Source organism: Calidifontibacillus oryziterrae (assembly GCF_000331575.1).
GTDB lineage: Bacteria > Bacillota > Bacilli > Bacillales > Bacillaceae_J > Calidifontibacillus_A > Calidifontibacillus_A oryziterrae.
Genome location: NZ_ANOK01000003.1, coordinates 57,672 through 173,014 on the forward strand (window position 1 = coordinate 57,672; position 115,343 = coordinate 173,014).

Here is a 115,343-nt window from a genome sequence, read left to right on the forward strand (position 1 = left end):
ATGTTAAAACAATTGGGGATTGAGGTTCGATTAATAAGTGGTGTTGCCAGTAGTTCCTCGTTTGCCACACAAAATCATGCATGGAACATGGTTAAATTAGATGGTAATTGGTACCATTTAGATGCAACATGGGATGATCCCATACCAGATGAACAGGGACGAGTGCTTTATAATTATTATTTACTAACAGACAAGGAAATATCTAAAGATCATCAATGGGGAAATGGTGGTATTAATGGGGAAGAGAAACCTTATCCATTGGCTACTAAATCTTATTTTAATGAGCTACAAGTTAAAATCAACTCAAATACTGAAAGAGATCGGTTTCAACAGCTTTTACATGCAGTTGATCTACATTATTTATTACCTGATTATACTGCAAAGAGCCTTAGAGAACTAAATGAACTTCTTGGGAAAGAATTTAATAATTATAAGAAAGAATTTACGGTTCGCTATGTAGATAAAAATGTTGAGTTAAAATCTTCATTACGAAAAATTATTTATGATAGTGCAGTTAACAAGGGGATTAAATCGTGGAGTTACAGTTATATTGATTACAATAGAGGCACTTCTCAATATGATCGTTTAATAACAATTTCAGATGTAGTCTATCACAATGCTCCCATTCAGCCGATATCTCAACAAACTATAAAATATCCAGCGTTAGGTTTTAACTCGATTGGAACCTTTCAAAATGTTGATCACTATAAAATTTGGATAATCGAGTTTTCGGATGAGATTGATACTGCTTCTGCCAATAGTAATAATATATATATGCTTGATTCAAGGGGGGCAGCAATTTCAGCATTGCAATACAATGTTAGGCATGGGAATGAACTATTAATTGAAAACAATAATGGATACCTAGCAGGAGAAACGTATTATTTATTTGTTAATGATACAATCAAAAGTAAAACTGGAAAGCGACTTACAGATGCAGTATCAATAAAATTTAGTACAAAAAATTAAAATCCCTAAGTGGGAGTACCTCTCTTATATGTTTTTTTTGTTACTTAAGCTAAATACATTACATATAATTATTTCAAAGTACGTATAGTATTAAAAACGTTTAAGAGAGGTGCATTATATGGAGTATAATTTAAGCTGTAAAGGTAGTGCGCTACCTTGTGAAGTAACTTTAGACGAGGATAATGGTCGCTATATGTTAAGGAATGCTGATTCAACTGGACAATATTTTAATACACCCCAGCAATTAGTAGAATGGATACAAGCGAATTGGCGTTCCAGCGATTTCATTAATCCTGATGAATTTACAAAAATGATGCAAGAGATGAAAAATCATTTAAATATATAAATTACTGAATTCCTAAGTATTCACTTAATTCTTACCATTTTAGTTTATTAATTCAACGTGTTAACTCCGCATTTTGAATGCATATTAAGGATGATGCTTCAATAAAAGGAGGAGTTCACTATGCAATTAGCATCACATGAATTATATGATCTTCATGAATTAACAATGAGCTGTGTCAATTCAATTACAAATATGGCATGTTTTTTAAACCAAGTACATGATCAACAGTTAAAATCAATTTTACAAAAACATTTTCCATTACATGTTCAAGACTATAATATGAAGGTTCAGTTTATAAGCCAAGCAAACGGTTCAAATCAGAAGCTACCAGTGCCGGAATTAAATAGAATATTAGAGTCCTTTACGAATACTCCGGTTCCACAATATCCACCCGTTCAACCAAGAACTGATGTGCAAACATTTAATGACCGGGAAATAGCAACAGCCTATTTATTAACACTAAAGCGGGCAGGTCGTGAGTATGCTTGGGCAGCAATGGAAGCAGCAAATCCTGATTTACGAACATTCCTCGAGGATGCTTTTAGAATGAGCTCACATCATGCGTTTGAAGTTTGGCAATGGATGGTGCAAATGGGATATTATCCGTTAGAAGCTGCACCGCAGCCAGCTTTAAATACATTTACCCAGTTTTATGAACAGGTACCTCAACATGAGCGTCAGCCAATAATGCAGTAGGGTTAATATAGCTTTGAAGCTGTCGATAAAGTCATCTCTAAAAGACTTTTAGGCAGCTTCTTTTTGTCAATGAAAGTTTAGAGAAACTTATCAGAAAACATCCTTTTTTATTACATATAATATTTAAAGAAATGGAAACCTAAAACTGTATTTATGATAGTTGGAGGTAAAAGTATGGAGTGGGATTTTATTTGGAAATCCATTGTTTTGGTTACAATTGGAACGGTACTACTTCGAGTTGCTGGTAGAAAATCAATAAGCCAAATGACAGTTGCCCAAACTGTCATAATGATTTCAATAGGATCATTAATTATTCAACCAATTGTTGAAACTAGTGTTGTGAAAACGGTGGTTGCTTCATCAATTTTTATAGCTTCTCTAATATTAATGGAGTACTTACAATTAAAATTTAATTTTTTTGAAAAGTTTTTAACTGGTAAAGCTAAAGTTGTCATTAAAGATGGTATTATTATGACTGATACTCTTAGGTCGCTCCGCTTTTCAGTTGATCAACTAGAAATGCGACTTAGACAACAAGGAATTCAAAGAATAACAGATGTCAAAACAGCAACACTTGAACCAAACGGTCAAATTGGGTATGAGCTAAAGAGGTACGCTAGACCAGTCACAATTGGAGAATTAGAAAAAATGTTGAATGAATTTATTGGGAAGAACCCTATAAATTCCATCGAAGAATCAACACTATTTGACGAGGTGAAAATTAAGGGGCATGAAATTCCGAATTATAGTAAACTCCATTAATCACTAAAACCCTCAATAATATTGAGGGTTTAGAGAATACAAAATACCGTATTAGTCTGCTCCATTTTAATAACCCCAAGCAGCTCCAACGATAATTAACAAGATAAACAAAACAACAATTAACGCAAATCCGCGTCCAGCACCATAGCCATAACCACCATAGCCATATCCGCATCCATATCCGTACATAGTTTCAACCCCTTTCGTTTTCAATCATTTGGTGTAGAGAATTTTGAAGCATTACGGATTAATAATATGCATAGCCACCTGCTCCAACGATAATGAGCAAAATAAATAAGACAACAATTAAAGCAAAGCCACTGCCATTGCAAAATCCACCTGCTGCACCACTCATTCTCTTCACCTCCTTATATGGTCATTAATTATGTTATGGATTTCGCTAATTTAATGTATAGACGTTTGCCCGTATTTGACAAAATTAAAATCAAGGCTTTGATCTGTTTAAAATAAAATAAAATCCCGCCCATTTTTGAGCGGGTGTATAAGATAAGGAGGTAGAGGATAATTTGTTGAGGTTCATCAACTATTAATAACGTACATAAGCAGAACCAACAATGATTAACAAAATAAACAATACAACAATTAAAGCAAAGTTATTACCATAACCGCCACCGTATCCACCCATAATATTCACCCCCTTCATATGTTTACTATAAATTATGCAGACACTTAAGCCATGTGTAGTTGCATGTCCTAACGTAAATAAAAAAGAATAAAAAGCCGAGTAATATTTTGGAAGGGCATAATTAAAAAAAACGGAAAAACTAACAGTACATGATCTGAACAATAGGAAGGTATTGAAATGGAGAAAGATAAAAGATGGGATATTGCATCACTAGCATCGATTCCACTTGTTATGACATTAGGAAATTCAATGCTAATCCCCGTTTTACCAACATTAGAAAAAGAACTAAATATAAGTGGATTTCAATCCAGCTTAATCATAACTGTTTATTCGGTTGTAGCAATTATCCTCATACCAATAGCTGGTTTTCTTTCCGATCGTATCGGACGAAAAATGATTATTATCCCAAGCTTACTAATCGCAGCAATTGGTGGAGTTATTTCTGGGTGGGCAGCTTGGAAACTAAATGAGCCCTATTTCCTTATCATGGTAGGTAGGATTCTCCAAGGGATAGGCGCAGCTGGAGCATCCCCAATCGTCCTACCACTTGTGGGAGATATATTTCGAGATGATAGAGATGTTAGTACAGGGTTAGGTATTATTGAAACATCTAACACCTTTGGTAAAGTATTAAGTCCGATCCTCGGTGCACTTTTAGCTGGAGTGATATGGTATATGCCTTTTTGGTCTATACCAGTTTTTTGTATGGTATCACTAGTAATGGTTCTTTTTTTAGTTAAATCACCACCTATTGCAGGAAAAGACAAAAATATAAAAACCTTCTATTATGAATTGAAGACAACTTTTAAAACTAATGGCAGATGGTTATATTCAATCTTTACTATTGGTGGGATCATGATGTTTGTTCTTTTTGGAGTATTGTTTTATTTATCATCCATGCTAGAGGACGAACATCAAGTTATGGGGGTTAAAAAGGGGATTATCTTATCAATCCCGTTAGCTGCATTATGCTTTTCCTCTTATATTTCTGGAAAAGGGATAAAGAAAAATAAAACAGTTATGAAATGGGTCACATTTTTTTCATTGCTACTATTAGCTATTACTGCCCTTGGAACTAGTTTTTCAACAGACATTTATGTTTTATTAACATCGATGTTTATATTCGGTTTGGCTATTGGAGCAACGCTACCGTGTTTAGATGCTTTAATTACGGAGGGGATGGAAAAAGAGAAACGTGGTACAGTTACCTCGATTTATAGCAGTATGAGGTTTGTTGGTGTAGCGTTGGGCCCACCAATATTTTCATATTTGATGAAAATATCACATCAAATTATGTTCTATGTTATTACAATTTCTATTGTTGTTGCTTTAACATTAACATTACTTGCTATTCGACCGGATCAAGAAGAAAAGAATCACATAAATAAAGAAATTTATCAGCCATAAGAAAAAGGGGCTCTATTGCCCCTTATATGTTTATTAATCTGTTCCTTTACTAACATCAATTGTTGGATGCATGAATGGTGCCCCATTTGGTGTTTTTTTTGATTCAACAAGCTCAATATTTTCCGCAGTATTCCAGCCAATATCATTTGTTGGATGGACCCATTCATCTCCAGCCATGATCGCAGGGTCTGTTTCGACACTCCAATTGTTCAATGGTGAATTTTTGGAATCATAAAAGCTGTCCCCAATTACAACCCCATGTTCATTTATAAATGGGGGTTTTATTTCGATTCCACTATTTTTAAACGAAGGCGAAGAGATTTGATGTGGCATTGTCTCATCAATCATAGGCGTTTTATCTTTAGCATTCTTGTTAGTCGAACGATTTTTATACAAAAACTTTCACCTCGATATTCTTCTCATTTTTTACTTGCTGTTAGTATGTCACATATATATTTAGCTATGTAAAAAAAGCTTATAACATAAAAAAGCCTGCTACAATAGCAGGAAAAACTAATGAACATATTGATGCGGTTCATAAAAGGTAATTAGCACAATTCCCAATATAAATAAAGGGAACCAACCAATGGTAAGGAAGATAAACATCCGCTTTGATGAAACTAAAACTTCTGAGATTGTAAAAAAATAACCAGAAATAATGAACCCAATAAATAAATAAATCATTAATGCCATTTGGCATTCAGCTCCCTTATTTCTACAGCCTCCTTTGTTTTACAACATCAGTATATGCATGAAAATAAAAATAGGTTAATGTCCTATAATATATAGCCAACTTTTAGAAATCAAATTATTATAGAATGATCTAGGTTGAAATGATCCATTATATAAATAGTACTATTATCAATAGCTTTAATAATGTACTTCAGTGAAAATAATAGTATTAAAATTAGTATTGAATATAAGGAGAGAAATCGAATGAAGCGGAAAGTACCTCGTGATGCTGCAATTACGAATAATAAAACACCAGTTGAAAGTATGACAAAAATGGAGTTTAATACTGAGTTTACTGATACTATGGCGTTCAAGACTGCAGAACGAGCAAGAATTTCGAATCGTATCGAGGATGAGGGAAAACGTTAAAAGAAAGGATTACTATGGAAAATAAAAAAAATCATATATAAAATCAGCCGCATAGTCCAGAATATGATTTACGTCCACAGTTAAAGCCTTCAACAGCCTATAATTGGATCGAGAAAAGTGACCTAGTAATAAATCAAGTTGTAAAAAAATATGATATATAAAAAGCAAGTGGTGGAATCCACTTGCTTTACGAATCTTTATATGTTTTTTTCAAGACACGAATATAAAAAGCTTTTTTTCAATGCTGGATTATAATAAACAAGTATTAAAGTATTATTTTTTTTCAAATCCCCATTTTTAATATAAGCTCCTATATCAAATGGTAGGATTTCAATAATGGTGTGTTTATGCATATCCTTCTCGGTTAATGAAAGAACTGAGAACTGTTTGCCAAGGGAAACGGGTCTTTTTGCGATTGTCTTAATATATTGAGATCTTGTTTTCTTATCAATTTTATCCTGCCACCATGGTTTTCGCGGTTTGTATTTTTGTGAAATTAAATAATCGTATTTCATCAATCCTTCGATGATTTCATTGTCCTTAATATTACTGTCTCTTAAAAATGTTAGTAGTCGCGAAAAAAGGTCTTCAAGCTGATGTCCAATTCTGCTCCATCCTCGATTATTCCAATATGAACCAAATGCTTGAAAAAAATCAAATGGTGAATCAAAGCTATTTTGTACTAAATATTTTATCGTATAATCCATGCGGTGATCATTCCAATATTTTTCGAGTACATCCTCTACTTGTTTTATTCGCAATATATCATGAAAAGATAGAACATTATTTCCTAAAATCTCATATGGGGAGTTATCTTGATATATATATCCAAATTCTTTTGCTTGCATCCTAAGACCAGTACCGCGAAGCATTTTTAAAAATCCTAGCTGCAACTCTTCAGGTTCGAAAGCAAAAACATCATTAAAAGTCTTTTTAAATGAATGATAATTTTCCTCAGGTAATCCAGCGATTAAGTCAAGATGCTGGGCAATTTCCCCCCCTTCTTTAACCATTGTAACGGTTCGTGCAAGCTTCTCAAAGTTCTGCTTCCTTTTCACAAGCTCGTTTGTATAGTCATTCGTAGATTGCACGCCAATCTCAAATCGAAATAAGCCAGCTGGCGCATGTTCATTTAAAAATTGAATGACCTCGGGCCGCATAATATCAGCCGTAATTTCAAATTGAAAGACTGTTCCTGGGTAATGATGATCAATTAAAAATTGGAACATCTCCATCGCGTAGCTTCTACTAATATTAAAAGTACGATCAACAAATTTAATCGTTTTGGCACCATTATCCATTAAATATAAAATGTCTTCTTTAATTTTTTCTCTATTAAAATAGCGGACACCAACCTCAATCGATGATAGGCAAAATTGACAGGTGAAAGGGCAGCCGCGACTTGTCTCTACATAGACCACTCGCTTTGAAAGACTTGGGATATCCTCAGGAAATCGATATGGAGAGGGTATTGTTGTTAAATCCAATTTTTCACGTTGCGGATTAAGAATGACTGTATCCGCATTGCGGTAAGCAATCCCAGCGACGTTATGATAATTATGTCCGGTAGTGATTTCAGTTAACAAAGACTTGAACGTACTCTCACCTTCACCAATTACAATAAAATCAACCTCAGTTATCTTTTCCATCCATTCTTTTGTATCATAAGTGACTTCTGGACCACCAAGAATAACGATTAGTTCGGGTTTAATTTTTTTGAGCATTTTGATGATTTTTATTGTTTCTTCGATGTTCCAAATATAACAGCTGAAGCCAATCACATCAGGCTTTTTCGAAAATATATCGGAAACAATATTCATTTCGGGATCATTAATGGTGTACTCTGCTATGTCTACAGTGAATTGTGGTTCAGCAAATGCTTTTAAATAACGCAATGAAAGGCTAGTATGAATAAACTTTGCATTTAAAGTCGAGCAGATAATTTTCATATACGCTTGCTCCTTCATTAGTAATTATTCTTAATTCTACCACAGTTTCCCGATGATAAATGAGAAACAAACAAAAGTCCCTTTCCAAAAATTTGAAAGGGGACTTTTCTGTCATTTTTCTACTGCTTTTTAAGGTATCATCCAGGAAAACACAGTATGTTGTAAATAGGTCATAATACAAACAATTAATACAAGGAAGATACTATGTTTAATTGTGAACCGAAATAAATCCGCTTCCTTACCGGCTAGTCCAACCGCAGCACAAGCAACAGCAATCGATTGAGGTGAAATCATTTTACCGGTAACGCCGCCTGATGAATTAGCTGCAACGGCAAGGATAGGATCCATTCCAACTGAAAGTGCTGTGATTTTTTGCAGGTTTCCGAACAGTAAATTTGCTGAAGTATCGGAACCTGTAATGAATACGCCAATCCAGCCTAAAAGTGGTGAGAAGAATGGGAATAACGAGCCAGTTAAGGCTAATGTCATTCCTAATGATGTACTCATACCTGAAGCGTTCGTAACATATGCAAACGCAACTACAGCGGCAATTGTCGTAATTGGATACTTTAATTCATCAAGTGTTTCCCCGAGTGTTTTAGTCCAATCGCTCCAAGAGATTTTCACAATAAATTTGGTTACAATTGTTGCAAGTAAAATTGCTGTTCCTGCAGCCGCAAGAATTTCTAGCTTATAAAGGGCGGCAATAGGCTCTCCAGCCCCATTTAAAATCATGTTGTGTAAGCCTGGGACCTCTGGTTTAAATGTTAAAGCATGACCGATGACATTTACAAATTGTAATAGTGGATTTGTTCCTTCATATGCTCCTACTAAAGCTGTCTTAATTGTTGGGATCCCCCAAATCGAGATAAATCCAGTTAATACTAAAAATGGTGACCAAGCTTTAAAAATTTGTCCACCCGTATAATTTTGTGTAGTACTATTTTTGGTAGTAGCGGCTGTTTCGCTTTCAAAGCCAAAACGGTAGATTGACGTTGGTTTCCAAAATCTTAAAAAGATCGCTAATGCAAATAATGATACTAATGCAGAAAGAATGTCAGGTAATTCTGGACCAAGAAAGTTTGATGTCAAATATTGGGTAATCGCGAAAGTAAGACCAGAAACTAGTATAGCTGGAAGTACTTCAATTGATTTTTTAAAACCTGTCATGATTACGACTAAATAGAATGGAATAAATACTGAAAGGAACGGTAATTGCCGTCCTACCATTTTAGAAATTTCCATTGCCGGTATACCAGTCGGACCTTCAACTGCTGTGATCGGAATCCCAATTGCTCCGAATGCAACTGGTGCTGTATTAGCGAGTAAACAAATACCTGCTGCATAGAGTGGATTAAATCCAAGTCCAACAAGTAGGGCTGCTGAGATTGCAACGGGCGCTCCAAATCCAGCAGCACCTTCTAGAAATGCACCAAAGGAAAACGCGATTAAGAGTGCTTGCAGACGACGATCTTCTGTAATCGTTAATATCGAATTGCGGATAATATCAAATTGACCTGTTTTAACTGTTAATTTATAAAGGAATACGGACGTAATGATAATCCAACCAATCGGCAGGATTCCATAGACAGCACCTTGTGTGGCTGACATCACGGCCATTCCAGCTGGCATCCCATATGCTACAATAGCAATAATTAAGGCGACAAGAAGCGTTGTGAGACCAGCGATATGACCTTTCATTCTTTTTATTGCAAGTGCCCAAAAGAAATATAATATTGGGATAAGAGCTACTAATGCGGATAATACGACACTATCTCCAATAGGAGAAAAGTTTTGCGTCCATTGCATATTATTTAACACTCCCTAAATAAAAGTTGATATTTCTAGTTTTGTTCAATTAAATATTTTTATACTTTCAAAAAATAAATATGGAAAATTTAAATATAGATTGTTAAAAATAAGCTTATTTGTACAAAATTAATATAAATAACTAAATTTTATAGATTCATCCTGAAAGGAGTAAGAATATGAAGGTTTCTTTATTTGCAACTTGCTTAGTTGACCTTTTTCAAGGGGATACCGGCAAAGATACAGTAGAAGTATTGGAGAGGTTAGGATGTGAAATAGATTTTCCTGAAAAACAAACGTGCTGTGGACAGCCGGCATTTAACAGTGGCTATGTAACCGATGCTAAAGAATCGATGAAAAATATGATTGAAGCCTTTGAGCATTCGGAATATGTCGTGACGCCTGCAGGCTCATGTGGAGCAATGTTTAAAGAATATCCACATGTATTTAAAGATGATCCAATTTGGGAATCACGTGCCAAAGCGCTTGCGGATAAAACCTATGAATTTACGCAATTTATTGTTGATGTGTTGAAAGTAGAAAATGTTGGAGCAAAGCTGAAGGGACGTGCTACCTATCATACATCTTGCCATATGACTCGTTTATTGGGTGTAAAAGATTCACCAATTACGTTATTGAAAAATGTTGAAGGATTAGAGTATATTCCACTGCCAAATCGTGAGGACTGTTGCGGGTTTGGAGGAACTTTCTCAGTAAAAATGGCTGAAATTTCAGAGCAAATGGTTGATGAGAAGGTCAATCATATTGAGGAAATCGAGGTCGATTATTTAATAGGCGGGGATGCTGGTTGTTTAATCAATATCGGCGGACGCAGCGGTCGAAAAGGTAAACCTTTTAAGATTATGCATATTGCAACCGTTTTAAATAGCAGATAAAAGGTTTGAAAGGAGAATGTAAAAATGGGCATGAAAATAGGTTCATCCTCTTTAAAAGACCGTCTTCAAAAAGGGATAAATGATTCTTTTATGCGTGGTGCTGTAACTGCCGCTCAAGGTCGATTTCGATCAAGAAAACAGCATGCAGCTGATGAACTGGGGAATTGGGAGGACTGGCGTAAGCACGGCGAGGAGATTCGTCAGCATACACTAGATCATCTTGATTATTATTTAGAACAATTGAGTGAGAATGTTTCTAAGCGGGGAGGACATGTGTTTTTTGCAGAGACTGCCAAAGTTGCAACTGACTATATTGCGAATGTAGTTAAACAGAAAAATGCAAAGAAGATTATCAAAGCGAAGTCGATGGTAACAGAGGAAATTAATTTAAACCATGTTTTATTAGATATTGGTTGTGATGTAGTTGAGTCGGATTTAGGAGAATGGATTCTACAAGTAGATGATTGGGATCCACCATCCCATATTGTCACCCCCGCACTTCATAAAAATAAAGAACAAATTCGTGATGTGTTCCGAAACAAATTTGGCTATGACAAGACAGAAAAACCGGAAGAACTAGCGTTATTTGCTCGAGAAACATTACGGAAGGAGTTTTTAGCAGCTGAGGTAGGAATTACCGGTTGTAATTTTGCCATTGCAGAATCAGGAACGATTACCGTTGTGACAAATGAAGGGAATCTTCAAATGGTTACGGCGCTTCCAAAGACACAAATAACAGTTATGGGAATGGAACGAATTGTACCAACGTGGGAGGAAATGGAGATTTTAGTCGGTCTTTTAACACGTTCTGCGGTAGGTCAACGGTTAACAAGTTATATAACTGCTTTAACGGGGCCACGTGACGAAGGTGATGTAGATGGCCCGGAAGAGTTTCACCTTGTTATCGTCGATAATGGCCGTTCAAAAATTTTGGGAACCGAATTTAAGTCAATTTTACAATGTATCCGTTGTGCTGCTTGTATTAATGTTTGTCCAGTATATCGTCATGTAGGGGGACATTCTTATGGATCAATTTATCCAGGTCCAGTTGGTGCGGTATTAACGCCACTATTAGGTGGTTATGATGAATATAAAGAATTGCCTTATATGTCAACATTATGTGTAGCCTGTACAGAGGCTTGTCCTGTTAGGATTCCTTTGCATGAATTATTAATTAAGCACCGCCAGAATATTGTTGAAAAAGATGGGCGTGCCCCAGTATTTGAAAACATTACCATGAAAGCTTTTCGAATGGGTACTGCTTCCCCAACAATGTACAACATTGGGACGAAACTAGCTCCAAAAGTGCTGAAAACTTTTGTTAAAGACGACAGAATATCTGAAGGTCCTGGACCGCTTAAGCTTTGGACAGATATTCGTGATTTCCCTGCCCCTAATAAAGAGAGGTTTAGGGATTGGTTGAAAAAAAGAGAAAGGGGTGGAATAAAATAATGGAAGCAGGTACAATTCAACAACGTGAATCATTCTTAAATAATATTGCAAAGCAATTAGGACGGGAAAGAATGAGTACAGTAGTAAGACCTGACTGGAAATATAATCCACAGCTTGAGCTCTACAAAGGGGTCAATCAGGACGATTTAGTAGAGATTTTAAAAAATCAATGTAATAATATTCATACAACTTTTCGAGAAACAACTACTGTCGATTTGGAAAATGTAGTAAATGAAGTCATTACAGAATACGAAGGAAAATTAATAGTAGCGGAAAACGATTCGCGCTTTGAAGAATTTGGTTTATCTAATTATTTACACACGGAATTACCTAAGGAACATAGGAAACTTCATCTTTGGGATCCAGGTTTAGGGCAAGAAAATATAGAGTTTTCAAAAACAGCTGATGTGGGAATTGCATTTAGTGATATAACATTAGCGGAATCAGGAACTGTTGTATTGTTCAGCAGTTCTATGAGAGGACGTTCCGTAAGTTTATTGCCGATTTCTTTTATTTGTATTATCCCAAAGAGCACAATTGTTCCAAGGATGACCCAGGCGGCTAGTGCGATTCATAAGCAAATTGAAGCTGGTGATGAGGTGCCGTCATGTGTGAATTTCATAACGGGACCAAGCAACAGTGCAGATATCGAGATGGTATTAATTGTTGGTGTTCATGGGCCTGTAAAAGTAACTTATATTGTAGTTAGTGACAAATAAAATAGTGAATAAGAAAACAATTAAAGGTCAACAAATTATGAATTTTTTGTAAAAAGTCATGTTTCTACTATTAGAAACGTGGCTTTTTTCATTGAAAGATTAACAAATTTATACAATAATTGAAAAAAAGAGGTGGAAAAATGGGCCAGCAAAATAACGATTTAAACTTACAACAAAAAACTCTACAACAATTACGTGATTTAGAGGTTGCTTTAAATGCTTCTTCTATTGTTTCGATAACTGATCATACTGGAAAAATTTCTTTTGTGAATCATAACTTTTGTGAGTTATTTAAATATAATAAAACTGATTTAATAGGGAACACCCATAATGTTGTTAATTCTGGCCATCATTCAAAAGAGTTTTTTCAACAGTTGTGGCAAACACTATTAAGTGGAAAGGTTTGGCAAGGGGAAATTAAGAACAGATCAAAGGATGGTACTTATTATTGGCTTGATACTGTTATCGTACCTTTTTTAAACAGTAATAAAGTACCGTATCAATTTATTTCTATTAGAAGAGATATCACGTTAAAAAAAGAAGCAGAATTAATGGTTACCCATTTTGCTTACTATGATTCACTAACATATTTACCAAACCGAAAATTATTTGAGAAAAAAATGATGGAAACAATCGAGTCATTACCAGATCAGAAGCAGATTTTTTCGGTCTATTACTTAGACATTGACCGTTTTAAATATTTAAATGATACGTTAGGTCATGAAACAGGAGATCAATTATTAAAACAGATTGGTGATCGCTTATCTGTTACGTTTTTAAATCAAGCTTTTATCGCGCGGATGACCGGAGATGAATTTGCTCTTTTAGTAACGAATACCATTTCAGTTAAAGACCAATTAGATAAGCTTCATTCTGCTTTTTCAGAGCCGTTTATTGTTGAAAAATATGAACTACGCATCACGGCTAGTATTGGAGTTAGTACGTATCCAAATGATGGACAAGATCCGGTGACATTAATAAAAAATGCCCATATTGCTTTAAATCGAGCGAAGGAAAAAGGAAAGGGTACTTATGAGCTTTTTACTTCAAACATGGATGTATATTCGTATAAGCTTTTTACATTAGAAAATGATTTATACAAAGCGTATGAGAGAAATGAATTTATACTATATTATCAACCTCGGATTGACATTCGATCAGGTAATATTTTAGCAGCGGAGGCTTTAATACGCTGGAAGCATCCTGATTGGGGAATGGTAAGTCCCGATGAATTTATACCGATTGCTGAGGAAATCGGATTAATTATTCCGATTACCAATTGGGCTTTAAAAACAGTTTGCAAGCAAAATAAGCAGTGGCAGGATGCTGGGTTACCTAAAATACCAATATCCGTAAACATATCAACGCAGCACTTCATCCAAAGGGATTTAATTGCTACTATTCAAACAATTTTAGAAGAAACAGGTCTTGAACCTCGTTATTTAGAAATAGAAATCACTGAAAATATTTTAATCGAGAACTCTGAAATTGTAGAGGAAGTATTGAAGAGTTTGCGGGAAATGGGGATAAAGATTGCCCTTGATGATTTTGGCACGGGTTTCTGTTCATTGAGTTATTTGAAAAACTTTTCAACTGATATCGTTAAGATTGATAAATCTTTTATGAGGAACATCCCAAATCATCCAGCTGATTCGGCAATAGTAACATCAGTCATTCACTTAGCTAAAATACTTCAAAAAAAAGTTGTTGCTGAAGGTGTTGAAAAGGAGGAGCAGCTTACATTTTTATATGAGAAGCATTGTGATGAAATTCAAGGCTACTTTTATTCAAGACCAGTGGAGGCAGACGCTTTTTGCGGCTTATTAGAAAAAGGGGAATGCATAATCAATGTTGCAAAGAATACTACTAATTCTGAATATGGTAATAGGCGAAAGTATCTACGTTTACAGCTAGATTATCCATTAAGCTCTGATATGTCGATTAAAGAATTTCGAGGAAAGGAAATTGATTTAGGGCATTCGGAGATTTTAATTGAAGATATTGGGCCAGGCGGTTTGCGTTTTGCCTCGAATATAAAACTACCTGTCAACCCGGAGATTATTCTACGAATTGAAACTTTAATTTTAGGTGATATCCTTAATGTATTAGGCCATATTGTATGGGCTCATGAACTCGCTGATGGTGTTTATGAGTATGGACTTGAATTTTTACTAACTGAATCACAGCGGACTTGGCTTATTAACGCCCTTGAGCTTTATGCAGAAAAGCTTAAGGAAAACTCGTTATTACCAAATAGTAGATTTGTGACTGACGGTGTATTAGATTATTTAAAAAAAGACTAAACAGGAGTGGAAGCCCACTCCTGTTTTTAAAAGATAAGAAAGTATAATTTTGCGCTTTGGAATCCAGCTCCAGCTTATGTACTATAATCTAAATCGCCCGACAGATTGCTTTAGTTCACTCGTTAATTCGGTTAATCGTATCGAAATATCCTTAACCTTATGCACCGCAACCATTTGTTCATCAGTTGTACCGGTTACTTCCTCAACACCTGCAGTTGTTGATTGGCTAACGCTAGAAACTCGTTCGATCGAGTTGAAAATTTCGGTACTTCTTTGCGAAATCTCATCTGATGTTGCTGCAATATCCTCGATATTATTTGTGAGATCATCTATAAATTTCACGATTTTTTGGAAGCTTCGTTCACTGTCATTAACTACTGTAGCCCCTTCTTCTACCGATCTTTTACTATGTTCCATATTTAGTAATGCTTTTGTTGAATCGTTTTGGATTTCCGCAATTAATTCGGACACTTCCTCAACGGATCGGCTAGATTGTTCGGCTAGCTTTTTGACTTCCTGGGCAACAACAGCGAATCCTTTTCCGTGTTCTCCAGCTCTAGCAGCTTCTATTGAAGCATTTAATGAAAGTAAATTTGTCTGTTCAGCAATATCATGAATAAGTTTAGTAATCTCACTTATTTGTTGGAGACGAGTATCTAACGTTTTCATAATTGTACTCGACTCAACCGACTGCTTAACAATCAATTCCATATTGGTTTTCATTTTTTCCATAGCTGTTTTTCCTTCTCTTGAAACACCTTTTGTTTCCCGGGCGTGATTAGCAATTGTTGAAATACTTTCTGACATTTTTTGAATAGAATTAGCATTTTGTTCTACGTTATTTGACACGCTAAACATATCTGAACTTAGCTGTTCTGCTCCACGGGATACTTCACCCATTGCTTCATTTACAATTTTGGATACGTTATTGGTAACTTCTGCCTGTTCATTTAAAACGGTTGAACTTTCGTTTACCTCATGGGCAAGGGTGTTAATTTTGTTGACCATGTCTCGTAAGCTATCGATCGTTTTATTCACCGACATTAATAGCATACCTATTTCATCTTTTGATTTCACATTTAGCTTTCTTGACAAGTCACCATTAGCAACGGACTCCATTAATATCGACACACTGTTAATTGGATTTACAAAATAGCGAGAAATGACCCAGCTAAGAACGATTGAAATTGCTACTAAAACAATAACTACAATGATTTGAATTGTAACGAGCTTTGCGAGATTTGCTGAAGTTGCTTCATTTGCTTGTGCGATCTTAGTACTCATATTGGTTCCGATTGTTTGTGTGAACGACTTTACTTCCTCTTGTGGAATAACAGAAAAAACGGTCCAACCGGTCTTTTCGTGAACAAGAGGAAGGTAAGTAACTTGTTCAATATCTAAAAGTATTTTACCATCATCATTTATAGATTTAAAAAACGGGAGATCTTCAATATTCTTTCCTTCTTTTACGAGTGTAATGTCTTGATAACCAAGAATAGTGTTCTCTTTATCAATTAAAGTAATAGAACCAGTATTCCCAACTTTAACCTCAGAAATTTGTTCGCTTAATTTTAGAATATCCAAGTCAGCTGATATAACTCCGAAGAAATTATTATTTTGATAGACTGGTGTACTAATGGTTATATATTGATTACCTATTTCATCTTGTTGCATATTGGAAATAAAATATTGTCCATTATCTAAGTCTTTTGCTTTTTGATACCATTCATCAATTTCTTGCTTTGTTATACTTTGAGGGTATGCAGTTAGGACACCGTTATTATTAGCAATATACATAGAAGCTAAGTAGGGATTCTCATTGACATAGCTTTCAAATAAATTTCTTTGAATCGTTTGATTTGAAATGTTTTTACTAGCAGAAAGAGAGGATTCAATTGAATTAACAATACTATCTAGTTTCTCTACCATATTTTTGCCTTCAAGATGAATGAGTGTTCCGGCATAATGGTTGGAAAACCCACCAACATCTCTTTCAACATCTTTAGACAGGCCAGCTGTTAGCTCGTCAACGTTATTAGAAAAGTTACGAACTGATATATAAGTAAACAGAGAGCATACTAAAATAATAAAGATCGAGAGAATAGCGACTCCACTAATTAATTTGGTTTTTAATTTCATATTGATCCTCTCCTATTAATGCCATAATCTTTACCTTTATTTTACATGAAAAGTTGTAAAAAGAATACATTTCAAACATTCTTTATAATAATTTTTCAGTACTTTAATAGTTTCCTACAAGATTCAAGCCAAAATGATGAAAACTCCCCATTTACGAGGAGTTTTAACTATTCAATTCCAAGTTTTAGCTGGAAGCTGTTTTCAAGCGACTCTAGTAAATTAGTAACTTCGTCTGCCGCAATTGCCTCACTATAGTAATAGCCTTGAACGATTTCACAATGATGCTTTTGTAAAAACTGTAATTGCTCTATTGTTTCAACACCCTCAGCAATTACAGATATATGTAGTTCATGGGCCATCGCAATAATAGCTTTTGTTAATGCAATACTGTTCTTATTTTCCGGAATGTCATGGATAAAAGAACGATCAATTTTAATATGATCTATAGGTAGCTTTTGTAAATAGCTTAAATTTGAATGTCCTGTACCAAAATCATCAATGGAAATTTTGAAGCCTAACGATTTAAGACTATGGATCGTGTTAATAATCGCTTCAGTTTTAAAAAGACTAATATTTTCAGTGATCTCAAATTCAATTAATATAGGATCAATGTTTGATTTAGAGACAATTTCCTTTGTTTTCCTTAACAAATCAGGATTTTGAAATTGCTTTGGTGATAGATTTACTGCTATTTTGGGAATAATTACTCCAGATTGATACCAAGTTTTTACCTGGTAACAAACAGTTTCTAATACCCATTCACCGATGCTTACAATTAGATCTGATTCTTCAGCTAAAGGAATAAACTCTGTAGGTGTAATCATTCCCAAGCTTTCATGGTTCCATCTAATTAAAGCCTCTAATCCTACTACCTTATTTTCTTTAATGTCAATTTGTGGTTGATAATAAATTTTAAATTCTTTGTTCTCAATGGCCCGTATTAAATGTTTTTCTAATATTACCTTACGTTGGACATTTGATAGGAGTTTTTCTCCAAATACTTGGTACTTGAACCCTACTTCCTTTGCCGTCGTCTTGGCTAAAGTTGCTTTTTTATATAATTCATCGGCTGTCATTCCGTGATTAGGATATAAACCGATTCCAATTGTAGCTGAAAGAAAGTAATCATCACCTTTATAATGTATAGGTGATTCGATTTGTTGAATAAGGGTTTCAGCCTCTTCTTTAATAGCCTTGATCTCATAAAGAGTGGGCAAAATAATTGCGAATTCTTTTGAGTTAAGTCTACCCATTGTTAACCCGCGATAAATAGATTGTAAACGAATAGCTAGCGTATGCAATAATTCATCAACAATTTTGTGACCGTAAGTTGCATTTAATGTTTTGAGCTTCGAAATATCTACAATAAATAATGAAAATCCTTCATCATCAGACTTTCTACTTTTTATAAAATTGTTTAGCTGCTCCATAAACATATTAAACTTTGGTAACTTTGTGCTTGTATCATAATGGGTCAAAAATTCAATTTTTCCTTCAGCTTGATGTTGAAATGAAATATCTGTAAAGACCCCGATGTAATTTGTAATGACTCCATCTTTATTTCTAATTTCAGAAATACTAAGCTGTTCAGGATAAACCTGTCCATTTTTTCGTTGGTTAATAATTTCCCCTTGCCAACGTCCATAAATCTTTAGTTCCTTTTTCATGTTTGCATAAAACTCATTTGAATGTATTCCAGAACTTAATAATGATGGTTTTTTACCATAGACTTCATCCTCTCGATAGCCTGTTGTAACAGTAAATGATGGATTTACAGCAACTATTTCTTCTTTTTCGTTTGTAATTACAAGGCCCTCATGCATTTGTTCAAAAATAGATTTATAAATATTAAGCTCGTATTTTTGATCAACTAATAAGCGGATTTGCTCATGGGCACGGTATATGAATTGCAGAGCAATGAAAAACATAATCATTGTGGTAATCAATAAAAAGACCCATTCGCGATGTGTTATAATAAAAATATCAACAATGGATATTCCTAGTGCTCCGATAATAAAATATAGAGCTGTAAATATAATGGCAAATTTTAAACCGTTCTTATTTATTATAGTATTCCTTGTCTCCGACATAGTATCACAACCTTCCAATAGATGAAGGACAAGGGTATCATCTGAAAAAACTATTCCCATTATATAATAAAGCTAAACGTTTGTTTAATTTTTTATTAATAATTATTTTATCTATTTTAATAGATTGCTTCGTACTTTGATATAATTAGGAATAACAGCATAACAATGGTCAAGATTAAACAGGAGGAAAGAGAAAACATGCATAATAAATATTATAAAGGCATTGTTATTTTATTTTTAGTAGCAATACTCGCAGCATGTGGGGCTAAGATCGGGGAGATGGAAACTTATTCCACAAATGTTGACTTTCAAGGTGAAAAAGCTTTGGACGTATCGATAAGGCTTGGGGCAGGGGACCTTACAATCAATGGTGAAACTGAAAAGGTAGCAGATGTAGATTTCTCATATAATGTCGAGAAATTAAAGCCGATTGTTGATTACAGTATTGTTGAACAAGATATAGGCCAGCTAGCAATTTCACAAAGCAACATGAATGTTCCAATCGGTAATTTAAAAGGATTAGAGTATAGTGGAATAATTCACATAAATCCTACAATCCCAGTAAATATTCAAGTGAAGACAGGTGCAGGTAATAATACACTTGAACTACAACATCTTAATTTGCAAAAAGCAGAGATTATATCAGGAGTCGGACAAACAACGATAAATATGAACGGTAATTACAAGCAAAACTTTGACGCGGTAATAGAATCTGGAGTCGGACAAACTAAAATTATGGTTCCAGAAAATATTGGTGTAAAAATTATGATAGATAGTGGTATCGGCAAGGTGGATACATTTGGATTATTGACCGAGGATGATTCAACTTATGTAAACCACGCTTACGGAAAATCAAATATTACAGTAAATATGCGAATAAAAATGGGTGTCGGTGATGTGGAAATTATCGAAGGCTCAATTAAAAACTAATGTAATAACCCTTAAATAGCTATTTTTAATGGGGGATGAAGCAGGTGGATTACATAAAATTAATAAAAGATGACGAGTATCAAATTGGAGCTTTGTATAAATTTGAAGGTGAACTTATGAAAATTACTGTAAAAGATCCAGATGTCTTTCGTGCAGGGGATCAAATTTATTGTAGTTATTCAGATATTTTGTTCGATACAAAAATTTTAAAAAAAGAAGATTACCAATTATATGTACTCGTTCCACAAACGAATGAGCATTTTCCTCATGAAAAGCGCAAGCATCCAAGGATAAAGGTTGATTTAGAAGGTACGTTATTAAACTATTATAATTATAACAAGGCTGACATTAAAGTCATCGACATTAGTAGAGATGGTTTTGGTATTTTAATGAACAAGAAAGAGAAGCAAATATTTTCTGTCGGGGATGTTTGTGAGATTAAGATTGCTATTTCTGACAATCCATTTGCTGCAAATTTGCAAATTCGGAATAATGAAGTAATAGATCAAGCCATTCGTCTTGGTTGTGAGCTTCATTCGATCTCTAGCAAGGATGAATTTGAGCTTCGGAAATTTATTTTAGCAGAACAATTGAAATCAAATATGGCTTATTAATTTAAATTTGTCGAAATTTTGACAAAAAGTACTAGCTTTTCCTTTAGAAAGCCTGATAAACTAGTAATGGTATCGTTAATTTTTAATGGTTTCATGGGGGTGTAGAGAGATGGAAGAATGGTCAGTTGTATTAAATATTTCATTTTTTTCAATCGGTGTAATGTTTATGCTTTTTAGCCTTGCCGATGTAAATTCATCTTCACACAATTAAGGTCAAAAAAACCACTGCTCATTGGAACAGTGGTTTTTTTATTGATTAGGAAATTGTAAAATTAGATCCTGTGAATAAATACTATAGCACAGAGAGTAGTCGTCCAGCGCAAGCGCCCAGCGACTAGTAAACTTCACTCATCTCTTTTGCGATTAGTCAACATCGACTCGTCCCTCGACGTGTTTTGTTTATCTCAGTCGATGCGCTCTTAGTTTATACGTCGCTAAGCAGGGCGCCTATAGCTTTTGTTCTGTCGAAATGTTAGTAAAAGCAACTGTAAATTTTATTGATTTGTGCTTTTAAATCATCGAGAACGACAAATCTTGCTTGGCGCATAACCTCTTTTCCTTCGGCGAATAGTATCATAGATGGAACAGTAAAGATTGAAAAATGCCCTGCACATTCAGGAACTTCTTCTGTGTTGATTTTTCCAAAAGCGATTTCCGGGAAATCATTCATAAGTATATTTTCAACTTTAGGAAATACTGAATGACACACATTACACGCTGGATGTGAAAAATATAGGAACGTTAGTGGCTGTTCGTTTGTAAAAGTAATAATTTCTTCAAGCGAATGTAATTCCTGCATCGTAACCAAACTCCTCTCTAATAATTATTTTAATAATCTTTTCCATGAAATTAAACAAAAATGTTTATATCAACGTGATAAGGTATGCTTTACTATTTTTGATAGTAAACACAACAAATTTATTAAAGTTTCTTACATGAAAGCGCATTAAAAACTGTCATAAATTTGAAAGATGTTTTTAACCAAATATTAAAAATAGTTCGATACAATTTAGTTAAAGTGAATAACTAAAAACAGAATATAGAAAATAAAGGGAGTAGAAGAAAGTGAATGAAATACTAGAGGTAGGCCAAAAGGTAAAGACAAATGATCTTTATTTCTCGCGCTACCACCAAGAAATTGTTGGAGAGATTGTTAAAATCGAAAGAGATAAGATTTGGGTAAAAAACCAATACAATACAATTTCTATTATTGATCAAATGTGCATAGAAAATGAAGCTATATATTTAGTAACTAAGGGCGGCTAATACTTACTGGTCGCCCTTTCTTATTTTTGTGATAAATTTTTTGTGATAAATTATAATAGCGAAAATTATCGAAATATTTTGGGAAAAAAATGCGTTAACAAACAAGGATTATTTTTTATTTGTCGAAATAATAATATATCCTTATTTTGTAAAAAAAATTGAAAGGAGAAAAATTATGATTATTAAGAAGAAAAAAGATGCTAAGGAATTTTTACAAAACTTCCTTACTGTTGCGAATTTCGATGACGTAAATAAGAAATATTATTTTGTTTTTGAAGATAAAATAAGGGGTGGCCAGTATACTTTAATGAAAAAAGATGAGCAATGGTCCACTCATGGTAAGGGTGAAGATTATTGCGAAATTGGCGAAACAATATATACGGATATTGATGAGCTTGTTAATTTCTTATGGCTGCATCGTGCGAGAATTAATCAAGTTCTCAAAGAGAATGTAGACGAAATGGTTATGATATAAAATTATTTTTTCTAAAGGGAGAGGCTTTAATTCCAATAAGGTTTCTCCCTTACTTATTTAACATATAAAGCCGTGAGATAGGCGCTGTTAATAACAGCGCCTATTTCAATGAATTTAATATTGAGAATAGCTCCTCAAGTTTTTGAATTTCATAGTCTGGAGCAATTTCCTTAAGCTTTTCCTTATTATGACGATTAATCCATACTGATTTAATACCGCAACGGTTTGCACCTAAAATATCTGTCAATAAATTATCCCCTATCATTAATACCTCATCCTTTGATAGGTTCATGATTTGTAGCGCATGAAGGAAGATCAGAGGATCGGGTTTCCCACGACCCACATCACCTGAAATAACAATTTGATCAAAATAAGGAACTAATTCAGGAGTAATCGTTAACTTTGTTTTTTGTAGATCAGGTGATCCGTTTGTTAATAGAAGAAGTTGATAATTACCCTTTAATTTATCCAATACTTGAAATGTGTCTTCATAAACAAATGGTTTATTTCGACGCATTGCCGGAAATAGCTCTGCAAGTTCGAATCCAAATTCAGGATCATCTATACCTAATGCAGCAAGACCTTTTGTCCATGCATCTTTACGATAGGTTGGTACGATTCTACTCATTTTTTGGAAATTTTCTTCCTCATCCAAAAAATTTCCCCATAAACCTTCAAATGGATTTATTCCGATCATTTGCGTAAAGGGGTATGTTTCATATGAACTGTATAGCTCGCGCGCTTCTTTACGAACAGCCTCTTCAAGAGCGCCTGGATCAACATTATATTTTTCCTGCGCTCTGTTGCAAGTTGCAACAAAAGCTTCTTTCACACTTTTTTGATCCCACAAAAGTGTGTCATCCAAATCAAAAAATATTGCCTTTACCATTCTTTTTACTCCTCTACACCTTTTTTAAAATTTTCCTCTGACTTGTGTGCTTTCTATTTCTATCATGCCATTTTATTTTAAATTTTCAAGAAAATCATTTAATATTCTTGCAGTTAATCCCCAAATTACTTTATCTTTATAAAAATAAAAATATTCTTTTTGACTACGTACACGCCAGTTATAGTTTTTTCCGCCTGGTATTAGATGAAAAGGAAAGTTATCAGCCGGAGTAGCTGTGAAATTTATATTATATATTTCGGGTTCAGATGTAATAAGGTCCGAAAGGGGAACACTAAATATTTGATCAACCTCTGCAGGATTTGGAGAGATTTCCGTAAGCTCTTTGTTAATCCAACCCACATACGGATAAATTATCATTTCGTATGGTTTAACCAAGAAATCTAGAGGACCTACAAGCGTAATTTCATCATTTTTTAACCTTAACTCTTCACATGTTTCTCTAATCGCAGCGGTATCACTTTTTTCGTTTTGATCAATTCGACCACCCGGGAAACAAATTTCACCTGGCTGCCGTCTTAGCTGATATGACCTTGTTTCAAAAAGAATGTGAGTATGTTCGTTTACCTTTATTAATGGAATAAAAATAGAAAATGAGTGACAAGTCTCATTACCTAAAACATGTGGTGTTTTATTTGTTATACGTAAAAGTTTGTTTAAATAATCTTTGTCCATAATACTCCTCTTTAAAAATTCTTTCTCATTCCTTTATTTCTTTCGTATTACAAATTATTTTACCATAGGAGGAAGATGGTGGTGATTTTCAATATAAAAACATTAACGATATTTATCGGATTAATTTTTGCGTTTATTTTGTTAAGTAATGGATTAGATAGTGAAGTAGTTCATTCGTTTGATACTTTTATTGCTTCGCGAGTTGAAGTTTATTCATCAGATCCAATGACTAAATTAATGATTGTAGTAACGTATATAGGTTCATATAGAGTGGAGTATTCAGTGTTATTTCTTTCGGTCGTATTATTTTTATTTCGTAAAAAAAACTTTTTAATTCCAATAATGCTTACAAGTAACCTAATTGGAGTTCGTTTTTTTAATAAACTATTGAAGGAACTATTTGAAAGACAACGCCCACCTAGTGAGCAAATACTTTATGCTGGTGGGTATAGTTTTCCGAGCGGACATGCCATGATTTCAATTGCGTTTTATGGATTTATTGCCTATATAATAGTAAAACAATACAACCACCAAGTAAAACAAAGCTCTGTTTACGCATTTTTTATTGGCCTATTAATATTTTTTATCGGGATTAGCCGTATTTATCTTCGAGTTCATTATCCTACGGATGTAATCGCGGGATTTTTAGCAGGTGGTGCATGGTTGCTATTTTGTATAGTTTGTTTTAATTATTTTTCTAAATTAACAAAAGAACTTCGTAAAAAAATGGAAACATAACCAGCCATCTACTAATGAGGTGAGTAAACTTCCAATGTTAAACTTTTCACAAATAGAAATAGTAGGTGATCGAATATGAAAGTTGGAAGGATACTCTTTATTATATTAGGAATAATGGTATTAGTATTAGCTCCAAATATAATACATACGAAAGCAAACTCTAATCTACAAATATTTTTAAATGAAGAGCAAATTCATTTTCAAGAGCACCTCTTTGTTGAAAATGGAAGGACATACGTTCCTGTCCGTTTTGTTGGGGAACACCTTGGCGCGGCTGTTGAATGGAATAATAAAGACCGTACAATTACTGTTAAAACACAAATAAGTGATGTAATAATATTTCATTTGGATTCAGAAATTATTTCTTTAAACGATACAAACTATACAATGGACGTAATTCCATTAAATCGTTATGAACGGGTATACTTACCAATTAGACATATATCAGAATTATTACATGTAAAGATAAAATGGGATGAACATAAGATTCATTTGAAGTCAGTACCTTTATATGAGGTTCAAGCTGGAGATAGCTTGAAATCAATTAGTGAAAATTTTAACACTACGGTTGAATTAATAAAGAAAAGAAACAGTTTACAATCGGATATTGTTACGATTGGAACTAAACTTAAAACAATTATTCCTGTAGTAATGGATAATCAAGAAGATACTGAATTATTAGCAAAAATTATTGAAGCAGAATCTGGAAGTGAACCTTTTATAGGACAAATAGCAATCGGTAATGTTATTGTTAACCGTGTTCGTGATCAGCGTTTTCCAAATTCTGTTGAAGGGGTTATTAAACAAGAAGGGCAGTTTACACCTGTAATAACTGGCGTTTTTTCTAGTATTATCCCAAGTGAAACTGCAAGAAATGCAGCAGAAAAGGCTTTGCAAGGTGAAAAACCTGCTGGTGAAGCATTATACTTTTTTAATCCTGCTTCTACAACAAATCCTTTTTTATTAGGAAGGGAAGTTATCATTGACATAGGTAATCATCGGTTTACGAAATAGAATCCAAATTTACCCAATAATGGTTACAATATTATGAAGGTAAGTTTCATTTCTCTGCAAGATTGTGGGTATATTAATTCATGTAAACGAAAACAATTTTGTTGGAGGGATTATTATGAAAAAAACATTGCTTTTCGTTTCAACTGCTGCTCTTTCCATGTCTTTACTTGTAGGATGTAACACGGATGGAAATGGGAATAATCTGAATCCTACAGGAGTTAATTATAACAATGATAGACTGAACACAGAAAATGTTCGTTATAATAACGGTAATGGCATGTACCGTGGTGATGATATGCTAGATCCTGGGAATGTCCGCTATGACATGGATAACAGGTACCATAATAACCGCGGTAATAATGGTGATGCTGATCTTTTAGATGTCGATTATGATAATGCAGAACCGGATCCTGGTGCTGAACCAAACGAACGTAATCGCGGCTTATTTAATGGCAACAATAATGGTAACTTAAATGGAAATGGTGCAATGAATGGCGCTGGGGGCGGAATGGGAACCGGCGTTGGCACACGTTAGTATTGTATTGAATGAAAACTGAGAACTATATGTTCTCAGTTTTCATTATTTTTGCCATTTTGTTCCATATAAGTTATGGTCGCTTTTCCTAATGTTTTTGCCGCAATTAACATTGAACGCTCGTCTATATCAAACCGAGGGGAGTGGTGTGGATAGACAGTATCCCAGCTCGGATTTCTAGCCCCTGTAAAGAAATAGGTTCCGTTAACATGCTGTAGATAATAAGAAAAATCTTCGCTGCCCATAATAGGTGGGGTTTCTCGAACATTTTTGACACCTGGGATAGTTGCGGCAATTTTTGCCAAAAATTCGGTTTCTATCGGATGATTAACAACAGCCGGATATCCTCGTTTGTAATCAAAAATATAACTGGCATTTGAGCCGATGCATACTCCTTTTAAAATTCTTTCGATTTCTTTCTCTATTAATAGCTGGTTTTTTTCAGAAAAGGTTCTGACGGTTCCTGTAAGTGTGGCAGTATCTGCAATTATATTATGAGCATTTTTTGCTTCAAACGAGCCAATCGAGAGAACCGCAGACTCAAGTGGATCAACCCGCCTACTTACAATTTGTTGGAGATTGATAATTAGTTGTGAGCCTATTACAATCGCATCGTTAGTTAAATGAGGTAGCGCACCGTGCCCGCCTTTGCCTTGTATTTTAATTTCAAATTTATCAGCAGCTGCCATAAACGGCCCACTTCGATATGTAATATCCCCTAATGGCTCAGTTGCCCATAAATGAGTGCCGAAAATAACATCGACGTTATCTAAACAGCCATCGTTAATCATCGCAATCGCTCCACCGGGGGCTAACTCTTCTGCATGTTGATGGATAAAGACAACGCTACCTCGAAGCTCCTCTTTCAAACTGTTTAGTACTTTTGCAAGTACTAGTAGGGTTGCAGTGTGACCGTCATGTCCACATGCATGCATTTTTCCAGGAATTTTCGACTTATAAGGCACATCGTTTTCTTCTTGAATTGGCAGTGCATCAAAATCAGCGCGAAGGGCAACCGTTGGGCCTGGCTTTTTTCCTTTCAGTATTGCAACAACACCATGTTTTCCAACTTCCGAGTGAACTTCGTGTCCAAGATTTTGATGGTATTCTGCGATATATTTCGGTGTCTTGACTTCCTCAAATGAAAGTTCAGGATACTGGTGTAAATAACGCCGAATCTTAACCATTTCGCTATATAAGTAATCCAATCGGTTATATAATAATTCCAAGGTGATCGCCTCCTTGATTCGTCTTTCTTTAATAAGTATATTCTATAGGAATAAATAGTAGTTTCATTATAACAAATTATTATAGAGACGTTAATTTCAATGAATAATAGGATTAACAAGATTTTTAAAAGGAAATGTTGAAAATGTGAACATTATATCGTTCTTTGTAAAAAAAATGTATAATAGAGTACAAAAGTCAAGTAAATCGTAATTAGCTGCCTAAAGTTTATATATTTGTCTGAAATGGAGGTACTATCATGAGAAAGTTTGACGAATTTGATGATGATTATTTTGAAGATGATCTTGATGAAAGTGTAAATAGCAGTAGATATCGATTGAAAAAACGTGGTCGAAGAAAAAATATGTTTTTATTAACGCTTATTATTGTATGTGTTATCGGTGGTTTTTCGGTTATTTATAGTTTGTTTCATGGAACCGGTACAATTGAAGAAGCTGATGAGAAATCTGATCCGCAACAGTTTGAAAATACTAATGATGAAGATCCTTTACTCGAAGAAGACAAAGACCTGTTAGCTCCAGGGATAATCGAAAATGAAAGTGAGGAGCGTTCAGGAAACCTCAATGATAGTCTCGATCATGAGAACATTCAAATTCCTGAAGAAAAAGAAAATTCACCAGAGGATGTCACACAAGCTGATGAAAAAATAATCGAACATACAGTTCAACGAGGCGATTCTTTATATCAACTCTCCATTCACTATTACAAATCACCTCAGTATCAACATTTTTTAGCTGGATTTAATAATTTGAAAAATAGTAATGAACTACAAGTCGGCCAAAGACTAATGATCCCATTTCCACCTGCATTGGAATGGCACACAGAAGAGGTTGGGGATCGTGTTATAGCCTCAACAGATGATTCAACAAATGATTCTACAGATGATGCGATAATTAATTCAATAGACGAGGCAACAAACGGTTTTCCTGTTCATATCGTTCAAGCAGGAGACACCCTTTATAGTATTTCTGTTAAATACTATAATTCAGCTAAATACCAAAATATAATAGCTGAACATAATGAATTACATAATCCTGAAGCTTTAACAGTTGGTCTTCAACTAGAAATTCCAGCAGTATCTACTGGTGATTAAATAACATATGACTTTTGAGGAGGAGTTAATTTGGATATAAATCATTCAGAAAAAGTTGTTACCTTTAAAATGGGAGCAGAGTATTTTGGTATCTCGATATTTAGAGTGATGTCCATTGAAAAAACGGAACATATTACGAGAATGCCAGATCTTCCTCAACATATAAAAGGGATACTAAATCTTCGTGGTGATATAATCCCAATTATTGATCTTCGCCAATTTATGCTGAAAACTATACCAAATGAGTATGACTCTAATCGGATCATTGTCGTCAAGGTTGATAATACTCTTGCGGGACTAATTGTTGATGAAGCTACAGAGGTTCTAGATATCCCAAATGAAAATGTTCAAGGTATTTCTTTAGCAGGCTCTGATTTAAATCGTTTCATGAAGGTTGCAAAAGTAAATGATAAGTTAGTTATGATTTTGGATATTGAAGCTTTAGTTAAAGAAAGTGATATAGCAAATGCAATAAATGAAGTGAAAGGTATCCTAAATGAGTAATATAAAAAGGGGTCAGACACTCTGATAAAACAGAGATAGTCAGACCCTTTTTTATACTTTTTGTCTTTATACTTTTCCTAACAGAGAGCCAAATTGCTTTAGTAACGGGCTTACTTGTTTCACAGTATTTGAAACCTGACCGACTGTTGTTAGCATTTTATTAAAGTCAAAATTCCCGTTTTTATCATAGAAATAGGAAAGAAAGGAGTTCAAAGGTGGTTGGGCTGGCTTATAGTTGTATCCCCATAAAGGGAAGGGCGGTGGTATTGGAAATTGGGACATTGCGTTATTTTCGTGTTTCCCAAACAACGCTGTGTATTGATTTTTACTAGGGCTTATTCCAAAATACATCAAATGATTTAGATAGTTTCCACCTGTATCTGTAATAAAGGGCTGGCTATAATTAAACATAGGATCACTATAAGGACTCCAACCGAAAGGATTTTGTCGATAATAAGGATAAGACATAACGAAATACCCCCTGTTATCATGAATAGGAATATTTTTATTGATTTATTTTATGTTACAGTTTTATAGAGGGTGTTTAAGAATATAAATGTTTCGTTCCATTATTCAGAAATTTTCCTGTTGTTATATATGAATCTGCTATTTTTAAACTATGATAAAAATTATTCGCGGTTATTGTCAAAAATTAGTAAAAAAGTACTAAATAATATTTGACAATTTTGTGAACATATGAGAAGTTTTAGTAGAAAAGATATTTTGTAGTATTTGTGGGAAAAGGCGGGAACGTTTAAGATGGTAAGTAATTTACTTAATAATATATTATTTATTCTTGCACCCATTCTTTTGTTTCAGCATTATTGGTCAGAAAACAAAAAGAGAGATAAAAAGGTAATAGTATCAATTGTACTGTTAGCAAGCGTATCGATTGTTTTATGTATGACCTTCCCATTTCAAGCAGCCAATGGTTGGTATTTTGATCTTCGCCATGTTCCGTTAGTTATTTTAACACTATATGGTGGATATCAGCTTGGGATTTTTCCTTTTCTAACGATCATCATTTATCGGTTTTTAATTGGAGGAGATGGGGTTTTTGTCGCTTTAATTACCCAGTCAGTATTTTTTATAGCTGTGGTTAGTGTATCTCCTTTTTTTAATGTACAACGAAGTAAAACAAAATTATACATTTTAACGGGAATTGCCACTATACTAATTTCATTTACGATATTTATGTCATTTATATTTATTGAAGATGTAAACGGATTTTCTATAACGTTGATTCTTCCATATATTTTAATTCAAGGAATTACTGCTTGGATTGCTACAGTCTTAATCGAACTTATTCGTAACAGAGATATAATGAAGCAAGAAATAACAAAATCGGATAAGTCAAAGCTTGTAAGTGATTTAGCGGCATCAATTTCTCATGAGGTAAGAAATCCTCTTACAGTTACAAAAGGGTTTCTGCAGTTATTACGTGATAACGATTTTACGAAGGATAAAAGAGAGCAGTTCTTTGATTTAGCTATAAAAGAGCTAGAGCATGCCGAAACCATTATAACTGATTATTTAACGTTCGCAAAACCGGATAGTGATCGAAGGCAGATTATTAACGCATATGAGGAGTTAAACAAATCAGTAGAGATTATTAAATCTTATGCTAATATGCGCTCCGTTGCAATTGAAACTGAATTTTTAGATAGAACAAGTTGGGTATTGGGTGAAAGACAAAAGCTACACCAATGCATTATGAACATTTCAAAAAACAGTATTGATGCAATGCCTTCAGGGGGATTGCTGCACGTTAGATTGGAATCTGATGATGATTTTGTAACTATTATCATTAACGATACAGGAATTGGTATGAATACAAAGCAGATTGAACAATTAGGAGTTCCTTATTTTACAACGAAGGAGCATGGGACAGGCTTAGGGATGATGGTTGTTATGAATATAGTAAAGTCAATGAAGGGTAAAATAAAATATATGAGCAAGCCCGGTGAGGGAACAACTGTGCTGCTCACTTTTCCAAAGGTAGAACAGCAGCAAATGAGTAAATTGGATCAAATTCACAGTTTAAGTTCTTCTGAGAAAGCCAGTGATATTTCAATTTAAATTGATTGAAGCACTGGCTTTTTTCTGTTTTGCATCTACTTTTCGTCTGCTAGATCTTTAAATGATTTAACTTTACCGTGGGAGTTTTGTGCCTCTTTTCGTTTTCTAAATTGCCGTTCTTTTTGACCCTTTGATTGTGTCATTATCCATCTCCTTTTTCTGACGTAATGAAACTAACATACACCTATTATTAGGTACTTTTTAATGTTTTATTCCTCAGTTAGCTCCACTGTGATAATTTGATTAGCATGAATCGACATATTGTGCCCATCAGTAGCTACAATATATAAAGTTTTTGTCAATGGATTTATCTTGTTAATGTACCCGACGGTATTTAAATAACGACCTGCCTCATAATACGTAATTTTTAATAAAGAATGCTCAGTATAGGCTAGTTGGAAAATATCGTTCATTACTTCCAATTGCTGTTCATCAATAGTTGGCATTTGTACTCTTTTATCATTATTCCAAAATTCTCTTAGTTGTTGTACGTGTTCTGGAAGCATCATTGCCGTCCATTTTATTGTTCCGCGATCTTTAATCAACAGGTTGCCCTCCTCAAATATTTGGATTCGTACTTATTTGACTATGACTATTATTATATATGAAAAAGCTCTGTGATTAAAGAACATTTGTTCTTGTTTTTTGATTTAGTTAGACTCAGTTTAACCTGGCTATTCGCGCTTTTTGATGTTTGATTGACATTTAGTTCGTACAAGGTAAACTATAAAAGAACAACTAGCCATTAGGGGATAAAAAGATGTTAAAAAATAACGAAAAGAAACAATCGAAAACTCAAATAAAATTATCATCCGTGCAATTAATTGTTTTGTTTTATGCGGCTGCAATATTTGTGTCGACATTGCTAATAAGCTTACCAATCGCACATAAACCAGGAGTTCAGTTAACGTTTATTGACGCTTTGTTTACTGCGGTCAGCGCTATTAGTGTTACTGGATTAACAGTAGTATCTACATCAGATACATTTAGTGTGATTGGTTATTTTATACTAATGTTTATGTTTCAGTTAGGCGGAATTGGAATTATGGCGCTCGGTACATTCGTTTGGCTGATCATGGGAAAAAAGATTGGATTTAAGGGGCGTCAGCTTATAAAAATTGATCAAAATCAATCAACGTTTGCCGGACTTGTTAATTTGATGAGGCAAATTTTGTATTTGATTATTGTGATCGAGTTGTTTGGTGCTGTTATTTTAGGTACATATTTTTTGAAATTTTATCCGACTTGGCAGGAAGCATATTTACATGGTTTATTTGCGTCAATTAGTGCAACCACAAATGCTGGATTTGATATTACGGGGGCATCATTAACAGAATTTGCGAATGACTATTTTGTACAATTTATTAATATGACGCTTATAATATTGGGCGCAATTGGTTTTCCTGTTTTAGTAGAGGTTAAGGAATATTTGACACATAAAGGAAAATATCCATACCATTTTTCATTGTTTACAAAGATCACTACAACAACGTACTTGGCGTTAATTGTTATTGGAACTGCTATTATTTTACTATTCGAATTCAATCATTTTTTTGCCGATAAAACATGGCATGAGGCGTTGTTTTTTTCATTATTTCAATCCGTGACATCACGCAGTGCCGGGTTAGCGACAATGGACATTAATCAGTTTTCAGATTCAACATTATTATTAATCTCAATATTAATGTTCATTGGAGCATCTCCTTCAGGCGTCGGTGGTGGGATTCGCACAACAACGTTTGCAATTATGTGTTTAAGTATTTATTTCTATGCAAAAGGGAGAAATTCGATAAAAGTATTTAACCGTGAAATTGATCCCCAAGATATTACAAGAGCTTTTGTCGTGATTACAACAGCATTTATAATTTGTGGGGCAGCTTTGACAGTATTGTCTCATTTTGAATCTTCTTCATTATTGCAGCTATTATTTGAAGTTGCTTCAGCATTTGGAACTTGCGGGTTATCAATGGGTATCACACATGAATTAACGAGTTTTGGTAAATTGGTAATTACTGCGTTAATGTTTATAGGCAGAATTGGTATTTTCTCATTTTTATTTATTATTCGTGGTCAAGAAAAACAAGAAAAGTTCCATTATCCAACGGAAAAAGTAATCATAGGATAAGTAAGAATAAACGGGCAGAGGTTCAAAGTGAACCTATTGCCCGTTTATTTTACTGCAGTTTTTATTGCTTTTTCTTCTATTCGTTTTTCTATTTTTTCCATTGCTTCTTTGTCTTTTAACAATTGTTCTTTATTTTCAGCTACTAATTCTTTAAAATTTAATTTTCTCATTTACTTTTTAACCGCCTCCTTAAATTCGTTAGCTCAAAACTATGATATCTCACTAATTATAATAATACAATTTTAAATTTTCAGAAAACAGTAGTAAATTGTGACAATTGTGTTAAAAAAGTTCAAAACATATTTTTGTCATGGAAAAGACATTGTGATTTGCTGTTTGTGGGCAAATTATGTGTTTTATTAATGTTTTTAAATCAAGCTATTTCTGAATTAGGAAAAATCTATTATAATTATAGTAGGATAAATTAAATAAAGGGGGTTAGTCCAATGCTTGTTGCACAATTGAAAAGTAAAGGATATGAAGAATATCAAGATGAGCTTGGCTACAAAAAAAAGCTTCCCCTAGGAAAAAATGTTAAGAAAGCTTTAAAAGATTATTTACGTGATTATAAAGGACATGGAGATCGTCCATTATTTCCAGCACCAAAGGTTGGGAAGCAAACAATTAAAGAGTAGTAGCTTTTCAATGGTACCCCAACAAAAAGGTACCATTTTGTTTTTTACATAAATATTTAAAATAGATGTTGACGAAAGGTATATACGGAGTTAAAATTATCTGAAAATATAGATAATTTATTTCGCAAATGAGAGGGATGACAAACATGCAAAATGCGGTTGAGGTAAAACCAGAAGAACAAAAACAAACAAAAAGTGAGGGTCAATCTGTAATTCAATATATTTGTGATCTTTACAATAGTCACCGTTAAAATTTAGTATTTTGTAGGCTCTCTTCTTACATTAGAGGGTCATATTCTTCGGGGAATCTTGAAAGCGTTTTACAAATTGCTGGTACATACTTTTAATTATATCAACTTTTTATTTTGTTAGCATCCCTAATAACAAATGTAACAGAATGTTTTATTTTTTTTGCCTAATTTGTGAATTGATTCACAAGTTTATGGTGAGGAAAAACGCAATATTATACAATTATTACGAATAAAGAATAAAAAGGGATCAAAATGAAAGGTGGCGTACTAACATTATGGCAGGTACTGCAGTACTTTACCGTAATAAGAAGGACGTTGTTGTGTACGAGGATGTCGAAAAGAAAACATTGGAGGAAATAAAAAATCAATGTGGGTGTCATCATTGTACCACTACATTAAATCATAAAAAGGTGGACTTAGGGAACGTAAAAGTTGTTGGTTACAAAGAGGACAAAGTTGACTGGGACTATGGTTATTAATAGAATGAGTTAAAATTAAAAACCTGTGGGTTTTCATGGATAACTACTTAGTTAATCATGAATCTCCACAGGTTTATTTCTAAAGATAAGAATTATATAATTTTGCGCTTTGGAATCCAGCACGAGCGCCCAGCGACTAGTAAACTTCGCTCATCTCATTTGCGATAAGTCAACATCGACTCATCCCTCGTCGTGTTTCCTTAATCTCAGTCGATGCGCTCATATTTTTACGTCGCTAATCAGGGCGCTTGCGCCTTTTTTATTCAATAGTTAATTATTTAAAAAACGTGGGAAAAGAATATTGTTTTCTTTATGAATATGCTCAAACATATCGGATTCAAGTGCTTCAAGACGTTGATATGTTAGAGTATACGTCATACATGCTCCTGCCGGAAGAGTATAATCGTTTGTTAAACTGCGTATTTGCTTTAATAAATCTCCAGCTTTATCATGTTCATTTTCTAATTCAGTAATGGCTGTTGTAACTTTCCCACGTGCTTCCTCAGTAGGATTACTTACATATGCTTTTATAAGCGGGAATATTATTTCATCTTCTTTAATGATATGTTCCATTAATTCCTTACTTAAATCATGAAAATGATGGTAAACATCAGCAAGATGAGGATGGTTCACGCCATGTACACGGTAAATTTTCGTAACAAATTGTCCAAGCTGAGGAAGCTCATCATACAAAAATGCATGATGGGTTTGTGCTACATGATCGATAATATCGTTACTTGACATATCAGACCAATTTGCTGTGTCAGCATTCATCGCTACCATTTTTAAATAAGCAGCATTTAGCTCTTCTATAATTGTCTCTTCATTTAACTTTCTTTCTTGAATCGCTTCCGACAATGGACGATTTCCACCACAACAAAAATCAATTCGTAATTTTTTAAATATATCAGCCGCTTGTGGAAACTTCGTTACGATATCCCCAACGTTCATTGCGCTATTTAATGGTGTATTCATAAGAAAATGCCCCCTTTAATTTGGATATATACAACACTATAAACAAACTATTATCGGTGAGTGGTGATTTAAATCACAGGGGGATAGGAGAAACAATGGAAAAAAATTTTCGAAATTGTCTAAAATAGTCTTTAAAAAGTTTGTGAACAATTGTACAATGAATCATATATAATAAGAGTAGGTCACCATAAGCATTGTGTTTATGTTGTAAACATCAGTGGGGAAGCTGTCGATTTTTTTATATTTTTCCCTATGATTTTTTGTAAAAAATTTCATTACGTTGCTAAGGTGTTTGTAAAGTTTTTATTTCCTTCTATCTTAACTAGTTTTTTAGATTGAAAATTATAAAACAAGATATATTTTACACTATCAAAAATATTTCTTTAGGTAGATAATAGAAGGGAATCCGTCGTAATTTGTCATTCTCGACTAATTATGTGTTTCTTTTGGTTATGAAGAGTAGGCGAAATAAATGTTTTTATTTTTCTTGCTCTGTTATATAACATGCAATTATAAGCTAAAACAAATCAAAAGGGGATTATTGAGAGGAGTGTGTTTCTTTCCTATGCACATCGTTGTTTGTGTAAAACAAGTACCAGACACCAAAATCATCAAAGTCAATCCAAAAACGAACACATTAGATCGCCGGGGAGTACCAGCTATTTTAAATCCTTATGATGGTCATGCTGTTGAGGAGGCCGTACGGATTAAAAAACAGGTTGGTGGAAAAGTAACCGTATTATCAATGGGACCTCCACAGGCTACACAAGTTATTAAGAAGTGTATTGAAATTGGAGCTGATGAGGGTTATTTAATTTCCGATCGCCGTTTTGCCGGAGCGGATACGCTTGCTACTAGTTATGCTTTATATAAAGCTCTTGAAAAAATTTCAAAGGATAATCCGATAGATCTTGTTCTTTGTGGCTTACATGCCATTGATGGAGATACCGGACAAGTTGGACCTGGGATAGCTAGACGATTAGACATTCCACCTGTTACTAAAGTTATTAAAGTTGAAGAAGTAAATGAAGGTGAAAAGTACATTAAAGTACACCGTAAATTAGGGGATGGATATGAAGTGATTCAAGCACAATTACCATGCCTGTTAACTGTTGAGAAAGAAATTAATGAAGTTGCATACTCACCACTTCCTAATATGATTCAAGCAGCAAGATATGAAGCAAACGTGTGGACTGTCGATGATCTTGAAAATGTTGATATTGCACAGCTTGGATTAAAGGGTTCACCTACAGTTGTAGGTAAAATGTGGGCTCCACAACCACCTGAGAAAGCGAAAATTTTAGAAGGTAGTTCTTCTGAACAGGTGAAAGAAATCGTTTCAACTATTCTTTCTGAAAAGAGCGAACTTTTTCAACAATAGGGGGATAAAAAATGATTGAAGAACATAAAGGCGTCTGGGTATTTATCGAGCAAAGGGACGGGGAAATTGCAGGAGTTTCCCTTGAGCTTTTAGGTGCAGGACGTGACTTAGCAAAAAAACTTGATGTACCTCTTGCAGGTATGCTATTAGGTGAAAATGTTAAAGATTTAACAAACATATGCTTTGAGTATGGAGCAGATGAAGTTTATTTAATTGATGATCCAGTTCTTAAAAACTATAGAACAGAACCATACATGCATGGAGTAAGCATGTTAGTTCGAAAATATAAGCCGGAAATCATTCTCTATGGTGCAACTTCAAATGGGAAAGATTTAGCTAGTGCGATTGCCACAGATGTTAGTACAGGTTTAACAGCCGATACAACAATGCTAGATATTGACATGGAAAACCGTTTATTGGAAGCAAGCCGTCCAGCTTTTGGTGGGAATATTATGGCGACCATTCTTTGTAAAAAACATCGTCCACAAATGGCAACTGTGAGACCAAAGGTGATGAAAGCATTACCACGTGAAGAAGGTCGTACTGGTCAAATTATTGAAGAAAAATTAGGAGTAGAAGAAAGTAGTTTACGAACAAAAGTTTTAGAGATTGTTAGAGATACAACGAAGAAGGCAAACCTAGCTGATGCCCATATAATTGTTGCTGGTGGTAAAGGCATGGGAGACGAAAAGAACTTCCAGCTTCTGTATGAATTAGCAGATGTACTTGGTGCAAGTGTCGGTGGAACACGTGATGTTGTTGAAGCGGGCTGGATTGACCACCACCTACAAATTGGTCAAACTGGTGAAACAGTATCGCCTAAAATATACTTTGCGTTTGGAATTTCTGGTGCAATTCAGCATGTTGTTGGAATGAAAAACTCTGAGTTAATTATTGCTGTGAATAAAGATCCAAATGCAGCCATTTTTGACGCTTCCCATTATGGAATTGTTGGAGATGCGTTGGAGATTCTTCCATTGTTAATTCAAGAATTCAAAGCAGCACTAGAAAATGCTGGAGGTGTAGTCGAGCATGTCTGAGAAATTTGATGTAATTGTTGTTGGTGCCGGACCTGCTGGTTCAGCATGTGCGTATACAAGCGCAAAAGCTGGTTTAAAAGTATTATTAATTGAACGCGGTGAATACCCTGGAGCGAAAAATGTAATGGGTGGTATTTTATATCGCAAGCAATTGGAAGATATTATTCCTGAGTTTTGGAAGGATGCACCACTTGAACGACCTATTATTGAACAGCGCGCGTGGTTGATGTCAGAAAAATCATGTGTAACAACAAGTGTGAAAAATGAAGAGTGGGGTGAAGCACCATACAATTGCTTCTCCGTTCTTCGCGCGAAATTCGACCAATGGTTTGCTGAGAAAGCTGTTGAAGCGGGAGCTCTTTTAATAAATGAAACTGTTGTGAATGAGTGTATCGTTGAAAACGGTAAAGTAGTTGGTGTACGTACTGACCGTCCTGATGGTGATGTATATGCTGATGTAGTGGTACTAGCTGACGGTGTAAACTCATTATTAGCAAAGCAGCTTGGGTTCCATAAGGAGCTTCGTCCAGATGAGGTTGCTCTTGCTGTTATGGAGGTAATTAACCTTCCTAAGGATGTCATCAATGATCGTTTCAATGTATCCGATAACCAAGGTGTTGCAATCGAGCTTTTTGGTGATGCTACGAAAGGTAATTTAGGTACCTCATTCATTTATACGAATAAAGAAAGCATTAACATTGGTGTTGGTACGACTTTATCAAGTATGATGAAGGAAAAAATAAAGCCTTATGAGCTTTTAGAATACGTAAAAAACCATCCGATGGTAAAACCATTAATTAAGGATGGGGAGTCGGCTGAATATTTGGCTCACTTAATTCCTGAAGGTGGCTACAATTCTATTCCGAAGCTTCATGGCGATGGCGTTCTTGTCGTAGGGGATGCAGCCCAATTTGTAAATGGTATACATCGTGAAGGGTCAAATATGGCAATGACTTCTGGAAGACTAGCTGCAGAAACAATTGTTGAGGGAAAACAAAGCGGGGACCTTTCAGAAAGAGCATTATCAAAATATAAAGACAAGGTAATGAATAGCTTTATTGGGAAAGACCTTGAAAAGTATAAGGACGCGACTCATACATTTGAAACAAATCCACAATACTTTAAAGAATACATTCCACTTGTAAATAAAGCAGCATCTAGCTTCTTATCTGTTGACGGGACATCTAAACGTGAGAAACAAAAAGATGCAATTAATACAATTAAGGGTAACAAAGGTACACTTGCTGTTGCGAAAGATCTATACCGTGCATGGAAGGTGATGAAATAATGGCTAAAGATGCGAAAACAATCGAAGAAAAACAGTATTTAGTCCGTTATAAAGCCGATTCAAAGTCGCATTTAACGATTTTAGACCATGACATTTGTGCAACAAAATGTCCTGATAAAATTTGTACAGTTTTCTGTCCGGGTGAAGTTTATAAATGGGAAGAAGCAGGCCGGATGTTTGTAGGTTATGAAGGCTGTCATGAATGCGGAAGCTGTCGGATTGGTTGTCCTCACCAAAATATTAAGTGGGAATATCCTAAAGGCGGACATGGAATTATTTTTAGATTAGCATAGTAGTATAGTAGAGAGGCTGTCCAAGTCATAATTAATGGCATTTGGGCAGCTTCTTTTGTATTTAACTCCAGTCCTTAGCCCCTTCCGCTTTTTGTTTATGGCAATCTTATGAACTAGTTTCTGAATGTTTTGTTAAAAATGTAGTAAACTAGTTTACTACCATGTTGAAAGCGCATACAATTAAAATGTCATTAAATTTTATTGCTAGAAACGGGGGACTTTCTATGATCAACCTACCAAATTACCGTGAATTTTATCAAAAAGCATTGATACCAATGAATGAGAATGATAAACATAGTTTTTGCACACAGTATTGCAAGGATGATTGTGATCATTGTATTAAAGCAAATCATTGGCTAGTTGCGCTTGAAGGTTTAGAAGATGCTGACGGAAAATACAAGTGGAGCGTCCTTGTTTATCCAGCGAAGGAGACCGGTGTATTCTGGTCATTGAAGGTACCGTATTTTAAAACTTCCTGTTCACAAACATTGGAAGAGGCTATTGAAGAAGCAAAGGCAATCGAACAAAAAATAGTAAATTCCCTAATGACTGCACAAACAATGATGGTTAATTAAATGAAAAGTCTCTTGTTGTTATTGAACAAGGGACTTTTCACATTGATAATAATGAAGAACATTTAATAAAATATTTTCACCTATTGACATGACAACATTCCTGTCGCATAATGATAGCAAATTATTTAAAAATTTGAATAGTTTAATAGATTGAGAAGCGTTGAAAGGGACTAGTAGATTGATGTTCATCTGAAAGAGAGTGGAATCCATTGGCTGAAAGGTTTCATCATGAATGATGCTTTCGAACCTACCCTAGAGCTGTTAGCGAAAACTAGCCGCTTCATCCACGTTACGGATGTTAAGAGGGCATTTAATACTTAGATATGCAGTTAATACTTCTAAGTTATAGGATAGACTAATTCCTAAATGCTAAAAAAGGTGGTACCGCGAAAGATAAGACTCTTCCGTCCTTTTAGTAGGATAGGTGGAGTCTTTTTTTAATTTGTAAGACCATGAAAGGGGTAAGGGAAGTGGGGAAGCAGCGAATTGTTGTGAAAATTGGAAGCAGTTCATTAACCAATAATAGTGGTGGCTTATCGATTGAAAAGCTGATAGACCATGTTGATGCTTTGTCGGCATTGAAAAAGGAAGGCTATGAGGTGATCCTTATCTCTTCAGGAGCAGTAGCTGCTGGATTTAGGGGCTTAGGATACCCGACTAGACCTGTCACAATTGCAGGTAAGCAAGCTGCGGCAGCGGTTGGCCAAGGACTGTTGATGCAAGGCTATACGGAACAATTTAAAAAACATAATATTATAACTGCACAATTACTTTTAACAAGATATAGCTTCATGAACAAGGAGCAATATAACAATGCTTATTCAACACTTTCAGAATTAATAAAGCGTGATGTTATTCCAATTATAAACGAGAATGATTCCGTTGCAGTTGATGAGTTAACCTTCGGTGACAATGATATGCTTTCAGCTTTAGTTAGCGGCTTAGTACATGCAGACTTTCTTATCATTTTAACGGATATAGATGGTCTCTATGACCAAAATCCGAAGATAAGTAAGAATGCGAAACGATATAACTTTTTATCAGAAATAACCGATGATTTATTACAATCAGCGTCAGCATCGGGCTCTAAGATGGGAACTGGTGGTATGAGATCAAAATTAGAGGCTGCAAAAACAGCTCTCTCATTAGGCTGTAATGTGTTTATTGGAACAGGATCCGGGAAGGAAAAGCTTGTTGATATATTAAGTGGCAAAGGGAATGGTACTTATATTGGTAATTCGAAACAAACAGGCATTAAAAATTCTAAGCAATGGATTGCTTTACATTCAAAGGTTGCGGGAAGCATTGAAGTTGATCATGGAGCAGTCGTTGCGTTATTAGAAAAAGGTGGCAGTTTATTACCGGCGGGGGTCACGAATATAAACGGGGAATTTCTTTGTGGTGATGTAGTCGAAGTTGTAAATCCTAAAGGTGAGGTAATTGGAAGGGGAATAGTAAATTACTGTTCTAGTGATCTTATCCAGATCAAGGGGTTATCAACAGAGGAAGCAAAAAGCATTGTTCAACAGGAGCATACAGTAGTTATCCATCGCGATCAGTGGATATCCTTTAAAAATAAAAATGAAAAGAAGGAGAAGGTGAAAAAATGAGTGAATTAGTAATGAAAGCAAAAAAAGCAAAAGCGTTAGCAGCATTATTAGCTGTAAAGACAACGGATCAAAAAAATGACGCATTACGGAAAATTAGTGCGCAGCTTTTGCAGGAAGTTGATTATATTTTATTTGAGAATGAAAAAGATATTGTAATTGGCAAAGAAAAAGGGTTGACTGAATCTTTACTTGATCGTCTTAAATTAACAAAATCACGAATTGATGATATGGCAGAAGCTTTAATTCAATTAACAGATCTTAAAGACCCTGTTGGCGAGGTATTAGGAGCTTGGAATCGGCCAAATGGGTTGGCAATAAAGCAGGTTCGTGTACCGCTTGGAGTTGTTGGCATGATTTATGAAGCACGCCCTAACGTTACAGTTGATGCGTCAAGCTTGTGCTTGAAAACTGGAAATGCGGTACTATTACGGGGGAGTTCTTCAGCTATTAATTCAAATAAGGCACTAATAAATGTAATCCATCGTGCCTTGGAAGCATCAGACATTCCAAAGGAAGCTGTGCAATTGCTAGAAGATACTAGCCGTGAAGCAGCAGCAGAAATGTTTAAGCTGAATGAGTATTTAGATGTTCTTATACCACGAGGAGGAGCAGGACTTATAAAAACTGTTGTTGAAAACTCAACAGTTCCTGTGTTAGAAACAGGTGTCGGGAATTGCCACATTTTTATCGATGAAACTGCTCAAGCTGACATGGCAATAAATATTTCAATAAATGCAAAAACCCAACGACCTTCTGTATGCAATGCGGCTGAAACGTTTCTAATTCATGAAAGCTGGGCTGCAAAACACTTACAAAATCTTGTATCGGCATTACAAGAAAAACAAGTAGAAATACGTGGTGATGAACGAACTAGGCAGCTTATACCAGGTTTAAAAAGTGCAACCGATGAGGATTGGGGTTGTGAATATTTAGATTTAATTGTTGCGATAAAGATTGTCAACAATGTAGATCAAGCAATTGATCATATAAATAAATATGGAACGTATCACTCGGAAGCAATTATTTCAGAAACGACTGAAAATGTTGAACGTTTTTTCAATTATGTCGATGCAGCAGCATTATATCATAATGCTTCAACTCGTTTTACAGACGGCTTTGAATTTGGATTTGGTGCCGAAATAGGAATTAGTACCCAAAAGCTTCATGCAAGAGGACCAATGGGGTTATCAGCATTAACATCAACTAAGTATATTATTAAAGGGGAAGGACAAATCAGATAATTAACTATGTTTTTAAGGGGATAGAATTATGATCATTCGTAAAGCAGTTATACATGATGTTGATGCTATTTTTGATTTAATAGATCTTTATTCAAAAGATGATCTTTTGCTGCCGCGCACACAATTATCATTATATGAAAATATACAATGCATTCGTGTTGCTGAAATGGATGATCAAATTGTTGCAGCTGGTAGTTTACATGTTTTAGGCCGTGATTTAGCAGAAATTCGTTCTTTAGTTGTTGATAAAAAGGTAAAGGGATTGGGAATTGGTAGGAGTATAGTTCATTCTTTAATTGAAGAGGCAGATAAACTTGGAGTAGAAAATGTTTTTGCAATGACCTATCAAGTTGACTTTTTTAAAAAATGTGGCTTTCATATTGTTGATAAGGAACAGCTTCCCCAAAAAATTTGGAAGGACTGCATCAATTGTCCAAAATTTTTAAACTGCGATGAAACAGCGCTTTTAATGAAGGTTGCTGATTATAAGAAGTCCATTTCTTTGCATTAACTGATTAAGCATAAAATCATTCCTATTTTTTTCTAACCTACAAAAAGTAGGTTATTTTTTTTTATATAGCTCATATACATGTACTAATCCTAATTATTTATTAAGGATATTGTTCACTTCTAGAAAGAGGACTCTTTTAGGATCAGTGAACAATCATGATCAACATTTTAAAATTAAACTGAGAAGTCTACTATGCTGGTCGCGCTTGCTAGTATAAAGTCGTAGATTTTAGCCAGTTGTATCAACATATTGTTGGTATAGCTGGCTTTTTGTTGTAATTTCATATGGTTAAGTGGGAACTGAATTTGGATGTTAAAGTAACAGTTGGCATTTTTGATTTATTTTGTAATTGAGGCGGTGATTGGGTGACTGGAGCGTTAGAAGGGATTAAAGTATTAGATTTAACGAGGGTTTTAGCGGGCCCTTTTTGTACAATGATTTTAGGTGATTTAGGTGCAGAGATCATAAAAGTAGAAGCCCCTGGTGGTAGTGATGATACGAGACAATGGGGGCCTCCATATGCAGCTACAGAAAGTGCTTATTATTTATGTGCGAACCGCAATAAGCGTGCGCTTACTTTAAATTTAAAGTCTAATGATGGAAAGGAACTATTAAAAAGATTAATACAAGAAAGTGATGTTATTATTGAAAACTTTAAAAGTGGTACGATGGAAAAATGGGGTCTTGGTTATAACGAATTGAAAAAAATTAACCCAAAAATTATCCATTGTTCAATTACAGGATTTGGTCAAAATGGACCGTATCGAAAGTTACCAGGTTATGATTCAATCATTCAGGCGATGAGTGGACTAATGAGCATAACAGGAAGTGAAGAATCTGGTCCAATGAAGGTGGGTGTTGCTATTTCTGATCTATTTACAGGCTTATATGCAAATATCGGCATTCTAGCTGCTTTACATGAGCGAACTAGATCAGGACAAGGCCAAAGCATTGATGTTTCGCTATTTGATTCACAGCTTAGTGTACTTGCAAATGTGGCAAGTAATTATTTGATTTCTGGAAAACAACCGGGATTATTAGGAAATCAACATCCAAATATAGTCCCTTATCAACCATTTGAAACAAAGGATGGAACGCTTGTCGTGGCAGTTGGGAATGATAGCCAATTTAGAAAACTATGTTCTATTCTTGAAGCTCCAGAATTAGGAGTCGATGAGAAATTTATAACTAATTCAAAACGGTTAGAAAATCGTGACGAATTAATTGGAATTCTTGCAAGCAAATTTAAATTGAAAACTACAAAGGAATTGGCTGATCTTTTGAATCAAATTAGTGTACCAGCGGGACCTATCCAAACAATGAAAGAAGTATTCAATGACCCACAAGTTCATGCCCGAAATATGGTTTGGGAGTTGGAGCACCCAATAGCAGGTCAAATAAAGCTTGTTGGAAGTCCTTTAAAATTATCAAGAACACCAGTAACTATTCGAAAGTATCCGCCATTAGTCGGGGAGCATACAGAGGAAATCTTGATACAGATGGGCTATACAAAAAATGAGATCGAAGAAATGAAAACATTAAATATTATTTAGGAGGAAACAATATGTTTGATTTTAGTTTTTCGGAGGAACAATTAATGGTAAGGCAAATGGTAAGAAGGTTTGTAGATAAAGAGATTATGCCTTTTATCGCTGAGTGGGATGCGAACCAACATTTTGAAAAAAGTATAATAAAACGAATGGCGGATTTAAATTTAATGGGTGTTTGTATACCAGAGGAATATGGTGGTAGTGGGATGGACTATAATTCACTAGCAATTGTTTGTGAGGAGTTGGAAAGAGGGGACACGGCTTATCGAACCGCTGTGTCTGTTCATACTGGGCTAAATAGTATGACATTATTGCAGTGGGGAAATGAGGATCAAAAACAAAGGTATCTCGTTCCACAAGCGAAGGGCGAAAAGGTTGGAGCTTTTGGTTTAACAGAACCTAATGCAGGGTCCGATGTTGCGGCCTTACAAACAACCGCAGTTAAAGATGGTGATTTTTATATATTAAATGGTTCTAAAACATGGATATCATTATGTGATGTCGCAGACAACTTTTTAGTATTTGCTTATACTGATAAAAGTAAAAAGCATCATGGGATATCTTGTTTTATCGTTGAAAGAACAATGCCTGGATTTTCTTCAAAGGCTATTAAAGGCAAATTAGGAATTCGTGCCGGAAATACAGGCGAAATTTTCTTTGATCATGTTAGGGTGCCTAAAAAAAATTTAGTGGGAAATGAAGGGGAAGGCTTTAAAATTGCAATGTCGGCATTAGATAATGGCCGTTTTACAGTTGCTGCAGGCGCTTGTGGAACTATCATGGCTAGTCTAGAGGAGAGCGTTAAATATTGTCATGAAAGAAGTACATTTGGAAAAGAAATTGGAAAGCATCAGTTAGTTCAACAAATGATTGCAAAGATGGAAGCTGGATTACAAATGTCTAGATTGCTAGTTTATAAAGCAGGTTGGTTGAAAAATAAGGGAATAAGAAATACTCGAGAAACTTCGTTAGCAAAGTGGCAAGCTTGTGATTTTGCTTTTCAGGCTGCTAATGATGCTGTTCAAATCCATGGTGCCTATGGATATTCAAATGAATATCCTGTCGAAAGATTTTTACGGAATGCTAAAGCGCCGGTTATTTATGAAGGAACGAGGGAAATTCATACAATCATGCAAGGAGAGTATGTGTTAGGATATCGAAAGGATAAGCCGCTATCAAGAATGCTTCCTGCTTGGCCTTATGAGACACTGAATCTTTCATGACTAAAGTCAGCTAATGATCAAACTTAAGATAATTACCAATCCTATAATTATATAGATAATTGTAGGATTTTTTTTATTTACGTAGGCAAGCATCATTTTTGAAAAGTTAAAGGAATAAGGATAGTAATGAGGACAAAATGAATTAGTGGGGGATCAATAAATGAATGGATATTATACGATTTTCATTGCAGGTCACTCTCGTCTGCCCCAAGGAATGGCAGCAAAAAATGTCTATGAAACCTTAACAGTAACAGCTGAGGTGGATTATAAGTATGGTGTCATATTAGAAGCATCATGTACATTAGCTACTAATCATGGTAGAGAGTTCATCGGTCGGTTGCTGAGAGGGTATAGTATTAAAGATGGTATTGATGAACCGATAAAAGCTATTCAAATACATTATCGCGGCAAAGCAACGAATGCTATCATTGCTGCATTAAAAGACTTGCACTATCAATTCCAACAAATGAAGCTAGAAAATATCCACGAAGGCAAGCAAAATGTGGAAAAAGCCTGATAAATTATCAGGCTTTAGTAATGAAAGCGCTTTACAATTTTATTGAGATTATTGGCTTCTTGTGAGAGTAAAGAAGCATCCTCAGCAAGTAAATGTATGCCTTCGATTTGTTTATCTACGTTAACTGCAGTCTCAGCAACAATCATTGAGAAGTCTCTAGCGATCTTATTGATTTCCTCAATTATTTGTTGAATCTTTTTCCCATCATCAGTAATGGATACTGCATATTGCCGGTTATTTGTCACTAGTTCCTTTGTTCTGATAGAGGCTAGCTTTAGATTATCAAAAGCCTTTCCTGCATTTGCAACAAGCTCAACACCTTCACCAATTGAATCGACGTTATATTCAACTTGTTCAACAGCCTCTAACAAATCAACACGAGTCTGCTCTAGTGACGATAGAATATCATGAGCGAAATCATTTGTGCCTTCAGCTAATTTTCGGACCTCTGTCGCTACAACAGCAAAGCCTTTCCCCGCATCACCAGCACGAGCTGCTTCAATTGAAGCATTTAGTGCAAGTAAATTAGTTTGTTTAGCGATAGCGGTTATGGAAGAAACCTTTTCAATCACCATATCAGCCTCACCAGAAATTTCCCTTATTTTTTCTGCAGTAGCTAATACAGCCGCTTGAATTTCTCTCATTTGTTCTTGTGTTGATAAAACAGCACGCTCACCTTCGGTTGCTGTTTCGAGTGCTTTATCAGCACCCTCAACAGCTTTTTCAACTTCGTTTTGCATATGTACAACTTGTCTCATCATTTCATCAACCATTTCTTGAGCTTCAACAACGGAATTACTTTGTTGTTCTGCTCCACCACGAAATGATTGCATTGTTGCTGAAACTTGGTCAAAGGCTGCAGATAAACTTAAGGCTGCCTGTGCTTGTTCTTGACCAATTTGGTCAACTGTTGTAGATGCTTTTTCAAATTGCTTTATTATCGAACGAAATCCTAAAATTACTTTATTAATTTCATAGCCAATTTGGTGAAATTCGTTTCTAGCACCAACTGTTTTAACCTCCGCACTTAAATTTCCTGATGCAATCGTTCGAGTGACAGAATACCAATTTCTGAGACGCGCTACGATCATTCTATGGAAAAACGAACTAACAATTGCACCACCACTGAATGAAATAAGAAAAACGATAAAAGTCTGTAAATAAGATAAACCTGATGCAAGTCCTGTAAGCGCTCCCAATAACGCGATTACAAAACTTAGACCAGCAAATATCAATCCGACAAATGGCCGATGGACCAACCTTCCCATCCGAAGATTGTATTTATTGCCTTTTTCATTTTGAAAAAGAGGACATGAAGCATCGACGAGTACCTCTCCTGTATTTCGCGGATAGAGCTGTAGGATTGGATAACTTGTTTTTGCTGCTCGCATGCCAACATCATCAATAAAAGGCGTACCTTCACGTAAACGATTCGTATGAATGACTCCACGACCGTTTTCATCAACAATAACGAAATATTCGTCCTGGTGGAGAGATTCATCTAATTTTGCTCGTAAACGATCTGCCTGATCTTCGATGGGGGTATTTGCATTCCAAATACTTTGGAGTTCTTTTGCTACCCTCTCAACCTTCTGAAGTGCAGTTTTTGCTGATTTTGTATTTAATAAACGGCTCATCTTTTCACCCCTTATATGAGTTGATTTTGAAATATTTTACAAAAATTCACAAAATGTTCACTTGATATTTAATTATTCGACCATAGTGGTAACTTTTCCTTCTATAAATAAGTAACTTTTTTATTAAAAATGCGTCTTGTAATTAAGAATATATATTTTTTGGGGGGTCAATTTTGAAAAAGCCTATTTTTCTTTTTATTTCATTATTTTTATTCTTAATGACTGCTTGTGGTAATCCGAATGTAGCTAGTAAAGCGAAAAGTAATATAGCTGTAGATCAGAGCTTTTCAAGAGAAGCGGAATTTGATGTAGGTGCAGCCGAGATTGCAAATGAGAGTAATCAAAGCAGTAATTCCAATCAACAGGCCTATACCGATAGAATGATCGCTTATGAGGCTGATCTTTATATTGCTATAAATGGACTTGAAAAGAGTGTAGAAAAGTTTCAGCAGGAAATTATTCGCACAGGAGGATATATCGTTGAGTCTTCTATTGTAAATGTTGATGAAGGAAGGAGAAGTGCAACAGTTTTTGCACGTATCCCCAAAGATCAATTCGAGCAATTTTTAATATTTGTCGAAGAAAATAGCGAAAAAATTAATGAGCGAAATGTTCATGGCCTAGATGTAACTGAGGAATATGTCGATCTTGATTCACGTTTAAAGGCTAAAAGATTAATTGAAGAGCGTCTGCTAGATTTTATGAAAAGATCTGAAAAAACAGAGGATCTACTGAAAATTTCCAAAGATTTAGGGCAAGTCCAAGAAGAAATTGAACAAATTGTAGGAAGAATGAAATATCTACAAAATCGAACTGAATTAGCTGCAGTAAAAATTCATATGGAAGATGTGGAAGTGATTGTCCCACCTTTAAATAAAGAAGATTTAAATACGTGGCAACAAGCAAAAAAGAATTTTGTTGATACGATTAATGGCTTAAAAAGCTTTACATCATCCTTCATAATATTTCTTATTGGTTTTTCACCAATATTGATTCTAATAGGTTTAATTGCTTTTCTAGTTGTGGTTATTGTGAGGAAAAGAAACGCAACTAATAATAGTAAGGATATTTAGTAGCCTCTCTAGTAATTGCCCCATTTACTATTTTATAATAAATATAGTATTAAGCAAAGCTTTGCAATTTTTGCAAAGCTTTGCAAGTTATTTGGAATTATAATAATCCCCATTGCTTCGCTGTGAATTTTAATTCATCTCTAAAATCAGGATGGGCAATATTTATTAATTCTTGGGCCCGTTTTGATAAGCATTTTCCTCGTAGTGATGCGACTCCATATTCAGTCACAACATGATCAACGTCGTTTTTAGACGTTGTTACAACTGAGCGTGGGCTAAGCTGAGGTTGTATTCGCGATACAGTTCCGTTTTTTGCAGTTGAATGCAAACAGATGAAACCTTTTCCATTCTTAGCAAAAAGTGCTCCCCTTGCAAAATCTACTTGGCCACCGGATGAACTATAGTATCGACCTTGAATCGTTTCTGAGGCACATTGGCCAAGAAAGTCCACCTCTGTTGTAGCATTAATGGATACCATATTATCCTCCTGACCGATGATCCGCGGGTCGTTTACATAGCTAACAGGAAGCATCTCAATTCCTAGGTTATTATTAATAAAGTCATATAATTTTTTCGTTCCTAATGCAAAGGTAGTTACAGCCTTCCCTTGCATTAGCTTTTTTTCTGTATTTGTAACAACACCTTTCTCAATTAATTCCATAACACCATCGGATAACAATTCAGTGTGAATACCCAAATTTTTATGGTTTGTTAACAATGAAACTATCGCATTCGGAATTGCTCCAATCCCAGATTGTAACGTTGATCCATTTTCGATACGCTCTGCAACTAATTCAGCTATTATTCGATCTGTTTCTGTTATTTCATGCTGATGCGCTTCGATAAGTGGGTAATCTACGGTAATATACCCCTCAATTTGGCTTATATGGATTTCATTACTTCCAAACGTTCGTGGCATTTGTTTATTTACTTCGAGAAAGAATGGAACCTTCCCTATGAATGGTGCCACATAATCAGCGTTCGTCCCTAATGAGAAATAACCATGTTCATCAATAGGAGAAGCAGCAGTTATTATTAGTGACATCTTCGTTGTTTTTTGAAGCAGTCTAGGCATCTCATGAAAATGGTTTGGAACTAGTGAGCATTTTCCAGCTAAAAATGCTTTTCTTGTTGCGTGGCTTAAAAAGTAAGAAACGTGGTGAAGTTTACCTGGATATTTCCCCCATATATAATCTCTTTCCTTAAGCGCATGCATTTGATGAAATTTTACATCTTGAAAACGATCAGCATTAGCTTCAATAATATCTAAAAGTACGTTAGGTTCGCCATTAGCAAGGGGCATAATAATATCATCGCCGTTTTTAATGAATGATAATATATCCTCTGGATTTTTTTTCTTATTACGATATGTTTCAATGTTCAAACTATCCGCTCCTTAATAAAAAATAGTACAAAAAATCTACAAATATTATAACATTTTAAATTTAGGAGATTTTTACACAATTTTCAATAATTTCTTGACAATTTTTTATAAGACACTATTAAAATGGCAACCTATTAAACAATCTTTGATCAATTAAATTTGTATCAATTGGACAAGCTTGAGAGTCCCGTCCGTATTGCCAACCCCATGTGGTAGCCTCACAATTAACTTTTCGAGGATTAAAGGTAGGTGCATTTTTGTTATTCGTAGCCCCAGGATCCGGTTCTGCACTCCATAAAATAGATTGGGCTCTTACTCGATTATTTTCTTGACTTGCCTGACAAAACTCTTCATTAAAGTGGCCTTCAGTTGGATCATGGTAGAAACCACTTTGATAGCCGCTCGGATACATTGTTTCTACCCAAGCGCGAATCCATTCGCTATCCACTTCAAAAAAACGTTCCACATTTGCAAAGATTGGTGTTCCATTTGGTATTCCTAAGCGACGTGCGTGGAAAATTGCATTTTGCGCAGCAACCTGACCTTCTCGATAACCAGAAGCAGATCGAAAATCGTTATATATTGGTAGCAGCTTGACTCCTCTTGATTTCATAAATTGAAGTTCATCATTTGTTAATCCCTCAGATGCATTAGCAACAGTAGTTAAATATCGTCCCCAATAATTTGGATAGCTAAAATTAGTAATAACGCATTCATATAATGTTGGAGAAATTTTTTGTGCTGAGTCAACTCCCCAGATGTATCTTGCCAATTTAATATTCCCCCGTTCATATCATTTTACAATTTCAAATCAACAATATTAATATATGTTCTTTACAAGGAATGAGTGCCTATTGATTATGATATGAGTAAGGAAATAAAGGTAATAGTAAGGATGGCTGCCCTACTGGACAGCCATCTTGTATACTTCAAGCAATTATGTTATTAATTTCGTTCCTTTAATAATTTAAATACATGTTCAACATCTTTATCCCCACGACCAGAAATATTCACAATAATAATTTGATCTGGTTTTAATTGTGGCGCTAGCTTTAAAGCATAAGCAACAGCATGTGAACTTTCAAGTGCAGGGATGATTCCCTCCGTTTTGCTTAAAGTCTGAAAAGCATCAAGAACTTCGTCATTTGTGACTGTATAGTATTCAGCACGGCCAATTTCCTTAAGGTAGCTATGTTCAGGTCCTACTCCAGGATAGTCTAAACCAGCAGCGATGGAATATACGGGCTTAGGATTTCCGTCATCGTCTAACAATGTTAATGTTTTAAAACCATGAATTATTGCAGGAACACCTTCAGCCATTGTTGCTGCTTGGTCTGGCTCAACTCCAATTAGGCGAACGGAAGGCTCGTCGATATAATGGGCAAATGCTCCAATTGCATTACTACCTCCACCAACACAAGCAATTACAGCATCAGGCAAGCGACCTTCTTTTTCTAAAATCTGTCGTTTAGACTCTTCACTTATAATGGACTGGAAGTGCTTTACAATTGCAGGGTACGGATGGGGGCCTACTGCTGACCCTAGTAAATAAAATGTATTTTTATAATTTGCAACAAAATCATTTAAAGCTTCATCGACCGCATCCTTTAATTTTCCTTGGCCTTGAGCTACGGCAACTACTTTTGCTCCAAGCATTTCCATCCGAAATACATTTAGTGCCTGTCGCTTTGTATCTTCTAAGCCCATATAAACCACACATTCCATGCCAAACATTGCACACACTGTTGCGGTTGCTACACCATGCTGGCCAGCTCCAGTTTCAGCAATTACTCTCTTTGCACCCATTCGCTTTGCTAATAAAATTTGGCCAAGTACGTTATTTACTTTATGAGCGCCCATATGATTTAAATCTTCACGCTTTAAATAGATTTTCGCCCCACCCAATTTTTCGGTTAAGTTGCGGGCAAACGTTAATGGATTTTCGCGGCCTACATATTCTTTTAAATAATATTTATATTCCTTATTAAATTCTTCATCATCTTTATATTTTTCAAATGCCTCCTCAAGATGATTTAATGCTTCTTGCAATTCAGGTGGTACGATACTACCACCGTAAACGCCATAAAAACCTTTTTCCTCTGTCCTAGCTCCGCTCATCTTAACTCCTCCTAAATTTTTTATTCATAATATAATCGTATTCTACCAAATTTTCAGAATTTTGTAACCCCTAGAAATAAGGCAAAAAATTATACAACGATTATAAAATTTTGCCGAAATAGCTTTTTTGGGTCTATAAGAGGTAAAAAAATTATTGCAGATAAAATAAAAGTATGAAAGAATTGTGACAAATATCACATCTAAGTATGTAAGGAGGGCTAGATATGCGTAGTATAAAAGCTAAATTATTATTTACATTAATCCCAATTATTATTATTGCCCTAGGTTTTGTTTCTTGGATAAACCATAATAAAGCAAAAGAGTTTCTTGAAATGGATTTTGAAGAAAAAGCAATGCTGCAGCTAGACCTATTAGATGTAACAATTAAAGATCAATTGCAGATTCATGTTGAACGACTTCGAAACATTGCAAAAAGTAGTGAAATTTCCAGTATGAACTCTGACTTACAATTGGTTACGTTGAAGGAAAGAATAAAAGATTTTCCTGAATATTTTGATTTTATCGTAGCAGATACTAGTGGAAATGGTTTTACAACGGACGATAAACAGGTTCAAATCTCTGATCGAGATTATTATCAAGAAATTTTGAGTGGCAGTCACTTTGCAATTTCAGATCCTGTTGTAAGCCAAGCAAATGGTGAAACTATTATCGTTATAGCCACATCAATTGAAAATGCAAACGGAACAGTAGGGATTTTAGGTGCATCAATTTCACTTCCTGTATTAACGGAGATCGTAAATAATGTAAAGATTGGTGAAACGGGATACGCTGCTGTAATTCAGCCAGAAGGATTATTTATTGTTCACCCAACAGAAGGCCTATTGATGAAAGAAAAGCTCCAGAATTTAGGAGTACCAGCGTTAGCAGAGGCCTATGATTCTATTAAAAACCATGAAACTGGATTTAAACGCTATACGTTCCAAGGAGAAGAAAGATATGCTTTCTATAAGGAAATCACGCTGACAGGTTGGGGGTTATTAGAAGTAGTTCCAGTTAAAGAAGCAACTGCACGCCTCTCGTATTTAGCTATGCTTTCTTTTGTAACAGCAGGTGTTGTAATCATATTTTCCATTCTCGTAATTGTCGTATTTGCGTCACGACTAGTAAAACCAATTCGTTTATTAAGTGATATCACGACTAATGTTGCGAAAGGAGATTTGACCATTCGCTTAAATCATACAAATTCAAATGATGAAGTAGGCGTACTTGGGAAGAATTTCACGGCAATGATTGATAATATGCAACAAATGCTGCAAAAGGTACAGGATGTAACAAAGCATGTTAAATCATCATCTGATACACTTGTTGCTTCAAGTAATGAAACAAGAAATGCAGCCGAACAGGTTGCGGTTACAATGCAGGAGTTGGCCTCAGGAACGACGGATATCGCATCATCGGTTACAAATACAACAAATCAAATGACTAGCATGTTAGCTACAATTGATAATATTTCAAATTATACTGATGAGGTTATTGAAACGTCTGAAAAAAGTAAGGAATCAGCAGAAAAGGGGAAAAATTATTCAACACAAGCTCTCGGAAAAATGGATGAAATGAATTCAAAGGTGCTAGAAACAGCAGAGATTATCCGAAAGCTTGATGAACAATCGAAAGAAATTGGGAATATTGTTGGAATTATTACAAATATTGCTGAACAAACAAATCTGCTAGCTTTAAATGCTTCGATTGAAGCTGCCCGAGCTGGAGAACATGGGAAGGGATTTGCTGTTGTTGCCGAAGAGGTTCGGAAGCTTGCCAATGAAACGTCTCTTTCAGCACAAAAAATTTCCTCACTTATTCAAGAAACACAGCTTGAAAGTAAAAAAGCAGTCCAAGCTGCAAATGAAGGAACGAAGGTTGTCGAGGAAGGAACCGAAACTGTAAAGAAATCTACGACAGTGTTTGCAGAGATTGCTTCCCATGTGGATGAAGTGGTTGAAAGAAATAAAGAAATCCATAAGTTTATCCAACAGCTAAATAGCTTAGCAATTGAGATCGGCAAGGATATGGAGAGTATTTCAGCTGTAACCGAACAAGCCTCAGCAGGGGCAGAAGAAGTAAGTGCAGCAAGTGAAGAGCAAGCATCAAGTGCAAATTTAATTTCCGAGGATGCTACAAAACTTGCAATGCTAGCTGAAGAGCTCCAAGATATGATGACTAATTTTAAAGTGAAATAGTATGCTTGAAGAGCTAATAGAAATTAGCTTGCATAATGAATTGCTTTGCTGTGAATTTTCTGGAAGCCTTAGTTCCATTTTGGAGCTAAGGCTTTTTTGAAAGATAAGAAAGCATATAATTTTTCGCTTTGGAATCCTGCTCCACCCGCCCAGCGACTAGTAAACTTCGCTCATCTCTTTTGCGATAAGTCAACATCGACTCGTCCCTCGACGTGTTTTGTTTATCTCAGTCGAAGCGCTCTTAGTTTATACGTCGCTAATCAGGGCGCTTGCGCCTTTTTTAAAACGTTTGTTATCAAGAGCGGTAAGTTATAATTGTTGTTAAAAAATAGATTAGAGAGTATATCACATGAATTAGTTTCAATAATTAGGAAAATATTACAATTTGTTTAAATTTTTGTCGAAATGGAAGGATAATCCCAAAAAAGTGATAGTATGTAATAGTATGTAATATAATAACTAGGATCAAAATATCGTTACTATTATTATATTATGATAAAAGGAGATGACGGCATGGCTAATAATAGTATTATGGTAAAAATGTCGGAAGAAATAGAGCAACTAAGGCAACAATTAACTGAAGAGTGGAAACAAAATCAATTGCTGTCACACCCTTCGATTGTTGTACTGAGCCAAAGTTTGGATGTAAAAATAAATGAATACTTAAAGCGAATAAGATAATAGGAGCTATTTGATAGCTCCTATTCATTTTGGCTTTTATGTTAGTTGTATTTATATATTTATTACGATTTGGTCCTCTTCATTTAATCCATATTTTCTAACGATTTCTTTTTTTGAAAAAGGAGTTTGAAGAAGAAGTTGAGAAACGAACAGTTCTATCGAAGCTGCATATTTCCCCTCGTTATCAATAATTGGGTCGATTTCATCACAATAGTTACACCATAACTCAAGACTAAAACCGACAGCATCTATCGAGTAAGAGTCCTTCATAGAATCGTAGATCATCCAAGCGACTTTTTGTTGACGATAATCCATTAATTCATCTAGTAAATAAGCTAATTCTATTTGGAATTTTTTATTAAGTTTTTCTTTCATTGTTTGAAAATATACAATTTTGTCGTTATTTGTGGAAACGCTTTCAAAAGTGTTATCCATATTACTTATCACCCCTTATTATAATCATAGTATTAATCATAACATAAAAGGATGAATTCTAAAATATATTTTCTAAAAATTTAGAAAAGAACAAAAATTAAACTAGGAATGATAGATATTTTTCTATATTCGTAATAACTATTTAAAAAATAAAGGAAATAAAATATAATAAAAGTAATATATTTCTATGGAAGGGCGAAGAGGATGAGTGAAAATAATAAAGGTATTCTACTAGAAAGTGGTACCAACGAATTAGAAATAGTAGAGTTTGGTGTTGGTCATAATAAATTTGGTATTAATGTAATTAAGGTTAAAGAAATTATTAATCCTGTACCAATAACGGTTGTTCCACATTCTCATCCATCAGTCGAGGGTATTATTACATTACGTGGTGAAGTTCTACCAGTTGTTAATATGGCTACCGTTCTTGGATTTCCACCTTCACAGGACCCAAAACAAGATAAATTCATTGTTTGTGAATTTAATAAAACAAAGATTGTCTATCATGTTCATACTGTATCACAAATTCATCGAATATCTTGGAATCAAATTGAAAAGCCAAGTGAGATGTATTCTGGCCTAGAGACACAAATCATTGGTGTTATAAAGATGCACGATGATATGGTGTTGCTATTAGATTATGAAAAAATCGTAGTGGATATTAATCCGGAATCTGGTATAAGTGTCGATCAGTTAAAAAAACTTGGACCTCGTACTCGTTCAAACAAAAGTATTGTAATAGCTGAAGATTCTCCATTGCTTCGTAAGCTTCTCGAACAAACTCTAGAAGAGTCAGGATATAATCAGTTAACATTGTTTGAGAATGGTCAAGATGCGTTGCAATATCTTGAAGAGATTGTAAAAACCGGTAAAAAGATTTCTGATGCAGTTCAAATGGTAATTACTGATATAGAAATGCCTAAAATGGATGGTCATCATTTAACAAGGCGTATTAAAGAAAATAATGAGTTAAAGGAGCTTCCAGTTATCATCTTTTCATCTCTTATAACAGATGACTTACGTCATAAGGGTGAAGTAGTAGGAGCAACAGCTCAAGTAAGTAAGCCTGAAATTGTTGAGTTAGTTCAATATATTGATAAATACGTATTATAATTAAATACAAAAAAGGGCGCAGCGATGCTGACGCTCTTTTTTATTGCTAACAAAAGCAAATAAAAACTAACAAAACTCAAAAAAACTTAAATAAAGTGATATTTTTCACTTCAATTTTGTGTTTTGTTAGGTTATGATTGTTTCGTTGACATAGTGGATTATAGAAAGAGGGCAGGGTGGATGAAAAATGGAGCGCGATTTACTCAAGCCAGAAGAGGTTGCTAGTCTATTAAAAATCTCAAAATATACTGTATATGAAATGGTCAAGCGTGGTGAACTTCAAGCAATTAGGATTGGAAGGAAAATGCGGTTTGATCCCGAGACTATCCAAAAATTCACTGAAGGTCGTCAGCATTTTGAAGGAGAACATACTACATATCGAATTGATGACAAAATGATGACTAGTTATCCACCATTGCAACCGTTTACACATGATCACTCGATTTTATTTTTAGGAAGTCATGATCTTGCAGTCGAAGAACTAGCAAATGCTATGAGAGAATCATATTCAAATTTACAGTTCTTTACAGCCTACATTGGAAGCATGGATGGGCTCATGAACTTATATTTTGGGAAAGCTGATATTGCTGGCTGCCATTTACTTGATGAACAATCCGGGAAGTATAATGAACCGTTTGTTAGTAGAATTTTTCCAGGTGAACCAATGAAAATTATACATTTTGTAAACCGAAATATAGGTTGGATTGTTTCCAAAGGAAATCCGCAAAAGTTATCATCATGGGATGACATCGCTCGTCCAGGGTTGAAATTTGTAAACCGGCAAAAAGGAGCTGGAACTCGCATTCTTTTTGACTATCATATTAGAAAACGTAATCTTTCGATCGACAATATTTTTGGCTATGACGAGATTGAGCATACACATTTTGGTGCCGCATCAAAAGTAGCTAGAGGTTTAGTCGATGTTGCATTAGGTTCTGAAAGTGCTGCGAAAGCTCTAGGGTTAGATTTTATTCTATTGACGAAAGAAAGCTATGATTTTGTCATGAAACCTGCCTTCTACGAAAGCGCCCAAGGTCAAGCATTTATAAGTGTTTTAAAATCACCACACCTACAATCAAAAATTTTGTCACTTGGTGGTTATGATTTGAATCGTATTGGTGAATTAATTTAGGAGGGATAATATGAGAAAAAGTTTGATGAATGTAAACAAAATGCTAGTAGTATGTTTAATGGCAGCTTTATTAGTTGTTTTTACCGGCTGCTCTAGTAATAATCAACCTGAGCAAGCAACACAAGAGCAAACAGAACAAACAGAACAAACAGAACAAACAGAACAAGCCACTGAACAAAGTGAAACTGAAGAAAACGGTAGCTTTGTATTGGCAACGACGACAAGTACACAAGATAGTGGGTTGTTAGATGTATTAGTGCCAATGTTTGAGGAAAAGTATGGCTATATGGTTAAAACAATTGCTGTAGGGACTGGAAAAGCGTTAGAAATGGGTGAAACTGGTGAAGCAGATGTTCTATTGGTTCATGCCCCAGATTCCGAAAAGCCGCTTGTAGAGAGTGGTGTTGCTATCAATTATCAATTAGTGATGCATAATGATTTTGTAGTTGTAGGTCCATCAGATGATCCTGCCGGAATTAAAGGCTCTGCAACTGCTGCTGAAGCTTATAAAAAAGTTGCAGATAGCGAAGCATTATTTGTATCTAGAGGAGACGACTCTGGTACACATAAAAAAGAATTAGGTATTTGGAAAACAGCAGGCATTGAGCCAAGCGGTCAATGGTATCAAGAAACAGGTCAAGGGATGGGTAGTACTTTAACGGTAGCTTCTGAAAAAAATGGATATTCGTTAACTGACCGAGCAACATATTTAGCTTTAAAAGACGAGCTAGCACTTGAAATCCTTGTTGAAGGTGAAGAAAACCTCTTAAATATTTATCATGTAATGCAAGTAAACCCTGATAAATTTGAGAAAATCAATGGTGAAGCTGGTCAAGCGTTTGTTGAATTCATGATTTCGCCAGAAGCGCAACAAACGATCGGTGAATTTGGTGTTGAAGAATTCGGTGAACCACTTTTCTTCCCTGATGCTGAGTAATAAATTCCTTAATTTTCTATCCATTGAGATTTATTTCAATATTACTAAATGACTCTCACATCTTCACTAGTGCTTTATTTGAACAAAAGTGCTTGCTGAGGTGGAACTGGGAAGGGTGAAAATTGCATGGATATGATTATTAAGGGTGTGTTAGAAGCATTCAGAATGCTTGTAACTTTTGATCCGGAAATATATAAAATAACGTGGCTGACTCTGAAGGTTTCAGGGTCAGCTACATTTATCAGCCTATTAATTGGTATACCAATAGGTGTCATATTAGCTTGGGTAAGCTTCCCAGGACGACGTATAATCATGAGTTTTGTTAATACAGCAATGGGATTTCCACCTGTTGTTGTTGGACTATGGGTGTTTTTATTGTTAGCACGAAATGGTCCGTTAGGAGACTTGGATTTAATTTATACGCCAACCGCGATATTGATAGCTCAGGCGGTCATTGCTTCTCCGATTATAATGGGGCTGACCAGTGCCGCCATTATGCAGGTTGACGATAAAATGCGGATGCAAATGAAAGCGCTCGGGGCAACAAAACTACAAATGCTTTTTCTTGCACTTAGAGAGGCGAGATTTTCATTATTAGCAGCAGTTATTGCAGGTTTTGGAGCAGTTGTATCTGAGGTTGGAGCATCTCAAATGGTCGGCGGGAACATTAAAGGATATTCCCGAGTTCTTACAACGGCCACTGTAATGGAGGTTTCAAAAGGAAATACTGATATTGCGATTGGAATCTCGGTAATTTTAATGCTATTAGCATATTTAGTCACTTTAACTTTAACCCTTTTCCAACAAAAGGACGCTAGAGGGTGATCCATTATGATACATTTGCAAGATGTTGAAGTAGTAAAAAAAGAGAAATCTATAGTTCGTGTTAGCCACTTACAAATAACCACCGGAAAAGTAACGGGCGTTATCGGGCCAAACGGTGCAGGGAAGAGCTCCCTATTAAAAGTGATGGCATTACTAGACAATCCGACATCTGGGGTTATTAAGTTAAAACAAAAGCAAGTTTTTCCTGGGAAGATTAATATAGAAGAACGCCGGAAAGTATCGGTTGTTTTTCAGCAACCTCTTATGCTTGATACGACTGTTTTTAATAATGTGGCAGCTGGTTTGAAATTTAGGCGGCTTCCTAAGGCTATCATTAAAGAAAAGGTTCAATATTGGTTAAAACAATTTGGTGTAAACCACTTGTCAGGACAACGAGCACGAACTCTTTCAGGTGGAGAAGCGCAGCGAGTATCCATTGCAAGAGCAATGGCAACAGAACCTGAGGTGCTATTTTTAGACGAACCGTTTTCGGCACTTGATTTACCAACGCGTAGGAAGCTTTTAAAAGATTTTCAAGAGATTATTAGGAATACAAAAACAACGACAATTATTGTTAGTCATGATTATCAAGAGATTCAGTTTTTGTGTGATGAGGTTATTATTATGTTTGAGGGAAAGATGATTGACAAGGTACCAGTAAATGAATTAATGACGGAATCTTTTTCGGGGGATTTATTAAACTTTTTAAAAGAGTGGATGACACCCTTAATAAATAAATAATAATCAAGGACATTTGGATTAGAAATCCTAAATCTTTAATTTATATTAGTGACTGCTCTCCTATACACCAAATGAACATTCAATGTTATAATATTTATAAAAAGAAAAATACAATTGACGCTAAAGGGACAAAATATTTGTCTCTTTGCAATTGTTATTGGAGAATAAGGGAGACCCCTCATTAAGGGAGACGTATAGTATGAAATATGCACTATTGGAAAATGTAAAGCAAGGAGAAAAGTTGGGAAGAACTATTTTTACTGGTGATGGTAGGGTATTACTTGAGGAAGGGGTAGTCCTCACAATAGGATTAATATCGAGACTGCGCCAAATGGGAGTTGGCGCTATTTATTTAAAGGATGATCGTTTAAAGGATGTTGAAGTTGAAGAGGTTGTAACAGAAACTACCCGTCGTGAGACAATGGAAGCATTTGCAGAATCGGTTCAATATATTCAAGTCGCAAAAAAAGATTTTGATATGAAAGGAATTAGCAAGACAACAGAAAAGATTATTGAAGAGATCCTGCAAAACCAAAATGTATTGGTAACATTAGCTGATATAAGAACCTCAGATAATGCACTTTTTGTTCATTCTACGAATGTATGTATCATTTCCGTTTTAGTTGGTATTAAGCTTGGATTAACACGTACTGAGCTTAAGGATTTAGCTGTAGGAGCACTATTCCATGATATCGGTAAGATAATTGATCCTAGTAAGCTCGATAGTAAATCGAGACAAGAAGCAGGATCAAATGATCATACATGGTTAGGATTTAACTTTTTACGTAAGAAGCATGAAATTAGTACGGTAGCAGCTCATGTAGCCTTCGGACATCATGAAAATGTCGACGGAAGTGGGTATCCTAGAAAAATTTCAGGTGAGAATATTCCCCTGTTTGCTAAAATTGTAGCTGTTGCCAATCATTATGATAATTTGATTACTCCGCTTGACGGGGGTATCGGGTTAAATCCACATGAAGCTTGTGAACAAATATTAGGGCTTACAAATATTAACTTTGATCATCAAGTTGTGTGGGAGTTTTTACGTTCGATCGCCTTTTATCCGACAGGAAGACAAGTGAAATTATCAACCGGCGAAACTGGAGTAATTGTTGGTCAAAATAGTGGGTTGCCACAACGGCCAATTGTAAGGGTAATCGATGTATTTAACCGTTCAAAATTTGATGATTTTGAAGTGAAAGAAATAGATTTAGGAAAAGAAACGACCATTTTTATAACTAGAGTTTTATAAAGGAAGGGGCTGTCGATAAGACAGCCCTACTCTATTAAAAGTAGGATTGACCAAGCTTTTTAAAAACGGGTTTTTGATATTTTTTAGTAGTAGGGGGATGTGGTTTATTGTCGTCTGTAGCTTCATTGAATCCTGTGTATGACTGTAAAATCTGCTTCGCTCTTGTAAGGGAAAGGTGTGTTTTTGGGTTGCGATATGATTCATTTAATTCTCCTAAATGAGGAAGCTTCTCAAAATCAATTTTGGTAGGTGGAATATGGAAATAATAATCACCAACTGAAACTAATAAATCTGATCGTTGTTGACTATTTTTTGGATTTTTAGAGTAGTGGAGTCCGCACTTTTTAGCCTTTCCTTCATGGATGAGCTTATCTAGTGCTTTTTTCTTAAGAGTATAAAGGAACTTTGGGTTTGGTGCTGTTTTGGCATGACGATTTACTACAAAGAGAGCACGAGAAAGCTCTTCCGTCGAATACTCCATTTTACATACTCCTTTCATTCTATTACCGAATAATAGTACCTGAATTAAAGATTAGCAAAGTTAGTACTAATCTAGCTTCAATGTTTTTACTTTATTATACACTTGTATGAAGTAAGCAACAACAATAATAAGCGAAGCGCAAGGCCCGCTTATTTTGAAATTATTTTCAAATCACTAATGATTTCTTCAAACGGTACATTCATTCCATCGTAATATTTAATCATATCGCCATTTGTGTCGATTAAATAAAAGGAAGTGCCATGTGCGACCTGATCAGAGTTTGGGTTGTTTTGGACTAAAGCTTTGAAAGAATTTAAGGCGAATTCCTCAATCCTCTCTTGAGAATAACCAGTTAGGAAATACCAATTAGATTGATCGGCTCCAAATTTTTCAGCAAAGTCAAAGAGCACTTCAGGTGAATCAAATTCAGGATCGACACTAAACGAAACAAAGTTTACATTTTCAATTCCTTCATCTTTAACTAGTCTTTGTAGTTTTACCATGTTTGCAGTCATTGGTGGACAGACGTCATCACAATTTGTGAAAATAAAGTCAGCGATCCAAACTTTATCTTTTAAACTTTCCATGGTTACAGTTTCATTCATTTGGTTCGTAAAAGAAAAGTTCTCGATTGGATATTGAACAGTATTTTCAATTTGTTTTCCACAGCCAGTTAGTGCTATTAATAGAAAGCTAAGGAAAGCGATTGCTAGAATTCTTCTCAAGTAAATACATCCCTTCTTTATAATCTATTAATTTAGTTAAATCTTATCATAAAGCTGTCAATTCTTTATGTCAACTTCATGAACAGTATTTGGATTGGCAAAATGATACGTGCATTAATTAATAAAACATGGTAGTATTATTTCAGAAAAACACTATTAATATATTGCAAACTTAAGGGGAGGAAAGTAGATGAAGAAGCTAGTAATGATACTTTTTTCATGTATTTTAATAGTTTCTTTGGCAGCTTGTAATTCATCCGAAAACGAAGTGGATCAAGCTTCACAAGAAGCAGTAAACATGGAAATGGAATATAACCTTGAAACGAAAGAATTTTCGCCAATCATGATGCAATATGGTACTTCAGAGTCATTAGAGGCATATACATTTGCTGCGGAACATCCTGAAGTTCTTGATTATATGCCATGCTACTGTGGCTGTTATGAGGATGATGGGCATACGAATAATACGGCATGTTTTATTGACTCAGTTGCTGGAAATATTGCCAAGCTTGATAGCATGGGTCTTGGCTGAGGTGTTTGTATTGATATAGCCCGTGAGGCTAAAGAAGAGTACTTAAAGGGTACAGATTTAAAAACAATTCGCAACCAAATAGATAAAAATTATGGTGGAAATGGTGTGGAGTCAACTCCAACACCGATGCCTGAGTAAAAAAGCGTAAGCGCCTGATTTATAGGTGCTTACGCTTTTGTTCTTGTTTATGAAATTATAAAATTTGATCCTGTGGATAAATACTATAGTACAGAGAGTAGTCGTCCAGCGCAAGCGCCCAGCGACTAGTAAACTTCGCTCATCTCTTTTGTGATAAGTCAACATCGACTCTTCCCTCGACGTGTTTTGTTTATCTCAGTCGATGCGTTCTAGTTTATACGTTGCTAATCAGGGCGCCTATAGCTTTTGTTCCTTATTCTATTTTAAATGCAGTAATGGCATCATGTAATTCTTGAGCCATTTTTACTAGTGTTTGACTAGCAACGGCTATTTCCTGCATTGCGGCATTTTGTTGTTCACTTGCCGCACTTACATTTTGTGCTGAAGCAGATGCTTGTTTCGCTATATTTAGAACATGTTCAGTTGTGCCTACTAGTTGTCCCGTTCCAGATTGCATAGTCTGCATTGTAGCTGCTACTGCTTCAAGCTGGCCGGCAACATTGTTAACAGATTGAGTAATGTCATTAAAGAACTCACCTGCCTGATCAACATATTGGATTCCTTCGTTTATCGCCTCAGAACCAGCATCCATCGAAGTGACGGCTTGTAAAGTACTATTTTGAATTTCTTGAATAAGTTCGCGAATTTGGGCGGTTGCTTCACTCGATTGTTCTGCTAGTTTACGTACTTCATCTGCAACGACTGCAAAACCCTTCCCATGTTCACCTGCTCTTGCAGCTTCAATTGCTGCATTCAATGAAAGGAGGTTGGTTTGTTCGGCAATGGATGATATTAATTGTACAATTGTCTCAATTTCAGATGATTTAGCATTTAAGCTATTTATAACATCAGAAATATCTGTTGTTTTTTCTTGAATAACATTCATTTGATCAACTGCCTTTTTGGCAATTTGATTCCCATCCACAGAGGTTTTCGCTGCCTGATTAGATATTGTGGATAAACTTTCAATTTGGGTAGTTACATCAGTTACATTATTTGATATATCCAAAGCAATTTGTGATGACGCTGCAGCATTATCTACTTGATCATTGGCACCTAAGGAAACCTGCTGAATTGATACAGTAATTTGGTCGGCAGCTTTACTAGTTTGCTCAAGGCTAGCAGTCCATTCCTCACTTGCTGCAGCTATTTGTTCAGTTGTTTGGTGTACTTTGTGAATTAGTACTTGGAGATCACTTTTCATATCGTTATAGCTTTTAGCGAGTTCACCAATTTCATCATTTGAATTATCAATTAATGTTATGGAAAAATCGCCATTTCCAGCTTTTTTTAACGCGCTAGTTACAATACGTAGTCTTTTTTTTATAAATGCTGTAAAGAAAAAGGATATAACCATTGCGATTACAATTGTTATTACAAGTACAATAGTTAAACTTACTAACACAGATTGAATTGTATCATCTACAAATTTTTGAGAAACGCCAACATACCAGATTCCAATAATCTTTCCATCTTTTCCCTTAATAGGCATATAGGCGGTTTGATACATGTTTCCTACTACGTTAGCTTCACCTACAAATAAGTTGCCTTTATCTAAAACCTCTTTTTCCACCTCTGTTGAAACAGTGGTTCCCACAGCTCTTTTGCCATCTTTAATTACATTCGTCGCTACTCTAGTATTTCCTTGAAAAATAGTAACTGTGTCATCAGTCATTTCTCCAATTTCGTCTACTATCGCAAAATTCCCATTCATTTTAACATTGCCTTTATAAAGCTCGTTACCCTTAATACTCCACTCTCCTGGAAATTTTTGGTTGATATACTGATAGGATAGCTGAAGGTCGGATTTTGCTTTATCAGCTGCTGACTTTTTCACTTCAGTGCTAATTTCGTACTGGAGGAAGAAGAATAAAATAATCGACATCAAAATAATAATACCAAGAACAAGACTATTTATTTTACCACTAATCCTAAGTTTGTTTAGCATAATATTTATAACCTCCAAACGATGATAATATTAGAAAATCAACCATATAATTCTATATTGTTATAATGAGTATAGCATATTCATACTTGTGGAAATGTGAATAATCATTGAATACGCTGACCTAAAGTAATCTCTAATAAGTTGTCTATATGATAAACGTGAAACGATAACATCATTAGTGGCAAATAAAAAACAGGATTAGGCATTGCCTATCCTGTTTTGAGAGTAAATATCGTTAATTCTGGTGGTGATAAAAATCGAAATGGTACTCTAGTTGTACCAATCCCTCGATTTACGTATAATTCGATCGGTCCAACTTTATAAAACCCTTCATAATAGGTGGTTGCACCAATTGGGGTGAAAATCGGTCCGTAAAATGGTAATTGTACTTGTCCACCATGGCTGTGACCAGAAAGCTGGACATCAATCGGGTAATTGCCTAGCTCTTTGATAATATCTGGTTGGTGTGCCAATAAAATTGTAAAGGTTTGTAATTCAACGCCTAGCAATGTTTTATCAATATCTGGATTGCCTAGCATGGCATCGTCAAGACCACTTATAAAGATATAGTCATTTCTTTTATTAAACAGCTTTTCATGTTCATTTATTAACAATTTAAAGTCTGACTCCCTCATAATATCTCGTATGATCTCAGATCCATAGCCCCCGTGATCGTGGTTTCCATAAATTGAGTATTTTCCTAATGGCGCTCGAAGTTGTTTAAGGAGTGGTGCTATTTTGTTAATATCTTTGTATTTGTTTGGTGCATCAATTAAATCACCTGTAAAAAGGATAATATCGGGTGCCTGTTCATTAATAATGTTTATTAGTTTTGTAAACTCATTTATAGAATAGTAATGTCCTAAATGTGTATCGCTAAATAGAACAATTCGTGTACCATCAAAGCTTTGAGGTATTTTAAATGAATGTAATTCGTGGTTATTAATTGAAAGATTTTTAGGTTCGATAAAGCGTGCATAGCTATAGCCACCTGCTGTGAGTAGCAGGGAACCTAAACTGTACGTAATACAATTCTTTATGAAGTTTCTTCTATTAATTTTTTTATTTATATAATTTTTTTTCATTTATATCAACCTATCTCAAATTTCTTCTATTATTTTCCATTGTGTATGGTAATATCATATATGAAATAATACAGTAGCACATAAACTTCATTATATCATGACTTCTTAATTGTAATTGAACAATTTATATTTAATCGGGGTGAACGTATGAACTATGAAATGATTTTAACTTTTATTATATTAGCTATTACTACATTATTTTTTATTAATGGCAAAATTCGCTCTGATCTAGTTGCTCTTGGCTCACTGTTAGCATTAGTACTAACAGGTATTATCACAGCTCAAGAGGCTTTAGCAGGATTCTCTAATTCTACAGTTCTAATGATTGCAGGTCTATTTATTGTTGGTGCTGGTATCTTTCGTACCGGACTCGCAAAATCGATGGGCAATAAATTACTCCCTTTAGCTGGGAAAAGTGAATTAAAATTATTAATGATCGTAATAGTTGTGACTGCAGGGTTTAGTGGGATAATGAGCAATACAGGAACAGTAGCTGTATTATTACCGGTTGTTATGAGTATGGCACTAGATATGAAGGTTAGCCCTTCAAAGTTTCTGATTCCACTTGCCTATGCTTCAAGCCTTGGGGGAGTTTTAACATTAATCGGAACACCACCAAATATGGTTGTTAGTCAAGCTATTAAAGATAGTGGATTAGGGACGTTAGGCTTTTTTGATTTTTTTCCAATAGGACTCGTTGGATTATTTGCCGGATTAATTTATATGATAACAATTGGAAGAAAAATTTTACCTGATCATATGGAAGCAACAACCTTTGATTCTGAGACTGTTTCGCCGGAAGAACTAGTTGTATTTTATAAACTTTCAAATCAAATTCATCGGGTTTGTGTTAGCCCAAATTCAAAACTTGTTAATCAATCCTTAAAAGATAGTAAGCTAAGGGAATTATATAATATTACAGTCGTTGAGATAGAGCGTAAGCTTGGTGACTTAATGTTCTCACAAACCTTGCAGATTAATGCAACAGCAAATACTGTCATTGAAGCAGATGATAGGTTGCTCCTTATTGGAAAGCGTGAAGACGTAGTGCGTTTTATTGCTGAAAATGACTTATCGTTAGTTACAATAGAAAAGAAGTCTCTTGAAGAAAATCAGCTTGTAACTAAAAGATTTGGTCTTGCAGAAATGTTAATAACACCACATTCGAAGTTTCTGAAACGAACATTAAAGGACATACGTTTTCGCGAAAAATACCAGCTTACTGTATTGGCAATCAACCGTAAAGGAACCTATATATATGATAATTTACTAGATGTAAAAATTCGTTTTGGTGATGCGTTACTTGTACATGGGGACTGGAAGAAAATTAAAATGTTTGCGTTTGATTCAAATGATGTAGTCGTTACTGGCAAGCTCGAAGAGGATGAGAGCCGTGCCTATTCAAAGGGAAAAGCACCGATTGCCGCCTTTAATATGGTTGTGATGATAATCCTGATGTTATTTAGTGTTGTCCCAGAAGTGATTGCGGTATTTATTTCAGCACTTCTAATGGTTGTGACTGGCTGTCTGCGAAATATGAATGAGGGCTATAAAAGTATTAATTGGGAATCAGTCGTGTTAATTGCTGCGATGCTACCCATGTCAACAGCGTTAGAAAAAACAGGTGGGGTAAATTTTTTATCGGATGCCCTAGTACACTCTTTAGGAACATACGGGCCGTACGCTTTGTTGGCAGGATTTTATTTCGTATCAATGATTCTTAGTCAATTTATAAGCAATACGGCAACAGCTGTTATATTTGCACCTGTTGCGATTACAACTTCACTAAATTTAGGGTTGAGTCCATATCCATTATTAATGTCTGTTGCTATCGCTGCATCGATGGCCTTTGCAACTCCTGTTGCCACTCCACCAAATGCTCTAGTTATGGCAGCGGGGGGGTATGCTTTTAAAGATTATGTCAAAGTAGGTGTACCACTGCAATTATTTTTAATGATTGTAATGTTAATTTTTATACCAATCTTCTTTCCTTTTTAATGATTTTATTATTAATGTTGTGTTAAATGTGAATGTGGATACATTAACTGAGCCATAATTAAAATGATTTCTAAATGAAAAATACACATAAAATTGCAGGTATTTATTATAAATATGTGGAAAATATGTAAATGTAGAAAAAAGGAGTGTGATTGGATTGTACAAGGAATTAAATCCACCTAACAGAGTATTAATGGGACCTGGACCGAGCGATGTTCATCCGAGTGTTCTGCGGTCAATGTCGATCCCACTATTAGGTCATCTTGATCCGGCGTTTTTAGAAATTATGAACGAAACAATGGATCTATTAAGAAAAGTTTATCAGACTGAAAATAAAGTAACGTTGGCAATGTCAGGAACTGGCAGTGCAGGTATGGAAACTATTTTTGTTAACTTAGTAGAGCCAGGTGATAAGGTCATTATTGGGGTGAATGGTCTTTTCGGACAACGAATGGTTGACGTTGCTTCAAGATGCGGTGCTGAAGTAATTCAAGTTGATGCTCCTTGGGGTGAGATCGTTCCACCAGAAAAGATAAAGGATGCGTTAAAACAACATAAGGAAGTAAAGCTTGTTGCTGTTGTCCATTCTGAAACGTCCACTGGTGTACGGCAACCACTTGAAGAGTTAAGTGAGATTATTCATGCCCATGGTGCATTATTTGTTTGTGATATGGTAACTTCAATTGGTGGAATACCAACTAAAATCGATGAATATGGGATTGATGCAGCGTATAGCGGTACACAAAAGTGTCTTAGTGCGCCACCAGGACTCGCTCCAGTCACATTAAGTACACGTGCTGTAGAAGCATTATCTAGACGGAAGAGTAAAGTGCAAAGCTGGTATTTAGATCTTTCCATGATTCAGAGCTATTGGAGCGAGGAACGATTCTACCATCATACAGCACCTATCACAATGGTATATTCCTTGCGTGAGGCATTACGATTAATTGTACATGAGGGTTTGGAAAATGTATTTAAACGACATGCTTTATATGGTGGAGCACTTCATGCAGGGCTACAAGCGATGGATTTAGAGTTGTTAGTTAAAAACGAGCATCGTCTTCATCAGCTTACAGCAGTTTGTATTCCAAAAGGAATTGATGATTTACCAGTTCGAAGGCGATTACTACAAAAATATGGGCTTGAAATTGGTGGTGGATTGGGCGAGCTTAAAGGACAGATTTGGCGTATAGGTTTAATGGGTTATAATGCCCGTCAAGAAAACGTTACGTTTGCATTGGCGGCTTTAGAAGATGTATTACGTGAACAAGGGTATCATTTTATCTCGGGTGCTGCTTTAGAAGCGGCTAACCGCTTTATACGAGAAAATGAATAATAAGTTTGTGAATAGAAGAAAAAATTGTGGAGATGTTATAAGTAATCGGACTAGGAAAAATCGAGGTGAACTTTTTGTCTCAATTTTCAATTACAATTTTAACATTATTCACAATTATGATGGTGATAGGACTTATTTACACGATAAAAATTGGGCAAACTCAGGGTCAAAATCATCGTAGTAATAATGATTCAGCAGTTGATGATGTTGTCCAAGCACACCCTTATACTAGAAATCCAATATTTTGGACATATTTAATAGGATTAGGAATAGCATTCGTATATATTCTTTATCGGATGATTTAGACAGGACAAGCCAAAAAGTGAAATGCTTTTTAGGCTTGTCTTATTTTTTGTCAAAATATCATTGGATTTTGTAGCGAAAAATCAACTATTTACCTGTCTAAATGTGATGGTATTTTACGAACGAAAACTCTCGAATAACATATACTACATTGATAGAATTTTATGTAAATATAGTATATCGAAAAACACCATGAAAGGAAGATCGTATGAAGTTTACATGTAAAAAATGCTGCAATATTATGCAAAACTACGACAATTGCCCAATTTGTGGGGAAAAGGATCATGTTGTACCAATCGAAATAAATATACAAAGAGGGGCTACAAATGAGCAGTCCTAGAACAGGTTAGAAGGGGTGGGGAAATTGAAGATAAAAAGAATTATGTGGACTTTATTTTTTTTCCTGGTAATTGGACAAGTTCAGTTTATATATGCCGAAAACAAACAACCTACAAAAAATGAAATTTTTACATTTTTACAGGAGGCCTTTGTAGCTCAACTTTCATTAGCAGAAAAGTACCGGACTCAACAGGAAGTTTCTGAGATCTTATCGCCGTTTTTTACAGAGGAATACCAGCTTTTATTTACTAAAGAGCATCTTTTCCTAGAACCCGAAGGGGTAATAATGTATGGTACAGATATTCCAGACTATTTTATTCCTTTTTATTCCTATAATGACAATACAAAGCTTTTGACTACCTTGGATAAAATCATTGTCTATGAATACTTTTTACCACAATTAGAAGGATCAATAATTTGGGATCAACCACATTATCAAATTTTGACAATTACAAAAACAACTAGTGGATGGCAAATTAGTGATTATGAAATTAGTGAGGCAAAACCAGAAGAGAACGCTTCTAATGACTAGGAGCGTTCTCTTCTTTTAATAGTGCTTCAAGCAAATCTAATTGAAATCCACGAATAACTTTTTCCCCTACAACTACAGTTGGTGTCGTGTATGATTTATATTCCTTAATCATCGTTTCTCTTGCCTTGTAATCCTTGGTAATGTTGTACTCCTCAAATAAAATATTTTCGAATGATAAGAATTCTCTAATGATCTTACTAGAGGAACAGGAATCTTGGGAAAATAAAATTATTCTTTTATATGTCATTTTATCCCTTCTCGCTTTATTAAATAATCAACTAATCCCATGGAACAAATGTCTACATCTAATTTTATAATATCGTACACGTTATGATTATCAGGGATATGATTTTCGGTTAAATATGTTTTAATTTTTTTAAAAAGCTGTTCGGAAATTTCATTTGTCAGTTGTTTTACGTCCTTCGTTTCGTATTTATTATATACTTCTTCTGCAGTGTCTACAAATATTGGTAACCATTTTCTTACTTTAGAATACACATCAGTAGGCTGATTACTCATTCCAAAATGTCCAAAATAAATATGATTTACATTTAAACTTTCAAATTTCCCAATTGAGTCTAGCATTGCCTCTGGGTTAAATTGATTTGGTGAGGTTGTCGGTAAATAAAAATCAAATTCACTAATATCCTGGTAATATATCCCACAAGTATCTCCAGTAAAAATACCATTAGAGCCGCTATCATGAATACTAAAATGATGATTGGCATGACCAGGACTATCGTAAAATGTAAGCACCCTATTTTCAAGTTGAATGGTTTCCCTATCGTGTTTAATGAGAATACGATCTTCAGGGATTGGCAAAATTGGATTAAAAAGTTCATCAAAGGACTCACCATAAACTGCTCTTGCACCTGCAATAAGTCTAGTAGGATCGATTAGATGACGAGCACCTTTTGGGTGGACAACGACCTTGGCATTTGGACATTCCTTTACTAATAGACCGGCACCCCCTGCATGATCTAAATGGATATGGGTAACGATAATATATTGGATATCTTTTGGATTAATGTTAAGTTTTTTTAAACCATCTACTATGTATCGGACAGATGGGCTTGCACTTGTTTCAATAATTGTTAAAGATTTGTCATGGATAACATACGTCCCGGTACGTTTTTCCATCCCCATATCAAATATATCAAAAAACGAAATATTATTTCCTAAATCGATTGGTCTAACATTCATATTTTTCATCCCCCTTTCAAATAATTGTAGTGAATGTGGTTGAGATTGTAAAGTTAGGTGTTTTTTTACATATACAAAAGATAAGAATGGACTTTCCATTGGAGGTTAATTATAAAAATAACATATGATGAAAGGAGAATAGGGATGTCACTACTTAATGGGGTTCTGAAGAGATTAATGTCCTTACAGGATGAAGATAATAATGGTGAGTTAAAACAACGTTTTTTTGAAAAAAATGGTGAACGGAAGTGTAGTGTTAAATATAATGATCAAACGAAAATGTTTGAATTAGAGGTATATATGCAAGGTGAAAAACCAAAAATTTACCAATTTGATAATGTTGATATGGTCGCTATTGACGTTTTTGATATCATGAGTGCTGATGATTAAAAGTACATATCCCTACAAGGCTATCTCATTGAGATAGCTTTTTGTTTAAAATTGGTTAGCTTAAATGTTACAATAATAGTTGGCAATTACGGAAAGCGTTTACATTATATATACATATTCTATATAAAATGGGAGAAGGGTTGGGGAAAGATTGTATAGCTATCAAAAAGAAAATATTATTAATACTAAAATAGAAGATTTAATGATAAAATCCGAGAAGGTGGCACATGTTCAAGTTGATAATCCTTTAGAGCATGCTTTGCTAGTTTTAACAAAATCAGGGTATTCGGCAGTTCCAGTGTTAGATCGAAATTATAGGTTAAAAGGATTGATTAGTACAACGATGATTATGGACACTATATTAGGAATTGAGTCACTTGAAACAGAAAAACTATCCTTGCTTAAGGTTGAGGATGTAATGAATTCAGATATACCTAGACTAAAGTTGAATCATGAGTTTGTTCGGGCCCTTGGATTAACGATAAATCATCCGTTTGTTTGTATTGAGGATAATATGGGAATTTTTTGCGGTATATTAACGAGAAGGTCGATCATAAAATTATTTACAAAGAATTTAACGAAATTACCTAATTCATAATTGGTTAAATGATTGACATTCATTGAAATAAGGCCTATGCTAAATTTAAGTAAATTATACTTAAAGGGGAGTAGCTGGACAATAAAGTCGTCACGACGGGATTTTCCCCGGCTTTATTGGCAACAAAAGTTTTGTTGTTAGCAAGACCTTTACCCACTGGGTAAAGGTCTTTTTTAATGCTTTTAGGAGGGGATCTAGAATGGATTTTGCATTATTAATGGAATATGGATGGGTATTTTTAATTTTAATTGCTTTGGAAGGCCTATTAGCAGCAGATAATGCGTTAGTTTTGGCGATTATGGTAAGACACCTACCTGAAAAGACAAGAAGAAAAGCGTTATTTTATGGACTAATAGGAGCGTTTTTCTTTCGGTTTGGGGCGTTGTTCGCGATCTCCTATTTAGTTGATATTTGGCAAGTTCAAGCAATTGGAGCCTTTTATCTTTTGTTTATTTCTATTCGACATATTTACAAAAAACTAGCAAACAATAAAGAACAAGTTAATTTAACAGATGAGGATAAAAATGATAATGGTTCGGGCTTTTGGTTTACAGTGTTCAAGGTTGAAGTAGCTGATATTGCTTTCGCGGTTGACTCTATACTAGCCGCTGTAGCGTTAGCAGTAGCTTTACCGCCTAGTGGGTTACCTAACATTGGAGGATTAGACGGTGGGAAATTTATTGTAGTCTTCGCTGGTGGATTTATCGGTGTGATTATTATGCGCTTTGCCGCTTCAGTGTTTGTAAAATTACTACACCGTCGACCTGGATTGGAAATTGCTGCATTTACTATTGTTGGCTGGGTTGGTGTAAAGCTAGCCGTATATACAATTAGTCATCCAGCATTGGCAATATTACCGCATCATTTCGTTGAGTCGCCTGCATGGAAAATTACATTTTACGTCGTCTTACTTTTGATTGCAGTACTCGGGTATGTATTCTCAAAGGATAAAGCTGTGGAACAAGAAAAAACTGCTGTGTAAATTCACTACCTTTATTTGCATAACTTCTATATTTTCGGAAAAAATGTAGAAGTAAGGAGGTGGATAACTAATGGCAAAAATCGGAGTTGAGCAATCACTGACAGATGTGCAGCAAGCCCTTCAAGAAAATGGTCATCAAGTCGTACAATTGAAACAAGAAAGCGATGCAAACGGTTGTGACTGCTGTGTAATTACAGGCTTAGATACGAATGTAATGGGAATCGCAAATACAGTTATCGAAGGTCCAGTTATTGAGGCGAAAGGATTAACAGCAAACCAAGTTGTTCAAGAGGTAGAAAATCATATCAATCGATCATAAGTGAAATATAAACTTCGAAATTCGCTATATTGGCGAATTTCTTGTTTTTATAGTTTACATAAAACGAAATAGGGAATATACATATTGATAGAAAAGGAGGTTATGGAATATGATGCTTAGGGATCTTATGCCCCCACTAGATGGAGCTACTGTTTGGTTAAATGGAGAAGTTGCAAGGGATGATTTAATTGGAGAAAAACCAACACTTATTCATTTTTGGTCGATAAGCTGTGGATTATGCAAGGAAGCTATACCAAGCATTAATGAGTTTCGTACACAGTATAAGGAGCAATTGAATGTTATTGCAGTACATATACCAAGGTCTGAAAAGGATTTAAATATTGAAGAGATTAAGAAGGTTGCAAAACAACATAATATCATTCAGCCAATCTATGTTGATAATGGGCATAAGTTAACAGACGCCTTTAAGAATCAATATGTTCCAGCTTATTATGTTTTTGATAAAAAAGGAAGACTGCGCCATTTTCAAGCAGGCGGTAGCGGGATGAAGATGCTGACAAAAAGAGTGAACCGAGTTCTAGAAGAAGTGGATAGTAGAATGTAAGCTAGATATATTATTATCTAGCTTTTACTATTGTTTTAGGTAAAACGAAAAATTGATTAAGACACCTGTGATAGTATTATTCTTATAAGGCGCTTGCGCCATTCGTTACATATGGTACAATTGGTTTGATTCATTCAAACGGAGGAATACTTATGAAGAAAGAGTTTGCAGTAATTGGACTTGGTCGTTTTGGTGGAAGTATATGCAGGACATTAGCACAAGAAGGAATGGAAGTATTAGCAATAGATATAAATGAAGATCGAGTCCATGAATTTTCTAATATAGTATCACATGCAGTGGTAGCGGATACAACAGATGAAAGTGTACTAAAAGGATTGGGAATTCGGAATTTTGATCATGTAATCGTTGCAATTGGTGACAATATTCAATCAAGTATATTAACCACACTCATTTTAAAGGAATTGGGAGTCGGGAAGATAACCGTTAAAGCACAAAATGATTATCATGAAAAGGTTTTATTAAAAATAGGAGCAGATCATGTCGTTCATCCGGAACGTGATATGGGTAAAAGAATTGCAAATAATATGATCTCTAACAATGTATTAGACTACTTGGAATTATCTGATGAACATAGCATTGTTGAATTAATGGCAAGCAGTAAAATGTATGGCAAGACACTTATTGACTTAGATATACGTGCAAAATATGGCTGTAATATTGTTGCAATCAAGAGAAGTAATGATATCATTGTTTCACCGTTAGCAATGGAGGCGATCAAGGAAGGGGATATTTTAATAGTGATTGGTGCTGACATGAATATCGATCGACTAGAAAAAAGTTTAGGAGATAAAGTGTAAAAACCACCTAATTAGGTGGTTTTTTAAATCGGGGCTAAGCAATCGCCCCCACTTATTAAATTTCCATAATGATTGGTAAAATCATCGGCTTCCGTTTTGTTTTTTCATATAAAAATGGTGCTAGTACATCGGTGATTTCATTTTTTATTTCTGACCACTGCGTTGTTTTTCGTTCCATTATTTTTTCTAAATGCTTTGCAATAAGTGATTGTGCATCATTTATTAGATCACTCGACTCTCTCATATATACAAAACCTCTAGAAATCAAATCAGGACCTGCCATGATTTTGAATTCCTTCATATTTATGCTAACAACAACAATTACTAAACCTTCTTCAGATAAGATCCGACGATCACGCAATACAATATTACCAATATCACCAATTCCATTACCATCAACATAAACAGAACCAGATGTTATTTTACCGCTGACAGAAGCTTCTTTATCATTTAAGGTAAGAACATCGCCATTATCCATAATAAAATTATTCTCAGGTTTAACACCACACTCAATAGCGAGCTTTGTATGGGTTGTAAGCATACGATATTCTCCATGGATTGGCATGAAATATTTAGGTTTCATTAAACGGAGCATTAGCTTTTGCTCTTGTTGTCCCCCGTGTCCAGATGTGTGAATATCATTTAATGCACCGTGAATAACTTCAGCACCTGCACGATACAGGCTGTTAATAACGCGGCTAACACTAATTGTATTTCCAGGAATTGGCGAAGATGAAAAGACAACGGTATCCCCAGGATTAATCTGGATTTGCCGATGAGTTCCGTTGGCAATTCTAGAAAGAGCAGCCATTGGCTCACCTTGACTTCCTGTACAAAGGATGGTTACTTGGTTACTAGGTAAGCGATTTATTTGTGATGCATCAATAATTGTATCCTTAGGTGCTTTTATGTAACCTAATTCTTGACCGATCTCCATCGCTGCTTCCATACTACGTCCAAAAACGGCAATCTTTCGATTATTTAATACGGCTGCTTCAACGACTTGCTGTAGACGATGAATATTAGATGCGAAGGTTGCAAAGATAATCCGACCTTCAACCTTACGGAAAATATCTTTAATGCTATCACCGACACGTCTTTCTGACATAGTAAAATCAGGAATTTCACTATTTGTGCTATCTGAAAGAAGACAGAGTACACCATTCTTACCGATTTCTGCCATTTTTGTTAAATTTGCTGGTTCTCCAACAGGAGTAAAGTCAAATTTAAAATCACCTGTATGCACTATATTCCCGTGGGGTGTATTGATAACGATTCCGTAAGCATCAGGTATACTATGAGTTGTTCGATAAAATTCTACCGACAAATGTTTAAATTTTATTATGTCGTCCTCTTTTATATCAATTAGCTTTGCTTGTCTTAAAAGACCATGCTCTTCAAGTTTATTTTTAATTAAACCGAGAGCAAGTTTTCCGCCATATATTGGTACATTAATTTGACGTAATAAATATGGTATTCCACCAATATGGTCCTCGTGACCGTGAGTAATAAATACCCCTTTAATTTTTTCTTGATTTTTCACTAAGTACGTATAGTCAGGAATGACATAGTCAATGCCTAATAATTCATCCTCCGGAAATTTTATACCAGCATCAATAACGATTATTTCATCCTGATATTGAATTCCGTACGTATTTTTGCCAATTTCTCCTAATCCTCCTAACGCAAATACTGCAACTTGGTTTTGTTTTAAAAATTTCATATACTACACATTCTCCAATACAAAATATTCTGAGCGCTTCTCATATTCTAGATGAGAGTCATCTAATGGTTGAATAAATTCTATGTTAAGATCTTTTTCCGCTAATTTTAATCGGACATCTTTTTCAGAATTTGCTTCTACGTAAACAGTTTGTGTCCGTTCACGAACAGGTACTTCCCTTTTAATTGCTTGAAAAAAAACTTTATAAATCATACTTCACTCTCTCCTTGCGAATTTCAATTATTCATCTTTGTTCATTATAGCGGAAATCAAAATGTTTTTCATGTTTTTTCTTTTTTAGCACAAATATGGGAGCCTATGCAATGGTTCGGCGTCTTAATAAATCCTTCATTTGTTCCCGAAGTTTCTTTTTTAAGCGTTTTAACATAATCAATCATCTCCGTCCTTACATTTTTTATACAACATAAAAAATGAAGTTGTTTTATTAGTATTATGTGTTGTGTTCTTCATTTTGTTTCATGGCGATTGTTGGAAAACGTCCATAGGGACCATTGTTGATTTGACAATATGAATGAAATCAAGTAATTTGAATGTTATCAATTAAAGCAAAAGACGAAGATTAACAATTAAACTAGGGGACATATACATGAGTAGACAGAAGATTGTTTTTTTTGATATTGATGGAACATTACTTGGTGGGGATGGAAAAATAAGAAAATCGACAAAAGAAGCATTACAGAAATTAAAGGAAAACAATATTATGGTTGCCATTGCAACAGGAAGAGCGCCATTTATGTTCAAGCATATAAGGAGAGAATTGAATATTGATACGTTTGTAAGCTTTAACGGTCAATATGTTGTTCTTGAGAGTGAAATTATCTTTGAACGACAATTGGAACAAAAGTCTTTAATGGAGCTCGTACAATTTTCTAAAGAATATGGTCATTCTCTTGTTTTTATGAACGAATCACATATGAGGGCAAATGAGAGTAGCCAAGCTTTCATTGCCGAAAGCTTAGCTAGCATTGATTTCCCGTACCCCCTTATTGATGCGGATTTTTATAAACATCAGGCTATTTACCAAACATTATTGTTTTGTGAAGAAAAAGATGAAGTACAGTATAAAAATTGTTTTAAACAGTTTGATTTTGTAAGGTGGCACCGGTTATCTACAGATGTCCTTCCACATGGTGGATCGAAGGCTCTAGGGATTAAGGAGATTATAAATAGGTTAGGTATCCCAATCGAGGATATATATGCATTTGGAGATGGCTTAAATGATATGCAAATGTTAACAGAAGTAGGTACTGGAATAGCAATGGGAAATGCTAAAAGAGAATTAAAGAGGATCGCTGATTATGTAACTGATGATGTAGATGAAGATGGAATTATGAAAGGTTTAAAGCATATAGGACTTATAAAATGAGACTCTGTTATTATTTATAGTTGATTTTCGCTTTGGGCGGAAACGGACCTCAGGTATTAGGCTAGCCCCGATCTGCTTCCTTCACTTCCCTCGTGCCGGGTCTTGACTACCCGACGGGTATCCCTCTGGAGCCGCCGCCCATCGCTACAATCAAAAAAAAAATTTATCTGCCAATTACAATAGCGTCTGCAGGTTCTTTGAATGGATCGTTTTTATCGATATGATCATAAAACATAACCCCATTTAAATGATCGATTTCATGTTGGAAAACGATTGCCGGCAGTCCTTTTAAACGGAGATTCACTTCTTTCCCTTCTAAATCAGTCGCTTTAACAGTAATTTTAGCATATCGTGGTACGATGCCAGGAACATCACGGTCAACAGATAAACAACCTTCACCACTAGCTAGAAAGCTTCTTTGCGTAGAATGGCTAATGATTTTCGGATTAAATAACGCATAGTTATAAAGTTTATCATTTTCGTCCGTTACATAAATTGCAATCATTTTTTTGTTAATTCCCAATTGTGGTGCTGCTAGCCCTATTCCAGGACGTAAATTATATTTTTCAGCAATTTCAGGATTTTGGCTATTCATTACGAATTCGATCATCTTTCGTAATATCTGTTTATCTTCCTCTGATGCAGGAAGTTTGACATCTTGTGATTTTTCACGAAGTGCAGGATGCCCCTCACGGACAATACTATCCATTGTAATCAATTGTTTTCATCTCCTCTTTCCTATTAAGTAAGCTTAGTGTAGCATATTTTTGTTTTTATTAAAAAGTTTATTGTTTTTTAAGTATTTAGACTAGACTAATGGACAAGCACATACAATAATGACAAGCAAGGAAATATTTGAAATTATTGTTGTCATCTAATTTAATACAACTTATAATAAGGTTTTAGACAAGGAGGAGCTTCCATTGTATTTTATAAAATATATTACCTTTATTATAGTTTTATTTAGTATGTTAACAGGGTGCGGGATGGCTGTAGAAGAAGAGATTTTTAATCATCTCGAAAAGGCTGTATCCCTCGAAGGAGTATTTGAGGAACAGCAACAGCCGCTAGTTGAGCTAGAAATGAAAGAGCAGGAATTATATGAAAAAATAATTAAACTAGGAATGTCAGAATTTAATGAGATCAAAGTGTTATCTCAAGAGGCGTTAGCTATTATAGATGAGCGTGAAGCAAGAATTGAAAAAGAAAAAGATAGTATTCATGCCTCTCGACAAGAGTTTTTACTGATTGAGTCAAAGGTTAGAAAATTAAAAGAAGAATCGGTAAAACAAAAGGCGGAAGAACTGCTAAACGCGATGAAAAGAAGGTATGATACATATGACTTATTATACAGTTATTATAAAGAGGCCATTGCTTTAGACCGCACTCTTTACGAGATGTTCCAGAGGGAAGACTTAACATTGCAACAGCTAGAAGAACAAATACGGAAAATAAATGAAATGTATGATAACGTTGTTAAAACAAATGAACAGTTCAATGAATTAACAGATACATACAACGTAAAGAAAAAAGAATTTTATGAAGCTGCAGGACTTGATGTTGTCTTTGAGCAAGCGACAGTCAGCGGTGAGAATGAAGAAGGAAAATAGACTTATCCATTTAATGGGTAAGTCTTTTTTTATGTAAAAATGATTTTAGGTTATAGAGCTATAAAATTGGGAATAGATGAATAGGAAGGATGGGTATTCTAAAGCTGTATGTATATGAATTATTAAAATAACAACTTTGTATTTGAAAGGATGAGGTGAGAAATAGTGAGTCATAATTCAATTCTCAATAAAGTTGAAGAAATGTTTAAAACGTTTCAAATCTTAAATGAAGAAGGTCGTGTTGTAAATGAAGAGGCCTTGCCGGAGCTTTCTAATGAACAGTTAAAAGAATTAATGAAACGGATGGTTTATACACGTGTCTTAGACCAAAGATCAATTTCATTAAACCGTCAGGGCAGATTAGGTTTTTATGCCCCGACTGCAGGACAAGAGGCATCACAATTAGGCAGCCATTATGCACTGGAAAAAGACGATTGGATATTACCGGGTTATCGTGATGTTCCTCAGCTTATTTGGCACGGTTTACCTTTATATAAAGCTTTCTTATTTTCTAGAGGGCACTATGTTGGGAATCAAATGCCAGAAGGAGTGAATGCTTTAGCGCCACAAATAATCATTGGTGCCCAAATTGTTCAAGCAACAGGTGTTGGATTAGGTCTGAAAAAGCGTGGGAAAAAGGCTGTTGCAATTACGTATACTGGTGACGGTGGATCTTCACAGGGCGATTTCTATGAAGGGATGAACTTTGCCGGAGCTTATAAGGCACCAGTTATTTTTGTTGTGCAAAATAACCGGTTTGCAATATCAACACCGGTTGAGAAGCAGACAGCTGCTAAAACGATTGCGCAAAAATCCATCGCAGTAGGAATACCAGGTATTCAAGTAGATGGAATGGATGTACTAGCGGTTTATTCAGCAGTGAAGGAAGCTCGAGAACGTGCTATTAATGGAGAGGGACCAACATTAATTGAAACGCTTACCTATCGTTATGGTCCACATACAATGGCGGGTGACGATCCGACTAGATATAGAACTAGTGTTTTGGATAACGAATGGGAAAAGAAGGACCCACTTGTACGTTTTAGAAAGTATTTAGAATCTAAACAATTATGGTCTATAGATGAGGAAGAAAATATTATTGAACAAGCAAAAGAAGATATTAAGGCTGCAATAAAGAAAACAGATGAGATACCAAAACAAAAAGTGACGGAATTGATTGACATAATGTTTGAACAACCTCCTAATCATTTAAAAGAACAGAGAGAAGAATATGTACGAAAGGAGTCGAAATAAAGTATGACTCAAATGACGATGATTCAAGCAATCACTGATGCCTTGCGTACCGAGTTAAAAAATGACCCTAATGTTCTTGTCTTTGGTGAGGATGTTGGCGTTAACGGGGGTGTATTCCGGGCTACTGAGGGACTTCAAAAGGAGTTTGGCGAGGATCGCGTATTTGATACCCCGTTAGCAGAGTCAGCAATAGGTGGCTTAGCGATTGGATTAGCACTTGAAGGCTTTCGACCAGTACCAGAAATTCAATTTTTTGGTTTTGTTTATGAAGTTATGGACTCGATTAATGGGCAGATGGCTCGGATGCGCTATCGTTCCGGCGGTAGGTTTTCGGCTCCAATAACTGTCCGCTCACCTTTCGGGGGTGGGGTTAAGACTCCAGAGCTACATGCTGATAATCTCGAAGGTCTAATGGCACAACAGCCTGGTCTTAAGGTCGTAATTCCTTCAACTCCATCTGATGCAAAGGGTCTATTAATAGCGGCTATACGTGATAATGATCCTGTCATTTTTCTAGAGCATATGAAGCTTTATCGTTCCTTCCGTGAGGATGTTCCTGAAGGTGAATATACAATTCCTATCGGTAAAGCGGATATTAAAAGGCAAGGAGAGAACTTAACAATTATTACGTATGGGGCCATGGTTCATTCCTCACTTAAAGCTGCAGAGGAACTTGAAAAAGAGGGAATCAGTGTAGAGGTAATTGATCTTCGTACAGTAAGCCCAATTGATACAGAAACAATTGTCGAATCTGTTAAGAAAACTAACAGGGCAATTGTAGTTCAGGAAGCACAAAAACAAGCGGGAGTTGCAGCAAATGTTGTTGCGGAAATAACGGAGAGAGCAATATTGCATTTAGAAGCACCAATTGTTCGAGTTACAGCGCCTGATACTATTTTTCCTTTTTCACAAGCAGAAGATGTGTGGCTGCCTAACTACACAGACATTATTGAAAAAGCAAAATATGTAATTAATTTTTAAAGCTATTTAATCATGAAGCATAGGAGGGAAAAATTGTGGCATTTGAATTCAAATTACCAGATATAGGTGAAGGAATTCATGAAGGTGAAATTGTTAAATGGTTTGTAAAGCCTGGAGATACAGTAAAAGAAGATGATATTCTTTGTGAAGTCCAGAACGATAAAGCTGTTGTTGAAATTCCTTCACCAGTTGAAGGGACAGTAAAAGAAATAAAGGCATCTGAAGGAACGGTTGCTGTTGTTGGAGATATCATTATTACAATAGATGCTGAAGGATATGAAAGAAATGATGCGGAAAGCTCAACAACAACAGAGGATCAATCTCGGGATAGTGCTGAATTGCAACCACCTGTTACGGTAGAGAAGGATTCTCCACAAACAAAAGCAGATTCGAATGAAGCCAGTTCCTTACAGAATGAACGGGTTATTGCTATGCCGTCGGTTCGTAAATATGCACGTGAAAAAGGGGTAACGATTAATCAAGTAATTGGATCTGGCAAAAATGGTCGTATTGTTAAAACTGATATAGACAAGTTTTTAGCAGGGGATTTATCATCAGATGCTCAAGTAAATATTGAAACAGCCGAAAGCAAAGCTCCACAACTAGATGAAAATAAAGCGATGAAAAACGTTCCTCCTAGTCAATATTTCGAGACTAGGGAAAAAATGAGTGGTGTTCGGAAAGCAATTGCAAAAGCAATGGTTAATTCGAAGCAAACTGCACCACATGTAACATTAATGGATGATGTAGAGGTAACCGATTTAGTTTCACATCGTAAAAAATTTAAGGAAATGGCACTTGAGAAAGGAATCAAACTTACTTATCTACCATATGTAGTGAAGGCTTTAGTTTCAGCTTTACGGGAATATCCGATATTAAATACTTCTCTTGATGATAATGCCGAGGAGATTATACAAAAGCATTATTATAATATCGGGATTGCAGCCGATACCGACAGAGGCTTATTAGTGCCTGTTGTGAAAGATGCAGATCGAAAATCAATTCTCTCAATTTCTAAAGAGATTAATGAGCTGGCTGAAAAAGCTCGAGATGGGAAGTTGGCACCAGATGAAATGAAGGGTAGTTCCTGCACGATTACAAATATAGGATCAGCTGGGGGCATGTGGTTTACTCCTGTTATTAATCATCCTGAGGTTGTTATATTAGGAATTGGTCGGATCGCCGAAAAACCGGTTGTAAAAAATGGTGAAATTGTTGCTGCTCCTGTACTTGCCCTTTCATTAAGTTTTGACCATCGAATTATTGATGGTGCAACAGCCCAACTTGCATTAAATCATATAAAACGATTGCTTCATGATCCACAATTATTAATAATGGAGGCATAAATCTATGGTTGTAGGAGATTTTCCAATTGAAACAGAAACACTTGTTGTTGGAGCAGGGCCTGGGGGCTATGTAGCAGCAATTAGAGCAGCACAGCTAGGACAAAAGGTAACAATTGTCGAAAAAGCTGAACTCGGCGGAGTCTGTCTTAATGTTGGCTGTATCCCTTCCAAAGCATTGATTTCAGCTGGTCATCGTTACGAAATTGCAAAACATTCTGATGATATCGGGATAACTGTTGAGAATGTAAAGATTGATTTTTCAAAGGTACAACAATGGAAAAGTAGTGTCGTTTCTAAACTTACAGGTGGAGTAGCAGCTTTGTTAAAGGGTAATAAAGTTGAGATTGTAAATGGCGAAGCATATTTTGTTGACAAAAATACAGCTCGTGTTATGACAGAAAATTCAGCCCAAACGTATAAATTTAAAAACGCAATTGTTGCAACAGGCTCTACACCAATAGAACTTCCAGCCTTTAAATATTCAGCCCGAGTTCTAGATTCAACAGGTGCATTAAATTTACCTGCAATTCCTAATAAAATGGTTATCATTGGTGGTGGCTATATTGGCATTGAATTAGGCACAGCATATGCTAATTTTGGTACTCAAATTACAATATTAGAAGCAGCAGATGAAATTTTGTCCGGTTTTGAGAAGCAAATGAGTGCAATTGTAAAAAAACGATTGAAGAAAAAAGGAAATGTTGAAATATTTACAAAAGCATTTGGAAAAGGTGTAGAAGAATCAACAGATGGTGTAAAAGTAACGTTTGAGGCTAAAGGTGAAATGAAAACAATTGAAGCCGATTATGTATTAGTAACAGTAGGTCGAAAGCCAAATACAAGTGAATTTGGACTAGAAAATATCGGGATAGAGATGAACGACCGTGGCTTAATCAAAATTGACGATCAATGTCGGACGTCAGTCTCGAACTTTTATGCGATCGGTGATATTGTAGAAGGTCCACCACTAGCGCATAAAGCATCTTATGAAGGTAAAATTGCTGCTGAAGCAATTTCTGGCCGACCTTCAGTGATTGACTACCATGCGATCCCTGCAGTAGTGTTTTCGGACCCAGAATGTGCATCTGTTGGTTATTTTGAACAACAGGCAAAAGATGAAGGTATCGAGGTCGTTACTGCTAAATTCCCATTTGCTGCGAATGGTCGAGCTTTAGCACTTAATGAAACCGAGGGATTTTTAAAGCTTGTAACACGTAAAAGTGATGATTTAGTTATTGGGGCACAAATCATCGGGCCTAGTGCTTCGGATATGATTGCGGAACTTGGTTTGGCAATTGAAGCGGGAATGACAGCAGAGGATATTGCAATGACCATACATGCTCATCCTACGCTTGGGGAAATTACAATGGAGGCTGCAGAAGTAGCAATCGGGAGTCCGATCCATATCGTCAAATAGTTCAAAAAGACCGAGCGCTTACGTTATAAAAATTGTAATGGCCAAAAAAAGAGCCGCTCTGTATGGAGCGGTCCTTGGCCATTTACCTCTTTTTTTGGTCTTCCATGGCTTTCTTAAGGTGATTCATAATTTCTCGCTTGCTTTGCTTTCCTTCAATCCGTGTTAGTACTTCTCCGTCTTTAATAACAATTAGCGTAGGATAAACACTAACATCAAATTTTTTAAGTTTTTCATTCTTATTTGTTGATTGAACAAGAATGACATCTGCCATTTCATTTGGAAATTCTTTTCTTAGATCGAGTAAGACATCATAATAATTGTTCTCCAGCTTAATTTTTTCTTCATCTGAAAAGAACAATAAATGATAGCCTTCTCCTTCCAAATTAATATCAGATATTGAATCACCGTCAACCGTATTACAGGCTGTCAATAAAAACATGGATAAGAAGATTGATCCAAGTTTCTTTTTCATGCTGATGCTCACTTCTTTCTGAATGAGAAATTATGTATCTACACCCTATGGATTATTTTATCATTGATTTTAAAAAGTGGAATAGTTGTCATCTATTTGTTACATAAATGAAAAATACTAGATATAGTTGTGACAAACAAAGATATTTAATAAATATAGTAAGAAAATTTATTGTTTACATTTCACATATAGTTGTTGCAAATCCTGAAGAACATCTGAAATGGATAAAAGCTCATATAAAATAATTGTTTGTGGTGTAAAGTGATGATAGTATTTATGATCAGGATCATTTTCATCAATGTTTGTTTTCCATTCTCTAAAAATCATGTCGACTTCCGCAATCAATTTGTAATGCTCTTCTCGTATAGTTTTTACTGGATTTTGCAATATTTCAATTAATGATTGCAATGTCTTTATTACAACCTCTCTCTCTTCGTCACTAAAATTAAGTTGATTCGCATTTACATGATTTAAATTTCCTATATGAAATGCAATAAGCTGAAGGTCATTCACCCTTTTTAATGCATGATGTAATCTTCTGATTTCACCATGCTTTTGTTTGTGATATTTAAATTCCTCACGCTGATAATAACAAAGTTTATTTGTTTTATCGATTTGACTGGACATATTGGCAAACAATTTATCAATATTTTTTTTTGTTTCAGCATTGAAAGCTGTAATTTGTTGTATTTTTAATTGAAGAATAGAGGCAGCTAACTCTTGAATATCATCAATATATTTATTAATAATTGGTGAGAATTTGGGTGGGAAAATAATAATGTTTACAATTGTTGAAATAATAATTCCAATTGATGTTGTTGCTAAACGGGTAATAAATGCCAGCAAGTATTGATCATTTGTTGCGGGTATCATTGCCACAGCTGTTATGGTTGCAACTACTATTCCATCGTCAAGCTTTAATTTATGGCAAAGGAATATCGTAAACATAGCGGAAAGAGCGTATGTTAATGCAGTTTCACCAAGCTGAAAAGTTAAAAACATAGAAATTGCTGCTCCTATCGCAGCAGCAGGGAAACGTACAAATCCTTTTTTGATTGAATCAGATGCAGTAGGTTCAATTGTTACAATGGCTGTGATGACAGCAAATATTGCAGGCAAGTGAAAAAAGTGACAAATCCAAGCGGTAATAAGCACAGAAATTCCTGTTTTTAACACTCGTCCACCGATTAAAAAAAATTTTGTGATTCTTTCCATTAATATTCCATCCAAATCGATTAATCTGATGACTTTTCTAGATGAAGCTCTTGTATTTTATTATAGTACTAAATTCCAAATAATGGGGTGAACTTTTTTTTTTAGATATATTATACTTAATAAGTATTCACTAAAAATGGGGGACTAGAAAATGAGAAAAAAATGGAGTTATTTGCTTTTATTACTAGTTATAATGTTATTTTCTGCATGCTCTAGTAATAATGATGGTGCAAATCAAGAACAAACAATTACATCAAACGAGGAGCATTCTCAAATTAATTCACCTACTTCACAACCTGAAGAAGACAGTAATGAAGAACAAACGGAGGAACTTGAAGTTCCTGAACAAGATCCAGTTACACTTTCTGAACCGCAATATAAGATAAATCCAGCCAATTCTAATGTAGTTCCTTTAGCTGATGCACCAGAAAATGTCGTAATGTTGACGTTCGATGATGCACCGGATAAGCATGCGCTTGAAATTGCAAATATTTTACATGAATTAAATGTAAATGCGATTTTCTTTGTAAATGGTCACTTTTTAGATACAGATGCTGAAAAAGAAGTATTAAAAGAGATTCATGATATGGGATTTTTAATTGGGAATCATACGATGTCACATCAACTTCTAAGAGATCTTTCAGAAGAAGAACAATATAAAGAAATTGTAGAATTAAACAACTTAGTAGAAAGTATTATTGGGGAACGTCCTAAATTTTTAAGGGCTCCATTTGGGGTTAATACCGATTACAGTAGAAAGGTTGCTGCTGATGAAAAAATGGTCGTGATGAATTGGACATATGGTTATGATTTTGAAAAAGAGTATATGAATAAAGATGCTATTGCGGATATTATGGTGAATACTGAATATCTTCGAAATGGTGCGAATCTTTTAATGCATGACCGCCAGTGGACAAAAGAGGCGCTAAGAGATATTGTTACTGGACTGCAAGAAAAAGGTTATGAAATTGTTGACCCCCATTTAATCGAAACACTATAAAAATTTCATTTAGTAAGAGACAAAAAATAACTGTATAATGAATAAAGGTAAAAGTAATTAGTTCAACTAGAGTTTACTGGTTTTTAAGGAGGATAAATGAATGTGTGGGTTTGTAGGGGTAGTACAATCTCCTAATAAAGCAATATCAATAAATGAGTTTATGGATATGAATAATGCGATCTATCATCGTGGTCCTGATGATGAAGGCTATTATTCCGATGAGGAAATTAAGCTCGGATTTCGCAGGCTAAGTATTATTGATTTAGAAGGCGGTCATCAGCCATTATCCTATAATGACCAAAAATATTGGATTGTCTTTAATGGTGAAATTTACAACTATATCGAACTAAGAGAAAAACTACTTTCAGAAGGTTATACCTTTCAAACAAGCTCAGATACAGAAGTAATTCTTGCTCTTTATCAAAAGTTGGGACAAGCTGTAGTCGATGAGCTTAGAGGGATGTTTGCGTTTGTTATTTATGATAAAGAAAAAAATATGCTTTTTGGAGCTAGAGATCATTTTGGCATCAAGCCTTTCTTTTATTTAGAAGATGAGAAGGATTTTTATTTTGCTTCTGAAAAAAAGAGCATATTAAAAGTGAAAGAGAATATTGGCTTAGATTTAGAGGCGTTACAGCATTATTTTACATATCAATATGTGCCAGAGCCTCTCACCTTATCAAGCAATATTAAGAAACTAGAGCCAGGGCATTATTTTATTAAATATTTAGGCGAGCCTATTATTATAAAAAAATATTGGAATGTTCAGTTTCAGCCGAAAGAGTACACAAAAGAACAATTGATTAAGCAAATTAGAGACGTAATGTTTGACTCTGTTGAAAAACATATGCGCAGTGATGTACCTGTAGGTTCTTTCTTATCTGGTGGGATTGACTCATCAGCGATCGTTTCCATTGCAAAGGAATTTAACCCGTCATTATTAACGTTTTCCGTTGGTTTTGAACAAAATGGCTATAGTGAAATAGATGTAGCAAAGGAAACAGCGGCAAGTTTAAATTTGAAAAATATACACTATTATATAACTCCAGAGGAATATGCAAAGGAATTACCGAAGATAGTCTGGCATATGGATGATCCCCTGGCTGATCCTGCAGCAATTCCATTGTATTTTGTTGCTCGTGAAGCGCGGAAGCATGTTACAGTTGTGTTATCGGGCGAAGGGGCAGACGAATTATTTGGCGGCTATAACATATATCGAGAGCCATATTCATTAAGGCATTTCAACAATGTACCAAACATAGTAAAAAAAGTGTTAAAGAGCACAGTGCGTGGACTCCCAGATGGTACAAAAGGCAAAAGCTTCATTGAACGGGGTTGTACGCCACTAGAAGAACGGTATATTGGGAATGCAAAGATGTATAACGAAGAGGAAAAAGAGTTATTTTTGAAGTCGTATGATAAAGGTTTAGTTTATCAAAAACTCACAAATCCCCTTTATAAGCAAATAGAAACTTACAATTTAGTGAATAAAATGCAATATATAGATATTCATACGTGGTTAAGAGGGGACATTTTATTAAAGGCGGACAAAATGACGATGGCTAATTCGTTAGAGCTGCGTGTTCCGTTTTTGGATAAGGAAGTATTTCGAGTCGCTTCTGAAATTGCGCCATCTATGAAAATTGCAAATCAAACTACTAAATACATTTTGCGAGAAGCGATGAACGGAATTGTTCCTGACCATGTGTTAAATCGGAAGAAGTTAGGATTTCCTGTGCCAATTCGTGTTTGGTTAAAAAATGAATTACATGACTGGGCTGTATCTTTAATTCATAATAGTCAAACGGATGAGTGGATTGATAAGCAATATGTTCTAAGACAGCTAGACGAGCATTGCCAGGGTAAGGCAGATAATAGCAGGAAAATTTGGACTGTGTTAATTTTCATGATTTGGCACCAAATATTTATAGAAAAGTTGTATGATTTTGATACAAGTAAAGCTAGTGATCAACAAAGAAACAATGTATTAGTGTAATAAACAAAGGGTTGTCTTCATTCAAGTACGCGATACGCCTTGAATAGACAACCCTTTTAAATAGATAAGTTTTTATTTTTTGATTTTGTTATTGAAGCACAGTGATGGCTTGTTCTCCCATTTGAATCCATGCTTCTTTGAAATCTTGTATCGGAACTTTTTTGTTTTTTGCAGCCGTTAGAGGATCATTAAAATAAATATAATCTTCGTCATATCCAGTAATGACAACAGAATGCTCTTTAAAGGTAACTTCGATTTTTCCTACTTTTGTATTCCATGTTTGGAAATATTTTTGTGGAAGCTTTTTATATTCCGTATTAATAATGACCCAAACAGGCCTCTTTTTACCGACATGATACAAAATTTCATTAAACTCTCCGTTAGAAAAGTCTCTAATTTGGCCTGGCAAATATTTTTCAGCAAGGTCTCGGATTGGTTCATGATATACGCCAAGACCAAAGTTTTTTAAGGAATATATATCTCCAACAAAACCATAATGTGGGTTTCCGTAAAGCTTTTTCCCATTTTCATTCACAACATCGATATCTTCTTTTTTTACCTCATTTGCAAGTGTAAGCTTATCAACATTTACGCCTGAATAGTTTAATAGCATTGCCAAACTAGTAACTTCGCAACCACGAGGCAATTCAGGGAGCTGTGAAATTACATCTACATCTAAAAGCATCTCTTTTTTTAAATTATCTAGGTCAGGAGTAAGCAATGTAACATCGTGAGAATGTAAATAGGCAAATTTATAATCTATATCATCTTTTGCATTCATATTATTATCAACAATCCTATTTGTAGCAATGGATTCAGAGATTTTTTGAAATAATTGATGCTCTTCTGCTAATTGATAGCCAACATAAATAAAAAGTAGAAGAAATAATAGCAAATACAGTTTTGCTTTAACCACATAACTTTTATTTATATTATTTAAAAATATGGAAATGAATAGTAGTAACGATACTAGTAAAGTAAAAAAGAATAAAACGTATAACATGGTATACTCTCCACTTAAATTAATTATGCTACTTATGATTTTAACAAAACTATTACGTAAAATATAGAAGGTAGTAAAGGAGTAATTATGAAGAAAACGTATTTAGTGATTTTTATATTCCTTGTATTCCTTTTTACAATTTCAGCTTGCGCTCTCAATAATTATAATAAAGATAAAAGTGTTAAAAATGCACCGCAAAAAATTAGTCAAAATAGAAATTTAACGAAGGAAATAGAGGAATCAAATCGATATATAAGCCAAGTTCAGATTTATCAGTTTAATAATGAATCATTTTTCGCTGTGAAGGATCTTATAGACAAAATAGGTGGGAGCTTTTCATATAATAATATAGACAAAACACTTTATATGGAAGTTGGTGACAATGAATTTTATTTCGTATACGGTGTTCCCGTTATTCAAATGAATGGCTTTTTTTTCCCGGGAAACCATTCATTTGAAATAATACAAAACAGACTTTGTTTGCCTATAAACTTTCTGAATTATATAGGGATAGACTATCATGTTTCAAATCATATAATAAATCTTAATTATAATGACAGTAAGGAGGTTACAAGTCAGTTTTCTAATATTGAGAAATTACAAGATGTAGACCAATGGATGATTTTGATTGAACAATTTAGTAGCCCGATTATTGGAGCAAAAGTGGATACTATACCTTCCCATCTACCTGGTGCAAAACGAGCATATCGTAATGGATATCATGAAGGTATGGATTGGTATGAATTTTCAGCAGGTGTTCCAATCAATCGTAATACGAAAGTATTTGCTATGGGCGAAGGGATTGTTGTTAGAGCAGACCATAGCTATGAGCCTTACAATGACGTAAGTGAACGAAATTTAGACTTATCAATAACGAAGGAATATGGGAAAACACCCGAATATATTTTAGATCGTTTACGTGGAAGACAGGTTTGGATTCAATACGATAATGGGCTACAAGCAAGATTTGCACACCTTGATCGAATTAACGATGAGATCAAGGTTGGAAGTCGGGTGGATGGTGATACACATATAGGATTTATCGGAAATTCGGGGACTAGTGGGGAGGTTGAAAATGATGATACTGAGCTACATCTACATTTAGATATTTTATTCCTTGGTGAATTATTTTGGAAAAACCTCTCACATGAAGAAATAATCAATGTATTGAATGCTGCTTTTAATAAAAATGAATGAGGGCAATAATCAATCAAATTACATTCTTTTGTAATAGGTGATTCTTGCCCCACTAGTTATATAGTTTATTTTTTATCGTATAAATACATGATTCTGCCGTTAAATAAGTGTAATTCGCCATTTAGCTTTCGGGCGATAAATTTGCAAAATTCATTTGCTTTTCCTTTATCACCATGTGTTGCCCCTTCAGGTAGAGCTACTTGAATGAAATTCTGGGTCTTAATTTGTCCATCTTCTTCGATTATTTGTTCTGATCCAACCCCAAGTAGAATATAATGATAACGATCTTTTGTTCCTTTAAGGTAAAACCACTCGCCGTTTACATCGTATTTTTCCTTAATTTCATAAGGAAAAGCACAGTCTTCATACTCCCATTCAAGCTGTTGTCCAGTTTTTGAGGTGATTTCCTTATAATAATGAAAAAGGTTTTTAAGGTCAGCTAAGGAAACTTCTTGTTTATTAGAAGCTGGAACAAGCTTTATGTAAGCAGTACTAGGCATATAAAATCTTCCCCCTTTTATCCAGTAAAACATTCTCCGAATACTATCATAGCACTATTATTAGATTGGTTACAACTACATAAATAGCAGATTGAAGTTGCAGAAACAAAATGTCTAAATATTCATAAAATAGTAACATTCATCCTTTAAACCTCTATTGCTTCAAAAAAAACTGTACGTTAAAATAAAAATAGATATTGTGAATCATTGAACATACTTAAGGAGGTGGAAATACAATGAATTTTTATCAAAAATTATATGATGAAAGTGAGAACGTTAAAGTAAGGTTTATAGGATTTACAACGGAGGATGTTCGCTATGATTTCGGGATTGTTTATACAAACATGTTTTTCGGGAAACCTCTGGTCGTTTGTATGCAAACTGGTCGCTCAACACTTTTAGATGCGGAGGATATAAAAAATTGTGAGCATTTAAAGGAAATATTCCGGCTTTCAAGTATGAAGGAAGCGATCGACTTATCAGCATTTTTTGAGGAAAAATTACCGGCAGCTTATTTAGAGCCTCAATATGATTAATGATTATAATTAGGGACCGATGAAACACGTCGGACTCTTTTTTTGTTTAAATATGTTATACAAATACTATCTTGACATAAATAGTATGACATATTATGATGAAAATAAGATAACACAATTTAATACATTTTAATTTTATTTAAGGGGATGGAACAAATGGGAATCATCGTTTGCCAACAATGCGACTGCACAATTGATCATTTTGAGGATGAAAAAGTTTCTACTCTTTACGCTAAATGTGATGGATGTTGTGATCACGACCATGAAGAAACAGATCAAAAATAATAACTTTTATAAATAGAGTGTGACAAATGTGTCACACTCTTATTTTATAGCTCGATATTCTTTAATAACCCTTAGTGTCTTTAATTCGTCATCTTCTGGCCCTTGTACAGGTAACCCAGCTTCAAGGTTTTCTTGGATGTAATCTAAATTTGTTTTTGTAATGATTTCTCCAGGAATTAAAATTGGAATACCTGGTGGATATACCATAATAAACTCAGCAATAATTCTTCCAACTGATTCTTCAATCGAAACCGTCTCTGTTTCTGCATAAAAGGCCTCTCTAGGGGATAGGGCAAGTACAGGTATATTTGGAACATGGACTTGCAACGGTTTTATTGCCTGCCTACTTTCATTTCGTGAATATGATAGTTCTTTCAGTGCATGAATAAGAATACTAGTTTGTTCATCTGTATCTCCTGGTGTAATGATACACAGAATGTTATATAAATCTGAAAGCTCGACTTCAATGTTATAATTTTCACGAAGCCATACTTCGACTTCATAACCAGTCATACCGAGATCTTTAACAGAAATAATTAGTTTAGTTGGATCAAAATCAAAGGTAGCCTTTGTTCCAAGTATTTCTTTTCCAACACAATAAAGTGATGTGATTTCATTAATTTTCGTACGAGTATCTTCAGCTAAATGTATCGCCTTTTCTACTAAATCTCTACCTTTTGTTACCAATTGTCTCCGAGCGACATCTAAGGAAGCCAATAGTAAATAAGAGGTGGACGTAGTTGTAAGCATACTTAAAATGGTTTGAACATAATGGGCTGATACCAACCCTTCTTTTACATTTAGTATCGAGCTTTGGGTCATAGACCCCCCTAATTTGTGCACACTTGTTGCTGCCATGTCCGCTCCAGCCTGCATGGCAGACATTGGCAATTTTTCATGAAAATGAATATGGACACCATGTGCTTCATCAACTAGAACGGGGACATTGTAAGAATGAGCTATATCCACAATTTCTTTTAGATTTGCTGAAATTCCAAAATAAGTTGGATTAATAACTAATAAACCTTTTGCATCAGGATGAGTCTTAAATGCTTTTCTTACAGCGTCTGTTGTAATACCGTGGGAAATCCCTAGATTTTTATCAATCGCAGGATGAATAAAAACTGGTGTAGCGCCTGAAAAAATAATTGCAGTCATGACCGATTTATGTACATTACGTGGCACGATAATTTTATCACCAGGCTTACATACGGACATTACCATCGTCATAATTGCACCGCTCGTACCTTGAACAGAAAAAAACGTATAATCGGCTCCAAATGCTTCCGCAGCAAGATCCTGCGCGTCCTTGATCATTCCATGTGGATGATGGAGATCATCTAGCGGACCAATATTTATTAAATCCATTGATAATGCATTCGTTCCGATAAAATCTTTGAATTCCTGATCCATACCAACACCTTTTTTATGGCCTGGAATATGGAATTGAATCGGATTTTTTTTTATGTGTTCAAGTAACCCCGTAAAAAGGGGTGTTTTTTCTTGATTCAAATTAGACACCTCAATTACATTCAAATTACATATAAAACAAATCAATTTTAGCAGATGATTGATTTTTTTCAAGAAAAATCGCATGTCTTTTGTTCGTTATCTTATCCATTAACTAATTAAAATACTGATTTTTCATAAAGGAATTTTACAATAAATATCGAAAATTAACGTAGAGGATAATAAAGGGGAGGTTTTTTTATTATGAAGTGGGAGACAAGATTGACTAAATTATTAGGAATAAAATACCCGATAATTCAAGGTGGCCTTGCATATCTAGCTTATTCTGATTTGGCTGCTGCTGTTAGTAATGCTGGTGGGTTAGGACAAATAACTGCTATGTCATTAAAAACACCAGATGAGCTTAGAGAAGAAATTCGCAAGGTTCGTGAGAAAACGGATAAGCCTTTTGGAGTGAATTATGCAATTGGGCAACATGGAAGAGCATTTGAGCATATGCTTCAAGTTGCGATTGATGAAAATGTGCCGGCAATAACAATGACAGGTGGAAATCCGACCCCAATTTTTGAAATGCTAAAAGGTACGAACATTAAGAAGCTTGTACTTGTAGCAGCCAGACGACAAGCTGAAAAGGCTGAAGAACTGGGAGCTGATGCAGTGATGGTCGTTGGCCAAGAGGGTGGCGGTCATTTAGGGCGTGCAGATACAGGAACGATGGTATTAGTTCCGCAAGTTGTTGATGCGGTATCCATCCCTGTTGTTGCCTCAGGTGGTATTGGTGATGGACGCGGTCTACTTGCAGCATTAGCACTAGGTGCAGAAGGGATTGAAATGGGTACTAGGTTTATTGCAACAAAGGAATGTATTCATGCTCACGATGTATATAAAAATCGATTAGTTGATGGAAGTGAAACGGACACGGTTGTGATTAAGCGTTCAATTGGTGCACCAGCTAGGGCAATTGCTAATGAGTTTACTAATAAAATTTTACAAATTGAAGAGCAGTATGGCGATTATGAGCACTTAAAGGATTATATAAGTGGAGAAGCGAATATGCGATATATTTATGATGGCAATGATTCTGAAGGATTTGGTTGGGCTGGACAAGTAATGGGTAGAATAAAGGATATTCCAACCGTTGCCGAGTTATTTGAACGCATGATTAAAGAGGCCGAATCAATTCGTAAGGCCTGGTCTTAAACATAAAAAAGTGTGGTGTAAACCTTGCAATATAGTTATCCTTTATCTTCAGAATGGAATAAACAAGAGGTTATCGATGTTATTCATTTTTTTCAATGTGTTGAGGACGCTAATGAAAAAGGAATATTACGGGAAAAGCTATTAACTGCTTATCAAAGGTTCAAGGAAATTGTACCAAGTAAAAGTGAAGAAAAACAGTTATGTAATCAATATGATAAAGCAACGGGCTATTCGTGTTACAACACGGTGAAAAAGGCACGTGAAATGAGTGAAGGGCAAAAGGTAAGACTTTAAATGTTTTGGGATTCTATTTATAAAACATGTATATTTAATTTAATTTTTGAATGATACGCAGAAGGAAAATAAAGGGTCTGTTCCAAAAAAACATAAAATATGTTTTTTTGGACAGACCATTAATTTTGTTTATTTTGCTACAACAATACTACCCTCATACCAACTATCGCCTAGAGTATAATCCACAAGGTATAAGCCGCTTACATCATAGTATAACTTTTCGTTTTTATTTTCCAAAATTGTCGCCTCAGGTATTCTACATCCATAAGGTAATCCTATTATTGGAGTTATATTCGTTACATAAAGCTTTGTTCTAGTACCCGTTTGTAAAGGAAGTATAATGTTCATATTTAAAATCTCCTCACAACAAAATATTAATATTATGCTCAAGTTGTGATTACATTAAACAGAAAATCTTTAATAAGATCTAATTTTTATTTTTTAGGTAAACGAATCAATTTTGTTACAAATCAATAATGGATTTCATAGTATATAAAAAAGATTTAAGCGGTCTGTAGCTCGGTTGGGATCTTTTATTCTGAAAATGAAAAGGGGTGTTTGCACGGTGAAACAAGTGGTGAAAATTTTAAGAAAAAATGAAGCGGAAAAGCGGATTCCTGTGCTTAGACTCGAAATTGATTATGAATTGTTGACCCTCTATGATGCAATTGTTGCAAATGATGAGGAGCAAATAAAAAAGTCAAAAATCATTCTTGAACAATTTCGACAAGAATTACTTCGTTTAGAAACATAGGTATTACAGGGACGAACCTTTTTGGTTCGTCTCATTTCTGAAACTATCAAATTTATTTCTGTGGATTCGTATCATAATGATTGTACTAAACTAAACCGTGACGTTTTTTGTTCAAGGAAGCTGACTGAGGTGTGATTTATTTTTCGATTTAGTTTATAATTATTAGAATATGACAGTTGCAGGAGGCAGTAATGGATAATATCGAAAAGCTGGAACAAATTGTAACAAACGCAAAGCAGTGGATACTCGATGCCGGTGCGCAAATTCGACAATCATTTACTACAAATACATTAGAGATCAATTTTAAAGAGAATCCGTCAGACCTTGTAACAGATATGGACAAGCAGATTGAAAAATTTTTCATTAAAAAGATTAATGAAACATTTCCGAAACATCGAATTCTTGGGGAAGAAGGGTTTGGAGATGATGTTAAGTCGCTTGAAGGAACGGTTTGGATCATAGACCCAATTGATGGAACGATGAATTTTGTTCATATGAAACGGCATTTCGCAATATCAGTTGGCATATACCATAATGGAAGCGGTGTAGTTGGCTTAATATATGATGTTGTCAATGATGAACTTTTTTCTGGAATAAAGGGAAAAGGAGCATTTCTAAATGAGCAACCACTTAAAAAGCTTCAAGCTATCGAAATAAAAGAAGCAGTAATTGGAATGAATGCGGGGTGGTTATTAGAAAAGGAACGCATTCATCCATCGATACTCCCACCACTTATCCAGTCTGTGAGGGGGACGCGTTCATTTGGTTCTGCAGCAATCGAATTAGCTTATGTGGCCTCTGGGAAAATAGATGGATATATATCACTAAGATTATCCCCATGGGATTTTGCTGCTGGCAAGGTTATTATTGAAGAAGTTGGTGGTCATGTTACTACTATTTGTGGTGAACAGTTAGTACTATTAAATAAACAAACGCCATTGTTTGCAGCAAGGCCTGGTTTACATAGTGAAATTGTAAACAATTATATAAAAAACTAAGATGCCCATTGCATCTTAGTTTTTTTAAAAGATAAGAAAGAAAGTATATAATTTTGCGCTTTGGAATCCAGCACGAGCGCCCAGCGGCTAGTAAACCTCGCTCATCTCTTTTTCGATAAGTCAACATCGGCTCGTCCCTCGACGTGTTTTGTTTATCTCAGTCGATGCGCTCTTAGTTTATACGTCGCTAATCAGGGCGCTTGCGCCTTTTTTATAATCTACCACTGTTTCTCATTTTTTTCTTCATACTAAATGAAAATCCCATTACCAATATGGTAGCAAGGCTTGCAAGAATGATCCCAATTAGACTTCCAATAGCAATAGCAATACCTATTAACATCATACAAACAACTGTTACAATCGCCAAACTAAAAAATAAGACGTTAATCTTTTTCATTTTTTCCTCTCCTAATTTGTTTTGACTATGATATAATCTTAAAGTTATTATCCAAAAGTTAGGGTAAGTTGGTAATAAAATGTACAACTTAAAATATAACACAAAAAATTAAATCAAAGTATAAATAGGAGATGACGAGTTTGAAATTAAGGCAAAATATTCGAAACATAGCGATTATCGCTCACGTAGACCACGGGAAAACAACCCTTGTGGATAAAATGTTACATCAATCTGGGACATTTCGTTCAAATGAAAATGTTGATGAAAGAGTAATGGATTCTAATGATATTGAAAGAGAACGAGGTATTACAATATTAGCCAAAAATACTGGAATCAATTATAAGGATACCCGCATTAATATAATGGATACTCCTGGACACGCTGATTTTGGTGGAGAAGTAGAACGTATTATGAAAATGGTTGACGGTGTATTGTTAGTAGTGGATGCATATGAGGGGTGTATGCCACAAACACGTTTTGTTCTAAAAAAGGCACTTGAGCAAAAGCTAACACCAATCGTCGTAGTGAACAAAATTGACCGCGACTTTGCACGACCTGAGGAGGTTGTTGATGAAGTATTAGATTTATTTATAGAACTAGGGGCGGATGAAGAACAACTAGAATTTCCTGTAGTGTATGCGTCAGCAATCAACGGAACGGCTAGTCTTAATCCTAATACTCAAGATAAGGATATGACAGTATTATTTGATTCAATATTAGAGCATATTCCTGCACCAGTCGATAATCATGATGAGCCGCTTCAATTTCAGGTTGCGTTATTAGATTATAATGACTATGTTGGCCGGATTGGGATTGGACGTATATTTAGAGGAACAATGAAGGTTGGTCAACAGGTTGCTTTAATGAAGCTAGATGGCAGTATCAAGCAGTTTCGAGTAACAAAGATTTTTGGATTCATTGGTTTAAAGCGCATTGAAATTAATGAAGCATATGCAGGAGATTTAGTTGCTGTTTCTGGTATGGAACAAATAAATGTCGGTGAAACTGTGTGCCCAATTGAGCATCAAGAAGCGTTGCCCATCTTAAGAATTGATGAACCAACACTACAAATGACGTTCCTTGTAAACAATAGTCCATTCGCAGGCCGTGAAGGTAAATGGATTACTAGCCGTAAGATTGAGGAACGTCTCCGACAACAGTTAGAAACTGATGTGAGCTTGCGAGTAGATAATACAGAATCACCAGATGCTTGGATTGTTTCTGGTCGAGGTGAGCTTCATTTGTCAATATTAATTGAAAATATGCGACGCGAAGGCTATGAATTACAAGTATCGAAGCCGGAAGTCATTGTTAGAGAAATAGATGGGGTATTATGTGAACCAGTAGAACGTGTGCAAATTGATGTACCTGAAGAATATACAGGGGCTATAATGGAATCATTAGGAGCTAGAAAAGGCGAAATGGTTGACATGGTTCACAACGGTTCCGGACAAGTTCGAATGGAATTTTTAATACCATCGCGCGGTTTAATTGGTTACTCAACTGATTTTATGACACTAACACGAGGATTCGGTATTATCAATCACTCTTTTGATAGCTATAAGCCGATCATTCAAGGACAAGTTGGTGGTCGTCGCCAAGGTGTCCTCGTTTCAATTGAAACTGGTAAAGCAACAACTTACAGTATTATGGCACTCGAAGATCGAGGTGTAATTTTTATTGAACCAGGCACAGAGGTATATGAAGGAATGATCGTTGGTGAGCATACTCGTGAGAATGACTTGTCAGTAAATATAAGTAAGACTAAACATGCAACTAACGTTCGATCTGCTACGAAAGAGACTACCGAAAATATTAAAAAACCTAGAATTATGTCATTGGAACAATCATTAGAATACTTAAATGATGATGAATATTGCGAGGTTACGCCAAAGTCAATTCGGCTTCGTAAGAAAATTTTAGATAAAAGTGAACGGGAAAAAGCAGCCAAGAAAAAGAAATATGCTGAGATTTAAGGAGAGGAGTGAACAAGATGGAGGAAGTAACAAAAATTGATCCTTCATTATTATCATCCTTTGCGGAATTAGTTGGTGTCCATACTGATATCGAAAGAGGAATGTTTCTACTCTATTTGATTATTGTTGTTTTATCCATTATTGTGTTTAATTTAGGTTTTGCGCAAAAATTATCTATACTTAAAACAATAATTATTTATGTATTATTATTAATCGGGTGCGGACCATTAGCGTTATTAGGTGTCCGCCTTCCAGTAGCAGAAGGATTGTTAATATCTGCGATTATACTAGGTTTGTATCGATTTCGTTTATATCAACAACGCCAGGAACAGAATAAAAAAGGCTAACTTAATATAATCAAAGAAAATTCATAAAAGGAGTTATTTTTGTGAAGTCTTTACAAGATGCTTTATATAATTGGTTAAGCATAAAAGTTGTTTGTGACGCAAGACCAGAAGATAAAGCGGCCAAAGAAACTTTATTGATCTTTGAACAAAAATTAGCTGAGGAACATAATGTTCAGGATGTAGTTATAAATAAGAATGAGTCGGTGTACAAAGTAACGTGCAAAATCTTTGACAATGAAAGAACATTACAATTTCCAGTTGAACTAATTGAATTTATGTTACGAGCAATTGAACGTGAGCCAAATAAATACCCAATATATAATGATTTAGAAAAATAATTGTAATTTAAAAAGCTAGTGGAACGATTTTCCGCTAGCTTTTTTACTTGTTGTTTAGGATATTATAAAGCTTGATCCTGTGGATCAATACTATAGCACAGAGAGTAGTCGTCCAGCGCAAGCGCCTTAGCGACTAGTAAACTTCGCTTATCTCTTTTGCGATAGGTCAACATCGACTCGTCCCTCGACGTGTTTTGTTATATCGGTCGATGCGCTCTTAGTTTATACGTCGCTAAAGAGGGCGCTTATAGCTTTTGTTCTTGATTTACCATTCTTCCTCATAATCTTTATGATTATAAAGCTTAAACTTTCCAGTAGCTTTTCTAGCATCCGTTCTTGAACTGATTCTATTAGAGCATTCTTCACACATATATGTATGAATCGGACGATTTCTTAATCTTTTAGCTAAAGGGGCATCATCGTCTAATTGATCAATTTTATCGCAAATAAAGCATTTTACTTTCATAATGTTTCACCTCATCAATCATTATAATTGATAAACTGAATAATTTTAAGTACAGGTTTTAAGTCATTCAAATAAAGGTATAGTAATAATTATATCTAATAAAATAAAATGAGAGGTGTGGCATTGTCATGGCTAATCAAGTTGAGCATCAATTAACAGATTCTCTATTACAGCTTTTACAAAAGGAAAGATACACATTAATTGCGACAATAGATCATGAAACTGGTGGCCCAAACGTAAATGCAATTTCCTGGGTAGTAGCTAAAGACGCAAGCACAATTTATTTTGCGGTTGATAACAGATCAAGAATTGTCCAAAATATTAATCAAAATAATAAAGTTGTACTTACAATTATAGCTTATGGGACTACTTACTCAATAAGTGGAACTGCTCTTATTAAGGTAGAAAAGCTTGGGGAAGTTCCATTGAAGCTCGCATTGGTTGAAATGCAGATAGAAACAGTTCGTGATGTTATGTTTTATGGTTCGAAAATTTCAGAGGAAATTAAATATGAAAAAACCTATGATCAAAAAGCAGCAACAAAGCTGGATAACCAAGTAATGGAGGCAATGAAAAAAGCTTAGGTTTGTCCTAAGCTTTTTGTGTTACATATTCCTCATATTATTTTTGGATTGCTTGTTTTGAATTTGATCGAGTTGTTTTTCCTCATTTTGTGGCAATTGTTCATCATTTTGTTTTGTTGGACCTGTTTTATTAGTGTTTATGTCAGCAGGAACTTGTGGCATTAACCGTCCTACGATACCTGCTAATTCCTCCATAATTCCTTCAATAGGTCTTCCGTTATTTATTTCATCCCGCATTTTATTTAATCGTTCAAAAGAATCGGCGTCCGCTACAACGACTGCATTAGCGCCGAGGGGATCGTCTTTTAGACTTTCGGCAACAGAATATTTTATAGAGCCTACTCGAGAGCGGTCTAATTCTTCACCAACGTCGATTCCAACAACAGCATAATTACCTACAACCACCGCTGTAGCGTCATGAACATTTGGAACTTGATTCGCAATTTGTACTAAATGTTGTGCAACCTGTTCTCTTGTTAGATCTTGATTCTTATTATTAGGGGGTTGATTTACAGTAATATAATTTTCATCAAGGTTATTCGATGTATTTCTCACGTCGTTTTGTGCACAAGCTGAAACAAGAAATTGGAGAGCGATAATAAAAGGGACTAATTTTCGCACCACTACTCGATCCTTTCCATATAATTTTAGTAAGAAAATGTTTATGATTTATTGTTTATTTATTCGTCTAAGATTATTCATCCATTCATATATTTTAAACAGTTTTAGTCGTCCAAAAGTGAACGACAAATCTCCTTTTACAGCTTAGAAGTGGATAATAGAAGGTCAGGAGGAGAAGGTTTGAAAAAAATTTATGTGCTCGACACCAATGTCCTACTTCAGGATCCTCGTTCAATTTTTTCATTTGAAGATAATGAGGTGGTAATTCCCGCGGTTGTATTAGAGGAAGTTGATTCGAAAAAAAGAAATATGGATGAAGTTGGTAGGAATGCGAGGCAAGTTTCGAAATTTATTGATCGCCTAAGGGTTTTAGGAAAGATTGATAAAGGCATTCCTCTTGAAAATGGAGGTCATATCCGAATTGAACTAAATCACCGTTCATTTATTAAACTTCAAGAAATATTTGATGAAAAAACGAATGATAATCGGATTTTAGCCGTTGCCCTTAATTTAAAATTAGATGAAGAAAAAAAAGCAGATGGTAGACCTGTCATAATAGTAAGTAAGGATGTCTTAATGAGAGTAAAAGCAGACGCTATCGGCTTACAAGCTGAGGACTTTTTGAGTGATCGCGTCGTTGAATATGATGATCACGTTTATTCAGGATTCCAAATGCTTTACATAAGTCGAGAACTATTAAATGACTTTTATCGGAATGGGGAACTAAAATTAGCATCACTTTCTCAAGGTCATATGACTTTCTATCCAAACGAGTTTCTATTAATGAAGGATGCTCTTGGAGGTTCACAATCAGCACTAGGTATCATCGATGCCGAAACTAAAACAGTAAAAAAGTGTTTACTTGATAAGGAACAGATATGGGGAATAAAGTCGAGAAATGCTCAACAATCAATGGGATTAGAACTTTTGTTAAGAAAAGATATACCACTCGTAACATTGATCGGAAAAGCGGGTACAGGTAAAACCTTATTAGCATTAGCTGCAGGGCTCTATCAAACCGAGGATTTAGGGAAATATAAAAAACTACTTGTAGCCCGCCCGATTGTTCCTATTGGGAAAGATATCGGTTATTTACCAGGGGAAAAGGATGAGAAATTAAGACCGTGGATGCAGCCGATCTATGATAACTTAGAATATCTTTTTAACACTAAGAAGCCGGGAGAGCTTGATGCTATTTTAGCCGGGATGGGTTCGATTCAAGTTGAAGCGTTAACATATATAAGGGGTCGGAGTATTCCGGAACAGTTTATAATCATTGATGAAGCACAAAATCTTTCCAAACATGAAGTAAAGACAATCTTAACAAGAGTCGGTGAAAATAGTAAGATCGTTTTAATGGGTGACCCTGAGCAGATTGATCACCCTTACCTTGACGAGTATAATAATGGCTTAACATACGTTGTTGAAAAGTTCAAACAAGAAAGAGTGAGTGGTCACGTTCGTTTCATAAAGGGCGAAAGGTCATCATTAGCCCAACTAGCCGCTGATCTATTATAAATACTTCCATGAAACAGTTCTCACTTGCTTTTTTGCTCATTACACGCTAATATTAAACACAGAATTGTTGCTCTCGAATAGGAGGGATAAAGGTGTCTTCTAATGTTGCATTAAATCATAGTGAAAAGGCATATGCCTTGTTAAAGGCTGATGCGGACAAAATATTAAAGTTAATTAAAGTACAGATGGACAATTTAACCATGCCACAGTGTCCCCTTTATGAAGAAGTATTAGACACCCAGATGTTCGGGCTATCCCGTGAAATTGATTTTGCTGCCCGTCTTGAGTTGATAGATGAAAAAGAAGGGAAAGCATTGCTTGAGCAGTTAGAAAGGGAGTTATCTATTCTCCATGAAGCTTCATTGAAAAGTAAGTAAAACTCAAACTATTTTTATCAATAGTTTGGGTTTTTCTTTTAATCGGATAATGATTGTATACAAATTATGAAAAAACTTGTATGTTTGACGATATGTTTTTATACTAAATTATACTTAATATACAATAATGAGTAGTTAAAAACTCATAGTAGGGATGAAGGATACTTATGATTAAAAAGATTGTTCGTTCATATGACTATTTGCTAGTGCTAGCTCCAGTTATTTTGAGCTTATTTGGACTTGTGATGATATATAGTTCAAGTATGGTTGTAGCTGTCGATAAGTACGAAGGAACGCCAGATCTGTTTTTTGTTAAGCAGGTCAAGTGGTTTTTTTTAGCACTAGCCGTTTATTTAGTGACTTTAATTCTCCCTTATAAAATATACAAGAAGCTGCTAAAGATTATCTTTATTGGAGCACCTTTGATATTGCTGATCGTATTGTTATATGGTAGGGCAACAAATAATGCTCAATCCTGGTTGGCTTTTGGTCAAGTTGGCTTTCAACCAGCAGAGTTTGTAAAACTAGGAGTCATCATATATTTAGCTGGAGTATTTTCAAATAAACAATCGTATATTGATAAGTTTTGGCCTGCTTTCGGCCCACCACTATTTTTTATTGCTGGTATTTTTGTACTTGTTTATTTACAACCTGATTTAGGAACAGCACTTCTTATATTGGCAATTTCCGGAATGATTGTTGGCTGTTCTGGGATTCGTCTCAAACACCTTGGTGGCTTGATTTTAGTTGCTATTATTGGCGGTTTACTTTTATATCCAATGTTAACAGAGGAGCAATTAAACCGGTTTACAGCGGCCTATGATCCTTTCAATGAGGAAGTTGCAAATGATGATGGATACCAACTTATTAACTCATATATCGCTATTGCTTCAGGTGGATTAACAGGTCAAGGACTTGGGAAAAGTATTCAAAAATTCGGTTATTTGCCAGAACCTCATACTGATTTTATTATGTCGATTATTTCTGAAGAACTTGGAATAATTGGTGTAAGCTTTATTTTAATTTTTTTATCAATCATAATTTGGAAGGGATTTACTGTTGCTATGAGGGTTAACGATTCCTTCGGAAGTTTACTAGCTATTGGTATTTCTGGTATGATTGGGATTCAATCAATTGTTAATATCGGTGGTTTAACTGGATTCTTACCAATTACAGGTGTTCCTCTTCCATTTGTTAGTTATGGTGGTTCATCACTAGTGCTAGTAATGGGATCAATAGGAATTTTAAATAATATTGCAATGCTGTCTAAATTTAAGCTTCAAAAAGTCGAAGAAAGTGGTAACCCAACAAAAATAAGACATACAATTACATACTAAGGAGGCAACAAATTATATGACACAAAGAAAAATCCAAAAAGTATTAGTTGCAAATCGGGGTGAAATTGCGATTCGAGTATTTCGAGCTTGTACAGAATTAGGTATACGTACAGTTGCTATTTATTCAAAGGAAGATACTGGCTCGTATCACCGTTATAAAGCTGATGAGGCCTACTTAGTTGGGGAAGACAAAAAACCAATTGATGCATATTTAGATATTGAAGGCATTATCGAAATTGCCAAAGCAAACAAAGTGGATGCAATTCATCCTGGATATGGTTTTCTATCCGAGAATATTAAATTTGCTAAAAGATGTGAACAAGAAGGGATTATTTTTATTGGTCCTGAGTCTAAGCATCTTGATATGTTTGGTGATAAAGTAAAAGCTAGAACACAGGCTGAGTTAGCGGGGATTCCTGTAATACCGGGCAGTGAGGGACCGATAAAAAGCTTTGATGAAGTCGAAGCTTTTGCTAAGAATCATGGATACCCAATAATAATTAAAGCTTCTTTAGGTGGGGGCGGCCGCGGAATGCGGATTGTTCGGTCTCATGAGGCATTAAGGGAAGCTTATGATCGCGCTAAATCAGAAGCTAAAGCTGCTTTTGGTGATGATGAAGTATATGCAGAATTGTATGTTGAGAATCCAAAACATATCGAAGTACAAATTTTAGGTGATGAAAACGGAAATATTATTCATCTTTACGAACGTGATTGTTCTGTACAACGTCGTCACCAGAAGGTTGTTGAGGTAGCTCCAAGTGTGGCGCTCTCAAAGGATTTAAGAAACCGTATTTGTCAAGCAGCTGTCGATTTAATGAAAAATGTAAATTATGTTAATGCAGGTACAGTTGAATTTCTTGTTAAAGATAATGATTTTTATTTTATTGAAGTAAATCCACGTGTACAAGTTGAACATACAATTACTGAAATGGTAACAGGAATTGATATTGTTCAATCACAAATTTTAATTGCAGAAGGCCATTCTTTACATAGCCGAGAAGTTGGAATACCAAAACAAGATGAAATCCAACTTCATGGGTATGCAATTCAATCACGAGTGACCACTGAGGATCCACAAAATAATTTTATGCCCGATACAGGGCGGATCAGCGTCTATCGTTCTGGTGGCGGATTTGGTGTTCGCTTAGATGCTGGGAATAGCTTTGCAGGAGCTGTTATTACACCCCATTATGACTCATTGTTGGTAAAATTATCGACCCACGCGCTTTCGTTTGAGTCTGCCGCTGCTAAAATGGTACGGAACTTGAAGGAATTTAGAATTCGTGGAATTAAAACTAATATAGAATTTTTAGTCAATGTAATTAATCATGAAAAATTTTTAAGTGGTCAATATGATACATCATTTATTGATACAACCCCCGAACTTTTTGTTTTCCCTAAGCGAAAAGACCGTGGAACAAAAATGTTAACGTACATAGGGAATACGACAATAAATGGATTTCCCGGCAATGCAAAAATGAAAAAGCCTTTATTAAAAAAACCTCATATTCCAAAAGTGAATCATTCTGAACTTATTTCATCGGGTTCAAAGCAAATTTTAGATGCTAGAGGAGCAGATGGGCTTGTAAATTGGATAAAGGAGCAAAAACAAGTTCTATTTACTGATACAACATTTCGTGATGCCCACCAATCGCTACTCGCAACAAGAATTAGAACAACAGATTTGGTTCATATTGCAGAACCTACGGCAAGACTTTTACCCAACCTTTTCTCAATGGAGATGTGGGGTGGAGCAACCTTTGACGTAGCGTATCGATTTCTAAAGGAAGACCCTTGGGATCGGTTGTTGAAGCTTCGTGAAAAAATCCCTAATTTGCTTTTTCAAATGTTATTGAGGTCCTCAAATGCTGTAGGATATAGTAATTATCCGGATAATTTAATTAAGGAATTTGTTAAAAAGTCAGCAGATGCAGGTATCGACGTTTTTCGGATTTTTGATAGCTTAAACTGGGTAAAAGGGATGACGCTAACAATTGATGCAGTTCGTGATACAGGTAAGATTGCCGAAGCAGCTATTTGTTATACAGGTGATATAAGCGATCCAACACGAACAAAATACAATCTCCAGTATTATAAAAGTATTGCAAAAGAGCTAGAAAACGCAGGTGCTCAAATTCTTGGAATTAAAGACATGGCAGGCCTTTTAAAACCACAAGCAGCATATTCCTTAATTTCTGCTCTGAAAGAAACCATAGATATTCCGATCCATCTGCATACCCATGACACAAGTGGAAATGGCATATATACGTATGCAAAGGCGATCGAGGCTGGAGTGGATATTGTAGATGTAGCGATTAGTACGATGGCGGGGTTAACGTCACAGCCTAGTGCAAACACATTATTTTACGCATTACAAGGAACGGACCGTCAACCAAATGTAAGTATTGAATCATTAGAGAAACTGTCTTGGTACTGGGAGGATGTGCGCAAGTATTATAAAGATTTTGAATCTGGAATGATTGCACCGCATACTGAGGTTTATGTACATGAAATGCCTGGTGGCCAATATAGTAATTTACAGCAACAAGCTAGGGCAGTTGGACTTGAAAGTCGCTTTGACGAAGTGAAAAGAATGTATCGCCGCGTAAATGATCTTTTTGGAGACATTGTAAAGGTTACACCTTCTTCAAAGGTTGTTGGGGATATGGCATTATTCATGGTTCAAAACGACTTGTCTGAAGATGATATTTATAATTGTGGGGATACGCTTGATTTTCCTGATTCAGTCGTGGAATTTTTTGAAGGCTATTTAGGCCAGCCTTATCAAGGCTTCCCTAAGGAATTACAAAGTATCATCTTAAAAGGGCGAAAGCCTATGACTGAACGCCCAGGAGAGCTTCTAGAACCGGTCAATTTTGCAGATTTAAAGGATACTTTATATCATAAGTTAGGTCGTCAAGTTACTAGCTTTGATTGCTTAGCATATGCGTTATATCCGAAGGTGTTTTTGGATTATCATGAATTCTATGAGCAATATGGTGACATGTCTGTATTAGATACATTAACATTTTTCTATGGAATGAGGCTTGGAGAAGAAATTGAAGTTGAAATTGAGCAAGGCAAAACATTGATTGTGAAGCTCGTTTCAATTGGTCAACCTCAAGCAGATGGGACAAGAATTGTCTATTTTGAATTAAATGGTCAGCCCCGCGAAGTAATAGTAAAAGATGAAGGTGTAAAATCCACAATTGTTGTTAAACAAAAGGCGGATAAAGGAAATCCAAATCAAATTGGAGCAACAATGCCTGGTACAGTTATTAAAGTATTGGTTGAAAAAGGTGAAAGAGTCAAAAAAGGTGATCACCTTATTATTACTGAGGCAATGAAAATGGAAACAACTGTACAGGCACCATTTGATGGTACCGTAAAAACTATTAATGTTGAAAATGGAGAGTCTATTCAAACTGGGGATTTATTAATGGAAATAGGAGAATAGAATAAATAAAGGAAGTGTTGGAGCTGGACAAAAAGAAAGAAGGTTGCGAAATTAAGCAACCTTCTTATTTTTTAATTCATTTTTTGGACTACGAGTTGATAGTAAGACAAGGTAGCTTAAAATTCCGAATAAGAGTGTAATAAATAATGCGTGTCCTAAAGCAACGAATAAGTTTACCCTCGTATAAATAATAAGTGCCCCTGATATTGCTTGTAATGTAATAAAAATACTTGCGGAAATAGCACTCCAAACTAAGACTCTAGTAGTCCGGTAACTTTTTATAATTCGAACTGATAAAGCTATTACCCAAACGAAAAAGATCAATGCAGCAAAACGATGTCCCATTTGCACCCATTCAAATTGATTCGTTGGAAGTGAAAAGATAGCGTCATTATCACAGAAAGGAAAATCTAAACAGGCAAGATGGGCTTTTTCATGGCGCACTAGTGCTCCGGTATAGACGACAGCATAGCAATAAATCGTTAGAGCATAGATTTGTCCCCGTATACCCTTCTCGATAATTAACTTTTCTGCATCAAATTTTTTGTCAACTTCAAAGATTAATAAAGCTAATAAGAAGACAGATGCTACTGAAACTAATGAAACTCCAAAATGGAGAGCCATAATTACAGGGTCCTGTCCCCAAATTACTGCCCCTGCACCAAGAAGAGCTTGTAAGATTAGGAAAAATATTGATAAAAAGGCTAAAAACTTAGTTTCTCGGACATGACCAATTTTTTTCCAAGACCAAATGGCTAAAGAAGTTACGAGAATAACAGCAAGACCTGAAACTAATCTGTGTGATAGCTCAATAATTGTTTCAACGGTAATTTCGCTAGGTACAAATTGACCGTTACAAAGTGGCCACGAACGTCCGCATCCCATACCAGACCCTGTTTTTGTAACTAAAGCTCCACCAATTAGTACAAATACCATTGCAATATTCGCTGCTACGGATAAAATCTTAAGTCCTTTATTCATTGAGAGGTCACCTTCTTTATATTGATTATTAAGAAATAATAATGTCTAAAGATACTATATCATACTAAAAAGTTAACAAACAGTTAATGTTTATGTCTAAAATGTGAAATCCAAAATAGTAAATAATTTACTGTATTATACCTATTTCTAATATGAATATAGTAAAAAAGTAAAGTGGTTTGATAGATGTCTTCTACTTAAAAATAGCGTAAACTCGTTAGTTTCCGCATTTATCAGTGCATTTATGAACTTTTGAAAAATATTTTATATTTATTTAACAAAAACTTCATATTTTGTGTTTTAATATACAATAGGAATATTTCTATGATATTTATCACAATTTTTGCTTATAGTAGAAATTTAGTAGAAATATAATTTTTATTGATGCAGATTTGAATGGATGAATGTTAAGGAGGATATAGGAAATGAGCAACACAAGAATTGTAAATGGAACAGCAAGACAAATCCTAGATACTACAACTCACGCAAAAAAGAAGATTCATTCAACCTCTTTATGGGACGATTTAATGGCACTTATAAAGATAGGTATCGTTAATTCTAATTTAATTACCACTTTTACAGGTGTATGGCTTGCCCTATATTTTACGAATCAAGGATTTATTGAAAATATTGATAAAGTGTTACTTGGAACTTTTGGTACTGCTTTTGTTATGGCAGGTGGATGTGTGCTAAATAATTATATAGATCGCGATATTGATCACATTATGGAGCGCACTAAAACTAGGCCGACTGTAACTGGAACAATAAGTTTGCCAAAGGTTTTAGCATTTGGATCCATACTATCGCTAGTTGGTTTACTGTTATTATTGTCAGCATCGCTAACAGCAGCTATTGTTGGCGGGATTGGTTTATTTGCATACGTATATCTTTATACGATTTGGTCAAAACGAAGATATGCAAGTAATACGGTCATTGGGAGTATTTCTGGAGCAGCTCCACCTCTAATTGGATGGGCAGCAATAGATCCTGATTTACATATTGCTGCATGGGCTCTATTTCTAATAATGTTTATGTGGCAACCACCACACTTTTATGCTTTAGCGATGAAAAAATGCGAGGAGTATCGTAAAGCAGGAATTCCTATGCTACCTGTTGTTCGCGGCTTTGAAACTACGAAAAAGCATACTGTAGCATTTGTAGCATGTTTAATCCCATTACCATTTTTACTTTTACAACTTGGATCAGTGTTTTTGACGGTATCCTTACTTCTTAGTATTGGATGGTTAATAGTGGGGGTTTATGGCTTTTTTATGAAAGACGACTTAAAATGGGCAAATTGGATGTTTGTTTATTCATTGAATTATTTAACAATTATATTTGTTTTGATGATCATAGTTACAATTTAAAAAATATAGGCTAGTGAAGTTTTCATGCACTAGCTATTTTTCGACAACATTTTTCTACATAATATACTAAAAACTATAAATAACGTAAACACATTATTAAACATCGTTTCTGGTAATTGTTATTAAATAACCCTTCATTAGTCATACTTATGAAGAGTTATTTAAAATATTAAGTTTTAAAAAAAGGAAAGTGGGGTTGGGATGAAATGTCTCATGGAAAGTTCAAATGGCGTTTAACTGCAATTATTGCAATGATAGCGCTCGTACTAGGGGGTTGTAGTGGAGAACCATTTTTGTCAACGCTTACACCACAGGGTGAAAATGCTGAAGTACTTTTTGACCTAATGATGTTAGCTACTGGCATTATGACTCTAGTAACTCTTGTAGTAATCATTATTTTTATTTATGTTTCACTTAAGTTCCGTAGAACGAAGGAAAGGGAAAATTTAATTCCTAAGCAGGTTGAAGGAAGCCATAAGCTAGAGATTATTTGGACTGTGATTCCTATCATCTTATTACTGGTTTTAGCAGTTCCAACAGTGGCTGCAACAATTAACTTAAGTGCAGATAAGGATTCAATTCCGGAGAATGCGCTTCAAGTAAATGTAACTGGTAAGCTATACTGGTGGGAGTTTGAATATCCATCAGAGGAAATTATAACTTCTCAGGATTTAGTTATTCCTGCTGGTGAAAGGGTTTACTTAAAACTAAAAGCTGGTGATGTCAAACATTCATTTTGGGTACCAGCAATAGCTGGGAAAATGGATACAAATACTGACAATGATAATTATATGTGGATCCATGCTTATGAACCAGGGATGTTCTACGGCAAATGTGCTGAACTATGTGGACCTTCACATGCATTAATGGATTTCAAGGTAAGGGTATTATCTAAAGGGGATTATGAAAAGTGGGTTGCTAATATGAAACAACCTACAGAAGTACCGACAGATAATGTTGCACAAACTGGGCAGGAAATATTTGCGAAAAGCTGTGCTGGTTGTCATGCGGTGGAGTCAAACGATCCTAGACCTGCAGCTGGAAGACTTGCGCCAAACCTATCAAATTTTGCTGATCGTGAGCGTGTAGCAGGGATCAAAGAGATGACGCCTGAAAATATTAACGCGTGGCTCGCTGATCCTGAAACGATAAAGCCGGGGAATAAAATGACGAATACTTATAATTTGAATCCTGAAGAAATCGAAGCAGTTACACAATATTTGCTAACGCTTTCAAAGGAAAATAAATAGGGGTGTAGGGAGGTTCGAAAATTGAGCACATTGGTACAAAAAAGGGGTGTTGGTGCAATTATTTGGGACTACTTAACAACAGTAGACCATAAAAAAATTGCCCACTTGTATCTTTTTGCCGGATTATTACATTTTGTGATTGGCGGTTTGGAAGCATTGTTGATGAGAATTCAATTAATGTTTCCTGAAAATGACTTTTTAGTAGGAAATGCTTTTAATGAGGTTTTAACAGCTCATGGTACTTCAATGTTATTTTTTGTTGCAATGCCATTGCTGTTTGCCTTGGCTAATGCGGTTGTACCAATTCAAATTGGTGCGCGCGATGTTGCCTTTCCATTTTTGAATTCACTTGGATTTTGGTTATTTTTCTGGGGAGCTTTATTTTTTAACCTTGGTTGGTTTTTAGGTGGAATGCCAGCAGCAGGTTGGACGAATTATGCATCACTTGCAATGGCTGATCCAACACATGGTGTTGATTTTTATCTTATTGGGTTACAGATTGCAGGATTTGGGACATTAATATCTGGTATTAACTTTATAGCAACCGTTATTACAATGCGTGCACCTGGTATGACATTTATGCGGATGCCGATGTTCACTTGGACAATTTTTGTTTCATCATCATTAATATTATTTGCATTTCCACCATTAACAGTTGGGATTTTCTTAATGACATTTGATCGACTTTTCGGTGCGAACTTCTTTAATGTGGCACTTGGTGGAAATACAATACTTTGGGAGCATTTATTCTGGATATTTGGACACCCAGAAGTATATATTTTAGTATTACCTGCTTTTGGGATTTTCTCTGA

General features: G+C 35.1%; 122 protein-coding genes (2 of these 122 cut by a window edge). 80 read left to right on the plus strand and 42 right to left on the minus strand.

The genetic code is table 11. The features are described 5' to 3' along the window. The 4 genes from D612_RS0100305 to D612_RS17615 form a co-directional block, all read left to right on the plus strand. On the plus strand, positions 1-969 hold the 3' portion of the coding sequence (locus D612_RS0100305; RefSeq protein ID WP_017753466.1) for a transglutaminase domain-containing protein. Its footprint begins 576 nt before the window's first position; 969 of the gene's 1,545 nt are visible here — the last part of the coding sequence; the start codon falls outside the window, past its left edge; the stop codon is at positions 967-969. A gap of 118 nt (positions 970-1,087) precedes the next feature. Further along, on the plus strand, positions 1,088-1,315 hold the full coding sequence (locus tag D612_RS0100310; RefSeq protein ID WP_017753467.1) for a hypothetical protein: 228 nt from the start codon (positions 1,088-1,090) through the stop codon (positions 1,313-1,315). Between the two features lie 120 nt (positions 1,316-1,435). After that, positions 1,436-2,011 (plus strand): spore coat protein, encoded by a 576-nt coding sequence (locus D612_RS0100315; RefSeq protein ID WP_017753468.1) that lies wholly within the window; start codon positions 1,436-1,438, stop codon positions 2,009-2,011. Between the two features lie 174 nt (positions 2,012-2,185). Beyond that, entirely contained in the window at positions 2,186-2,773 is a 588-nt protein-coding gene (locus D612_RS17615) for a DUF421 domain-containing protein (RefSeq protein ID WP_017753469.1), read from the plus strand. Between the two features lie 66 nt (positions 2,774-2,839). On the opposite strand, the gene D612_RS18875 is transcribed toward D612_RS17615, so the two are convergent. From D612_RS18875 to D612_RS18885, 3 genes are all read right to left on the minus strand, one after another. Then, the gene (locus D612_RS18875; RefSeq protein WP_017753470.1) at positions 2,840-2,962 is read right to left on the minus strand and encodes a YjcZ family sporulation protein; all 123 of its coding nucleotides are present in this window, start codon (positions 2,960-2,962) and stop codon (positions 2,840-2,842) included. Between the two features lie 58 nt (positions 2,963-3,020). Further along, positions 3,021-3,128: a YjcZ family sporulation protein gene (locus D612_RS18880; protein ID WP_017753471.1), complete on the minus strand. Its 108-nt coding sequence runs from the start codon at positions 3,126-3,128 to the stop codon at positions 3,021-3,023. 192 nt (positions 3,129-3,320) lie between these two features. Continuing rightward, entirely contained in the window at positions 3,321-3,419 is a 99-nt protein-coding gene (locus tag D612_RS18885; protein WP_017753472.1) for a YjcZ family sporulation protein, read from the minus strand. A gap of 177 nt (positions 3,420-3,596) precedes the next feature. Here D612_RS18885 and D612_RS0100340 point away from each other — a divergent pair, with 177 nt between their 5' ends. Beyond that, on the plus strand, positions 3,597-4,826 hold the full coding sequence (locus D612_RS0100340) for an MFS transporter (protein ID WP_017753473.1): 1,230 nt from the start codon (positions 3,597-3,599) through the stop codon (positions 4,824-4,826). 33 nt (positions 4,827-4,859) lie between these two features. On the opposite strand, the gene D612_RS0100345 is transcribed toward D612_RS0100340, so the two are convergent. Both D612_RS0100345 and D612_RS0100350 read right to left on the minus strand, forming a co-directional pair. Then, positions 4,860-5,174, minus strand: coding sequence for a DUF3905 domain-containing protein (locus tag D612_RS0100345; RefSeq protein WP_034725752.1), 315 nt, complete (start codon positions 5,172-5,174; stop codon positions 4,860-4,862). Positions 5,175-5,339: 165 nt separating this feature from the next. Further along, positions 5,340-5,519, minus strand: a complete 180-nt coding sequence (locus D612_RS0100350; protein ID WP_017753475.1) for a hypothetical protein — start codon at positions 5,517-5,519, stop codon at positions 5,340-5,342. 243 nt (positions 5,520-5,762) lie between these two features. On the opposite strand from D612_RS0100350, the gene D612_RS19655 reads away from it, so the two are divergent. Then, on the plus strand, positions 5,763-5,927 hold the full coding sequence (locus D612_RS19655) for a hypothetical protein (RefSeq protein ID WP_017753476.1): 165 nt from the start codon (positions 5,763-5,765) through the stop codon (positions 5,925-5,927). A gap of 197 nt (positions 5,928-6,124) precedes the next feature. On the opposite strand, the gene D612_RS0100360 is transcribed toward D612_RS19655, so the two are convergent. After that, complete coding sequence (locus D612_RS0100360; protein ID WP_017753477.1) at positions 6,125-7,876, minus strand: B12-binding domain-containing radical SAM protein; 1,752 nt, start codon at positions 7,874-7,876, stop codon at positions 6,125-6,127. A 129-nt stretch (positions 7,877-8,005) separates the two neighbouring features. Then, positions 8,006-9,685 carry an L-lactate permease gene (locus D612_RS0100365; protein ID WP_017753478.1) on the minus strand — a complete coding sequence of 560 codons (1,680 nt, stop codon included), beginning with the start codon at positions 9,683-9,685 and terminating at the stop codon, positions 8,006-8,008. Between the two features lie 179 nt (positions 9,686-9,864). Between D612_RS0100365 and D612_RS0100370 the strand changes: the two genes are divergently transcribed. The 4 genes from D612_RS0100370 (at position 9,865) to D612_RS17620 (ending at position 15,055) form a co-directional block, all read left to right on the plus strand. Continuing rightward, positions 9,865-10,581: a (Fe-S)-binding protein gene (locus D612_RS0100370; RefSeq protein WP_017753479.1), complete on the plus strand. Its 717-nt coding sequence runs from the start codon at positions 9,865-9,867 to the stop codon at positions 10,579-10,581. 24 nt (positions 10,582-10,605) lie between these two features. Further along, entirely contained in the window at positions 10,606-12,033 is a 1,428-nt protein-coding gene (locus D612_RS0100375) for a LutB/LldF family L-lactate oxidation iron-sulfur protein (RefSeq protein ID WP_017753480.1), read from the plus strand. Then, complete coding sequence (locus D612_RS0100380) at positions 12,033-12,752, plus strand: LutC/YkgG family protein (RefSeq protein WP_017753481.1); 720 nt, start codon at positions 12,033-12,035, stop codon at positions 12,750-12,752. The genes D612_RS0100375 and D612_RS0100380 overlap by 1 nt, the downstream gene beginning before the upstream one ends. Before the next feature lie 140 nt (positions 12,753-12,892). Continuing rightward, positions 12,893-15,055 (plus strand): EAL domain-containing protein, encoded by a 2,163-nt coding sequence (locus tag D612_RS17620; protein WP_017753482.1) that lies wholly within the window; start codon positions 12,893-12,895, stop codon positions 15,053-15,055. Positions 15,056-15,136: 81 nt separating this feature from the next. Here D612_RS17620 and D612_RS0100390 read toward each other — a convergent pair whose 3' ends face one another. Both D612_RS0100390 and D612_RS0100395 read right to left on the minus strand, forming a co-directional pair. After that, entirely contained in the window at positions 15,137-17,194 is a 2,058-nt protein-coding gene (locus tag D612_RS0100390) for a methyl-accepting chemotaxis protein (protein WP_017753483.1), read from the minus strand. Between the two features lie 167 nt (positions 17,195-17,361). After that, positions 17,362-19,284, minus strand: coding sequence for a putative bifunctional diguanylate cyclase/phosphodiesterase (locus D612_RS0100395; RefSeq protein ID WP_017753484.1), 1,923 nt, complete (start codon positions 19,282-19,284; stop codon positions 17,362-17,364). A 198-nt stretch (positions 19,285-19,482) separates the two neighbouring features. On the opposite strand from D612_RS0100395, the gene D612_RS0100400 reads away from it, so the two are divergent. Then, entirely contained in the window at positions 19,483-20,214 is a 732-nt protein-coding gene (locus D612_RS0100400) for a LiaF domain-containing protein (protein ID WP_017753485.1), read from the plus strand. Positions 20,215-20,258: 44 nt separating this feature from the next. After that, on the plus strand, positions 20,259-20,828 hold the full coding sequence (locus D612_RS0100405) for a PilZ domain-containing protein (protein ID WP_017753486.1): 570 nt from the start codon (positions 20,259-20,261) through the stop codon (positions 20,826-20,828). A 472-nt stretch (positions 20,829-21,300) separates the two neighbouring features. Here the strand turns inward: D612_RS0100405 and D612_RS0100415 are convergent, their stop codons facing one another. Continuing rightward, entirely contained in the window at positions 21,301-21,627 is a 327-nt protein-coding gene (locus tag D612_RS0100415; RefSeq protein WP_017753488.1) for a thioredoxin family protein, read from the minus strand. Positions 21,628-21,893: 266 nt separating this feature from the next. Between D612_RS0100415 and D612_RS0100420 the strand changes: the two genes are divergently transcribed. Beyond that, complete coding sequence (locus D612_RS0100420) at positions 21,894-22,094, plus strand: hypothetical protein (RefSeq protein WP_017753489.1); 201 nt, start codon at positions 21,894-21,896, stop codon at positions 22,092-22,094. A 175-nt stretch (positions 22,095-22,269) separates the two neighbouring features. Beyond that, positions 22,270-22,569 carry a hypothetical protein gene (locus D612_RS0100425; RefSeq protein ID WP_017753490.1) on the plus strand — a complete coding sequence of 100 codons (300 nt, stop codon included), beginning with the start codon at positions 22,270-22,272 and terminating at the stop codon, positions 22,567-22,569. Positions 22,570-22,669: 100 nt separating this feature from the next. Here the strand turns inward: D612_RS0100425 and D612_RS0100430 are convergent, their stop codons facing one another. Further along, a complete protein-coding gene (locus tag D612_RS0100430; protein ID WP_017753491.1) occupies positions 22,670-23,458 on the minus strand; it encodes an HAD family hydrolase in 789 nt (262 codons plus the stop codon). Positions 23,459-23,530: 72 nt separating this feature from the next. Further along, positions 23,531-24,151: an NUDIX hydrolase gene (locus D612_RS0100435; protein ID WP_017753492.1), complete on the minus strand. Its 621-nt coding sequence runs from the start codon at positions 24,149-24,151 to the stop codon at positions 23,531-23,533. 81 nt (positions 24,152-24,232) lie between these two features. On the opposite strand from D612_RS0100435, the gene D612_RS0100440 reads away from it, so the two are divergent. From D612_RS0100440 to D612_RS0100450, 3 genes are all read left to right on the plus strand, one after another. Continuing rightward, on the plus strand, positions 24,233-24,889 hold the full coding sequence (locus tag D612_RS0100440) for a phosphatase PAP2 family protein (protein ID WP_161603217.1): 657 nt from the start codon (positions 24,233-24,235) through the stop codon (positions 24,887-24,889). A 75-nt stretch (positions 24,890-24,964) separates the two neighbouring features. Continuing rightward, entirely contained in the window at positions 24,965-25,903 is a 939-nt protein-coding gene (locus tag D612_RS0100445) for a cell wall hydrolase (RefSeq protein ID WP_017753494.1), read from the plus strand. Positions 25,904-26,018: 115 nt separating this feature from the next. Next, positions 26,019-26,438 carry a hypothetical protein gene (locus D612_RS0100450; protein WP_017753495.1) on the plus strand — a complete coding sequence of 140 codons (420 nt, stop codon included), beginning with the start codon at positions 26,019-26,021 and terminating at the stop codon, positions 26,436-26,438. Positions 26,439-26,473: 35 nt separating this feature from the next. On the opposite strand, the gene D612_RS0100455 is transcribed toward D612_RS0100450, so the two are convergent. Next, a complete protein-coding gene (locus D612_RS0100455) occupies positions 26,474-27,667 on the minus strand; it encodes a M20 family metallopeptidase (protein ID WP_017753496.1) in 1,194 nt (397 codons plus the stop codon). Between the two features lie 257 nt (positions 27,668-27,924). Between D612_RS0100455 and D612_RS0100460 the strand changes: the two genes are divergently transcribed. Both D612_RS0100460 and D612_RS0100465 read left to right on the plus strand, forming a co-directional pair. Then, positions 27,925-28,779, plus strand: a complete 855-nt coding sequence (locus tag D612_RS0100460) for a LysM peptidoglycan-binding domain-containing protein (RefSeq protein WP_017753497.1) — start codon at positions 27,925-27,927, stop codon at positions 28,777-28,779. 30 nt (positions 28,780-28,809) lie between these two features. Then, the gene (locus D612_RS0100465; protein ID WP_017753498.1) at positions 28,810-29,283 is read left to right on the plus strand and encodes a chemotaxis protein CheW; all 474 of its coding nucleotides are present in this window, start codon (positions 28,810-28,812) and stop codon (positions 29,281-29,283) included. A gap of 66 nt (positions 29,284-29,349) precedes the next feature. Here the strand turns inward: D612_RS0100465 and D612_RS17625 are convergent, their stop codons facing one another. Beyond that, a complete protein-coding gene (locus D612_RS17625) occupies positions 29,350-29,751 on the minus strand; it encodes a YppG family protein (RefSeq protein ID WP_017753499.1) in 402 nt (133 codons plus the stop codon). A 291-nt stretch (positions 29,752-30,042) separates the two neighbouring features. Here D612_RS17625 and D612_RS0100475 point away from each other — a divergent pair, with 291 nt between their 5' ends. Then, entirely contained in the window at positions 30,043-31,362 is a 1,320-nt protein-coding gene (locus D612_RS0100475) for a sensor histidine kinase (protein ID WP_017753500.1), read from the plus strand. A 35-nt stretch (positions 31,363-31,397) separates the two neighbouring features. Here D612_RS0100475 and D612_RS19865 read toward each other — a convergent pair whose 3' ends face one another. Further along, entirely contained in the window at positions 31,398-31,505 is a 108-nt protein-coding gene (locus D612_RS19865; protein WP_017753501.1) for a DUF6254 family protein, read from the minus strand. A gap of 66 nt (positions 31,506-31,571) precedes the next feature. Then, positions 31,572-31,907: a YolD-like family protein gene (locus D612_RS18575; protein WP_017753502.1), complete on the minus strand. Its 336-nt coding sequence runs from the start codon at positions 31,905-31,907 to the stop codon at positions 31,572-31,574. Between the two features lie 215 nt (positions 31,908-32,122). Here D612_RS18575 and D612_RS0100490 point away from each other — a divergent pair, with 215 nt between their 5' ends. After that, entirely contained in the window at positions 32,123-33,487 is a 1,365-nt protein-coding gene (locus tag D612_RS0100490; RefSeq protein ID WP_017753503.1) for a TrkH family potassium uptake protein, read from the plus strand. 44 nt (positions 33,488-33,531) lie between these two features. On the opposite strand, the gene D612_RS18890 is transcribed toward D612_RS0100490, so the two are convergent. Continuing rightward, complete coding sequence (locus D612_RS18890; protein WP_017753504.1) at positions 33,532-33,657, minus strand: FbpB family small basic protein; 126 nt, start codon at positions 33,655-33,657, stop codon at positions 33,532-33,534. A gap of 276 nt (positions 33,658-33,933) precedes the next feature. Between D612_RS18890 and D612_RS0100500 the strand changes: the two genes are divergently transcribed. Beyond that, complete coding sequence (locus D612_RS0100500) at positions 33,934-34,122, plus strand: hypothetical protein (protein WP_017753505.1); 189 nt, start codon at positions 33,934-33,936, stop codon at positions 34,120-34,122. Positions 34,123-34,648: 526 nt separating this feature from the next. Continuing rightward, the gene (locus D612_RS0100510) at positions 34,649-34,852 is read left to right on the plus strand and encodes a hypothetical protein (protein WP_017753507.1); all 204 of its coding nucleotides are present in this window, start codon (positions 34,649-34,651) and stop codon (positions 34,850-34,852) included. A gap of 270 nt (positions 34,853-35,122) precedes the next feature. Here the strand turns inward: D612_RS0100510 and ric are convergent, their stop codons facing one another. Next, positions 35,123-35,827, minus strand: a complete 705-nt coding sequence (gene ric / locus D612_RS0100515; RefSeq protein ID WP_017753508.1) for an iron-sulfur cluster repair di-iron protein — start codon at positions 35,825-35,827, stop codon at positions 35,123-35,125. A 565-nt stretch (positions 35,828-36,392) separates the two neighbouring features. Here ric and D612_RS0100520 point away from each other — a divergent pair. The 11 genes from D612_RS0100520 (at position 36,393) to D612_RS0100570 (ending at position 47,056) form a co-directional block, all read left to right on the plus strand. Next, the gene (locus D612_RS0100520; protein WP_017753509.1) at positions 36,393-37,208 is read left to right on the plus strand and encodes an electron transfer flavoprotein subunit beta/FixA family protein; all 816 of its coding nucleotides are present in this window, start codon (positions 36,393-36,395) and stop codon (positions 37,206-37,208) included. An 11-nt stretch (positions 37,209-37,219) separates the two neighbouring features. Then, the gene (locus tag D612_RS0100525; protein ID WP_017753510.1) at positions 37,220-38,248 is read left to right on the plus strand and encodes an electron transfer flavoprotein subunit alpha/FixB family protein; all 1,029 of its coding nucleotides are present in this window, start codon (positions 37,220-37,222) and stop codon (positions 38,246-38,248) included. Continuing rightward, positions 38,241-39,536 carry an FAD-dependent oxidoreductase gene (locus tag D612_RS0100530; RefSeq protein ID WP_017753511.1) on the plus strand — a complete coding sequence of 432 codons (1,296 nt, stop codon included), beginning with the start codon at positions 38,241-38,243 and terminating at the stop codon, positions 39,534-39,536. The genes D612_RS0100525 and D612_RS0100530 overlap by 8 nt, the downstream gene beginning before the upstream one ends. Next, positions 39,518-39,829: a ferredoxin family protein gene (locus D612_RS0100535; protein WP_026092376.1), complete on the plus strand. Its 312-nt coding sequence runs from the start codon at positions 39,518-39,520 to the stop codon at positions 39,827-39,829. The genes D612_RS0100530 and D612_RS0100535 overlap by 19 nt, the downstream gene beginning before the upstream one ends. A gap of 224 nt (positions 39,830-40,053) precedes the next feature. Continuing rightward, positions 40,054-40,404, plus strand: coding sequence for a hypothetical protein (locus D612_RS0100540; RefSeq protein ID WP_017753513.1), 351 nt, complete (start codon positions 40,054-40,056; stop codon positions 40,402-40,404). A gap of 470 nt (positions 40,405-40,874) precedes the next feature. Continuing rightward, positions 40,875-42,014, plus strand: a complete 1,140-nt coding sequence (gene proB, locus D612_RS17635; RefSeq protein ID WP_017753514.1) for a glutamate 5-kinase — start codon at positions 40,875-40,877, stop codon at positions 42,012-42,014. Continuing rightward, positions 42,011-43,255 (plus strand): glutamate-5-semialdehyde dehydrogenase, encoded by a 1,245-nt coding sequence (locus tag D612_RS0100550; protein ID WP_017753515.1) that lies wholly within the window; start codon positions 42,011-42,013, stop codon positions 43,253-43,255. The genes proB and D612_RS0100550 overlap by 4 nt, the downstream gene beginning before the upstream one ends. Before the next feature lie 28 nt (positions 43,256-43,283). Further along, positions 43,284-43,766, plus strand: a complete 483-nt coding sequence (locus D612_RS0100555; RefSeq protein WP_017753516.1) for an N-acetyltransferase — start codon at positions 43,284-43,286, stop codon at positions 43,764-43,766. 365 nt (positions 43,767-44,131) lie between these two features. Further along, on the plus strand, positions 44,132-45,319 hold the full coding sequence (locus D612_RS0100560; protein ID WP_017753517.1) for a CaiB/BaiF CoA transferase family protein: 1,188 nt from the start codon (positions 44,132-44,134) through the stop codon (positions 45,317-45,319). 11 nt (positions 45,320-45,330) lie between these two features. After that, complete coding sequence (locus D612_RS0100565) at positions 45,331-46,539, plus strand: acyl-CoA dehydrogenase family protein (RefSeq protein WP_017753518.1); 1,209 nt, start codon at positions 45,331-45,333, stop codon at positions 46,537-46,539. 160 nt (positions 46,540-46,699) lie between these two features. Beyond that, positions 46,700-47,056 (plus strand): DUF3870 domain-containing protein, encoded by a 357-nt coding sequence (locus tag D612_RS0100570; RefSeq protein ID WP_017753519.1) that lies wholly within the window; start codon positions 46,700-46,702, stop codon positions 47,054-47,056. 14 nt (positions 47,057-47,070) lie between these two features. On the opposite strand, the gene D612_RS0100575 is transcribed toward D612_RS0100570, so the two are convergent. Next, entirely contained in the window at positions 47,071-48,693 is a 1,623-nt protein-coding gene (locus tag D612_RS0100575; RefSeq protein WP_017753520.1) for a methyl-accepting chemotaxis protein, read from the minus strand. 173 nt (positions 48,694-48,866) lie between these two features. Between D612_RS0100575 and D612_RS0100580 the strand changes: the two genes are divergently transcribed. Then, complete coding sequence (locus tag D612_RS0100580) at positions 48,867-49,766, plus strand: DUF4349 domain-containing protein (protein WP_017753521.1); 900 nt, start codon at positions 48,867-48,869, stop codon at positions 49,764-49,766. A gap of 97 nt (positions 49,767-49,863) precedes the next feature. On the opposite strand, the gene D612_RS0100585 is transcribed toward D612_RS0100580, so the two are convergent. The 3 genes from D612_RS0100585 to trpB form a co-directional block, all read right to left on the minus strand. After that, the gene (locus D612_RS0100585; RefSeq protein ID WP_017753522.1) at positions 49,864-51,150 is read right to left on the minus strand and encodes an acetyl-CoA hydrolase/transferase family protein; all 1,287 of its coding nucleotides are present in this window, start codon (positions 51,148-51,150) and stop codon (positions 49,864-49,866) included. Between the two features lie 118 nt (positions 51,151-51,268). Continuing rightward, positions 51,269-51,922 (minus strand): glycoside hydrolase domain-containing protein, encoded by a 654-nt coding sequence (locus D612_RS0100590; protein WP_017753523.1) that lies wholly within the window; start codon positions 51,920-51,922, stop codon positions 51,269-51,271. 173 nt (positions 51,923-52,095) lie between these two features. Then, positions 52,096-53,268 carry a tryptophan synthase subunit beta gene (gene trpB, locus D612_RS0100595; RefSeq protein WP_017753524.1) on the minus strand — a complete coding sequence of 391 codons (1,173 nt, stop codon included), beginning with the start codon at positions 53,266-53,268 and terminating at the stop codon, positions 52,096-52,098. A gap of 224 nt (positions 53,269-53,492) precedes the next feature. Between trpB and D612_RS0100600 the strand changes: the two genes are divergently transcribed. Both D612_RS0100600 and D612_RS19190 read left to right on the plus strand, forming a co-directional pair. Then, positions 53,493-55,466 (plus strand): methyl-accepting chemotaxis protein, encoded by a 1,974-nt coding sequence (locus D612_RS0100600; RefSeq protein WP_017753525.1) that lies wholly within the window; start codon positions 53,493-53,495, stop codon positions 55,464-55,466. 513 nt (positions 55,467-55,979) lie between these two features. Continuing rightward, positions 55,980-56,147 carry an aspartyl-phosphate phosphatase Spo0E family protein gene (locus D612_RS19190; RefSeq protein WP_017753526.1) on the plus strand — a complete coding sequence of 56 codons (168 nt, stop codon included), beginning with the start codon at positions 55,980-55,982 and terminating at the stop codon, positions 56,145-56,147. Positions 56,148-56,198: 51 nt separating this feature from the next. Here D612_RS19190 and D612_RS0100610 read toward each other — a convergent pair whose 3' ends face one another. Then, complete coding sequence (locus tag D612_RS0100610; RefSeq protein ID WP_017753527.1) at positions 56,199-56,582, minus strand: hypothetical protein; 384 nt, start codon at positions 56,580-56,582, stop codon at positions 56,199-56,201. A gap of 204 nt (positions 56,583-56,786) precedes the next feature. Between D612_RS0100610 and D612_RS0100615 the strand changes: the two genes are divergently transcribed. The 6 genes from D612_RS0100615 to D612_RS0100640 all read left to right on the plus strand — a co-directional run bounded on the left by D612_RS0100615 (position 56,787) and on the right by D612_RS0100640 (position 62,582). Beyond that, a complete protein-coding gene (locus tag D612_RS0100615; RefSeq protein WP_017753528.1) occupies positions 56,787-57,695 on the plus strand; it encodes a chemotaxis protein in 909 nt (302 codons plus the stop codon). Between the two features lie 187 nt (positions 57,696-57,882). After that, a complete protein-coding gene (locus D612_RS0100620; RefSeq protein ID WP_017753529.1) occupies positions 57,883-58,827 on the plus strand; it encodes a helix-turn-helix transcriptional regulator in 945 nt (314 codons plus the stop codon). Positions 58,828-58,837: 10 nt separating this feature from the next. After that, positions 58,838-59,764, plus strand: a complete 927-nt coding sequence (locus D612_RS0100625) for a substrate-binding domain-containing protein (protein WP_017753530.1) — start codon at positions 58,838-58,840, stop codon at positions 59,762-59,764. A 126-nt stretch (positions 59,765-59,890) separates the two neighbouring features. After that, positions 59,891-60,589, plus strand: a complete 699-nt coding sequence (locus D612_RS0100630; protein WP_017753531.1) for an ABC transporter permease — start codon at positions 59,891-59,893, stop codon at positions 60,587-60,589. 6 nt (positions 60,590-60,595) lie between these two features. Beyond that, the gene (locus D612_RS0100635; RefSeq protein ID WP_017753532.1) at positions 60,596-61,330 is read left to right on the plus strand and encodes an ATP-binding cassette domain-containing protein; all 735 of its coding nucleotides are present in this window, start codon (positions 60,596-60,598) and stop codon (positions 61,328-61,330) included. 199 nt (positions 61,331-61,529) lie between these two features. Further along, a complete protein-coding gene (locus D612_RS0100640) occupies positions 61,530-62,582 on the plus strand; it encodes an HD-GYP domain-containing protein (protein WP_017753533.1) in 1,053 nt (350 codons plus the stop codon). A 34-nt stretch (positions 62,583-62,616) separates the two neighbouring features. Here the strand turns inward: D612_RS0100640 and D612_RS0100645 are convergent, their stop codons facing one another. Together D612_RS0100645 and D612_RS0100650 are read right to left on the minus strand one after the other, a co-directional pair. Beyond that, entirely contained in the window at positions 62,617-63,063 is a 447-nt protein-coding gene (locus D612_RS0100645) for a YkyB family protein (RefSeq protein ID WP_017753534.1), read from the minus strand. Positions 63,064-63,212: 149 nt separating this feature from the next. Then, complete coding sequence (locus D612_RS0100650; RefSeq protein WP_017753535.1) at positions 63,213-63,788, minus strand: SCO family protein; 576 nt, start codon at positions 63,786-63,788, stop codon at positions 63,213-63,215. A gap of 190 nt (positions 63,789-63,978) precedes the next feature. On the opposite strand from D612_RS0100650, the gene D612_RS0100655 reads away from it, so the two are divergent. Further along, positions 63,979-64,458 (plus strand): PCYCGC motif-containing (lipo)protein, encoded by a 480-nt coding sequence (locus D612_RS0100655; protein ID WP_407637435.1) that lies wholly within the window; start codon positions 63,979-63,981, stop codon positions 64,456-64,458. A 253-nt stretch (positions 64,459-64,711) separates the two neighbouring features. On the opposite strand, the gene D612_RS0100660 is transcribed toward D612_RS0100655, so the two are convergent. Both D612_RS0100660 and D612_RS0100665 read right to left on the minus strand, forming a co-directional pair. Continuing rightward, positions 64,712-66,406: a methyl-accepting chemotaxis protein gene (locus tag D612_RS0100660; RefSeq protein WP_017753537.1), complete on the minus strand. Its 1,695-nt coding sequence runs from the start codon at positions 66,404-66,406 to the stop codon at positions 64,712-64,714. A gap of 209 nt (positions 66,407-66,615) precedes the next feature. Continuing rightward, positions 66,616-67,491 carry a metallophosphoesterase gene (locus D612_RS0100665; RefSeq protein WP_017753538.1) on the minus strand — a complete coding sequence of 292 codons (876 nt, stop codon included), beginning with the start codon at positions 67,489-67,491 and terminating at the stop codon, positions 66,616-66,618. A gap of 147 nt (positions 67,492-67,638) precedes the next feature. On the opposite strand from D612_RS0100665, the gene D612_RS0100670 reads away from it, so the two are divergent. The 4 genes from D612_RS0100670 to D612_RS0100685 all read left to right on the plus strand — a co-directional run bounded on the left by D612_RS0100670 (position 67,639) and on the right by D612_RS0100685 (position 71,999). Then, on the plus strand, positions 67,639-69,489 hold the full coding sequence (locus tag D612_RS0100670) for an SLC13 family permease (RefSeq protein ID WP_017753539.1): 1,851 nt from the start codon (positions 67,639-67,641) through the stop codon (positions 69,487-69,489). A gap of 148 nt (positions 69,490-69,637) precedes the next feature. Next, positions 69,638-70,825, plus strand: a complete 1,188-nt coding sequence (locus D612_RS0100675) for a pyridoxal-phosphate-dependent aminotransferase family protein (RefSeq protein ID WP_034725712.1) — start codon at positions 69,638-69,640, stop codon at positions 70,823-70,825. A 74-nt stretch (positions 70,826-70,899) separates the two neighbouring features. Beyond that, positions 70,900-71,130, plus strand: coding sequence for a hypothetical protein (locus tag D612_RS0100680; protein ID WP_017753541.1), 231 nt, complete (start codon positions 70,900-70,902; stop codon positions 71,128-71,130). 353 nt (positions 71,131-71,483) lie between these two features. After that, positions 71,484-71,999 carry a DUF3993 domain-containing protein gene (locus tag D612_RS0100685; protein WP_407637437.1) on the plus strand — a complete coding sequence of 172 codons (516 nt, stop codon included), beginning with the start codon at positions 71,484-71,486 and terminating at the stop codon, positions 71,997-71,999. On the opposite strand, the gene D612_RS0100690 is transcribed toward D612_RS0100685, so the two are convergent. After that, entirely contained in the window at positions 71,989-72,246 is a 258-nt protein-coding gene (locus D612_RS0100690; protein ID WP_017753543.1) for a glutaredoxin domain-containing protein, read from the minus strand. The two genes, D612_RS0100685 and D612_RS0100690, sit on opposite strands and share 11 nt — an antisense overlap. Beyond that, complete coding sequence (locus D612_RS0100695) at positions 72,243-73,202, minus strand: MBL fold metallo-hydrolase (protein ID WP_017753544.1); 960 nt, start codon at positions 73,200-73,202, stop codon at positions 72,243-72,245. Before D612_RS0100695 ends, D612_RS0100690 begins: the two co-directional genes overlap by 4 nt. A 144-nt stretch (positions 73,203-73,346) precedes the next feature. Between D612_RS0100695 and D612_RS0100700 the strand changes: the two genes are divergently transcribed. The 6 genes from D612_RS0100700 (at position 73,347) to D612_RS0100725 (ending at position 76,874) form a co-directional block, all read left to right on the plus strand. Further along, on the plus strand, positions 73,347-73,592 hold the full coding sequence (locus tag D612_RS0100700; protein WP_017753545.1) for a DUF1797 family protein: 246 nt from the start codon (positions 73,347-73,349) through the stop codon (positions 73,590-73,592). A gap of 151 nt (positions 73,593-73,743) precedes the next feature. After that, positions 73,744-74,190, plus strand: a complete 447-nt coding sequence (gene cbpB, locus D612_RS0100705; RefSeq protein ID WP_017753546.1) for a cyclic-di-AMP-binding protein CbpB — start codon at positions 73,744-73,746, stop codon at positions 74,188-74,190. Between the two features lie 199 nt (positions 74,191-74,389). Next, positions 74,390-75,172 carry a TerC family protein gene (locus D612_RS0100710; RefSeq protein ID WP_017753547.1) on the plus strand — a complete coding sequence of 261 codons (783 nt, stop codon included), beginning with the start codon at positions 74,390-74,392 and terminating at the stop codon, positions 75,170-75,172. 70 nt (positions 75,173-75,242) lie between these two features. After that, complete coding sequence (locus D612_RS0100715; protein WP_017753548.1) at positions 75,243-75,491, plus strand: YkuS family protein; 249 nt, start codon at positions 75,243-75,245, stop codon at positions 75,489-75,491. A 109-nt stretch (positions 75,492-75,600) separates the two neighbouring features. Further along, entirely contained in the window at positions 75,601-76,056 is a 456-nt protein-coding gene (locus tag D612_RS0100720) for a TlpA disulfide reductase family protein (protein ID WP_017753549.1), read from the plus strand. Positions 76,057-76,208: 152 nt separating this feature from the next. Next, complete coding sequence (locus tag D612_RS0100725; RefSeq protein WP_017753550.1) at positions 76,209-76,874, plus strand: potassium channel family protein; 666 nt, start codon at positions 76,209-76,211, stop codon at positions 76,872-76,874. A 55-nt stretch (positions 76,875-76,929) separates the two neighbouring features. Here D612_RS0100725 and rnjA read toward each other — a convergent pair whose 3' ends face one another. Both rnjA and D612_RS0100735 read right to left on the minus strand, forming a co-directional pair. Continuing rightward, positions 76,930-78,597, minus strand: coding sequence for a ribonuclease J1 (gene rnjA, locus D612_RS0100730; protein WP_017753551.1), 1,668 nt, complete (start codon positions 78,595-78,597; stop codon positions 76,930-76,932). Between the two features lie 3 nt (positions 78,598-78,600). Next, positions 78,601-78,810, minus strand: a complete 210-nt coding sequence (locus D612_RS0100735) for a DNA-dependent RNA polymerase subunit epsilon (RefSeq protein WP_017753552.1) — start codon at positions 78,808-78,810, stop codon at positions 78,601-78,603. A gap of 394 nt (positions 78,811-79,204) precedes the next feature. Here D612_RS0100735 and D612_RS0100740 point away from each other — a divergent pair, with 394 nt between their 5' ends. Continuing rightward, complete coding sequence (locus tag D612_RS0100740; RefSeq protein ID WP_017753553.1) at positions 79,205-79,984, plus strand: Cof-type HAD-IIB family hydrolase; 780 nt, start codon at positions 79,205-79,207, stop codon at positions 79,982-79,984. 163 nt (positions 79,985-80,147) lie between these two features. Here the strand turns inward: D612_RS0100740 and def are convergent, their stop codons facing one another. Further along, the gene (gene def, locus D612_RS0100745; protein WP_017753554.1) at positions 80,148-80,702 is read right to left on the minus strand and encodes a peptide deformylase; all 555 of its coding nucleotides are present in this window, start codon (positions 80,700-80,702) and stop codon (positions 80,148-80,150) included. Positions 80,703-80,907: 205 nt separating this feature from the next. Between def and D612_RS17640 the strand changes: the two genes are divergently transcribed. From D612_RS17640 to lpdA, 5 genes are all read left to right on the plus strand, one after another. Then, positions 80,908-81,594 (plus strand): YkyA family protein, encoded by a 687-nt coding sequence (locus D612_RS17640; RefSeq protein WP_017753555.1) that lies wholly within the window; start codon positions 80,908-80,910, stop codon positions 81,592-81,594. 201 nt (positions 81,595-81,795) lie between these two features. After that, entirely contained in the window at positions 81,796-82,848 is a 1,053-nt protein-coding gene (gene pdhA, locus D612_RS0100755) for a pyruvate dehydrogenase (acetyl-transferring) E1 component subunit alpha (protein ID WP_034725760.1), read from the plus strand. A gap of 3 nt (positions 82,849-82,851) precedes the next feature. Next, positions 82,852-83,829: an alpha-ketoacid dehydrogenase subunit beta gene (locus tag D612_RS0100760; RefSeq protein ID WP_017753557.1), complete on the plus strand. Its 978-nt coding sequence runs from the start codon at positions 82,852-82,854 to the stop codon at positions 83,827-83,829. 35 nt (positions 83,830-83,864) lie between these two features. After that, positions 83,865-85,175 (plus strand): dihydrolipoamide acetyltransferase family protein, encoded by a 1,311-nt coding sequence (locus D612_RS0100765; protein ID WP_017753558.1) that lies wholly within the window; start codon positions 83,865-83,867, stop codon positions 85,173-85,175. Positions 85,176-85,179: 4 nt separating this feature from the next. After that, entirely contained in the window at positions 85,180-86,592 is a 1,413-nt protein-coding gene (lpdA, locus tag D612_RS0100770; protein WP_017753559.1) for a dihydrolipoyl dehydrogenase, read from the plus strand. An 82-nt stretch (positions 86,593-86,674) separates the two neighbouring features. Here lpdA and D612_RS0100775 read toward each other — a convergent pair whose 3' ends face one another. Together D612_RS0100775 and D612_RS0100780 are read right to left on the minus strand one after the other, a co-directional pair. Further along, positions 86,675-87,064 carry a thioredoxin domain-containing protein gene (locus D612_RS0100775; RefSeq protein WP_017753560.1) on the minus strand — a complete coding sequence of 130 codons (390 nt, stop codon included), beginning with the start codon at positions 87,062-87,064 and terminating at the stop codon, positions 86,675-86,677. A 168-nt stretch (positions 87,065-87,232) separates the two neighbouring features. Next, a complete protein-coding gene (locus D612_RS0100780; protein WP_017753561.1) occupies positions 87,233-88,279 on the minus strand; it encodes an aromatic acid exporter family protein in 1,047 nt (348 codons plus the stop codon). A gap of 151 nt (positions 88,280-88,430) precedes the next feature. Between D612_RS0100780 and D612_RS0100785 the strand changes: the two genes are divergently transcribed. Continuing rightward, positions 88,431-89,279 carry a polysaccharide deacetylase family protein gene (locus D612_RS0100785; RefSeq protein WP_017753562.1) on the plus strand — a complete coding sequence of 283 codons (849 nt, stop codon included), beginning with the start codon at positions 88,431-88,433 and terminating at the stop codon, positions 89,277-89,279. 100 nt (positions 89,280-89,379) lie between these two features. Then, positions 89,380-91,275, plus strand: coding sequence for an asparagine synthase (glutamine-hydrolyzing) (asnB, locus tag D612_RS0100790; RefSeq protein WP_017753563.1), 1,896 nt, complete (start codon positions 89,380-89,382; stop codon positions 91,273-91,275). Between the two features lie 88 nt (positions 91,276-91,363). Here asnB and D612_RS17645 read toward each other — a convergent pair whose 3' ends face one another. Continuing rightward, positions 91,364-92,278 carry a C39 family peptidase gene (locus D612_RS17645; RefSeq protein ID WP_017753564.1) on the minus strand — a complete coding sequence of 305 codons (915 nt, stop codon included), beginning with the start codon at positions 92,276-92,278 and terminating at the stop codon, positions 91,364-91,366. Positions 92,279-92,365: 87 nt separating this feature from the next. On the opposite strand from D612_RS17645, the gene D612_RS0100800 reads away from it, so the two are divergent. After that, positions 92,366-93,475: a M23 family metallopeptidase gene (locus tag D612_RS0100800; RefSeq protein ID WP_017753565.1), complete on the plus strand. Its 1,110-nt coding sequence runs from the start codon at positions 92,366-92,368 to the stop codon at positions 93,473-93,475. Positions 93,476-93,540: 65 nt separating this feature from the next. On the opposite strand, the gene D612_RS0100805 is transcribed toward D612_RS0100800, so the two are convergent. Continuing rightward, complete coding sequence (locus D612_RS0100805) at positions 93,541-93,975, minus strand: DUF1885 family protein (RefSeq protein WP_017753566.1); 435 nt, start codon at positions 93,973-93,975, stop codon at positions 93,541-93,543. A 236-nt stretch (positions 93,976-94,211) separates the two neighbouring features. Between D612_RS0100805 and D612_RS0100810 the strand changes: the two genes are divergently transcribed. Next, positions 94,212-94,511 (plus strand): DUF3055 domain-containing protein, encoded by a 300-nt coding sequence (locus tag D612_RS0100810; protein WP_017753567.1) that lies wholly within the window; start codon positions 94,212-94,214, stop codon positions 94,509-94,511. A gap of 156 nt (positions 94,512-94,667) precedes the next feature. Continuing rightward, the gene (locus D612_RS18905) at positions 94,668-94,796 is read left to right on the plus strand and encodes a GapA-binding peptide SR1P (protein ID WP_017753568.1); all 129 of its coding nucleotides are present in this window, start codon (positions 94,668-94,670) and stop codon (positions 94,794-94,796) included. A gap of 39 nt (positions 94,797-94,835) precedes the next feature. Here D612_RS18905 and D612_RS0100820 read toward each other — a convergent pair whose 3' ends face one another. After that, a complete protein-coding gene (locus D612_RS0100820; protein WP_017753569.1) occupies positions 94,836-96,308 on the minus strand; it encodes an aminotransferase class I/II-fold pyridoxal phosphate-dependent enzyme in 1,473 nt (490 codons plus the stop codon). Positions 96,309-96,509: 201 nt separating this feature from the next. On the opposite strand from D612_RS0100820, the gene D612_RS0100825 reads away from it, so the two are divergent. Next, positions 96,510-97,466, plus strand: a complete 957-nt coding sequence (locus D612_RS0100825) for an NAD(P)H-dependent flavin oxidoreductase (protein WP_017753570.1) — start codon at positions 96,510-96,512, stop codon at positions 97,464-97,466. 24 nt (positions 97,467-97,490) lie between these two features. Then, positions 97,491-97,760, plus strand: coding sequence for a UPF0223 family protein (locus tag D612_RS0100830; protein ID WP_017753571.1), 270 nt, complete (start codon positions 97,491-97,493; stop codon positions 97,758-97,760). 129 nt (positions 97,761-97,889) lie between these two features. On the opposite strand, the gene D612_RS0100835 is transcribed toward D612_RS0100830, so the two are convergent. Next, positions 97,890-98,108: a hypothetical protein gene (locus tag D612_RS0100835; RefSeq protein ID WP_017753572.1), complete on the minus strand. Its 219-nt coding sequence runs from the start codon at positions 98,106-98,108 to the stop codon at positions 97,890-97,892. A 217-nt stretch (positions 98,109-98,325) separates the two neighbouring features. Between D612_RS0100835 and D612_RS0100840 the strand changes: the two genes are divergently transcribed. Further along, entirely contained in the window at positions 98,326-98,514 is a 189-nt protein-coding gene (locus D612_RS0100840) for a hypothetical protein (protein WP_017753573.1), read from the plus strand. A 191-nt stretch (positions 98,515-98,705) separates the two neighbouring features. After that, a complete protein-coding gene (locus D612_RS0100845; RefSeq protein WP_017753574.1) occupies positions 98,706-99,512 on the plus strand; it encodes an inositol monophosphatase family protein in 807 nt (268 codons plus the stop codon). A 211-nt stretch (positions 99,513-99,723) separates the two neighbouring features. On the opposite strand, the gene D612_RS0100850 is transcribed toward D612_RS0100845, so the two are convergent. Next, positions 99,724-99,909, minus strand: a complete 186-nt coding sequence (locus D612_RS0100850; RefSeq protein ID WP_017753575.1) for a DUF5325 family protein — start codon at positions 99,907-99,909, stop codon at positions 99,724-99,726. A 131-nt stretch (positions 99,910-100,040) separates the two neighbouring features. On the opposite strand from D612_RS0100850, the gene typA reads away from it, so the two are divergent. The 3 genes from typA to D612_RS0100865 are packed head-to-tail and all read left to right on the plus strand — an operon-like array spanning position 100,041 to position 102,570. Next, complete coding sequence (gene typA / locus D612_RS0100855) at positions 100,041-101,885, plus strand: translational GTPase TypA (RefSeq protein ID WP_407637439.1); 1,845 nt, start codon at positions 100,041-100,043, stop codon at positions 101,883-101,885. A 17-nt stretch (positions 101,886-101,902) separates the two neighbouring features. After that, a complete protein-coding gene (locus D612_RS0100860) occupies positions 101,903-102,232 on the plus strand; it encodes a YlaH-like family protein (protein ID WP_017753577.1) in 330 nt (109 codons plus the stop codon). Positions 102,233-102,273: 41 nt separating this feature from the next. Then, positions 102,274-102,570 (plus strand): hypothetical protein, encoded by a 297-nt coding sequence (locus tag D612_RS0100865; protein WP_017753578.1) that lies wholly within the window; start codon positions 102,274-102,276, stop codon positions 102,568-102,570. A gap of 265 nt (positions 102,571-102,835) precedes the next feature. On the opposite strand, the gene D612_RS0100870 is transcribed toward D612_RS0100865, so the two are convergent. Continuing rightward, a complete protein-coding gene (locus D612_RS0100870) occupies positions 102,836-103,036 on the minus strand; it encodes a YlaI family protein (protein ID WP_017753579.1) in 201 nt (66 codons plus the stop codon). Between the two features lie 128 nt (positions 103,037-103,164). Between D612_RS0100870 and D612_RS0100875 the strand changes: the two genes are divergently transcribed. Then, complete coding sequence (locus D612_RS0100875) at positions 103,165-103,620, plus strand: pyridoxamine 5'-phosphate oxidase family protein (RefSeq protein ID WP_017753580.1); 456 nt, start codon at positions 103,165-103,167, stop codon at positions 103,618-103,620. A gap of 21 nt (positions 103,621-103,641) precedes the next feature. Here the strand turns inward: D612_RS0100875 and D612_RS0100880 are convergent, their stop codons facing one another. Continuing rightward, on the minus strand, positions 103,642-104,241 hold the full coding sequence (locus D612_RS0100880; protein ID WP_017753581.1) for a YhcN/YlaJ family sporulation lipoprotein: 600 nt from the start codon (positions 104,239-104,241) through the stop codon (positions 103,642-103,644). Between the two features lie 180 nt (positions 104,242-104,421). On the opposite strand from D612_RS0100880, the gene D612_RS0100885 reads away from it, so the two are divergent. From D612_RS0100885 to pyc, 4 genes are all read left to right on the plus strand, one after another. Next, positions 104,422-105,759, plus strand: a complete 1,338-nt coding sequence (locus tag D612_RS0100885; protein WP_017753582.1) for a PhoH family protein — start codon at positions 104,422-104,424, stop codon at positions 105,757-105,759. A gap of 92 nt (positions 105,760-105,851) precedes the next feature. Continuing rightward, on the plus strand, positions 105,852-106,136 hold the full coding sequence (locus tag D612_RS0100890) for a YlaN family protein (RefSeq protein WP_017753583.1): 285 nt from the start codon (positions 105,852-105,854) through the stop codon (positions 106,134-106,136). A 167-nt stretch (positions 106,137-106,303) separates the two neighbouring features. Continuing rightward, positions 106,304-107,473, plus strand: coding sequence for an FtsW/RodA/SpoVE family cell cycle protein (locus D612_RS0100895; RefSeq protein ID WP_017753584.1), 1,170 nt, complete (start codon positions 106,304-106,306; stop codon positions 107,471-107,473). Between the two features lie 16 nt (positions 107,474-107,489). Further along, entirely contained in the window at positions 107,490-110,933 is a 3,444-nt protein-coding gene (gene pyc / locus D612_RS0100900) for a pyruvate carboxylase (protein ID WP_017753585.1), read from the plus strand. A gap of 51 nt (positions 110,934-110,984) precedes the next feature. Here the strand turns inward: pyc and D612_RS0100905 are convergent, their stop codons facing one another. After that, a complete protein-coding gene (locus D612_RS0100905) occupies positions 110,985-111,914 on the minus strand; it encodes a COX15/CtaA family protein (protein WP_017753586.1) in 930 nt (309 codons plus the stop codon). Positions 111,915-112,339: 425 nt separating this feature from the next. Between D612_RS0100905 and cyoE the strand changes: the two genes are divergently transcribed. The 3 genes from cyoE to D612_RS0100920 all read left to right on the plus strand — a co-directional run. After that, on the plus strand, positions 112,340-113,281 hold the full coding sequence (cyoE, locus tag D612_RS0100910; protein WP_017753587.1) for a heme o synthase: 942 nt from the start codon (positions 112,340-112,342) through the stop codon (positions 113,279-113,281). A 206-nt stretch (positions 113,282-113,487) separates the two neighbouring features. Continuing rightward, positions 113,488-114,531, plus strand: a complete 1,044-nt coding sequence (coxB, locus tag D612_RS0100915) for a cytochrome c oxidase subunit II (RefSeq protein ID WP_017753588.1) — start codon at positions 113,488-113,490, stop codon at positions 114,529-114,531. 21 nt (positions 114,532-114,552) lie between these two features. Next, positions 114,553-115,343, plus strand: the beginning of a protein-coding gene (locus D612_RS0100920) for a cytochrome c oxidase subunit I (protein WP_017753589.1). 1,078 nt of this gene lie beyond the right edge of the window; only the first 791 of its 1,869 coding nucleotides appear in the window; its start codon is at positions 114,553-114,555; the stop codon falls past the right edge of the window.

Excerpts from the sequence above, each read along its gene's own strand:
- D612_RS0100510 (WP_017753507.1), top strand. The coding sequence starts at position 34,649 with ATGGCAGGTACTGCAGTACTTTACCGTAATAAGAAGGACGTTGTTGTG.
- D612_RS0100610 (WP_017753527.1), bottom strand. The coding sequence starts at position 56,582 with ATGGATAACACTTTTGAAAGCGTTTCCACAAATAACGACAAAATTGTA.
- D612_RS0100640 (WP_017753533.1), top strand. The coding sequence starts at position 61,530 with ATGAAATATGCACTATTGGAAAATGTAAAGCAAGGAGAAAAGTTGGGA.
- D612_RS18880 (WP_017753471.1), bottom strand. The coding sequence starts at position 3,128 with ATGAGTGGTGCAGCAGGTGGATTTTGCAATGGCAGTGGCTTTGCTTTA.
- D612_RS17625 (WP_017753499.1), bottom strand. The coding sequence starts at position 29,751 with ATGTCTTATCCTTATTATCGACAAAATCCTTTCGGTTGGAGTCCTTAT.
- ric (WP_017753508.1), bottom strand. The coding sequence starts at position 35,827 with ATGAATACACCATTAAATAGCGCAATGAACGTTGGGGATATCGTAACG.
- D612_RS0100810 (WP_017753567.1), top strand. The coding sequence starts at position 94,212 with ATGAATTTTTATCAAAAATTATATGATGAAAGTGAGAACGTTAAAGTA.
- D612_RS0100895 (WP_017753584.1), top strand. The coding sequence starts at position 106,304 with ATGATTAAAAAGATTGTTCGTTCATATGACTATTTGCTAGTGCTAGCT.
- D612_RS0100785 (WP_017753562.1), top strand. The coding sequence starts at position 88,431 with ATGAGAAAAAAATGGAGTTATTTGCTTTTATTACTAGTTATAATGTTA.
- coxB (WP_017753588.1), top strand. The coding sequence starts at position 113,488 with ATGTCTCATGGAAAGTTCAAATGGCGTTTAACTGCAATTATTGCAATG.
- D612_RS0100535 (WP_026092376.1), top strand. The coding sequence starts at position 39,518 with ATGGAAGGTGATGAAATAATGGCTAAAGATGCGAAAACAATCGAAGAA.
- D612_RS0100375 (WP_017753480.1), top strand. The coding sequence starts at position 10,606 with ATGGGCATGAAAATAGGTTCATCCTCTTTAAAAGACCGTCTTCAAAAA.
- D612_RS0100445 (WP_017753494.1), top strand. The coding sequence starts at position 24,965 with ATGAAAGTTGGAAGGATACTCTTTATTATATTAGGAATAATGGTATTA.
- D612_RS0100365 (WP_017753478.1), bottom strand. The coding sequence starts at position 9,685 with ATGCAATGGACGCAAAACTTTTCTCCTATTGGAGATAGTGTCGTATTA.
- D612_RS0100720 (WP_017753549.1), top strand. The coding sequence starts at position 75,601 with ATGATGCTTAGGGATCTTATGCCCCCACTAGATGGAGCTACTGTTTGG.
- D612_RS0100710 (WP_017753547.1), top strand. The coding sequence starts at position 74,390 with ATGGATTTTGCATTATTAATGGAATATGGATGGGTATTTTTAATTTTA.
- asnB (WP_017753563.1), top strand. The coding sequence starts at position 89,380 with ATGTGTGGGTTTGTAGGGGTAGTACAATCTCCTAATAAAGCAATATCA.
- D612_RS0100345 (WP_034725752.1), bottom strand. The coding sequence starts at position 5,174 with ATGATTGATGAGACAATGCCACATCAAATCTCTTCGCCTTCGTTTAAA.
- D612_RS0100760 (WP_017753557.1), top strand. The coding sequence starts at position 82,852 with ATGACTCAAATGACGATGATTCAAGCAATCACTGATGCCTTGCGTACC.
- D612_RS17645 (WP_017753564.1), bottom strand. The coding sequence starts at position 92,278 with ATGTTATACGTTTTATTCTTTTTTACTTTACTAGTATCGTTACTACTA.
- D612_RS0100395 (WP_017753484.1), bottom strand. The coding sequence starts at position 19,284 with ATGTCGGAGACAAGGAATACTATAATAAATAAGAACGGTTTAAAATTT.
- D612_RS19865 (WP_017753501.1), bottom strand. The coding sequence starts at position 31,505 with ATGACACAATCAAAGGGTCAAAAAGAACGGCAATTTAGAAAACGAAAA.
- D612_RS18890 (WP_017753504.1), bottom strand. The coding sequence starts at position 33,657 with ATGAGAAAATTAAATTTTAAAGAATTAGTAGCTGAAAATAAAGAACAA.
- D612_RS0100805 (WP_017753566.1), bottom strand. The coding sequence starts at position 93,975 with ATGCCTAGTACTGCTTACATAAAGCTTGTTCCAGCTTCTAATAAACAA.
- D612_RS0100725 (WP_017753550.1), top strand. The coding sequence starts at position 76,209 with ATGAAGAAAGAGTTTGCAGTAATTGGACTTGGTCGTTTTGGTGGAAGT.
- D612_RS0100575 (WP_017753520.1), bottom strand. The coding sequence starts at position 48,693 with ATGAGCCGTTTATTAAATACAAAATCAGCAAAAACTGCACTTCAGAAG.
- D612_RS0100400 (WP_017753485.1), top strand. The coding sequence starts at position 19,483 with ATGCATAATAAATATTATAAAGGCATTGTTATTTTATTTTTAGTAGCA.
- D612_RS0100550 (WP_017753515.1), top strand. The coding sequence starts at position 42,011 with ATGAGTGAATTAGTAATGAAAGCAAAAAAAGCAAAAGCGTTAGCAGCA.
- D612_RS0100660 (WP_017753537.1), bottom strand. The coding sequence starts at position 66,406 with ATGCTAAACAAACTTAGGATTAGTGGTAAAATAAATAGTCTTGTTCTT.
- cyoE (WP_017753587.1), top strand. The coding sequence starts at position 112,340 with ATGAGCAACACAAGAATTGTAAATGGAACAGCAAGACAAATCCTAGAT.
- D612_RS0100390 (WP_017753483.1), bottom strand. The coding sequence starts at position 17,194 with ATGAAATTAAAAACCAAATTAATTAGTGGAGTCGCTATTCTCTCGATC.
- D612_RS0100665 (WP_017753538.1), bottom strand. The coding sequence starts at position 67,491 with ATGAAAAAAAATTATATAAATAAAAAAATTAATAGAAGAAACTTCATA.
- D612_RS17615 (WP_017753469.1), top strand. The coding sequence starts at position 2,186 with ATGGAGTGGGATTTTATTTGGAAATCCATTGTTTTGGTTACAATTGGA.
- D612_RS0100695 (WP_017753544.1), bottom strand. The coding sequence starts at position 73,202 with ATGAATGTTAGACCAATCGATTTAGGAAATAATATTTCGTTTTTTGAT.
- D612_RS0100555 (WP_017753516.1), top strand. The coding sequence starts at position 43,284 with ATGATCATTCGTAAAGCAGTTATACATGATGTTGATGCTATTTTTGAT.
- D612_RS0100565 (WP_017753518.1), top strand. The coding sequence starts at position 45,331 with ATGTTTGATTTTAGTTTTTCGGAGGAACAATTAATGGTAAGGCAAATG.
- pyc (WP_017753585.1), top strand. The coding sequence starts at position 107,490 with ATGACACAAAGAAAAATCCAAAAAGTATTAGTTGCAAATCGGGGTGAA.
- D612_RS0100825 (WP_017753570.1), top strand. The coding sequence starts at position 96,510 with ATGAAGTGGGAGACAAGATTGACTAAATTATTAGGAATAAAATACCCG.
- D612_RS0100630 (WP_017753531.1), top strand. The coding sequence starts at position 59,891 with ATGGATATGATTATTAAGGGTGTGTTAGAAGCATTCAGAATGCTTGTA.
- D612_RS18885 (WP_017753472.1), bottom strand. The coding sequence starts at position 3,419 with ATGGGTGGATACGGTGGCGGTTATGGTAATAACTTTGCTTTAATTGTT.
- D612_RS0100570 (WP_017753519.1), top strand. The coding sequence starts at position 46,700 with ATGAATGGATATTATACGATTTTCATTGCAGGTCACTCTCGTCTGCCC.
- D612_RS0100835 (WP_017753572.1), bottom strand. The coding sequence starts at position 98,108 with ATGAACATTATACTTCCTTTACAAACGGGTACTAGAACAAAGCTTTAT.
- D612_RS0100520 (WP_017753509.1), top strand. The coding sequence starts at position 36,393 with ATGCACATCGTTGTTTGTGTAAAACAAGTACCAGACACCAAAATCATC.
- D612_RS0100845 (WP_017753574.1), top strand. The coding sequence starts at position 98,706 with ATGGATAATATCGAAAAGCTGGAACAAATTGTAACAAACGCAAAGCAG.
- D612_RS19655 (WP_017753476.1), top strand. The coding sequence starts at position 5,763 with ATGAAGCGGAAAGTACCTCGTGATGCTGCAATTACGAATAATAAAACA.
- D612_RS0100635 (WP_017753532.1), top strand. The coding sequence starts at position 60,596 with ATGATACATTTGCAAGATGTTGAAGTAGTAAAAAAAGAGAAATCTATA.
- D612_RS0100780 (WP_017753561.1), bottom strand. The coding sequence starts at position 88,279 with ATGGAAAGAATCACAAAATTTTTTTTAATCGGTGGACGAGTGTTAAAA.
- D612_RS0100620 (WP_017753529.1), top strand. The coding sequence starts at position 57,883 with ATGGAGCGCGATTTACTCAAGCCAGAAGAGGTTGCTAGTCTATTAAAA.
- trpB (WP_017753524.1), bottom strand. The coding sequence starts at position 53,268 with ATGAGCGGAGCTAGGACAGAGGAAAAAGGTTTTTATGGCGTTTACGGT.
- D612_RS18905 (WP_017753568.1), top strand. The coding sequence starts at position 94,668 with ATGGGAATCATCGTTTGCCAACAATGCGACTGCACAATTGATCATTTT.
- D612_RS0100475 (WP_017753500.1), top strand. The coding sequence starts at position 30,043 with ATGGTAAGTAATTTACTTAATAATATATTATTTATTCTTGCACCCATT.
- D612_RS0100775 (WP_017753560.1), bottom strand. The coding sequence starts at position 87,064 with ATGAAAAAGAAACTTGGATCAATCTTCTTATCCATGTTTTTATTGACA.
- D612_RS19190 (WP_017753526.1), top strand. The coding sequence starts at position 55,980 with ATGGCTAATAATAGTATTATGGTAAAAATGTCGGAAGAAATAGAGCAA.
- D612_RS0100500 (WP_017753505.1), top strand. The coding sequence starts at position 33,934 with ATGCTTGTTGCACAATTGAAAAGTAAAGGATATGAAGAATATCAAGAT.
- D612_RS0100450 (WP_017753495.1), top strand. The coding sequence starts at position 26,019 with ATGAAAAAAACATTGCTTTTCGTTTCAACTGCTGCTCTTTCCATGTCT.
- D612_RS0100530 (WP_017753511.1), top strand. The coding sequence starts at position 38,241 with ATGTCTGAGAAATTTGATGTAATTGTTGTTGGTGCCGGACCTGCTGGT.
- D612_RS0100645 (WP_017753534.1), bottom strand. The coding sequence starts at position 63,063 with ATGGAGTATTCGACGGAAGAGCTTTCTCGTGCTCTCTTTGTAGTAAAT.
- D612_RS0100435 (WP_017753492.1), bottom strand. The coding sequence starts at position 24,151 with ATGGACAAAGATTATTTAAACAAACTTTTACGTATAACAAATAAAACA.
- D612_RS0100850 (WP_017753575.1), bottom strand. The coding sequence starts at position 99,909 with ATGAAAAAGATTAACGTCTTATTTTTTAGTTTGGCGATTGTAACAGTT.
- D612_RS0100870 (WP_017753579.1), bottom strand. The coding sequence starts at position 103,036 with ATGAAAGTAAAATGCTTTATTTGCGATAAAATTGATCAATTAGACGAT.
- D612_RS0100310 (WP_017753467.1), top strand. The coding sequence starts at position 1,088 with ATGGAGTATAATTTAAGCTGTAAAGGTAGTGCGCTACCTTGTGAAGTA.
- D612_RS0100315 (WP_017753468.1), top strand. The coding sequence starts at position 1,436 with ATGCAATTAGCATCACATGAATTATATGATCTTCATGAATTAACAATG.
- D612_RS0100340 (WP_017753473.1), top strand. The coding sequence starts at position 3,597 with ATGGAGAAAGATAAAAGATGGGATATTGCATCACTAGCATCGATTCCA.
- D612_RS18875 (WP_017753470.1), bottom strand. The coding sequence starts at position 2,962 with ATGTACGGATATGGATGCGGATATGGCTATGGTGGTTATGGCTATGGT.
- D612_RS0100690 (WP_017753543.1), bottom strand. The coding sequence starts at position 72,246 with ATGACATATAAAAGAATAATTTTATTTTCCCAAGATTCCTGTTCCTCT.
- D612_RS0100415 (WP_017753488.1), bottom strand. The coding sequence starts at position 21,627 with ATGCAGGAATTACATTCGCTTGAAGAAATTATTACTTTTACAAACGAA.
- D612_RS0100740 (WP_017753553.1), top strand. The coding sequence starts at position 79,205 with ATGAGTAGACAGAAGATTGTTTTTTTTGATATTGATGGAACATTACTT.
- typA (WP_407637439.1), top strand. The coding sequence starts at position 100,041 with ATGACGAGTTTGAAATTAAGGCAAAATATTCGAAACATAGCGATTATC.
- D612_RS0100800 (WP_017753565.1), top strand. The coding sequence starts at position 92,366 with ATGAAGAAAACGTATTTAGTGATTTTTATATTCCTTGTATTCCTTTTT.
- rnjA (WP_017753551.1), bottom strand. The coding sequence starts at position 78,597 with ATGAAATTTTTAAAACAAAACCAAGTTGCAGTATTTGCGTTAGGAGGA.
- D612_RS0100670 (WP_017753539.1), top strand. The coding sequence starts at position 67,639 with ATGAACTATGAAATGATTTTAACTTTTATTATATTAGCTATTACTACA.
- lpdA (WP_017753559.1), top strand. The coding sequence starts at position 85,180 with ATGGTTGTAGGAGATTTTCCAATTGAAACAGAAACACTTGTTGTTGGA.
- D612_RS0100625 (WP_017753530.1), top strand. The coding sequence starts at position 58,838 with ATGAGAAAAAGTTTGATGAATGTAAACAAAATGCTAGTAGTATGTTTA.
- D612_RS0100875 (WP_017753580.1), top strand. The coding sequence starts at position 103,165 with ATGGCTAATCAAGTTGAGCATCAATTAACAGATTCTCTATTACAGCTT.
- D612_RS0100700 (WP_017753545.1), top strand. The coding sequence starts at position 73,347 with ATGTCACTACTTAATGGGGTTCTGAAGAGATTAATGTCCTTACAGGAT.
- D612_RS0100460 (WP_017753497.1), top strand. The coding sequence starts at position 27,925 with ATGAGAAAGTTTGACGAATTTGATGATGATTATTTTGAAGATGATCTT.
- D612_RS0100350 (WP_017753475.1), bottom strand. The coding sequence starts at position 5,519 with ATGGCATTAATGATTTATTTATTTATTGGGTTCATTATTTCTGGTTAT.
- D612_RS0100525 (WP_017753510.1), top strand. The coding sequence starts at position 37,220 with ATGATTGAAGAACATAAAGGCGTCTGGGTATTTATCGAGCAAAGGGAC.
- D612_RS0100735 (WP_017753552.1), bottom strand. The coding sequence starts at position 78,810 with ATGATTTATAAAGTTTTTTTTCAAGCAATTAAAAGGGAAGTACCTGTT.
- D612_RS0100425 (WP_017753490.1), top strand. The coding sequence starts at position 22,270 with ATGATTATTAAGAAGAAAAAAGATGCTAAGGAATTTTTACAAAACTTC.
- D612_RS0100370 (WP_017753479.1), top strand. The coding sequence starts at position 9,865 with ATGAAGGTTTCTTTATTTGCAACTTGCTTAGTTGACCTTTTTCAAGGG.
- D612_RS17620 (WP_017753482.1), top strand. The coding sequence starts at position 12,893 with ATGGGCCAGCAAAATAACGATTTAAACTTACAACAAAAAACTCTACAA.
- D612_RS0100905 (WP_017753586.1), bottom strand. The coding sequence starts at position 111,914 with ATGAATAAAGGACTTAAGATTTTATCCGTAGCAGCGAATATTGCAATG.
- D612_RS0100490 (WP_017753503.1), top strand. The coding sequence starts at position 32,123 with ATGTTAAAAAATAACGAAAAGAAACAATCGAAAACTCAAATAAAATTA.
- D612_RS0100380 (WP_017753481.1), top strand. The coding sequence starts at position 12,033 with ATGGAAGCAGGTACAATTCAACAACGTGAATCATTCTTAAATAATATT.
- D612_RS0100360 (WP_017753477.1), bottom strand. The coding sequence starts at position 7,876 with ATGAAAATTATCTGCTCGACTTTAAATGCAAAGTTTATTCATACTAGC.
- pdhA (WP_034725760.1), top strand. The coding sequence starts at position 81,796 with ATGTTTAAAACGTTTCAAATCTTAAATGAAGAAGGTCGTGTTGTAAAT.
- D612_RS0100860 (WP_017753577.1), top strand. The coding sequence starts at position 101,903 with ATGGAGGAAGTAACAAAAATTGATCCTTCATTATTATCATCCTTTGCG.
- D612_RS0100540 (WP_017753513.1), top strand. The coding sequence starts at position 40,054 with ATGATCAACCTACCAAATTACCGTGAATTTTATCAAAAAGCATTGATA.
- D612_RS0100600 (WP_017753525.1), top strand. The coding sequence starts at position 53,493 with ATGCGTAGTATAAAAGCTAAATTATTATTTACATTAATCCCAATTATT.
- D612_RS0100715 (WP_017753548.1), top strand. The coding sequence starts at position 75,243 with ATGGCAAAAATCGGAGTTGAGCAATCACTGACAGATGTGCAGCAAGCC.
- D612_RS0100615 (WP_017753528.1), top strand. The coding sequence starts at position 56,787 with ATGAGTGAAAATAATAAAGGTATTCTACTAGAAAGTGGTACCAACGAA.
- D612_RS0100430 (WP_017753491.1), bottom strand. The coding sequence starts at position 23,458 with ATGGTAAAGGCAATATTTTTTGATTTGGATGACACACTTTTGTGGGAT.